A 112,512-nucleotide genomic window follows, 5' to 3' on the forward strand; every position below is an offset into this window, starting at 1 on the left:
GGTGATGTATGTCCGCTGATTCAACAAGACAGAAAGCAACCGGGACGAACCCCGCTACGCTGGCGCAGCGCATTGAAGAGCTGCGCAATCGCGAGCCTGTATATGTTTCGCACGGGGATACACTGATGTTGCAGGGTATGGCCGCGACGTCGCTGCGCGAACAACGGCTGACCGGGAACCGTATCCGATTGGAAGATTAAGTTTAGCCGCGAAACCCGGTTGCAACAACGAATTTTTCCGAACTGTCGGAACGGGATGCGGGCGGTTTCACGTGCGCCACTTTCTGAAATTTCTGCTTCAGAAGTTTTTGCAATTCGCCCTCGGCACCGCCGGCAAGAACCTTGGCTACGAATGTGCCACCTTCTTCCAGCACGTCAAACGCGAAATGGGCCGCAGTTTCACACAGTGCGATGATCCGAAGATGGTCGGTCTGCTTGTGACCCGAGGACGCCGCTGCCATGTCCGACATCACCACGTCCGCTTTGCCACCCAGCCAGTCCTTGACCTTCTGGTCGGCGTCATCCTCCATGAAGTCCAGCACATGAGTATCGGCACCCGCAACCGGTTCGACTTCCTGCAGGTCGATGCCCAGCACGGTTCCGATCCGTTTCCCTGACTTTTCGCCAAGCGCGTTTACGCGTTTGACTGCAACCTGGCACCAGCCACCGGGCGCGCACCCCAGATCAACAACCCGTGCTCCGGGTACGAGAAAGCGGAACTTGTCGTCTAGCTCCATGATCTTATACGCGGCCCGCCCCCGATATCCTTCGGTCTGGGCGCGCTTGACATAGGGATCGTTCAGCTGTCGTTCGAGCCAGCGGGTCGAACTCAGCTTGCGACCACGTGCGGTTTTTACCTTTACCTTCAGGTCACGCTGACCGCGCCCCGAGTTGTTTTTGCCAGTTGGTGTCTTCGCCATCAGAACGGTCCGTCTTCCAGTACCCCGTCCGCGCTCATCTGTGCATAAAGCAGGCCCTCGCGTAGCCCCCGATCTGCCACGGAAAGGCGATCAGTGGGCCAGCAGCGCAACAATGCCTGCAAAATGGCCGAGCCGGACATGATCAGGGCCTGCCGGTCTTCACCAATCCGAGGATCCCGGCGGCGCCCATGAGGGCCGAGTTCTAAATACCCGCGTATCACTTTGTCAATCTGATCACTGGTCATACGCAGCCCGTCAACCTTGGTCCGGTCATAGCGCTTCAGGCCAAGATGCGATGCCGCAACCGTTGTGACAGTTCCGCTGGTGCCGACGATCTGAAAACCTTCGCGGGTCTGTTCATCTTTGTAAGGTGCGAAATCGGCCAGGTTTTCTTCGAAAAACCAGCTCATCAATGCAAAGCGAGCGGCGTCGTTTTCGACGTCATTGAACTGATCCCGCAACGTGGCAACACCCAGCGGTACGCTGATCCAGTCTACAACTTTTGCAGCCGGAAAAGGGCTGTCGACCGTGTGAAACCCGTTGTGCAAACGCATGATCGCAGCCGGGCGGTCACGGCGAGGGACGGACGAAATGTCGATCCAGACCAGCTCGGTCGAACCGCCGCCAATATCGACAACCAACAGCTGTTCGGTCTTGGTGGACACCAGCGGGGCGCAGGAGATCACCGCCAAACGGGCTTCTTCTTCGGGTTGGATGATTTCAAGCGTCAGTCCGGTTTCGCGTTTGACCTGTCGGATGAATTCGCGGGAATTCTTGGCGCGGCGGCAGGCCTCGGTTGCGATCAGACGCATCCGTTTTACTTTGTTCCGCTTCAGCTTTTGTTGACAGATTCGCAGCGCCTGAACGGTGCGTGCCATCGACGCCCGCGACAGACGTCCGGTGCGTTCCAGACCCGCGCCCAGCTGCACGGACTTGGAGAAGCTGTCAACCACATGAAACCCGCTGCCCTTGGGCTGGGCTATCAACATGCGGCAACTATTTGTTCCCAAATCCAGAGCCGCATACAGGGCATCCGGATCGGGTCTTGCCGGCGCGGGGCTTTCGACCGCTTTCGGGAACGCGCCCGCACCTTTGGGACGCTTGGGCGCCATCGTAACGCCCTCCGATTTTCGAGTTGATTTGACCCTAGGCGGGGCGTCGTCGACGTGCAAGCGATTTCCATTTCAAATTTGGCTTGGATGTCACACGCCGTTCATACTGAGGTGCGATTTGATCTTTGATCCCGGTTGAGGGATTCTTGATCGCAATCAGCCGCAGACGGAGCCTGCCATGAAAGATAAACGTGTCCTGACCTTTGACGAATTCGATGAAATGGTGAACCCGCGCCCAGAGGAATGTGAGTTTGACCGCGTCGTTGAACGTGCCCTGTCACGTCGTGGATTTCTGGGCGGCGTATTGGCGGTGGGAAGTTTCACGGCTTTGGGCGGGTCGCTGCTTCCGACTGGTGCGCGCGCAGCCGCAGATCGATTTGCGTTTGAGGCGATTCCAGCGTCAACTGCCGATGACGTCATCGTGCCGCCGGGCTACAAGGCCGAGGTGATGGTGCGCTGGGGCGACCCGCTTTGGTCTGATGTGCCCGAATTTGATCCGGCCACCCGTGGAACCGCTGCCAGCCAAGAGCGCGCATTTGGTGATAACACCGACGGTCAGGATGTGTTTTTGCACGAGGGTCACGTTCTACTGGTCGTGAACAACGAATACACCAATCGCGATATCCTTTGGGGCAACAACCCGGACGCCAAAGCCGCCTCGGATGACGATGTCGCCAAAGGCATGATGGCGCATGGTGTGACGGTGGTCGAGATTGCGGTTACCGACGGCAAATGGGGCATCGTCAAGGATAGCTCGTATAACCGCCGCATCACGCCGCAGACAGACATGTCATTGACGGGGCCTGCCGCTGGCCATGATCTGCTGAAAACTGCCGCCGATCCGACAGGCACCATCTGTAAAGGCACCTGGAACAACTGTGGTAATGGCATGACCCCATGGGGGACGTATTTGGCCTGTGAAGAGAATTTCAATGGTTACTTCTCGACTGAGGACGAAAACCATGAGGTCAGCGCCGAACTTCAGCGCTACGGCGTTTCGTCCAAGGACTGGGGATACGGATGGGCCGGAATTGACGAGCGTTTCGACGTCTCGAAAAACCCTAACGAGCCGAACCGCGCAGGCTATGTTGTCGAAATCAATCCGACCGAGCCAACCTCGACCCCTCGTAAGCTGACCGCGCTCGGTCGGTTCAAGCACGAAAACGCCGAGGCCATTGTGAACAATGACGGTCGTGTCGTTGTCTACATGGGTGATGATGAACGGGGCGAGTTCCTGTACCGCTTTGTCTCGGAAGGTTTTTATGCCGCTGGGGTGGACACGCATGCGCTGCTTGAGAACGGTACGTTGTCGGTTGCAAAGTTCAACGACGACGGGACTGGTGAGTGGCTGGACCTGACCCCCGAAACAACTGGTATGACGTCGCAGGCCGAAATCTGCATCCATACGCGGCAAGCAGCATCGGCTGTTGGCGCGACCACCATGGACCGCCCGGAATGGGTTGCGGCCAACCCGAACGCGCCCGAGGTCTATTGCTGCCTGACCAACAACAAGAACCGCGGTGTGAAACCGAATGCCGGTGGCGACGACACTTCGGTCAACGGGCCGAATCCGCGCGAGGCGAACAAATACGGTCAGATCGTGCGCTGGCGCCCTGAAGGCGGAGACCATGGCGCATCGGGTTTCGAATGGGACCTGTATGTACTGGCCGGAAACCCGACCGTGCATCAGGATGCGTATGGCGGTTCGGACAATGTCAACGCCGACAACATGTTCAACTCGCCCGACGGTCTGAAGTTTGACAGCAACGGCCTGCTGTGGATCCAGACCGACGGCAAATACAGCAACGAGGGCGACTTCGAAGGGCAGGGGAACAACCAGATGCTGGCAGGCGACCCGGTTACCGGTGAAATCCGTCGTTTTCTGGTTGGCCCGAACGAGTGTGAGATCACTGGGCTCAGCTGGTCGCCGGATCGCCGCACCATGTTTGTTGGTATTCAACACCCCGGTGAAGACGGTAATAGCCACTGGCCCGACGGTGGTAACTCGGTTCCACGTTCAGCCATCATTGCGGTTACTCGTGAAGACGGTGGGTTGGTCGGTTAACCTTGGCAAGACGCGTTGAAACAAGCCTCGGGCGGGTCATGCCGTCCGGGGCTTTTTGTTCATTATGCAATGCTCTCATAGTGACAATGAGAATTTTGGTATGCGTTTTTGCCGCGAGACGGGTTAAAACCCCGCCACGCCACCGTGGGCGAAAACGTCGCTTGAAAAGCGCCGGGTGTCGAAAACCGACCGACCAATCCCCACATTGAAGTTTAGAACCGGCCCATCGGGTTAGGAGGAATCACAGTAATGCCTGACGTCACCATCGTGTACTGGCGCGACATTCCCGCTCAGGTCATCGTCGGCAAAGGCCGTCGCGGCGCGAAGCGGCAACTGGAAGAACGGTTCGAGCAAGCCATCGACCGCGCCGCCATGAAGGTAAACGCAAAGGACAGTGATGCCTATCTGGCTGAATGGCGCAAGGCCGAGCCTTTTGTGGTTGATGGCGACCCGGCAGAAGTAGCCGAGGCCGAGGCCCTGCGTCTGGAAAAGGAATACGATCAGGACCGCATTAAAGCGCTGATCGCAAATGACGGTTGGGCATAAGCCCGGATCTTAATGGGAGGCCTCAATGGCTTTGCTGAACTTCAAGAAACGTGATGTGGTCGAAAACAGCCCTGTGAACCCGACTGTCGAAGCCTTCCTGCAAGGCTATTCGATCGAGGTCATGCCGCGGACCGCCGAAAAGGTCGAGGATTTCCGCGCGCTGCTGCCCGAAGGCACACGCGTCTACATTGCCCATATCGAAGGCACCCCGATTGAAGACATGGTCAAGACAGCCAAGCGGATTGCGGCCGAAGGCTATCCTGTCATGCCCCACTTCCCGGCGCGGATCATCAAAGATGCGGCGACGTTGGAAAACTGGATCTCGATGTACCAGGGCGAGGCGGGCGTCGAGCAGGCGCTGTTGCTGGCCGGTGGTGTGACAAAACCGCATGGCGATTTCGACAGTTCCATGCAGCTGATGGAAACCGGTCTGTTCGACAAGGCAGGGTTCAAGCGTCTTCATGTTGCCGGTCACCCCGAGGGTAACAAGGACATCGATCCCGATGGGTCCACCAAGAACGTCGATGACGCCCTGCGCTGGAAACAGAAATTCAACGAAACCACGGATGCCGAGATGGCCCTGGCAACTCAGTTTGCCTTCGATGCCAAGCCGATCATCGCCTGGGCGGATGGTCTGAAAGAGGCAGGTATCGACCTGCCCATCCACATTGGTATCGCCGGTCCGGCCAAACTGCAGACCCTGATCAAGTTCGCAATTGCTTGCGGCGTCGGCCCGTCGCTGAAAGTTCTGCAAAAGCGTGCCATGGATGTGTCGAAGCTTCTGTTGCCCTATGAACCGAACGATGTTGTGACTGAATTGGCCAACTACAAAGCGGCCAACCCGGATTTCAACATCACCAACGTGCACTTCTTCCCGCTGGGCGGGATCAAAACCAACGCCAACTGGGCGATCAATAATGGCGGTGCCTCGGCGCAGCCTGCAAACTCCTAAGGAACGGACATGACCCGTACAGTCTTAGAATCAAAAACAAAAACTGCCGTTCTGGGCTTTGATGAACCGTTCTGCGTGATCGGAGAGCGGATCAACCCGACCGGTCGGAAAAAGCTGGCGGCCGAACTGGAAGCAGGCGATTTCTCGACCGTCGAGAAGGATGCGCTGGCGCAGGTGATGGCGGGCGCGACCGTTCTGGATATCAACGCGGGCGTCGTCTACAACTCGAACCCCAACCCGAATGAAACCGAACCGCCATTGATGCGCAAGATCGTTGAGCTGGTGCAGGGTCTGGTTGAAGTTCCGTTGTGTATCGACTCGTCGGTTCCCGGTGCTCTGGAAGCGGGTCTTGAGGCGGCGGAAGGTCGCCCTCTGCTGAACTCGGTCACAGGTGAGGAAGAGCGTCTGGAACTGGTTCTGCCGCTGGTCAAAAAATACAATGTTCCTGTTGTGGCAATCTCGAACGACGACACGGGCATCTCGGAAGACCCCGATGTCCGTTTCGAAGTGGCCAAAAAGATCGTTCAGCGTGCTGCCGATTTCGGAATCCCCGCGCATGACATCGTTGTTGACCCGCTGGTCATGCCGATTGGCGCGATGGCAACAGCTGGTCAGCAGGTGTTTGCTCTGGTTCGCCGCCTGCGCGAGGAACTGGGCGTGAACACCACCTGTGGTGCATCCAACATCTCGTTCGGCCTGCCGAACCGCCACGGCATCAACAATGCCTTCCTGCCGATGGCAATGGGTGCCGGCATGACCTCGGCGATTATGAACCCGGTGGCTCTGCCAGTAACGCAGGCAAAAATTGCTGAGAAAAAAGAAGCCCTTGCCGCAGCTGGCATCATTCTGCCAGAAGGTATGGATGACGAGGCGTTTGTTCAGATGTTCGGCCTGGGCTCCACCAAGCCGCGCGCCGGTAAAGAGATGGAGGCCATCCGCGCCGCCAACCTGCTGACAAACAACGACCCGCATGGTGGGGAATGGATCCGGTTCAACAAATCACCTGACGAGGCTGGTGGCGCAGCCAGTGGTCGTCGCGGCGGTGGCCGTCGTCGCCGCGCCTGATTGCATCAACAAAGACAGCTAAGGCCGGGCACTGCGCCCGGCCTTTTCGTTTGACCCTGATCAATGTCGATTTTGCGTAATGGTTCAGGATATCCTGATCCGGGACGCAACGATCAGGTGGCACGATGAGCAAACATCACCCCCCGAAACTCTCAGAAGCGGATCTGACCAAGCGGTTGGGCAAAAAGGAGTATTTCGAGCAACTGATTGATCTTCAGGCCAAACTGGCCAGGATTCAGCAAGCTTATCTGTTTCACGGGCTAAAGGGTGTGCTGGTGTTCGAGGGTTGGGATGCGGCAGGCAAGGGGGGAACCATTCGCAGGATCAGCCAAGCTCTGGACCCGCGCAGCTTTAAGGTCTGGCCAATTGGGGCACCCCGGAACTACTACCTCAACCGGCATTACCTGCTGCGGTTTTGGGAACGTTTGCCACCGTCCGGTGCGATATCAGCATTTGACCGCAGCTGGTACGGGCGCGTGTTGGTTGAGCGGATCGAGAACCTGACCCCGGAAACGCGCTGGCGCGCTGCCTATCAGGAAATCAATGATTTCGAACGCATGCTGGTCGACGATGGTGCCCGGATCGTCAAGCTGTTCTTCCACATCTCTGAAGATGAACAGATGCAGCGGTTTACAGAACGGCTCAGAAACCCGTTGAAGCGCTGGAAGCTGACATACGAGGATTTCCGGAATCGCGAGAAATGGGATGTTACCGAGGTCGCCGTGGATGAAATGCTGGCCCGGACGTCAACCGATCTGGCGCCGTGGCACGTAATACCGGCCAATAACAAAAGATATGCGCGCATCAGCGCCATGAAGGCCATTGTCAAAGCGTTTTCAGCAGGGGTCGATCTGAACCCGCAACATCTGGACAGCCGTACGCTTGAGGCGGCCATCCAGGCTTTGGATGTTGAAGACTCGCTGATCGACAGTCTTCGTGCGCGGACTGAGTGATGTTTTCCGGGCGAGCTGAAACGATCCGGCTTGCGCGTCAGGGAACTCTGGTTATATCTCAGAGGTGCGGCGGGTATGATGTAATGGTAGCCTGTCAGCTTCCCAAGCTGAACGCGCGGGTTCGATTCCCGCTACCCGCTCCAGAACTCTCAGGTCAGACGGCGATTTCCGGTGAAGGCCTGCTCTGGCAGGCATGGGGGTCTTTTCGGGACGTTCCACCAAATTGATTTATGCCTGTAGATAGTCCCGGTTTGGGGCATCCCCCTTGCGATTAGTAGGATTCCGGGCGTCTTATGATAGAGTGACCCCATCACTGTTGAGCAGAGCCCAACTATGCGGGAAATTGATCAGACCGGCACGAGAACACCCCAAGAGCCTTGCGCAGGTGATGTTCATGCCTTTCTGGAGAGCCTGACCGGCCCGTCCCGTGGAACGGTTTCCTGGCTTGTCGACAGCGCATTGACTGTTTCTGTTGGCGAAGGCCGTGCGCTAGGCCTACGCCTGAAAGACAACACACCGCCCCATGACGAAGATATCGCAACGCTTCAGTGGACCGAGGGGGGCTATGTGCTCAACGCGCTGGCAGGGCAAGACATCTGGGTCAATGGCCACAAGATTGTGTCGGCAACGCTGAAACACGGCGACATGATCGAGTTTGGCGAATTGGGCCCGATCTCCCGATACCGCATATGTACTCAGAGGTTTCCCATTCGTCATACGGTCGAGGATATCCTGAGCGACGCCTATGCCTATGCGCGGTCAAGTCGCCGACCCTTTGCCCAAAGAATGTCGGGTGCGCTGCGTGAGAGTGGGCGAAGGCTTGTTTCTCAAACCACTATGTTCTTCAGGATTACGGTAGTAGCCGCGATTGCGCTGATCGCAGGTCTGCTGTTCCTGCTTTATCAAAACGACCGGAGACTGGCCGACAGCCTGCAACAGGAAGCTCGCAAGATTGAAGCTGTGGCGACCATGCTTAGCCAGACGCGGGAAGATGTTCTAACCCCCGAAGACCTTGTGGCGTTGAGGGAAGCCTTTCAGAACCAGCTGATATCAACCGAGCAGCGGTTGGGTACCCTTGAACAACGCGCGGGGGCGTCTACGCGGGTCATCACCGCCTCTACTCAATCCGTGGCTTTCATTCAGGGCGCCTACGGATTGCGTCATATCGAAAGCGGTAAACTGCTGCGCCACGTGTTGGGGCCGAACGGAGAGAAGTTGCAAACACCCTTCGGACAACCCTGGATCGAACCGGACGCAACAGGCGAGCCCGCGGAGTTCCAGTTCACTGGCACCGGATTTCTGCTGGAGGGTACGCCGCTGATGGCCACCAACCGCCACGTTGCCTTGCCCTGGACATCCGGCGACCAAGCTCAGGCACTGAAAAACGCAGGTCTTGAGGCCGAGATGCTTCGGTTGCTGGCCTATCTGCCAGGTCAGACCGATCCGATCGAGGCTACTTTGGACCGGTTCAGTGAAACCGCTGATCTGGCACTTTTGTCGGTTGATCCAAACCGTATCGAGGGGCTGGGATTGCCACTGGCGGAAGATCTTCCACGAAGCGGTGACGAAGTCTTTCTGCTGGGGTATCCTACTGGCCTGAAATCATTAATTGCGCAGGCGGGGCCGGAATTTCTGAATACGCTCGAAAAAGACGGGTCCGTCAATTTCTGGACGATCGCCGCACGGTTATCTGCGCAAAACCAGGTTCAACCTCTCGCCAGCCGAGGAATTGTGGCGCAGACAAGCCCGGGTGCAGTCGTTTATGACGCGGAAACAACGTCAGGAGGAAGCGGAGGGCCGGCCCTGAACCGCAAGGGAGAGGTGGTCGCGATTAACGCCGCGATCCTGCCAGAGTTCGGGGGCTCGAACATCGGGGTTCCGGTTTTGCACCTGAAAACCTTGCTGAGAGAAACTGTCAGCCAGTAATCAGTCGTTGGTCTGGAACGGCGATTTTTGAACAAGGAATACGACCACCAACGGAACGATCACAGAAATCAGGCCCACGGCGATCAACAGGTGCCCAAGTTGGCCGTAATCGGCAATCGATGTGACGACACCGGTTTCCGGGTCGGTTACCGCGCGCGACACCACGAAAATCTGGTTCAGGTATTTCGTTGCCAAACTGCTGGCCGACAATGCCATGTTGGTGAATGATGCCATGACGGCAAAGAAAGTTGCCTTCAGATGCACAGGAGCATTACGTGCGATCCAGGCCAGCATCGGAACCATCGCGATTTGACCCAGCGGAGATTCAACTGCGGTGTCGAGGACTGCGATGAACCTTGCGTCTACGATCCCGCCGGTATGCGCAGATGTCCATTCATGCACGCCGTAATACAGCGCTAGGTTGGGCAGGGCAAGGACCCCCGACGCGATGGTCAAAATGATGACGACCTGCGCAATCGAGCGGTTGGCCATAAACGGTCTCAGGACGATGAGCCCCACCAATGCAAGCAGGGACGTCAGAAGCGCCAGGATTGCCAGGAACTGCTCGTCAAACCCCAACTCGTCGATTTCGAACCAGGTCAACCCCGACCCGGGCAGAGGAACCGCACGAAACACGAAAATGATTATCGCCGTACCAATCAGGGCCTTTGCCTGATTTGGGTTCAGTTCCTTCACCAAGCGTGACATCAGGTACAAGATCACACTCAGAGAGACTGCAAAAATAGTTTCCTGGGCGAGTTGGAAATTCGATGTTCCTAACACGATACTCAATACAACAAAGGCGAGACCGCCCAGCAGGATCGGCCATTTGACCTCGGTGGTTTCGTCATGGGTATGAGGGGGATGACCTTGGCGAAGACGTTGACGCTGTATCAAACCGTGCAAAACCACACCGCTGACGGACAGCAGTGGAATGACAAGCGCGATCAGGTAGACGTTGCCATACAATGCAAGGCGGTCTGATTTCTGCATGCCCTCGGTTCCCGAGAACACCCAGATATTGACCGCGGCAACGGCTGCAAAACCGGAGAAAATGGCGATCCTGCCCAGTGTTTGCATAGTTGTATGCTGTGCACGGGTTTCCTCGGGCGAAAACGGCTGCCCGTCGGGATTGATCTTTGGAACGGCTTCGACTGTCATCGCGTCGGCGACAACATCCTGAATGGCATAGCCGGAAGGCGCCAAGAGCAGGGCAATGATGTACCAATGTTCCAGCGGCATGACATCAGCCATATGTCCGGGAAAGGCTACAAGCCCGTACATGGTGAGCAGGGACAAGGTGATCAGGGTTGCCCCCAATAGGATCAGCAATGACTTCCACCGCCAAAACAGATCAACAATATGACCCAGCGGCATTTTCAGGATCCAGGGAAGCCCGGCCCAAAACGCCAGCCCGGCAACAAAGGATGCGGATAGGTTAAGGTAGTCCTTAAGAAAGAAGGCACCGACGACCGATGTCAGACCAGAAACACCGGCGGCAAAATAGACCATGAGCGGTGGCAGGTAGGACCATTGCATCTGTCGGGCCAGATCAACAAAGGTTCTATGCCACCATGCAGAAAGCCGCACTCTTGTAGAAGGCTGGTCAGTGGTCATGTTCACGTAAATCGCATCGCAGGATTTCCTTGACCTAATGACACAGGGTTACAGAAATGCGGACGCAAAAAGCAACAAACTGGTCACCACCCCAAAGAGGGGAACAACAAGCGGCACGCGGAACTGCGGTTCATCGGTTTCAGCCCGGGTCTTCAAAAGGATCAGTGACAGATTGACCAGCACAAAGACTCCCAGAACAATTTGCGACGTCCGCTCGGCCAGAATGGCGATTGGAAGCGTTTGGGTCAGCAACAGGATTATCGCCGTGACCATGATTGTCGCTACCGTTGGCGTCTGAGTGACCTGAGATACCTTAGCCAGAAACTTTGGCAAATGATCCCGATCCGCGAGCCCGTAAATCACGCGGGATGCCATGATCATCTGGATCAGAACACCATTGATCGTCGCAACGATGGCAATGGCTGAAAACCCCTGCTGGATAACATCGGGCGCGTCCGTAAAAATCAGGGCCAGCGGCGCGGCGGACGTCGAAAGGACATCGATCGGCACCACATACAGAACAGTCATGGACGTACCAAGATACAAGACCGTAGCCAGAATAAGCGTCAACAGGATCGCTTTCGGGATTGTTCCGGCGGGGTCTTTAACTTCTTCAGCGACATTCGCCATGTCCTCGAAACCCACAAAGGCGAAAAACGCCAGAAGCGAAGCGGCCAATATCCCTCTCCAGGCGTTTGGGTCCAGCCCGGGAACCATCTGGGTGAGCGCATAGCCCTGAGGCTCAGGAAGGGACAGGCCCCAACCAATAACGACGAGTAGCCCGCTGATTTCTATGATGGTAATGACTGCCGCCACCATTACCGACTGCGTGATCCCCCATAGGGCGATCAGCCCCATGACCAGAACTACACCGATTGTCAGACTTGAAATGCCTAAACCTGTAAGCGTTTGAAGGTACGACGCGGCCCCGATAGCCACGGCCGAGGCCGAGATGATGCCCGAGGCGGCCACGGCGAGACCGACCAGCACGGCCATCCAGCTTTTCTGAAACCCTGCTTCGACATAAGCGGCTTCACCCGCACTCACAGGATATCGGGTTGCCAGTTCTGCGTAGGACAGGGCAGTCAGCGCAACAACAAGCGCGGCAATCAGGAACGAAACAGCGGCAAATGGGCCCGCAATCCCGGCCGTCGCACCAACAAGCACGTATATTCCAGCGCCGACGGTTACCCCAAGCCCATAGAGCGTGAGCAGCGGGGTAGTCAGCGCCCGTCGCAGCTTTGGTGTATTTTGTTCAACGATGGACATCATCTATCCGCCAATTGGAATGCGTTGCGTGTCTTGGGTTGGCATTAAAGTTTCTCTGCTTGGTCCCGTTGCCTCGATCATATGAGTGACTGACGTGCGTTTGGTCCCGAGAAGCCAGAGCGTAGTCGGCAGAAGAGTGCACCTCGCATTTGCCGCGCCCGTGGAGTGAAACCTTCGCACCGTTGAAATACTGATCACCGGTAAATTTGCTTGGGGTCAGGCAGGTGAGCGTCGGGCCCGTTGATATATTCGTACTTCACTATGTGGTCGTATTGCGTGCCTTGATTCAGGTCAATGAAAGCGGATCGTCATACTGAATCGTAGAACGGTGCACCTTTCACACGCAATGAACTCGGGGATAAATCGCCGACCTTTCTGAGCGTTAGGGTATGCGGCCAAGCAAGGAGTCTCGGGTGACCAAATAGGTCGAAAGTTCCAAAGACTGGCCTGCAGAGTTCGTTTCGATCATCCGTATCAACTCCTGCGCAGCTTTTTGACCCATTTCACGGTGGGGCACGTGAACCGTTGTCAGGGCAGGGCTGACAATGCGCGCGATTTCGATGTCGTCAAAGCCGGTAATCGACACGTCTTCGGGTACTCGGAGCCCCATTTTTTGCGCCTGTCTCAATGCGCCGACAGCCAGAACATCGTTTCCGCACAAAACTGCGGTCGGCGGTGTGTCTCTCGCCATGAGATCCCTGAACGCCGTCGCGCCATTCTCGAACTCATAGGTGGTTTCGATCACCATTAGGTCATCCGGCTGCAAGCCGTGGTCAGCCATGGCGCTTTTTATCCCTGCGATCCTAAGCCGCGCCCGGTCATTGCCTGAACTGATACCCGATATCGTCGCAAGACGCGTATGCCCCTGTCTGATGATCTGGTCTGCCAGCGCTTTCATGGCTTTGCGGTTGTCAAACCCAACGGACGGCACAGGTTTGTCCGGCAGAAAGGACCAGGCTACCAGCGCGGGTACTTTCCGTCTGTCCAGGTAATCATAGATATCTGCGTCCCTGTCATGACCGATCAGCAACAGCCCGTCTGCACCCCGTGCAACCAATGTTCGGATCTGATCCTTTTCCGCTTCGGGCTCATAGGCTGAACTGGAGACCAGCAATGTGTAGCCACGCTGATGTATCGCTTCCTGAAACGCTTGCAACCCCCTTGCGAATATAGCGTTTTCCATGGTTGGGATGATGGCGCCAATGGTAAATGACCGCTTGGCCGCCATCACGCGGGCCGCGAAATTTGGCGTGTACCCCAATTCTTCGACCGTCGACAGGACACGCTTGCGCGTTGCTTCAACAACTTGCTGCGGGTTGTTCAGACACCGGGACACTGTCGCGGTCGAAACTCCCGCGGCCTTGGCAACGTCATCCAGTGTCGGAGCAGACCGATGTTTTGACATTCTCGAACTCTCAATTCTGGTTGGCTTAAGTTAATCGCATTTTTCAGATGATGAAAGGGTCAATGTAAGCGCTTGCAATATTGATGTAAGCGCTTACAAAGGTGTTGAGCCGATTCTGAAAAGGGAGTCCCGGAAATGGTCCTTGCTGCATCTATCGTCGTTTTCGCGATCTATTTCGCCAACGTTGCTTTGGGTGCTTTCTCAGGCCGCGCGTTTCTTGGCGACGTAGGAGAGATGTTGGTTCTGTTCGCGGCGTCGATTTTGTTCGTTGTCGCAATTCTGAAAAAGGAAGCTGACCGAAACGCAACGAACGGCAGCTGAACTTTAGCTTGGGAGGGCAATTCATGAACAACGACAAGATTGAACTGGCGTCAGCAGAGCGCCGCAACTTTCTGAAGCTGAGCGCAAGTGGCGCGTTCACAGCCGCATTGGTTGCCGGGGTTGGGGGTGTTTTGTGGTCTTCAGAGGCCGCCGCGCAAACCGCAAAAGAAGAGAGTGAGCGTGAGAAGGCCGCTGACCATGTTATGACGGTGGCGACAGCCTATGTGCTGGGCGCGTCGCGCAGCTATCCCATCATGCAGTTGGACCTGAAGGAAAACATCCAGAATGCCACCAACGGCAAGGTCTATGTCAAATTGGCCCCCGGTGGCCAGCTAGGCGCGGGCGGCGCGCTGGTGCAGAAAGTACAGGGTGGAACGATTCAGGCCGCGCAGCATTCTCTGTCGAATTTTGCACCTTTTGCGTCCACGGTCGACCTGATCAACATGCCGTATCTGTGCGGGTCGAACCAGCGCTTCACCAACCTTGTCCATTCAGACACGTGGAAAAGCGAAGTCCATCCCAAGGTCGAGGCGGCAGGCTTCAAAGCCTTGTTCTACGTGAATATCGATCCGCGTGTTGTCGCAGTCCGGCAGGGCGGCAATGCGGTCATAACCCCGGGAGATATGGGCGGGATCAAGTTCCGCGTTCCCGGATCGAAGATGCTGCAACAATACTATCGCATGGTCGGTGCCAACCCGACGCCTGTCGCATGGGGTGAAACGCCTTCGGCGATCAAGCAGGGTGTTGCCGACGCGCTCGACCCGTCGGTAGGGGCGCTGTATGTTTTCGGTTTCAAGGACATCCTCAGCCATGTGACCTTCACGCAGGCCGTTCCGGACAGTCAGGTTTATTCCTGTAATCTGGAGTGGTTCAACTCGATGCCTGCTGACGTGCAGGAAGGCATCATGTGGGGTGCCGAGATGACTGGTCATCAGAACCTGTCCAAGGTTCCGTCGGCCCGCGCCTATGCCATGGCCGAGTTGAACAAGGCTGGTGTTGAATTCCATTCGCTCAGCGATGATCAGCTGGCGGAATGGCAGGATGCCGGTGGGTATCAGCGTTCGGAATGGGATCCGTTCAAGACGGAACTGGCTGGTTCGATGGACAACTTTGAGAAGCTGGTCGAAGCGGCTGGTACGCAGGGTAAATATTACGTCCACGACGCCTAAGGTGAAACCCGTGGGCGCCTGCTGGCGTCCACGATTCTTGTACCGCGCGGCCAACAGCGGCCCGACAAGGCAGGTGCGGACCTGGCTGTTCCATCGCCGGAGGATCAGATGACCGTTCTTCAGAAAATTGACCGAAACGCCGAACGCTGGTTGCTGCTGGTGTTCTACGTGATGCTGGTGATCACTATGGCCATCGAGGTGCTGCGGCGCGAGATATTCGCCTATTCCTCGATCTGGGGCGAGGAAATCGTACGGTATTCCTTTATCTACCTGGCTTGGATAGGTGCGGCTGCCGCGGTGAAAGAGCGGGCCCATATCCGGATCGATGTGATCATGCACTATGTCGGGCCGCGCCCCAAAGCGCTGCTTTATATCTTCGGCGATCTGGTGATGTTCATGGTGGCGATCATCGCACTCTACTGGTCGTATGAAGCGGTTCACGTTTCGGCCAAGTTTGGTTCCGTTACGGACGGTTTGCGGATTTCCAAGGTTTGGTTCCTGATGGCTGTGCCGACCGGGTTTGCCCTGATGATCTGGCGACTGATCCAATCCCTGTTGCGCGATCTGAAATGCCTTCGCGACGGCACGCCCGTCTTCGAAGGCGACAAACTGTTTGACTGAGGAGAAACCGGATGCTTTGGAACTCCCTCAATCAAACCGTTGAACTGGGCTGGGATTTTTATCTGCCGGTGATCCTGTTTGTTGCCCTGATCGCCTTGGCCGTACCGGTTTGGGCGGCCATTGGAACGGCTGCGATCGTAATGCTGATCATGTCCGGTGACCTTCCTCTCAGCCTTGTCGGAGAGAGCCTGTTTACCGGCATCGACGCTTTTGCCCTGACTGCCGTGCCCTTGTTTATCCTGACCGGGGATGTTCTGGTACGGACGGGGTTGTCACGCAAGTTTCTGGATGTTGCCGAGGCTTTGACATGCTTCGCCAAGGGTGGTTTCGGATCGGCCACGGTGCTGGTCTGCGGAATGTTTGCGGCGATTTCGGGGTCGGATGCCGCCGGGGCTGCTGCGGTCGGCCGGATGACAATCAACCGGTTGGTGGAAAGCGGGTATCCGCGCCCCTACGCCTGTGCTCTGGTCGCCGCCGGTGCCTGCACCGGTATCCTGATACCGCCCTCAATCGCCTATATCATCATTGGCCTTGTGCTGGGTATCTCTGCATCGACGCTTTTTCTGGCCGCTCTGATCCCGGGTCTGGCTATCCTCGTGTCGATCCTGATCACCAACATCATCATGAACCGCCTTTATGCTTACGAAGGCGGCGGCATGATGACCATGGGGGAGTGGTTCGCCAATCTGGGCAAGGCGCTCAGGTCCGGCTGGTATGCCTTTATCGTACCGGGGATTATCTTTTATGGCATCTTCTCGGGGCGCCTGACACCGACTGAGGCTGGTGCCACGGCTGTTGTCGTCACCATCATCATGGGCTTCATCCTGCGTACGCTGACATTGGCAGATTTTCCGTCGATGCTGGTCAGCTCTGCAAAGGTGAACGGGGTGATCCTGCCGATCATCGCCTTTTCGGCACCGCTGGCCGAGGCGCTGGCGATCATGGGCGTTCCGCAAGGGTTTGTCACTTCGGTGACCTCGCTGACAGACGATCCGTATCTGCTGATCCTGCTGATGATCGGCATCCTGATCGCAGCGGGCTGCGTCATGGAGACGACACCGAATATCGTGATCCTGGCACCGATCCTGAAACCATTGGCTGACAATATCGGCATGAACGAGATCCAGTTCTGCATCATGATGATCACCGCACTGGGAGTGGGCTTTATCACCCCGCCGCTTGGGCTGAACCTGTTCGTCGTGTCTGGCATTACCGGTGAATCCATTCTGAAGATTGCCGCCCGAGCCGTGCCTTTCGTATTGACCATGCTGATCGTGGTGATCCTGATCGCCTACGTGCCAGCCGTGTCGACAACATTGTTACCTGAAATCTACCAATAGGACCTGCTGAACATGCCTCGCGAATATCTGAAAAAGGCAACTTTAACGGCTCAATCACACGCCTCAGAGGTGCATGATACGGTGAAGACCATTCTGACCGATATCGAGGCGGGCGGTGATGCAAAGGCAAGAGAATATGCCGCCAAGTTCGACAAGTACGAAGGGAATGTCTTGCTGACCCCAGCTGAGATTGAGGCCGCCTGTGCAAAAGTTTCCGAAAAGCTGAAGGCCGACATCCGTTTCGCACACGACAACGTTCGGCGCTTTGCCGAGACGCAAAAAGCCACCGTTTCTGACGTCCAGACTGAGATCGTGCCGGGCTTCGTTGCTGGGCAGAAGGCAATTCCAGTGGATGCTGCGGGGTGTTACGTGCCGGGTGGGCGATACAGCCACATCGCCAGCGCAATTATGACAGTGACCACCGCCAAGGTTGCGGGATGTCGCCACATCACGGCCTGCTCGCCTCCGCGCCCTGGCGAAGGGGTTGCGCCTGCCATCGTTTATGCGGCCCATATCAGTGGGGCCGACAGCATTCTGGCTATGGGGGGCGTGCAGGGCGTTGCCGCCATGACCTACGGTCTGTTTGGTTTGCCACGCGCCAACATCCTTGTAGGCCCCGGCAATCAATTCGTGGCCGAAGCCAAGCGCATCCTATACGGCAAGGTTGGTATCGACATGATCGCAGGTCCGACCGACAGTTTGATCCTTGCCGATCAGTCTGCCGATGCGCATGTCGTCGCCACCGATTTGGTCAGTCAGGCGGAGCACGGATACAACTCACCGGTCTGGCTGGTCACTGATGATCGTGGCCTTGCGCAAAAAGTGATGGAACTGGTGCCTGCGCTAATCGCCGATCTGCCAGAATTGAACCGCGAAAACGCCTCGGCCGCATGGCGCGACTATGCCGAGGTTATCGTCTGTTCCAACCGCGAAGAGATGGCCGCCTGTTCCGACGAATATGCACCTGAGCATCTGACGGTTCAGGCTGAGGATCTGGACTGGTGGCTGGAACGGCTGACCTGTTATGGATCGCTGTTTCTGGGCGAGGAAACCACCGTGTCATACGGTGATAAGGCGACCGGTACGAACCATGTTCTGCCAACATCGGGCGCGGCCAGCTATACTGGCGGGTTGAGTGTCCATAAGTACATGAAGATCGTTACTTGGCAGCGGGCCACGCGCGAAGGGTCGAAGCCCATTGCCGAAGCGACCGCGCGGATATCGCGGTTGGAAGGAATGGAAGGTCACGCCCGCGCCGCAGATGTGCGTCTTGCGAAGTATTTCCCGGACGAGCAGTTCGACTTGACCGCCGATGGATGACCCGCGCACTTTATTCGACCTGACAGGCCGGGTGGCGTGTATCACCGGTGCCAGCTCGGGGCTTGGGCGGCAAGTGGCTCGGACTCTTGCCGCTGCCGGTGCGCGTGTTGTCGGCGTAGCCCGGCGCAGCGAGGCATTGGCACAGATGCAGGCCGAGATTGGCACGCGCGCTGCAGCGGTTGTTGCAGACGTTGCAGATCGCGATGGGGTGAATGCGCTGACGCAGGCCGTCGCTTCCAAGTTTGACCCCCCCGATATTCTAGTCCATGCGGCTGGGGTGAACACGCGTGAGGCTGCGGATGATGTTACTCCTGAGGGGTGGGATGCCACGCTTGCCCTAAACCTCAGCGCACCGTTCTTCCTCAGCCAGGCGATGGTTCCGGCAATGAAGGAAAAGGGGTGGGGGCGTATTGTCAACTTCGCCTCGCTGCAAACAACGCGCGCTTTTCCTGGTGGTATCGCCTATGGCGCATCCAAGGCGGGGATCGGGCAGTTGACACGCGCCATGGCCGAGGCCTGGTCGCCCTTTGGCATAACCGCCAACGCCATCGGGCCGGGGTTCTTCCCCACCGAACTGACGCAGGCCGTGTTCGACGACTCCAAGCGCGCAGAACGGAACGCCGAGCAAACCTGTATCGGACGCAATGGGCGGATGCAGGATATTGACGGGCCGATCTTGTTCTTATGCTCTCGGGCGTCTGACTATGTCACGGGGCAGGTTTTGATGGTTGACGGAGGGTTTACAGCCAAATGAAGGCTCTGGTTTACAAAGGTGTTGAACAAATGGTGTTCGACGATGTGCCGAATGCCGAACCGGGCGCATCGGAACACCTGATCCGGGTCGAGGCGGTTGGCATCTGCGGATCGGACATGCACGCTTATCTGGGCCATGATACACGTCGCCCAGCGCCTCTGATCCTCGGGCACGAGGCAGCCGGTGTCATCGCTGATGGTATCCGCGCTGGTGATCGGGTGACGATCAACCCGCTGGTAAGCTGTGGTCAATGCGATGCATGTCGGACGGGTCGCGAGAATCTGTGCCCGAACCGACAGATCATCTCGATGCCGCCGCGCGAAGGGGCGTTCGCGCAATATGTCTCGATGCCCGGCAGAAATCTTGTCGACGTGCCCGAGGATGTCTCTTTCGCCAAAGCTGCGCTGGCCGAACCTCTGGCGGTAAGCTGGCACGCAGTCAGATTGGGGATCGAGGCTCTGCATTCTGCGATGGACCGCCGCGCCTTGGTGATTGGCGGTGGGGCCATTGGCCTTGCGGCGGCCTTGGCCCTGCGGGCACAGGGCATTGAGGACGTTACAATCGCGGAACCAAACGCGTTGCGCCGGGCTTTTCTGGCGGAAATCGAAAGTTTTGCACTCGTGGATGCGCCCAATGGGTCTTTCCCGTTGGTCATTGATGCTGTCGGATATGCCGCGACACGGTCGGTCGCTTCGGCCATGGCCGCGCCGGGCGGCGTGATCGTGCATGTCGGATTGGGTGAAGATGCCGGAGGTCTGGACGTGCGTCGCATGACCTTGCAGGAAATTACCTTTATCGGATCCTACACCTACTCCGCGCAGGATTTCCGCGACACCGCTCAAGCGATCTTTGACGCCCGTCTTGGCGCCCTGAATTGGGTTGAAGAGCGTGCATTGGCCGATGGCGCCCAGGCGTTTCGCGATATCCGCTCTGGCTCCGTAGCCGCACCGAAGATTATCCTGAGACCCTGGGGATAAACCCGACAGAACTGGAGGCCACCATGTACAAGAAAATTCTGGTCCCGATGGCTTTGGATCACGGCATTTCACAACATACGCTGGAAGTCGCGCGTGCCTTATCGGAAAACGGGGCCGAGATCATAGGCTTACATGTCTACGAAATGCCACAGGGATCGGTCAGCGCCTATCTGGACAAGTCCGCAGTGGCCGAAGGGTTCGAACGTGCGAGGCGGGCATTGTTGCAAAAGGTTGACGGGCTGGATGGTGTGAAAGCCGAAATCATCAAAGGGCACACCGCCCGCACCATTATTGACTACGCGACCAGCAACAATGTGGACTGCATTGTTATAGGTTCCCACAAACCGGACCTGAGCGACTATTTTTTGGGATCGACAGCGTCACGCGTCGTTCGTCATGCCCCCTGCGCTGTACATGTACACCGCAGAACCTGATTTCCTTCATCGCGCCATGCGCCCCAACAGGACCAACAGCCCGACCATGAACATAGACAAGAAGATAACTGACGATCTGGTGGCCAACGATATCTCGTTTGTCACCACCGTCCCCTGCAAGCAACTGGCAGGCGTCATCGCTGAAATCGACCAGCGAGAGGACATCCATCACATCCCGTCCAACAAGGAAGACGAGGGGATGGGCCTGTGCGCCGGAGCATGGATGGGCGGCAAGCGTCCCGCGATCATCATGCAAAACACCGCAATCGGTGTGACGATCAACACGCTGGCGACACTGATCCAGTATTATCGCATGCCTTTGCCCATGCTGATTTCCTATCGCGGAGAGCTGCGCGAACCGGTTGCCTGCCAGGTTGAAATGGCTGTGCATACAAAAGCGCTGTTGGCTCAGTTGAATATCCCGACTTATCACTTCCACCATCAGTCAGATGTTGAGGAACTCGACGCGATCCTCAAATACACCTTTATGTGCAACAAACCGGTCGCCATTCTGACCGATGCCAGTTTCTGGGGAGGCTATGGCGACCAATGATCCGTTCTGAAATTCTGAAAGAAATCGCTCCGATCCTGCGCGATCAGCTTGTTGTTTGTAACATCGGCATTCCAAGTCAGGAACTGCATGCCATCGACGACCAGCCCACCAATTTCTACATGCTGGGCACGATGGGGCTGGCCTCATCCATCGGTCTGGGTCTGGCCTTGTCGCAGCCCAAGCCTGTTATCGTGATCGATGGGGATGGGTCGGTCCTGACCAATCTGGGTACTTTGCCGACCATCGCCAATAACGTGGCGGACAACTATATCCTGTTGATCGTCGACAATGGGTCGTACGGGTCCACTGGGGATCAGCCGACATATGCGGGGCAGAAGACCTCTCTGGCGAAAATGGCGGAAGCCGCAGGATGCGAGCGCGTAATCGAATGTCAGGCAGAAGATACCGGCCGCGTGCTGCAAGAAGCGCTGGATTCGAAACAGATGACCATCATCGTGGCCAAGTGTGAAAGCGGAAATGCCAAGATGCCGGTTATCACGATGGATCCGGTGGTGATCCGCGACCGGTTCATGAAGGCCGTACAGGCCTGATGCTATCCAGCGCTATCCACAGTTCCGAAGACGCGCGCCGCCTGGCCCGGCGGCGCCTGCCGTGGATGGTGTTTGACTATATCGATGGGTCTGCCGGGGCCGAAGTTGGCGCGGCCCGAAACAGGGCTGCACTGGATGCGCAGATCCTTCGTCCACGGATTCTGAAAGACGTCAGTGAAAGGTCGCTTGCTTGTTCCGTCTTTGGCAGGTCGACCCAGCGCCCGTTTGGCATCGCACCGATGGGTATGTGCAACCTGTCGGCCCCCGGTGCAGACCTGATGCTGGCACGTCTTGCGGCGCGGTACGAGGTGCCGCTTGGCGTATCAACCGTCGCATCGACCCCGTTGGAAGACCTGATTCTCGAGGCAGAAGGACATGCCTGGTTTCAACTGTACTTCAGCGGTGATGGCAGTGGTACGTTCAAGTTGGTCGAGCGCGCAAAGTCAGCGGGGTACGAAACGCTGGTGCTGACGGTGGACGTGCCCGAAGTGGGGCGTCGCCCGCGTGAATTGCGCCATGGGTTCAGGATGCCGTTCAAAATGGGCCCGAAACAGGTGCTTGATTTTGCGCTTCATCCGCGGTGGTCGCTGTCCACTCTGCTGCGGGGCAAGCCCGGTATGGCGAATTTCCTGATGGACGGATATGATTTTGATCGTCGGGAAAGCCGGGCCAAGGCGACTTGGGAGACTTTGGCCCGTCTGCGCGAACAGTGGGCCGGGAAGCTGGTGGTCAAAGGCGTTCTGGATGCAGAGGACGCGTTGCGCCTCAAGTCAGCAGGTGTCGATGCCATTCAGGTCTCAAGCCACGGAGGGCGCCAGTTGGACAGTGCGCCAGCGCCGATTGCCGTATTGCCAGAAATTCGGAACGCCGTCGGTCCGGAATATCCGCTGTTTTACGACAGCGGTTTGCGCTCGGGCGAGGATGTTTTGAAAGCCTTGGTAAACGGGGCAGATTTTGCCTTCTTCGGCCGCATCCTGCAATTTGCAATCGCGGCAGAAGGGGAAGAAGGGCTTGAGCAGCTGTGGTCTGTGCTGAGTGATGAAATGAGTATTGCCATGGCGCAGATGGGCGTTTCGTCGCTGGACGAGGTGCGACGCGCAACCTGAACCAAATATGGAGAACGACCCGAGGCGTACCTTCGAGTCGTTCCTATGCTGGTTTAACCGCGGCGTCTGCGGCGACGTCCACCGCCTGTTTCGCTTTCTCCGCCTGTGTTGAAGCTTGGATTGGGCAACGTGACAACCTGCGCCAGTTCCGGGAACGGATCGGTCTTGTGCGGGATCGCGTTGGCGGCCACGAAATGATCTTGGAACTTCGGCTCAATTGCGGTTTCGATCTTGGTGATCTCGCGCACGACGCGTTCGATTTCAGCGCGTGATCCGATATTGCACAGCGCAATCCGCGCGCCTGTACCAGCGGCGTTACCCGCGCTGGTGACCTTGTCCAGCGGAGCATCAGGGATCATGCCCAGAACCATGGCGTGCTTGGTTGAAATATGGGCGCCAAAGGCACCGGCCAGAACCACTCGATCCACCTTGTCGACTTCCATCTCGTCCATCAGCAGACGCGCACCGGCATAAAGCGCGGATTTTGCCAGTTGGATGGCGCGGATGTCGCCCTGCGTGACAGTGATGCGGGGGCCACCTTCGGCGCTGGCATCGTGAATCAGGTAAGCGTGTGTGCGTCCTTCAGGGATGCAGCGGGCCGTTCCAGTCTGCTCGGCCGATCCGATCAGGCCGCTTTCATCCAGAAGGCCGGCCATACGCATCTCGGCCACAGCTTCGATAATGCCCGAGCCGCAGATACCGGTGATACCAATGGTGGCGACATCAAGGTCAAAGCCGTCTTCGTCCGACCACTTCTCGGACCCGATGATGCGAAAGCGGGGTTCCTTGGTAAGGGGGTCGATTTCGATCCGCTCGATCGCGCCGGGTGCTGCGCGCTGGCCAGAACTGATTTGAGCGCCTTCAAACGCAGGCCCGGTGGGTGAGGAACAGGCCAGAACTCGGCTGGTGTTGCCCAGCAGGATTTCGGCATTGGTGCCCACATCGACGATCAGAACCAAATCCTCGGAAATACCGGGTTCCTCGGACAGGGCAACCGCCGCACAATCCGCGCCTACATGGCCCGCGATGCAAGGTAGGATATAGACCTGCGCGCGAGGGTTCATGTTGGTCAGTTCCATCTCGCGTGCGGGCAGGGACATCGACTCGGACGTGGCCAGGGCAAAGGGCGCCTGACCCAGCTCCACCGGGTCCAGACCCAGAAGCAGATGGTGCATGACCGGGTTGCAGACAAACACCGTTTCCACGATCAGCGCGGTGTCAATGCCGGCTTCTTCAGCGATTGAGGTGGTCAGATCATTGATCGCCTCGCGCACGGCTTTTGTCATTTCCTGATCCCCGCCGGGGTTCATCATGGAATATGAAACACGGCTCATCAGGTCTTCGCCAAAGCGGATTTGCGGGTTCATCAGGCCCGATGAGGCCTTGACCTCGCCGGTTTCCAAGTCGGTCAGGTGAGCCGCAATCGTAGTTGAGCCAAGGTCGATGGCCAGCCCATACAGCCCGCCTTCGTGCAAGCCGGGCCAGATTTCGATAATGCGTGCGACGCTGTTCTTGTGACCTTTGTGAACGGCCACAGTGACTTCCCATTTGCCTTTGCGCAGAACCGGTTGCAACTTGGACAAAAGTGACAGGTCCGCCGTGACCGCGTCAATATTCCACTGTTCGCGCAGCGCGCGTTCAAGGCGCTCCAGATCACCGGTTGGCGAATGCATGTCGGGTTCTTCGACCACCACGAAATACAGACGAGTTGCCGGATCCATGGTGATGGCGCGTGCGGTGGCGGCTTTGCGAACGACCTGACGATGTACCTGGCTTTCCGGCGGCACGTCGATCACGACATCGCCCTGAACCGAGGCCTGACAGCCCAGACGACGACCGGGTTTCAGGCCACGCTTGTCGTCATATCGCTGCTCGACCGCGTTCCATTCGCTCAGCGCATCCTGGGCCACCGTGACGCCGTGCTTGGGAAACTCGCCATAGCTTGGGGTGATCTGACACTTTGAACAGATACCACGGCCCCCGCAGACCGAATCCAGATCCACTCCCAATTGGCGGGCTGCGGTCAGAATTGGCGTGCCGACAGGAAAATGCCCGCGTTTGCCGGACGGGGTAAAGACGACAAGTGGGTCGGTGGTCATGAGTGACATGCCTTTTTGTGTTCGCGCGTTTTCCCGGCAAGATATGGGTTTGAGCGCAAAGGGAAAGGGCCAACAGCGGCACGATTTGCGCGGCATGCGTCGTTTTCTTTGGCTGTATAGGCAACTGGAGCCACAGAGTTGCCCCCAAGGGCTTTTCCTTTGGTTCAATCCATGCAATAGGGTCACCGCCAAACGGGCTTTTGCATGGGGTATTCAGATGCAGATTCGTGAGGCACTCACCTTTGACGACGTTCTTCTGGTTCCGGCCGCATCTTCAGTGCTGCCGGCAACAGCGGACACAACCACGCGTGTCACGCGTGAGATTACCATGAACATCCCGCTGCTGAGCTCGGCCATGGACACGGTGACCGAGGCGCGCATGGCCATTGCCATGGCACAGGCAGGCGGTATTGGGGTCATCCACAAGAACCTTTCCGTAGAAGAGCAGTCTCGCGAGGTTCGCCGCGTCAAACGGTTCGAGTCGGGTATCGTCTATAGCCCTGTTACCTTGCGCGCGGATCAGACCCTGGCCGATGCGAAGGCTCTGGTCGAGCGCTATAATTTCACCGGTTTCCCGGTAGTTGACGCGGATGGTCGCGTGGTTGGTATCGTAACCAACCGGGATATGCGCTTTGCCAATTCCGAAGATACGCCGATCAAGGCGATGATGACCTCGGAAAACCTGGCAATGCTGAAAGAACCCGCCGATCTGGAAGAGGCCAAAAGCCTGATGCGGGCCCGTCGTATCGAAAAGCTGCTGGTGGTCGACGGCACGGGAAAACTGACAGGTCTGCTAACGCTGAAAGACACCGAACAGGCGGTTCTGAACCCAACTGCGTGCAAAGACCGGCTTGGCCGCCTGCGAGTGGCTGCCGCGACTTCGGTTGGGGACGCGGGTTTTGAGCGGTCCGAGCAGCTGGTGGCTTCGGGCGTGGACATCATCGTCGTCGATACGGCGCATGGTCACTCTCAGGGGGTGCTGGATGCGGTCAGACGGGTCAAGACTCTGTCGAACGAGGTTCAGATCATTGCCGGAAACGTGGCTACAGGCGAGGCGACCAAGGCGCTGATCGACGCGGGTGCTGACGCCATCAAGGTGGGCATTGGCCCCGGCTCGATCTGTACAACTCGCATGGTGGCGGGCGTTGGTGTCCCTCAGCTGACCGCGATCAGTGATTGTGCGGCTGCGGCGGGGGATGTTCCGGTCATTGCGGATGGTGGCATTAAGTTCTCGGGCGATTTTGCCAAGGCAATTGCGGCCGGCGCGTCTTGCGCCATGGTCGGTTCGATGATCGCGGGCACAGATGAAAGCCCGGGTGAGGTCATTTTGTATCAGGGCCGGTCGTTCAAATCCTATCGCGGTATGGGCAGTCTTGGTGCGATGGCGCGCGGATCGGCGGATCGGTATTTCCAGAAGGACGCGGCAAATGACAAGCTGGTACCCGAAGGGATCGAAGGGCAGGTTCCTTACAAAGGATCAGCCAGCGCAGTGATCCACCAGCTTGTTGGTGGTTTGCGCGCTGCGATGGGATACACCGGCTGCGCGACTGTCGAAGAGATGCGCAGAAACTGCCAATTCGTGAAGATCACGGGCGCAGGTCTGAAAGAGAGCCACGTACACGATGTTCAGATCACACGTGAAAGCCCGAACTACCGGCTGATGTAAGCCGTTGCGCATGACATACGGCACCCATGCACGGGGTGCCGTAGTGATTTTGGATTGGCCTGTCACGGCCTGTTTCAGCCAAGGTAATCCGTGATGACACCTGCTGCCCGCGTTCAGGCCTCGATTGAAATTCTGGACGACATTCTGGCCGGGGCCCCGGTTGAAAAGGCGCTGACCGGCTGGGCACGGCGCAGCAGGTTTGCGGGCTCCAAGGATCGGGCAGCTATTCGCGATCATGTGTTTGATGCTTTGCGTTGCAAACGCTCGTTTGCTGCGTTGGGTGGTTCCGGAACTGGCCGTGGCCTGATGATCGGCGCAATTCGCGCATCGGGTGAAGATCCGGTTGAGTTGTTTACCGGTGACCGCCACGCGCCAGAAGCCCTTCAAAATGACGAAGTATCAAGGGATTTTGCATCCGACGCCGAGAGATATGATCTTCCCGACTGGCTGTGGCCACGGTTCGTTGCATCCTTGAACGATGGCGCCGTGCCTTGCGCATTGGCATTGCAAGAGCGCGCCCCGGTTTTTCTGCGGGTCAATATATTGAAAACGGATGTAACCCGGGCGATTGATGCTTTGGCGACCGACGGTATTTCAGCCCGTCCAACACCGTTATGCGAGACTGCTCTGGAGGTGACAGAAGGGGCGCGTCAGATCGCGCTAAGTCAGGCTTACGCTCAGGGTTTGGTCGAGCTTCAGGATGCGGCAAGTCAGGCTGTCGTTGCTGCCTTGGATCTGCGCCCTGGAATGCGCGTTTTGGACTACTGCGCCGGAGGCGGTGGCAAGTCGCTTGCGATTGCGGCCTACAAGGGTGTCGAGGTTTACGCTCATGATGTGAATGCGCGCCGAATGAAGGATGTTCCGGCTCGGGCAGAACGGGCAGAGGCCAGAATAACCATCCTGAACAGCGCGGAACTAGCTGGTCACGGGCCTTTTGACGTCGTTTTGGCCGACGCCCCGTGTTCTGGCAGCGGTTCGTGGCGGCGCGCACCAGCAGGCAAATGGGTGCTGACCGAACAACGTTTGCAAGATCTTACAGCCAGTCAGGGCGACATTCTTGCCGAGATCACGCCGCTGGTCCAAGCAGGTGGAGTGCTGGCTTATGCAACGTGTTCGGTTCTTGCGGACGAGAACGATGCGGTTGTCGACAGGTTTCTGGCGCAACATGCGGGCTGGCGCGAAACCTTCCGGCACGCATGGCAGGTAACGCGCGGGTCCGACGGATTCTTTACGTCACACTTGACGCGCTGATCTTTCAGTAAATACAACCTTGGGTAGCTGAATTGTTTTTTAGCGCCGTTAGGCGAGTGTTAACCAATTCTACCTGTTATTACCGCAAAACCTGTGCCCGAGCCGTTTATGCCTGACACCACTGAGTTCTTTCCAGCCCCTTCAGCCGCCAATACTCCATCGGTGTTTCGGATCGGGTCGTTGGTGTTTCTGGCGCTGTTGATCAGCCTGGCACCTGCGGTTGGATTTATGCCGTCGGACTGGACAAAAGGATTGCTGGCAACAGGCATCTCCCTGTTGGGTGTGGCGCTTTTGTTTGGGATCAAGGGGGCGATTACAAACAGGCATTTGCATCAGATATCGGCCCTTTTGGCCGCTTTCGCAGAGCGCGAGGATGCTCCGGTTGTGATCTCGAACAGGTATGGTGACATATTGGCCGCGAACGTCCTGGCGGAGAAAAAGTTGGGGGCCGTACGGGGCGAAACCCTGGCCCGCTGTTTACGCTCCAAGTTTGCCAATCCATCGGCGATTTTACTAAGCCTGCAATCACGTGCGCAATCCGCGGGACGCGCCCAGAGCGAGTTTCCCGGTGGCGGCCGGTCCATTTCAATTTCCGTGCATCGATTGAGGCCGGGGCTGTTCTGCTGGAGCTTTAACTACGTTCAACAGGATAGTTGGCAAACCCTTGGCTTGCCGGTTGTAACCATTGGACGCGCAGGTGATGTATTGCGCGTCAATGCCACGGCCGAGCGTTTGTTTGGTGCGCACCCTGCCGGAGTGCAGGATATTTTCAGCGAAGCAGAACCGCGGATTGGAGCTGTCAACGCGGTCAGGACCCGCGATGGTCATATTCTGGCAGCCGTGTCCGAACTTTCTCAATCCGGGTCGGAACGAAGCCTTTGTTTGTTACCGGTTACGCAGATGCCCGCACAGGATGCGGTCATGTCTTTCTCCGACCTTCCGGTTCCAATTCTCAGGCTTTCCGTGGACGGCATCATCCTGGACAGTAATCGGCTGGCGGCGAAACTGTTGGGAAAGAAGCAGCTTGAAGGCTGTAATATCAGCGACATCATGCGGGGCATGAGTGGCCCTGTGCTGGAATGGTTGAAACGGACCGAAGCGCAAGAAGAAACGCAGCGATCAGAGTTCTTGCAGTTCATCAGAGACGACAAGGAAATCTTTGTTCAAGTCACCCTGAGCCGCGTGTTTGTCGACGGAAAGATATACCTGATCGCGGTTCTGAACGATGCGACTGAACTGAAGACGCTGGAAGCTCAATTCGTTCAGGGCCAGAAGATGCAGGCCGTAGGGCAATTGGCCGGTGGTGTAGCACATGATTTCAACAACCTGCTGACAGCCATTTCGGGTCACTGCGATCTGCTGCTGTTGCGCCATGACCAGAATGACCCGGATTACGGGGATTTGGTGCAGATCAATCAGAATGCCAACCGGGCCGCCGCGTTGGTCAGTCAGCTTTTGGCGTTTTCGCGGAAACAGACCCTCAGGCCCGAAGTGTTGGATCTGCGTGACACGATCTCGGACCTTATTCACCTGCTGAACCGTTTGGTTGGCGAAAAGGTGCAATTAACGCTGAGCCACGATCCGGTGCTCAAACCCGTGCGGGCGGACAAGCGCCAACTCGAGCAGGTGCTGATGAATCTTGTCGTTAATGCGCGGGATGCCATGCCGGACGGGGGCGAAATTCGCATCGAAACCAGCGTGTTGACCCTTTCGCAACCTCTGATGCGGGACAGGGCAACCGTGCAACCGGGCGATTATGTGACAGTCAAGGTTGTAGATGGCGGCGTTGGTATACCGACAGACAAGCTGCAGAAGATTTTCGAACCCTTCTACACGACGAAACGAACTGGTGAAGGCACCGGGTTGGGGTTGTCAACGGCATACGGGATCGTCAAGCAGACCGGCGGCTTCATCTTTGTCGACAGTGCTATTGGACGGGGTACCGAGTTCACGGTTTTCCTTCCGGTTTGTGAGACAGCGACCGAAGTCGAAGCCGAGTTGCCAGCCCAGCCCGAATCTCAGAGTGCCAGGCAGGGTGAGGGCGTGGTGCTGCTGGTCGAGGATGAGGCGCCTGTTCGTGCTTTTGCAACGCGCGCCCTGCGGCTGAAGGGTTACACCGTGCTCGAGGCGGACTCGGCGGAAGAGGCACTTCGACTGCTTGAAGATCCCGCGTTAAGTGTTGATGTATTCGTCACTGATGTAGTCATGCCGGGAATGGACGGGCCGACCTGGGTGCGCAAGGCCAGGGAGACGCGCCCGGACGCGCGTGTGATCTTCGTGTCCGGGTATACCGAAGGCGTTTTCGGCGATACGGGTCCGGATATTGCCAACTCAACCTTTCTGCCCAAGCCGTTTTCCCTCAACCAACTGACTGAGGCCGTGTTTCAACAACTCAACTGAAGAATCACAATGCGGCTTTGTGCAGCGCAAATTCTTCCGGGAAGGCACTACGAAACTTCTGCTCGGTGGCTGGTGACAGATGTAAATCTCCCTGAGGCGAAACGTTTTCGCGCTTCAGATCGATCTGCATGTCCAGCCGTGATTGCAGAAAACCCAACACCTTGTCCTGATGTTCGTATTTGAAGATATGATGAGCGCCAGCGCTGTCGTTGCGGGTACGGAAGAATTGCGCCTGGCTGCCGACATTGGCAAACTCTGGACGTGTGTCCTGCAAATAGGCTTGCACGAACGCGTCAAAACTCATGTCACGTGTCGAGCGTAGTTGACCTATCAAGTCTTCGCGACTGCGGAACCGGTACCAGCTGCCCAGCCAATCCAACGGCTCGCGCACAACGGCCATAATTTCCATCTCGGTATCAAACAGTTTTCGAAACATGGTCTGGAAAAACCGGTCATACCGACGCACCGGGGCGTGTTTCAGCTCTGGTGGATGTGAAACGATGAGATCTGCCCGGTCACGCAACGCCGTATGATAAGCCGTGCTTCCGGTCTTGGGGACAGAAAGAAAAGCCAGTCGTTCTTTATAAAAAACAAGCATTTACCGATCCGAAAAATTGCCATGTTACTTGTGCAGATTGTCGTAAACGACTCTTTAACACAATTGCAGAAGACTGATTTCTGTAAGTTTTGGTTGAAATGTTCTCTTTTTGATCTCATAAGGAACAAGAGGCGAACAAAGCAGCGATTGCCGCCCGATTAAGGGTGTGACAAAAGGGAAGGCGACAGGACAATGGCGGATCTTCTGACTATGAGCGACAAGAAAAACGCAGACAAGCAAAAGGCGCTCGACAGTGCGCTGGCCCAGATCGAACGGCAGTTCGGCAAGGGATCGATCATGAAGCTGGGCGAAGATGCCCGGCAGGACATCGAGGCGAGCTCGACCGGGTCGCTGGGTCTGGATATCGCGCTGGGTATCGGCGGACTGCCGATGGGGCGTATTGTTGAGATTTACGGGCCTGAGAGCTCGGGCAAAACCACTTTGACCCTTCATTGTATAGCTGAGCAGCAAAAGCGGGGTGGAGTTTGCGCGTTCGTGGATGCGGAACACGCTCTGGACCCGCAATATGCCCGCAAGCTGGGTGTTGATCTGGATGAGCTTCTGATCTCGCAGCCCGATACCGGTGAGCAGGCGCTTGAAATCACGGATACTCTGGTGCGCTCGGGCGCGGTCAATATGGTTGTTGTCGACTCGGTCGCTGCCCTGACGCCGAAATCGGAACTCGAAGGGGACATGGGCGACAGCAGTGTCGGTGTGCAGGCCCGACTGATGAGCCAGGCGATGCGCAAACTGACAGGCTCGATCAGCCGCTCGAACTGCATGGTCATCTTCATCAACCAGATCCGGATGAAGATCGGCGTAATGTTCGGCAGTCCGGAAACCACAACCGGTGGCAACGCGCTGAAATTCTATAGCTCGGTTCGGCTGGATATCCGCCGGATTGGCGCGATCAAGGACCGGGATGAGGTGGTCGGGAACCAGACCCGCGTAAAAGTTGTGAAGAACAAGGTGGCCCCGCCGTTCAAGCAGGTCGAGTTCGACATCATGTATGGCGAAGGCATCTCGAAGATGGGCGAATTGCTGGATTTGGGTGTCAAAGCCGGTGTTGTCGAAAAGTCCGGGTCTTGGTTCAGCTATGGTGATGAGCGGATCGGGCAGGGGCGTGAGAACGCCAAACAATACCTGCGGGAAAACAGCCGGGTGGCGTTGGATATCGAAGACAAGATCCGCGCGGCGCATGGGCTGGAATTCGACTTGTCGCCAGGGTTTGCCGAGGATGACGATATTCTGGAGGCCTGATGCCCTGAGGCGGGTGATCCGTAGCCTCTGCGTAAAGACTGCAACAGTTGTAACAAGGCGGCCTGATCGGGTCGCCTTGTTTCGTTCCAGAGTGCCTCTGCTGTGGACACTCACTTGACGGGGGGCTAAACCAACGGAGACCAAGATATATGTGCGCCGAGAGAGCCCTATGCCAACCCTGAACGACATCCGATCGACTTTTCTGAACTACTTTGAAAAACAAGGGCATGAGGTCGTCGCGTCCAGCCCGCTGGTGCCGCGCAATGACCCGACGTTGATGTTCGTGAACTCAGGCATGGTGCAGTTCAAGAACTTGTTTACCGGTCTGGAAACCCGCGATTACAAACGCGCCACCACGGCCCAGAAATGTGTGCGGGCGGGCGGCAAGCACAACGACCTCGACAATGTTGGCTATACGGCGCGTCACCACACGTTTTTTGAGATGCTGGGGAACTTCTCATTCGGGGATTACTTCAAACATGAAGCGATCCCTTTTGCATGGGAGCTGATCACCAGGGAATTCGGTATCGACAAGACCCGCCTGTTGACCACGGTCTACCATACCGACGATGAAGCCTTTGAAATCTGGAAGAAGGTCGGTGTGCCCGAGGACCGGATCATCCGCATCGCCACCAATGACAATTTCTGGCAGATGGGTCCGACCGGACCTTGCGGTCCGTGCACTGAGATTTTCTATGATCACGGCGATCACATCTGGGGTGGCCCTCCGGGATCACCCGAGGAAGATGGCGACCGGTTCATCGAAATCTGGAACGTCGTTTTCATGCAGAACGAGCAGTTCGAAGATGGCTCGATGGTCGAGCTTGACATGCAGTCCATCGACACCGGTATGGGGCTCGAACGGATTGGGGCGCTGTTGCAGGGCAGCCATGACAATTATGACACCGACCTGTTCAAGACCCTGATCGAGGTTTCGGCGGATGCGACCGGTGTCGATCCCTACGGCGACCAGAACGTGCATCACAGGGTGATCGCGGATCACCTGCGTTCGACCTCGTTCCTGATTGCAGACGGTGTGATGCCCAGCAATGACGGTCGCGGATACGTTCTGCGCCGGATCATGCGCCGCGCCATGCGCCATGCGCACCTGCTGGGCGCCAAGGATCCTGTCATGCATCGCCTAGTGCCTACACTGGTGCAGCAGATGGGCGGGCATTATTCTGAACTGAAACAGGCGCAACCGCTTATCGAAGAGACGCTGCTGCTGGAAGAAACCCGGTTCAAGCAGACACTGGATCGTGGTCTGAAGTTGCTGGATGATGAGGTTTCAGGGCTTTCCGAGGGGGCACCCCTGTCAGGTGAAGCGGCCTTTAAGCTTTACGACACTTATGGTTTCCCACTGGATCTTACGCAGGATGCGCTGCGTGAAAACGGCCTGAGCGTCGACACGGACGGTTTTGACACCGCGATGGCCGAACAAAAGGCCAAGGCACGTGCCGCATGGGCCGGGTCAGGTGAAGCAGCGGATCAGGTCGTGTGGTTTGATGTGCTGGATACCGCCGGTGCGACGGATTTCTTGGGCTATGATACCGAGAAAGCCGAAGCGCAGGTTGTCGCCCTGGTTGTTGATGGTGCACTGGTTGACAAGATCGACGCGGGCAACAGCGGTTGGGTCGTCGTGAACCAGACCCCGTTCTACGGAGAGGCCGGCGGTCAGGTCGGCGATACTGGCGCGTTGCGTAGGCTGGAGGATCGCGATCACCTGAGCCGCGTAGAGGACACGAGGAAGTTTGCCGACGGCAAGGTCTATGCTCATAAGGTAGCAGTTCAAAGCGGAGTTGTTCGCAAAGGCGATGCGGTAGAGCTTGAGGTTGATCATGCCCGCCGTTCCGCCATTCGCGCCAATCACTCGGCCACGCACCTGCTGCATGAAGCATTGCGCGAAACGCTGGGTGATCACGTGGCGCAGCGCGGTTCGCTGAACGCGGCGGATCGTCTGCGGTTCGACTTCAGTCATTCCAAAGCGCTGAGCCTGGAGGAAATCCAAAAAGTCGAACGTGAGGTGAACGATTTCATCCGCCAGAATTCGACTGTTGAAACCCGGGTCATGACACCCGACGACGCGCGCGCATTGGGTGCCCAGGCCCTGTTCGGCGAGAAATATGGTGACGAGGTTCGTGTTGTCTCTATGGGTAAGGCGCCAACAGGAAAAGGCCATAACGGAGATACGTGGTCGATAGAACTCTGTGGCGGCACACATGTGCGCCAGACAGGTGATATCGGCACCTTTGTTGTGTTGGGTGACAGCGCCAGCAGTGCTGGTGTGCGCCGGATCGAAGCGCTGACCGGCGATGAAGCCTTCCGCTATCTTTCGGCGCAAGATCAACGTCTGGCTCAGGTCGCATCGGAACTGAAAGCGCAACCGGACGACGTGGTGGCGCGCGTGAAAAGCCTTCTGGACGAACGCAAGGCCTTGCAGAACGAAGTGGCTCAGTTGCGCCGGGATCTGGCTATGGCTGGCGGGGCCGGTCAGGGCGGTGGTGCCGAGGCGCGGGATGTGAATGGCGTGAAATTCCTGGCGCAAGCCCTCAGCGGTGTTTCAGGCAAGGACCTTCCTGCGTTGATTGACGAACACAAAAGCCGACTTGGATCGGGTGCGGTGCTGCTGATTGCGGATACGTGCGGCAAGGCGGCCGTTGCGGCAGGTGTGACAGAAGACCTGACCGGACGGATTTCGGCGGTGGATCTTGTAAAAGCGGCCGTGATCGAGTTGGGCGGAAAAGGCGGCGGCGGCCGTCCTGACATGGCCCAGGGCGGTGGCAAGGATGCATCAAATGCAGATGCGGCAATCAAGGCCGCACAACAGGTTTTGGGTGGATAATATGCCTGCTCTTTGGATTGCGCATGTCACGGTGACAGACGCCGAGGCTTACGGCAAATACGCCGAACTGGCCGGACCGGCCATCGCCAAGCACGGGGGCGAGTTTATCGCCCGTGCTGCGCGATACGTTCAGCTGGAAGGCAAGGAACGTCCACGAAACGTAGTGGCGCGCTTCCCGTCGCTGGAGGTTGCGGTTGAATGCTATCACTCGGATGAGTACCAGCAAGCCCTGAATCACGCGCGCGGCGCAAGCGAGCGTGAACTGATTGTGGTAGAAATCACCGAGTGACATTTGGGCCTTGCTTCCAAGGCACTGATAATTTCAAGAAAACCGGCAGTGGATAAGCAAGATTCGGCTTATGTCATGTTTGGTTGATGCCGATCAGCCCGCGATAGCGGGCTGTTTTATATAATTGTTAGGTTTCAATATCTTATCTTCCGGTTCTCACGTTCTACAGAATGGTTCCTGACCAAATTGTGGCCGCGCCAACAAAATTCTTACGTAAAATTGTCAGATTCTCGGACGAATTTTTGCCCTGTTTCGCTTGCAGGTTCTCAAAAGATTGCGCGTAACACCTGATCACAGATAGTTTCAAGAAACAGAATGTGGTGCAGTTGGACATGCAATCGCTCGAAGAACATCGGATCGGGGACCTCGCATGATTTCATTAACGAATTTACCCAAGAGGTGTGTTGCCGTGCTTGCATCGGTTGCGTCGCGCGCATTGGGCATCTGCACCGTGTGTATCGGCGTCATAGCGTCCGCACCTGTCGCGCAGGCATCCGACGGCGTTTTTATCCCTACCGTTGCGTCTTCGCCTCCGCCTTCAGGTGCAATCAACCTATGCAACCAATATAACTGGGCTTGCACTGCGAAACGTTCGGTGACGTTGTCCAGCCACCAAGAGCTGACGGTGGTAAATCAAGTGAATCGTCGCGTGAATGCGTCGACCCGGGAAGTTACGGATCAGTCTCAGTACAAAACGCGTGAGCGATGGGCATTGCCAACACCCAGAGGCGGTGATTGTGAAGACTTTGCATTGTTGAAGAAAAGAGATCTGATCCATGCGGGGGTTGATCCAAGTAAGCTTTTGATTGCAACCGTACTGGACACACGCCGGACACCTCATGCGGTTCTGGTTTACCGCTCGGCGCAGGGCGACCTGATCTTGGACAATCTCACAAACCGGATCAAGCCCTGGACAGCTACGCGCTATCTGTTCCTGCGCATGCAAGACCCGAAGCGGCCCAGTCAATGGGTTGGCGTTTACGGGCGCAGCTGATCTCAGCGGAATCTTCGACATACACAAATTCCTGCCCTTAGACGCAGATTTGATCTGCGCCCAAGAGTGTAGTCTTTGACCTGACGTTTGGACGGATTAATCCGAACGTTTTGCGTATCGACGTATTCTAGCCCCGAAGCCTTGACCAGCAAAGCTTTTGCTGTCGAATACGCTCCGCTTTCCTAGGCCCGGTTCGCTGATACTCGATTTCGTCTCTATCGGTCTTCTTCGTGCTCTTCGCCACCGGGCTCTTCGCCACCGGGCTCTTCGCCACCGGGCTCTTCGCCACCGGGCTCTTCGCCACCGGGCTCTTCGCCACCGGGCTCTTCGCCACCGGGCTCTTCACCACCGGGCTCTTCACCACCGGGCTCTTCGCCACCGGGTTCTTCACCACCGGTTGGATTACCGCCGCCGCCATTGGGGGGCGTGCCGTTTTCCTGGGAAGGTCCGTCCCCGGATCTCTGGTCTGAGACACCGATTGATGCGGTCGGGAAGTCACTTAGCAGGCCTGCCAGCGGGGCGCATTCTGCACCGACGCGCGCCAGGATCTGATCGAAGTCATGCCGACGTTGAATGTAGCGGATCATGCCGGATGTCACAGCATCGCATTCGCACAAAACCTGAGCGGACGCAGCGGATTGCCGTGCTGTTGCAACCGTACATGTCCCAGCGGCAAAGGTTTCACCGGCAGGTGAAAGCAGAAAAGTTGTCGCAATAAAAAACAGTGGAAACTTGCGAGCTCTATTACCCATTTTGAACTCCTTGGAACTCGATAACTAAACTATGTCCTTCTATGCACCATTCTCGTATCGGTGTTTGTGAAGGACGTCACACTTCTGACGTGTTTTGACCATAATTTGAGGGCACCTACAATATCTTGTTGATGAGGCTTGTGTCAGAAGCCTTCAACCATATGGTGAAAACTGTTATTTTTCAAATAAAAACCGGGCAGTGGGCCCGGTTTTTCTGATTTCGTCTTTTGTCGAATTGGAAGCAAATTTGCCACACTAATGCCATTGTTTCCGTTTGGTCAGTTTGCAACCTGAGGGTGTTCTAGGCAGATTTGGCCATTCGCTTACGCTCGTGCGGGTCAAGAAAACGCTTCCGCAGCCGCACCGCGTTTGGTGTGACTTCCACCAGTTCATCATCGTCGATATAGGCAATTGCCTCCTCCAGTGAGAACTGGATATGCGGCGTCAAGCGGACCGCGTCGTCGGTTCCACTGGCGCGCACGTTTGTCAGCTTCTTGCCTTTAAGAGGGTTCACTTCCAGATCGTTGTCGCGTGAGTGTTCGCCGATCACCATACCCTGATACACGTCTGTTTGCGGACCAACAAACATGCGGCCACGCTCTTCCAGGTTCCACAGCGCATAAGCCACAGCCTGACCCTTCTCCATCGAGATCAGAACGCCTGCGCGACGACCCGGAATTTGCCCTTTATGTGGCGCCCAGTCATGGAACACACGGTTCAGTACACCGGTACCGCGCGTGTCGGTCAGGAATTCTCCGTGGTAACCAATCAGACCACGGGACGGGACATGGGCGATGATCCGCGTCTTGCCCGTACCGGCCGGGCGCATCTCGACCAGTTCACCCTTACGCGCGCCGGTAACCTTCTCAATAACGGAACCAGAATATTCGTCATCCACGTCAATGGTGACTTCTTCGATGGGCTCAAGCCGCTGCCCGTCTTCCTCACGGAACAGAACCTGAGGGCGCGAGATGCTGAGTTCAAAGCCTTCTCGGCGCATGTTCTCGATCAGAACGCCCATTTGCAGCTCGCCGCGGCCCGCAACCTCGAACGCCTCACCGCCCGGGGTGTCGGTGACACGGATGGCGACGTTCGATTCGGCTTCCTTCATCAGGCGGTCTCGAATGACGCGTGATTGAACTTTTTTGCCATCACGGCCCGCCAACGGAGAATCATTGATACCGAAGGTCACGGTGATGGTCGGCGGATCGATGGGCTGCGCGGGCAGGGCCTCTGTGACCTGAGGGGCTACCAGCGAATCCGCTACGGTGGCTTTGCTCATGCCAGCGATGGTCACGATGTCGCCTGCTTCGGCCACGTCAATGGGCTGTTGACCCAGGCCCCGGAACGCCAGGATTTTCGTGGCACGGAAGTTTTCGATGACCGAACCATCGCGGCTAAGCGCCTTGAGGCTGTCGCCAGCCTTCAGCGTTCCGCTTTCGACGCGGCCAGTCAGGATACGGCCGATGAAGGGATCGCTTCCCAGCGTCGTGGCCAGCATCCGGAAGGGTTCATTTTTGTGTTCGATCTGTTTCGGGGCAGGGACATGATCGACGATCAAGTCGAATAGTGCGCTCAAGTCCTTGCGGGGGCCGTCCAGCTCCATATCCGCCCAGCCAGAACGGCCCGAGGCGTACATTGAAGGGAAATCCAACTGGTCGTCATCCGCACCGAGATTGGCGAACAAGTCAAAGCACTCGTCCAGCGCGCGGTCAGGTTCGGCGTCCGGCTTGTCGACCTTGTTCAGGACCACGATCGGGCGCAAGCCCAGCGCCAGTGCCTTGGACGTTACAAACTTGGTCTGGGGCATCGGGCCTTCTGCGGCGTCCACCAACAGAACAACACCATCGACCATGCTGAGGATGCGCTCGACCTCGCCTCCGAAATCGGCGTGACCGGGGGTGTCGACGATATTGATGCGTGTGTCTTTCCACTCGACCGACGTGGCCTTTGCCAGGATGGTGATGCCGCGTTCACGCTCCAGGTCGTTACTGTCCATGGCACGTTCCGCGACGGCCTGATTTTCCCGGAATGCACCGGATTGTTTGAGCAGCTCGTCGACCAAGGTCGTTTTGCCGTGGTCCACGTGAGCGATGATTGCGATGTTGCGCAGGTCCATGAGAGGTCAGCCTTTGAACGGGAAGTTGCCGCGCGCATAACGTGGCGCGGCAAAATATACCAGCCCTAACCGTGGTTCAGTGTCCGGCAGTCTTTGAAAAGAGGTGAATGATCAGGATTCCGGACAAGATCAACGTCAACCCCAGGATCGCAGGCCAATCCAGCCTTTGGCCGAACACGATGAATCCGATTACGGCGATCAGGAATATACCGAGACCGGACCAGATTGCATAAACGATACCGACAGGCATGACCTTCAGCGTCAGCGCCATGAGGTAAAATGCAAACGCATACCCAACGACAACAATCACGGATGGCCAGAACCGCGAAAACTGCTGGCTGGCTTGCAAGGCTGTCGTGCCAATGGTTTCCGCCAGAACAGCCAGCAACAAATACAGATAGGCTTGGGGCATTTGAGTACCTCGAAAAGGGTGGGTCGGGTGGCTAGATGGCGATTTGCGTGAGTGAAATACGTCGACCGCCATGCAGTCTACAAGATTACCTTGGGTCAGGTATACCTGACTGTTTTTTCAACCGAATGAATGTAATATTTGCCCTATATTTTTTAATTTTGTTAACGAGTTTTGAGCGATGACGTTATTTGCGAAATCAATCATATTTGCTTCGGCTCTGATAGTGGCGATTGGGTGGCTTGCTGACGGGGGGTCCGTCGAAGTGAATGCAGCCAACTTGGTTCAACAGTTTGATGGTAGTAGTGTTTTTTGAACGCCGCTAGAAACCAAGCAAGAAAAAAGGAGCCTTCAGGCTCCTTTTTTTATGCCTGAGGGTCGCGTGTTTCACAGTATTCAAAATGCACAACCAGTTGCGGTTGCAGCCAGTCCCACAGCTGAGGTGCTCCCGCTGCAATAGCTGGTCGGACACGTGTTACAATCTGATCGAATTTTACTTTGTATTCGACCCATGATCCGCCACCTGTTTCCAGATTTGCTATGGGTGTTTGAAACCGGTCAACAGCCTTTGCAAATCTGGCTTCCGGGGTTTCAGCCGCCTCAAACTCGCGCCATAGTTCAGTAAATGACCTGTGTTGACAGTCAGGCAGAAGGCCAAACAGTCGTTTGGCGGCGGCCTGTTCCTTGGCTTCTTGTTCCGCGTGGTCGACATGTCCGTGGATCGGGTGGTCGCCCGCGTCGATTTCGACAACATCGTGCAAAAGCAACATCTGGAGGATTCGGTCCACTTGAACATCCGAATGCGCGTATTCCGACAATACCCAGGCGTAGAGCATGACATGCCACGAATGTTCCGCCGAGTTTTCGAACCGGTCACTGGCCATCAGGCGTGACGCGCGCAGAACGGATTTCAACTGGTCCGCTTCTGTGAGAAACGCCAATCTTTTCGTGAATGCGTCATCCTGAGGGTCGGACTTGGTCAAGAGGTTTGTGGCATGCTGGTGGGCCAGTGGAAAGGCATGGGCCAGGTAAGCTGCGCGCCCACCCGCCAGGTTCGACCGCGCAATTTCCACATGATCCTGTCGCGGGTCAGTGGCGCACAGAACCTGAAACAGCGGCTGGCAGCGATCCAGAATCTTGGCGAACCGGGCATCCGGGGTCTGGTCCGCCTCGAACTCGTGCCAGAGAGAAAGAAAATCCTGTGCCTGTTCGTTGGGCAACAGGCCAAACAATTCCTGTGCTGCGGCCTGTTCAGCCTTGGCCACGGTATCCCAATCCGTGTTGAGGTGAATCGGGTGATCACCTGTCACGATCTCGACCAGATCATGCAGCAGCAACATGCGGATGACCCGGTCGACCGAGATGTCCGGCCCGGCCAGTGGCGCCATGACCATTGCCCACAAAGCCAAGTGCCAGCTGTGTTCGGCGGAGTTTTCGGGCCTTGACTGGTCAAGCAGGACATTTGCCCGCTCGACCAGTTTCAGATTGTCGGCCCGTTTCAGAAATGCGACCTGCGCAACCAGGCGATCGGTCATTGCTTTTCAATCGCCTTGAGTTTCGCGCGATGCGAAGCGAGGCGCTTGATCACGAATTGTCTGGCCTTGCGTTCAGCCAGACGCACGCGGATTTCTGTCAGGAAAGCCTCTTCCAGAGATTGAGACGCCGCACCAAGAACTTCACCCACTTCCACAAAGAACCGGTCTTCGCCGGTTTCGTCCATGACCTTCATCGTATCTTCGGCCAGTTTGGCCGCGAGCGATGTGATGGTGTCGGACATTAGCGGGTGTTCTCAGTCAGCCGACGTTTCACATAGTCGCTGACATCTGTGATCAGCGTGTCCATGTGGCGATCCTGGAAGAAATGATCCGCGCCCTCAACCTCGTTATGGGTGATCGTGATCCCTTTTTGCTCGTGCAACTTGTTGACCAGCGCGGTGGTATCCGCTGGTGGTGCCACACGGTCAGCCGATCCGTTGATGATCAAGCCCGAAGACGGGCAGGGCGCAAGGAAGGAAAAGTCATACATGTTGGCAGGCGGCGACACGCTGATGAAACCCGTGATTTCGGGGCGGCGCATCAGCAACTGCATTCCAATCCACGCCCCAAACGAAAAGCCCGCAACCCAACAGTGTTTCGAGTTGTTGTTCATGGATTGAAGGTAATCCAGCGCAGATGCCGCATCGCTCAGCTCGCCTACGCCCTGATCATATTCGCCCTGGCTGCGACCGACGCCGCGGAAGTTAAAGCGCAGCACTGTGAAGCCCATGTTGTAAAAGGCATAGTGCAGGTTATAGACCACCTTGTTGTTCATGGTCCCGCCGAACTGAGGATGCGGGTGAAGCACGATAGCGATCGGTGCGTCTTTTTCCTTTTGCGGGTGGTAACGGCCTTCCAGGCGGCCTTCGGGTCCGGGAAAAATCACCTCGGGCATGTGTGCTTTGGTCCTGTCATTTTCGTGCGGGTATCCGGATATACTTGACTATAATCGTCGGACACCTTAGAACGGTTCTAATTACATTGCTTGGCGCAATCGCGCTGTCAGTCGGAGATACGCACTGGCAGCGTCGGCGTCAATGATTTCGCGCAGATCCGGCTAAAAGGGGGCAGGGCATGAAGCTTTCGACCAAAGGGCGTTACGCGATGGTCGCTTTGGCGGATATTGCGCTTCAGCCAACAGACCGGCTGGTAACCCTGGGCGAAATCTCGGAACGGCAGGACATTTCTCTGCCGTATCTTGAGCAGCTTTTCGTCAAGCTGCGTCGCGCGGAACTGGTTGCTTCTGTCCGTGGGCCCGGAGGGGGGTATCGTCTTGCACGCCCCGCGTCCGAGATTCGCGTGGTCGAGGTTCTGGCCGCTGTGGATGAGACAGTTGATGCGCTGCAAAAAGGGGCCGGAGCATCCGGTGCGTCATCGGGTAGCAGGGCGCAATCCCTGACGAACCGCTTGTGGGAAAGCCTGAGCGCGCATGTTTATGTCTTCCTGCACCAGACGCGCCTGTCGGATGTGATCAGAAACGACCTTGCGCCTTGCCCGGCAGTTCCAAGCCTGTTTTCCGTCGTCGATGAATGAGCTGGGTAAGTCGAACATGCATATGACTTCTGTGCAGGAAAAGATGTATCCATGAAACGTGTTTATCTGGATCATAACGCGACTACGCCGCTGCGACGCGAAGCGCGCGAGGCAATGATCACGGCGATGGATGTGGTCGGGAACCCGTCATCTGTTCATGCGGAAGGACGTGCCGCAAAAGCGCTGGTCGAACGCGCGCGGGCGCAGGTCGCCGAGGCCGTCGGTTGCCGTCCGCAAGAGGTCATATTTACCTCTGGCGCGACCGAAGCAGCGCGGGTTCTGCAAAATCGCCCCGAAGGCTGCGACGTCTTTGTCGACAGCACCGCCCACGATGCGCTGTGGTCGCATTTCGATCTGACCCATTGTAGCGAGCATCCCTATGGCCCCGGGCACATATTGGCGATGGGGCTTGCGAACTCTGAGACCGGAGTCATCACGCATCCGCCTCAGAAAGTAGAGAACCAGTGGCCCTATGGCGCGCGGCGCGCTGATTGGCTGTTGCTTGATATTACGCAGGTTGTCGGACGCATTCCGTTTTCCTTTGCCTGGAGTGGCGCAGATATGGCGATCCTGTCGGCGCATAAGATTGGCGGGCCAAAAGGTGTTGGCGCTTTGATCCTGCGGCAAGGTATCGATATCGAACCTTTGGCCAGCGGTGGCGGTCAGGAGATGGGGCGAAGATCCGGCACTGAAAATGTGGTGGGTATTGCCGGTTTTGGCGCGGCTGCTGAGGCAGCTCAACGCGATCTGGCTGATGGAGTATGGGAAAAAGTCAGAGAACTTAGAAATATTCTAGAAAACGCCCTTGAGGCTGGTGCAATATCTACTATTTTTGTCGGGAAAAATCAGGAGCGACTCCCGAATACCCTGTGTTTCGCGACGCCCGGCTGGAAAGGCGAAACGCAGGTGATGCAGATGGACTTGTCTGGCTTTGCCATCAGTGCGGGATCCGCCTGTTCCAGCGGCAAAGTCAAAACCAGTCGGGTTCTGACGGCAATGGGATTTGATGAGACGGTGGCCTCATGCGCAATCCGCGTTTCGTTGGGGCCAGAGACGACGGAAGAAGATGTGCTGCGTTTCGCCGAAACGTGGCTTGAAAAAGAGAAAAAGCATCGCGCGCGGGCTGCGTGATCTGACGGAGGGTAAGTCATGGCCACTTTGGACCAGACCCAGGTGAAAGAAGGTGTCGATCAGGAAACCGTGGATGCGGTTCGTGAGGTCGGCACATATAAATATGGCTGGAATACCGATATCGAGATGGAATACGCCCCCAAAGGCGTGAACCCTGATATCGTCCGTCTGATCTCGGGGAAAAACGATGAGCCTGAGTGGATGACCGAATGGCGTTTGGCCGCGTTCGAGCGTTGGACCAAAATGGAAGAGCCCAAATGGGCAATGGTTCACTATCCGCCAATCGATTTTCAGAACCAGTATTACTATGCCCGCCCCAAATCGATGGAAGAGAAACCCAAATCTCTGGATGAGGTTGATCCAAAGCTGCTCGCCACTTACGAAAAGCTTGGTATCCCTCTGAAAGAACAGATGATTCTGGCTGGTGTTGAAGGTGCAGAGGATGCACCCGCCGAGGGCCGCAAGGTAGCGGTCGATGCAGTGTTTGACTCGGTTTCCGTGGGTACCACCTTTCAGGCCGAACTGAAAAAGGCAGGCGTGATCTTCTGCTCGATCTCTGAGGCAATCAAAGAGCATCCTGAGCTGGTCAAGAAGTATCTGGGCACTGTAGTTCCCGTATCGGACAACTTCTATGCAACGTTGAATTCAGCTGTATTCTCGGATGGCTCATTCGTCTACATCCCGCCGGGCGTTCGCTGCCCGATGGAACTAAGCACGTATTTCCGCATCAACGCCGAGAACACCGGTCAGTTCGAACGCACCCTGATCATTGCTGACAAGGGCTCGTACGTCTCATATCTGGAAGGCTGTACCGCACCCCAACGTGACACGGCACAACTGCATGCTGCCGTGGTCGAGATCATCGTCGAAGAAGATGCCGAGGTGAAATACTCGACTGTTCAGAACTGGTTTCCGGGGGATGAAAACGGCAAGGGCGGTATCTATAACTTCGTGACCAAACGCGCCGACTGCCGGGGTGACCGGTCGAAGGTGATGTGGACGCAGGTGGAAACCGGATCGGCCGTGACATGGAAATACCCGTCCTGCATCCTGCGCGGCAATGAAAGCCAGGGTGAGTTCTATTCGATCGCGATTGCCAACAATTATCAACAGGCCGACACCGGCACCAAGATGATTCATCTGGGCAGGAGCACCAAGTCGCGCATCGTGTCCAAGGGCATCAGCGCGGGCAAGGCCCAGAACACCTATCGTGGGCTTGTGTCGATGCACCCGAAAGCCAAGGACAGCCGGAACTACACGCAGTGTGACAGTCTGCTGATCGGCGACAAATGCGGTGCACATACGGTTCCCTATATCGAGGTCAAGAACAACTCGAGCCGCGTTGAGCACGAGGCGACGACGTCAAAAGTGGATGACGATCAGCTGTTCTACTGCCGTCAGCGCGGCATGGACGAGGAAGAAGCCGTGGCCCTGGTGGTCAACGGGTTCTGCAAGGACGTGCTTCAGGCGCTTCCGATGGAGTTTGCGATGGAAGCACAGCAGTTGGTGGCCATCTCACTTGAAGGGTCGGTTGGGTGATGACGCAGTCACCCAGAACCCGCATCCGTAAGGATGATGTGTTGACCTGGCTTGGGTACGCATTGCCGGTTCTGGGGGGGCTGCTTGGCGTGGCCTACGTCAACACCCATTACATGGAATTCATCAACCCGGTTTGGGCGGTAGGTGGCGGGGCGATCCTAGGTTGGATCCTCGCCAGACTGATCCGCAGATTACTGGGCTAGAACAATGCGGGGCCAAGACGCCCCTTGCGATACGCAAAAGGACAAAAAATGCTGGAAATCAAAAACCTGCACGTACAGCTTGAAGAAGAAGACAAGCAGATCCTCAAAGGTGTGGACCTGACGGTCGAGGCTGGCAAGGTACACGCGATCATGGGTCCGAACGGGTCGGGCAAATCGACCCTTAGCTATGTTCTGTCGGGGCGCGACGGGTACGAAGTGACCGAAGGTTCGGCCACTCTGGACGGTCAGAACCTGCTGGAGATGGAACCGGAAGAGCGCGCGGCAGCAGGTGTTTTCCTGGCCTTCCAATACCCGGTTGAAATCCCCGGCGTTGGCAACATGACGTTCCTGCGCACCGCGGTAAACGCGCAGCGCAAGGCCCGTGGCGAAGAGGAACTGTCTGCCGCAGACTTTCTGAAAGAGGTGCGTGCCAAAGCAAAGACGCTAAAGATCGACGCGGATATGCTCAAGCGCCCGGTCAATGTTGGTTTTTCGGGCGGTGAGAAAAAGCGTAACGAAATCCTGCAGATGGCCATGCTTGAACCCAAGATGTGCATCATGGACGAAACCGACTCGGGCCTTGATGTGGACGCGATGAAACTGGTGGCCGAAGGTGTGAATGCCCTGCGGGACGAAGGCCGTGGGTTCCTGGTGATCACGCATTATCAGCGCCTGCTGGATCACATCAAACCGGATGTTGTGCATATCATGGCCAATGGTCGCATCGTTAAGACGGGCGGACCTGAACTGGCGCTTGAGGTTGAAAACAACGGTTATGCCGACATTCTGGCCGAGGTGAACTGATGGCTTTGCCGCAAGCGAAACAATCCGCAACCGAGGCGCGTCTGGCTACGTTGATCATGCCCGATGCGGGCTGCACCCGTGGTGCACGCGAAGACGCTTTGGCGCGTGTTCTGGAATCCGGCCTGCCGGGGCGCCGGGATGAGTATTGGAAATACACTCAACCCGATAGTCTGATTTCTGCCGAGGCTTTGCCTGCGGCGGTGTTTATCAATGATGAACCGGTGCTTTTCAACGACCTTGACCGTTTGAAAATTGTTTTTGTCGACGGGGTCTTCAGCGCCGAGGAATCCGATGACCTGTCGCTGGACGGTGTCAAGATCGACCGGATTGAAGACATCTGCTGCAAAGACATTCATTGGGCAAAAGACCTGTATGGCGTTCTGGAAGCGCGCGGCCAGTCCCCGGTTCAACGCCCGTTGGCTGCATTGAACACGGCTTTTGCGTCGGACGGCGTTGCCATTCACGTTACGGGCAAACCCTCCAAACCGATCAACCTGATCTATCGTCATGCCTCGCCGACATCCGACGCGATCCTGCATCACGTTATTCGCGTGGAAAGCGGGGCCGAGGTGACTATTCTTGAATCCGGCCCGGCGGCGTCGCGTTTCAACAAATGTACAGAGATTGAAATTGCCGACAAGGGGACGCTGCATCATGTGCGGGCGCAGGGCAGGGACCACGAACGTCGCGCCGCGACCCATATGTTCACGCGTTTGGGGGCAGAGTCGGTCTACAAGTCCTTCACCTTGACTGCGAATGGGGTGCTGACCCGTAACGAACAGGTCGTTGAACTGACCGGCGACAATGCGGTGGCGCATGTGGCCGGGGCCTGTGTTGGGGATGGTGATTTCCACCATGATGACACGGTGTTCATCACCCATGACGCGGTGAATTGCGAAAGCCGTCAGGTCTTTAAGAAAGTGCTTCGCAACGGTGCGACCGGAGTGTTTCAGGGCAAGATCCTTGTAAAGCAAGGGGCCCAGAAAACCGATGGTTACCAAATCAGTCAATCGCTGCTTTTAGATGATGACAGCCAGTTCCTCGCTAAACCGGAACTTGAGATCTACGCCGATGACGTGGCATGTTCCCATGGCTCAACCTCGGGTGCGATTGACGATACGGCGTTGTTCTATCTTCGGTCACGGGGTGTTCCGGTCAAGGACGCGACCAACATGTTGACGCTGGCATTCCTGGCCGAAGCAGTGGATGAGATCGAAGACAGCACTTTGGCAGATGAAATCGTAAGCCGTCTGGAAGGGTGGCTGGCGCGCCGAAGCTGATGGCCCTGTCGTCGGATATCCTGGCAACGTACAAGGGGCCGGGGCGGGTGGTGCGCAGGCTTCTGGATATGGGTCAACGAGAAGACCGGGCGCTGATCTTTGTTATGGCGTTTTGTGTGGTGGCATTCATCGCCCAGATGCCTGGCCTTGCGCGCAAAGCGCATCTGGAAGGCGTTGAGCTGAACATGCTTTTGGGTGGTGCTCTGCTCGGATCCGTGTTCATTCTGCCCTTGGTCTTTTACACGCTGGCACTGGTGTCTCATTGGGCGGCGCGCTTGTTTGGCGGTCAGGGAAGCGCTTATGGTGCGCGCCTGGCGTTGTTCTGGGCGCTGTTGTCGTCTGCACCGCTGGTTCTGCTGAACGGCCTTGTCGCCGGGTTTATCGGACCAGGGCCTACATTGACGATTGTGGGTCTTGTCTGGGTTGCTGTTTTTGTCTGGTTCTGGGTATCCGGTCTCAGACAAGTGCAAAGGTCCGTCGCATGAATTCGAGTTTTCTGGGAAATATGGCTGTCCTGACGATCAGGAACCCGGCCGAAGCGGCGCGACGGCTGATGGCGCTCAAGCTGGGGCGAGAAGTGCTTTGGCTGGCATTTGCACTGGCGGTCGTTTTGAACTGCGTTGTCCAATTGGGAATAGGTTTGTCAATAACAATGGCGGCAGGCCAACCCTCTCCGGCGCTCGAAAGCATTCCCATGGTTTTGGTGCGCTCGGCCGGGGCCATGATGCTGAGCATCGTCGCATTCCTGCTGGTCGGGCGAATGCTTGGAGGTCTGGCGAAGTTCGATGATCTGATGGTTTTGACGATCTGGCTGCAATTCCTGCAAATAGCCGCCTTGGTCGTGACGCTGATCTTGAGCCTGACCCTACCGTTCCTGATGATGATGTCATTGTTGGCGACAGCAATCCTGAGCCTTTACGTCACGCTTCATTTTCTGAACGAAGCGCATCAACTCGGGTCGCTCTGGAAATCCTTTGCGGTAATTGTGTTGTCAGCCCTTGTCGCCATCCCCTTCGTTCTGTTTCTAAGCCCAACCGGGCCCGTCTAGGAATACCTCTCTTATGTATGATGTGCAGAAAATCCGCTCTGACTTTCCGATCTTGTCGCGTCAGGTGAATGGCAAGCCTTTGACGTATCTCGACAATGGTGCTTCGGCTCAGAAACCTCAGGTGGTCATTGACGCGGTGACGCGGGCCTATGCCGAGGAGTATTCGAATGTCCATCGTGGCCTGCATTTCCTGTCCAATCTTGCGACAGAGAAATACGAGGCCGTTCGTGGCACGATCGCGCGTTTTCTGGGGGCATCGAACGAGAATGAGATCGTCCTGAACTCTGGTACGACCGAAGGGATCAATCTGGTCGCCTATGGCTGGGCTATGCCGCGACTTGAAACGGGCGATGAGATTGTTCTGAGTGTGATGGAGCACCATGCAAACATCGTACCCTGGCATTTCCTGCGCGAACGACAGGGCGTCGTACTGAAATGGGTCGATGTCGACGCAGAGGGCGGGCTTGACCCGCAGGCGGTAATCGATGCAATCGGACCGAAAACCAAGCTGGTTGCGGTGACGCACTGCTCGAACGTGCTGGGTACGGTTGTGGATGTGAAAGCCATAACTGATGGTGCCCACGCCAAGGGCGTCCCGGTTCTGGTTGATGGCAGTCAGGGTGCCGTTCACATGCCGGTAAATGTCGAAGAAATCGGGTGCGATTTCTACGCGATCACAGGCCACAAGCTTTATGGGCCGTCAGGGTCGGGTGCGATTTACATTAAATCCAAACGCATGGCCGAAATGCGCCCCTTTATCGGTGGCGGCGACATGATCAAAGAGGTCAGCAAGGATCAGATCATCTATAATGACCCGCCAATGAAGTTCGAGGCCGGCACGCCGGGGATCGTACAGACCATCGGTCTTGGCGTGGCGCTGGAGTATATGATGGACCTGGGGATGGAAAACATCGCAGCTCATGAATCCAGCTTGCGCGATTACGCGATGCAACGTCTGACTGGGCTGAACTGGTTGCAGGTTCAAGGCACTCGCCCGGACAAGGCTGCGATTTTCAGCTTTACGCTGGACGGTGCTGGCCATGCTCACGACGTCTCAACCATTCTCGACAAGAAAGGTGTAGCGGTTCGCGCCGGTCACCACTGTGCCGGGCCGCTGATGGACCATCTGGGGGTGACTGCAACATGCCGCGCCAGCTTTGGTCTCTATAACACTACCGATGAAGTTGATACACTGATCGAAGCGCTTGAATTGGCGCATGATCTGTTTGCCTGATTTTGGTTTTGATAAGAGTGCGGCAATCGCGATTTGCAGTTGCACCCGGATTGGAACAAGGTTAGCTAACGGCCAAGGCACCTGTAGCTCAGCTGGATAGAGCGCTGCCCTCCGAAGGCAGAGGCCAGAGGTTCGAATCCTCTCAGGTGCGCCACCCTGTATTCAACGTCGGATTGAATTCGGAAGCCCTGAACAGTGGGCTTGTCATTTGGCTTGCTTAGCGCATTGATTGTGCAGTCATTGCAACGGCTCGCAAGCTAATAATCATAGCTGAGTTGCAGTGCTTGAGGGAGAGATATTCTGTCAGGTGCCGAGAATAGCAAATTAGCAGACTTGGCGGCTCTGCCGCCAATCGCTACGACTACGAGAAAACCGACCGGAAGATACAGTCAGTATAAGTTCTGAACAGACCAAAAGCGTCCGGGTGTTACCCGCGCCAGGTGCGAACCACGCCACAATCCATGTGTACGAAGTTCGATCCATAATACTGACCAACTCCGCCTGCGCGGCACGACATCGCTGCCTTGGCCATCTGTGAAACCGAGCGGGAGGCAAGGCGCAGATCAGCTGCTTGCCCTTCCATATGAAGCGAATTGCGCGCCACACGGCGCGACCGGGAGCGCAGCATTGCGTTGGTCTGAGGAGAGCGATAGCCTGACAACAGCATATAGGGTTCGTTGACATCCAGCAGGTTGTGTGATGCCGCCATGATATCAATCGTGCGCAAATCGATGGATTTTACCTGATCTGTGCGCCAATCACGCATGAAGTTGTTCACTTCTTTGACAGCGTCCTTGATATACTTACCATCGACCCAATAGATCATATCCAACCGTTCGCCAGTGCGACCGGAATACATACGAATGCGACGAATATCGCCGCCACCGCGTAAAAAGCCTGCTGCGTTGGAGTAGGTGGGTGCTGCTACGACTGCCGTTGCTGCAAACGCTCCCAATAGGGCACGCCGGGTCAAGCCCGAGGAACTGCTCTCTGTCATTTTAGTTTCGTCCCGTACTGTTCCTGCCTGCACACGATGTTACGTGCACTGTCTTAATTATTCCCATCCCAGATGCGGAATGTATGGCACAATCGGAATCGACGGCCAAGAAGTGTTTCAATTGCACCTTTTCAAGGGGGAAATTTCGGCAGTTTTTTGCGCATATGTCACAGCGAATCACGAAAATTTCGCAGTTGTGGGCTTTGGGTCACCCTGCCGATGCAAACGCGCATCAGGCCCACGAAGAAGCGAATTGGTAAGGATTTCGTGAGTGGACAAGCGTTCTGACGCGACTGCATAATCGTGCGACGTATCAATCACCAGTTCAAGCTATTGAATTTCAAGGCCATCCTATGCTTTCCGTTCTCCGCACCAGTACCAGCATCCTGTTTGCCGCGTGTTTCGTGGCTACTGCATCTGTCGCCAATACGTCGCCTGAAGCGGTGCCAGGGACTGCGTTTCAGATGGCGATTGCTGAACATACGCCGCAGGCGCCGCAATTGGTCGAATTCTACCGGGCGAACGGGTTTTCGCCAGTTTGGGTTGGTGATACGCCCGAACACACACGGCGCCGGGCGGCGCTGATCAATGCGCTTACGAATGCGCATCTGCATGGCCTGCCACAGGCCGAGCCGACTGTTGCCGCCGTGATGGAGAAGATGGAAAAGGCCCGTTCGGTGCGCGATCTCGGTGCTGTTGAAGCAGAGCTGAGCCGTATCTTTGTCGAATACGCCGACGCGCTTTACGCAGGCATAATCCGGCCCAGCAGTGTCGATGAGGGGCTGGTTCGATCCGTAGATCGTCGCAGCGCGGCCGAGCATTTGCAGGGAATAAACACTCAGGGCGCGGCCTACTTTGCAGCCCTGTCACCGCAAACACATCAATACCGCGCGCTGATGAAGCAGAAGCTGGTTCTGGAAAAACTGGTGTTCCAGGGCGGATGGGGGCCAACAGTGCCCGAAAACAAGCTGGAATACGGTGATACCGGACCGAATGTTGTCAAGCTGCGCGACCGTCTGGTGGTGATGGGTTACATGAAACCATCCGCCAGCCCGTCTTTCGACAACGCGTTGTTGGAAGGTGTACGCACCTTTCAAACAGCGCATGGGCTTGAACCCGATGGCGTGGCGGGCAAGGGGACAATTGCCGAGATTAACCGTCCAGCCACAGACCGGTTGAAAGCCGTTTACGTTGCGTTGGAACGCGAACGCTGGCTGCCTCGGGAACGAGGTACGCGTCATATCCTTGTGAACCAAGCCGATTTCTCAGCCAAGATCGTGGACGACGGGCAAGTCACTTTTGAAACCCGCGCAGTCATCGGTAAAAATGCTCATGATCGCAGAAGTCCGGAGTTTTCGGATGAGATGGAGCATATGGTGATTAACCCAAGTTGGCATGTTCCCCGCTCGATCGTGACCAAGGAATACCTGCCGAAGCTGCAATCAAACCCGAATGCCGTGGGCCATATTCTGATAACTGACAGAAGCGGCAGGCAAGTCGATCGGAGTGCGGTGGATTTTACCCAGTTTACGACCAGAAATTTTCCTTTCGCAATGCGCCAACCGCCCAGCCAAAGCAATGCGCTGGGTCTGGTGAAGTTCATGTTCCCCAATAAGCACAACATCTATCTGCATGATACTCCACAGAAAAACCTGTTCTCGCGTGAGGTTCGGGCCTTTTCACATGGGTGTATCCGCTTGGCCCAGCCCTTTGAATTTGCTTACGCCTTGCTGGCCAAACAGGAGGAAGATCCAAAGGCATTCTTCCATCGCGTTCTGAACACCGGAAAAGAAACCAAAGTCAATCTGGAGCAGAAAGTTCCGGTGCATCTGATTTATCGCACGGCCTATATCGGGCCCAAAGGCGAAGTGCAGTATCGCCGCGATGTTTATGGGCGGGACGGCAAGATTTGGGAAGCCTTGCAAAAGGCAGGGGTGGCCCTGCCGGACGTTCAGGGGTAAGCACAGGGCAAATCCTGCCAAAAGGAAGCCCGCCATGCAGTTTACCGTACAACAGATCGCCGAGTCTCTGGGGGCAGAATGTCAGGGCGATGGCGGCCTGACGATCGTGCGCGCCGCCGAACCGGGCGACGCAGGTCCGACAGATTTGGCGATGGCTATGTCTCCGAAATATGCCGAGGCGCTTGCCAACGGAGCCGCACGTGCGGCTGTCCTTTGGGAAGGGGCCGACTGGCAGGCGATGGGATTGCGTGCCGCGATCTTTGTCAAACGTCCCCGCATGGCCATGGCTGGCATCACGGCCATGCTGGATCGGGGGCAGGGAGTTGAACCCGGGATTCACCCCTCGGCCGTGATCGACCCGACCGCTGAAATCGGTCCGGATGTGGCGATTGGTCCGTTGGTTGTTGTGGGCGCGCGCGCCCGGATCGGCGCAGGCTCTGTCATAGGGGCACAGTGCGTGGTGGGAATGGACGCCATATTGGGCGACCAGGCGGTGTTGCGCGAAATGGTCAGCATTGGCGCACGGGCGCGGATCGGAGATCGCTTTATCGCGCAACCCGGTGCCCGGATCGGAGGGGACGGGTTCAGCTTCGTAACACCCGAAGTCTCGGGCGTCGAAAATGTACGCAAGACAATGGGCGATCAGGGTGAGGCCAAAGCACAGAGCTGGCTGCGCATTCATTCGTTGGGTGCGGTGGAAATCGGTGATGACGTCGAAGTCGGCGCGAATTGTACAATCGATAATGGCACGATCCGAAACACTTGTATCGGCAACGGATCCAAGTTGGATAATCTGGTCCATGTCGGGCACAACACTCGCGTCGGTCAGGACTGCCTGCTGTGCGGTCAGACTGGTGTGTCGGGATCGGTTGAGATCGGAAACAACGTGGTTCTGGGCGGTCAGACCGGCGTTGTCGACAACATATTCATCGGGGACGGGGTTATTGCCGGAGGCGGCACCAAGATACTGTCCAATGTTCCCGCCGGCCGCGTGATCATGGGGTATCCCGGCGTCAAAATGGAAACGCATACGGATATCTACAAGGCGCAACGACGCTTGCCCCGCATGGCCCGCGACGTCGAGGCACTCAAAAAGGCTGTTTTCAAACAGACCCCGAGCGATTAAATCAACTTCAAACTGATAATCAGGGGATCGACATGAGCATCAGCGACCGCGTCATCGCGATCATTGCAGAGCAGGCCGTTCTGGAGCCATCGGATGTAACGCCCGAAAGCACGCTGGAAGATCTGGGTATCGACAGCCTTGGACTGGTCGAAAGCATATTTGCCATCGAGGAAGAGTTCGACATTTCGATTCCTTTCAATGCCAACGAACCCGAGGCCAGTGATTTTGATATCTCGAATGTGGCTGCGATCATCTCTGGGATCGAAAAGCTTGTGTCGGAAAAGGTCTGACAAACGCTCATGAAACGCGTTGTCATAACCGGAGCGGGTACGATCAATTCGCTGGGCCATTCGGTCCCTGACACGCTGGAAGCCATGCGCGAAGGTCGTTGTGGTATTTCCGATCTGGAATTTCGGGATGTCGACCGGTTGGCCATCAAGATCGGCGGACAGGTCCGGGGGTTCGAGGCAGAAGGGCGGTTCAACCGACAGCAGATGTCGCTGTACGACCGCTTCACCCAATTCACCCTGACGGCAGCCAAAGAGGCGATTGAGCAGTCGGGTATCGAGTTTCATGGCGAACTTGCAGCCAGATCAGGTGTTGTTCTGGGGACTGCGGGCGGTGGTGTTTCGACTTGGGATGACAATTACCGTTCGGTTTATGAGGATGGAAAAAACAGGGTACATCCCTTTGTCGTTCCAAAACTCATGAACAATGCTGCCGCAAGCCACGTTTCCATGGAACACAACCTGAAGGGCCCAAGTTTCACGGTCTCGACAGCATGTGCGTCGTCAAATCATGCGATGGCTCAGGCTTTTCAGATGGTGCGTAGTGGCGCGGCTCCGGTCATGGTAACGGGGGGCTCGGAATCCATGCTGTGTTTCGGCGGTGTCAAAGCCTGGGAAGGGTTGCGCGTGATGTCGAAAGACGCATGTCGCCCTTTCAGTGCCAACCGCAACGGAATGGTGCAGGGTGAAGGGGCAGGTGTCTTTGTTTTTGAAGAATACGAACACGCCCGGGCCCGAGGTGCCGAAATTCTGTGCGAAGTTGTCGGCTTTGCCATGTCATCGGATGCCTCGGACATTGTGATGCCCAGCAAACAAGGGGCCGCGCGTGCCATGGCTGGTGCTTTGGCCGATGCGAAGCTGAACGCAAAAGATGTGGGCTATATCAACGCTCATGGCACCGGAACGGCTGCAAATGACAAAACCGAATGCGCAGCTGTGGCCGACGTATTTGGCCCACACGCCGACGATCTGATGATCTCGTCCACGAAATCCATGCACGGTCATCTGATTGGCGGGACCGGCGCGGTTGAGCTGCTGGCCTGTATCATGGCGCTGCGGGACGGTGTCATTGCACCGACGATCGGATATGAGGAACCGGACCCGGAATGCGCGTTGGACGTCGTACCGAACGAAGCGCGCGAGGCAAAGGTCGACGTCGCTCTCAGCAACGCATTCGCCTTTGGTGGGTTAAATGCCGTACTGGCCCTGAAGCGGGTTTAGTGAAAAAGCCGCCGTTACTAATACGGCGGCTTCCACGGATGTTTTTTTCTTAGTTTGTGTTGACGTTCAGAGCGTCAAAGCCCGATGTGAAGCCGGAGAGCGACATGTCCATTTCAAGAACCTGATCCGGGAAACGGGCTGGAACCAGCGAAAACGTCGCTTTAGTGCCAGCTTTCATCGCATCGATATCCCCTTGGCTAAGACCTAATTGCGCGATGCAGCCCACGGGAACGCATTGGTGATAGTTGTACAATTTACGCGGAGCGCCATCGATTGACAGGGCCAGTTGCGCTTGCAGCAGTGTTTCCAGGGGTACGATGACGTTTGCCCAAGCAACGGCGGCACCACCTTCCGGCAGTTTCCCGATCGATACTTCTGCGATCGGATCACCATTGTTGCCTTCCAGAACCTGAACGATGGCACAAGGATCCTCGCCTTCCTGTGCCTTGATACAGGATACGTCCCAATCGCCGAATTCTTCCTTTACGAACTGTTCTCCGACCCGGGGTCCTTCCTGACCTAGGTCCAGACCAGCGTCTGGCGCGGTTGTGGTTGTGTCTTGTGCATACGCTGCTCCGGACAGCAGAACGGCGGCGACCGTGTTGAACGAAAGGATTTTCTTGAACATGAATGCCTCGGGTTGATGATTGATCTTTTTGCTTCGTTTAACACTCTTCTGAACCAGTGTCAGGCACTAACAGAACAGCCTTTGCGAAGGTGAACGGATTCTTGCCTGAGGGCTGGAACCGCACCTTCGGAGATTAGAAAAAGGGAGCTGTTCGACCAGCTCCCTTCCCCATAAGTTTCTCCCCGTCGGACTGGCCGACTTATTTATGCGCAAACCCTACGTAAGGGGCGCACACGGGTCAACAGCTATCCTCAATTTTTAATCTATGCGCCAGAATAATAATCCAGTGGCCGAACCAAAAGGGCCGTGCCAGCAGGCACGGCCAGTCGACAGGGAGGAAGTCTGCCCCGCAATGCAAGGCAAATAGACTATCGCAGTCAAAGGTTAACTTTGTATGCTGGCGGCGGATCGGTGAACAATAAGGCAATGTTAATGGGCACGAATATCTTTTTGGGCGGTGGCGGTGAAAACTATGGCCAGCCGCAGGAACTGGCGTTGAAATATGCGAACCGCCATGGGTTGATTGCCGGGGCAACTGGTACCGGCAAGACTGTGACATTGCAGATTCTTGCAGAAGGGTTTTCTCAGGCGGGTGTCCCAGTTTTCCTCTCGGATGTGAAAGGGGACCTGTCTGGGCTGGCCCTTCCGGGCAGCGAGACGCACAAACTGCATCAGGCGTTCCAAGACCGGGCTGGTCGGATCGGGTTCGATGATTTTGCCTATTCTGCCTGCCCAGTGACATTCTGGGATCTGTTTGGCCAACAGGGCCATCCCGTGCGCACGACAGTGACGGAAATGGGCCCGCTGTTACTATCGCGGTTACTGGAGTTGAGTGAGGCGCAGGAAGGTATCCTGAATATCGCATTCCGCGTGGCCGACGAAGAAGGGATGCCGTTGCTGGACCTTAAGGACCTACAGGCGCTGCTGGTCTGGATCGGAGAGAATCGGGCGCAACTGTCATTGCGATACGGCAATGTATCTACATCCTCGATCGGTGCGATTCAGCGACGTCTGCTGGTCCTCGAGAATCAGGGCGGTACAAAGCTGTTTGGAGAACCGGCGCTGGATCTGGCCGATCTGATGCGAACAGACGAAAACGGGCAGGGGATGGTGAACATTCTGGCGTCAGACCAACTGATGGCCGCCCCAAGACTTTATGCAACGTTTCTGTTATGGCTGTTGAGTGAACTGTTCGAAGAGCTGCCAGAGGTCGGAGACCCTGAAAAACCAAAGCTGGTGTTCTTTTTTGATGAGGCCCATCTGCTGTTTGACGATGCGCCAAAGGTACTGGTGGACAAGGTCGAACAGGTCGCCCGCCTGATCCGTTCAAAGGGGGTGGGGGTATACTTCATTACTCAGAGTCCCGCCGATATCCCGGAAGATATTCTTGGACAGCTGGGCAACCGTATTCAGCACGCATTAAGGGCATTCACGGCGCGGGACCGAAAGAACCTGAGGCTGGCCGCTGAAACCTATCGCGAGAATCCGACTTTTGACACGGAAACGGCAATTCGCGAAGTCGGCGTGGGGGAAGCCGTTACTTCCATGCTGCAAAAGAAAGGTGTTCCGGGCGTGGTCGAGCGCACGCTTATTCGCCCGCCGGGATCTCAGCTGGGGCCAATTTCAGATGCCGAACGCCGGGACATTCTAGCAGTTTCCCCAATGGCGGGGAAATACGACAAGAACATAGATCGAAAATCTGCCTTCGAGATTCTTCAGGCGCGGGCCCAAGCTGCGGCCAATGCCGCCGAACTGGCCGAATCCGACGAAGTTTTTGAAGCGCAATCGCCGATCGAACGCGAATACTCTTCGGCCCGCAGATATTCGGGCAGCCGGGTTGGCCGGTCCTCATCCCGGGTTGAGCGCAAGCAGGACACCTTTGCCACAGCGATGACCGAAGCGGTGATCAAAGAGCTTAAAGGCACTACCGGGCGCCGGATCGTGCGCGGTATCCTCGGCGGTTTGTTCCGCAACAGGTAAGAACGCAGCGCCCGTTGGGGGCGCTGTCGCGTTTACTTCAGTCGGCGTTGGCCTTCCTGACGGCAATAGGCGTCAGCCTCGGGGACAGACATCTTTGTGGCTGGGAAGTCGATTGCGCGGTCCCAGGTCACACGATCCTGACGATAGAGCTGGCAGGTCACAACACCTTTAGGAGTCTGTACCTTGACCGGCGTCGTCTCAAGATCTTCGGGGCTGGGAACGCATGCGGATACTACAACCGCAATAGCCGGAAACAGAATGAGTGATTTCAGATGTGGTGCTTTCATTTTCTACTCTTGTCTACTCGTCTTGTTGATCGATTGAAACGGCATAGGCGAGGGTGAGTGCCAGCAACCTGCCGCAAATCAAAAACACTGTGGTGGGTTCGTTTATTCAGAAAAACCTTAAGAATCAAGAAACCGCGCCAGATTAGTGGCGCGGTTTTGTGTATTGGAACGTGGCGTCGGTCTATTTCTCGGGGATCAGACCCCTTGGGCTGAATCTGAGAACAATCAACAGGATCAGGCCCATCGTGAAAAGGCGCATATGTGCGGCACTATCAATAAGATGTGACTTCAGCGCGCTGCCATCCGGCAAGCCTGCGGTGATCACACTCATCAACCACAAGCCAATCGGCTCGACCTGAACCCACAAGAACCAAATCAGGAACGCGCCCAGAACGGCTCCGAAGTTGTTGCCGGAACCACCAACGATCACCATGACCCAAACCAGGAAGGTAAAGCGCAACGGATTGTAGGTGCCCGGTGTCAGCTGTCCGTCCAGGGTGGTCATCATCGCGCCAGCGATGCCGCAAATGGCCGACCCTAATACGAAAATCTGCAAGTGGCGACGGGTGACGTCCTTGCCCATTGCTTCGGCTGCAACTTCATTGTCGCGGATTGCGCGCATCATGCGGCCCCACGGGCTTTTCAGCGCCATCTGCGCCATCCACAGCAGCGCCAGAAGGACCAGCATGAACAGCAGCGAATACCCTAGTTTCACCGAAAGGGTGGACGCAGTGACCGGATCCAGCCCCAGCCATTCGGCGCGGGCAAGAAAAGCCGGATCTTGCTGCAAGTCAACTTCATACCCGACAACCGGCGAGGGGCGCGGGATGCCATAGACGTTCTTCACGCCGCGGGCCAGCCAGTCCTCGTTCTTCATGACGGCGATGATAATCTCGGCGATACCCAGCGTGGCAATCGCCAGATAATCTGACCGCAGCCCAAGCGCGGTTTTGCCAATCAGCCATGCCGCCCCGGCAGCCAGCAGACCTCCGGCAGGCCAGGCCAGCAGAACGGGCAGGTTCAGTCCACCGATGTTACCGGCAATCGCCGGGTCAATGGCTTCAACTGCGGCAACATTGGGGTCGAACACGGCCCGGTAGAGGAAAAAGCCGACGATAAGGACAGTGATTATTGTCAGCGTCTGCACCCGGCCTTTGGGCATTCTCGTTGCCACCAGTACGGCTGCAACAACAGTGGCAGCCCCCAGTAGCAAAGACAGAACGATACCATAACCGCCTGCGCCCCAGGCACCCGGGGTAGGCGCTGTTGATACTAGCACCACGGCCAGACCGCCCAGCGCGACGAAGCCCATGACCCCTACGTTGAACAGGCCCGCAAAGCCCCATTGCAGGTTCACACCGATCGCCATGATGGCCGAGATCAGCCCCATGTTCAGAATCAGAACGGCGGTGTTCCAGCTTTGCGTGAAACCGGTCAGCAGAATGAGGCTGCCAACAGCTATGAAAAGCAGAGTGTTTTTGACAGATTCGGTCATACTGCTTTTCCCTTGAACAGGCCCGTGGGCTTAAACAGAAGCACGATCAGCAGGATGACAAAGCTGACAGCGAACTTGTAATCGGTGGACAGGAGCTGAACCAATCCGGACGGCTCCAGGTTTTCGGGGGCCACATAGGTCAGTACTTTTTTCCAGGCATAGGTGATCGTCACCTCGGAAAACGCGATGATGAACCCGCCGGCAATCGCGCCCAGCGGGTTGCCCAGCCCCCCCACGATTGCTGAAGCGAAAATCGGCAGCAGAAGCTGGAAATAGACGAAGGGTTTAAAGCTTTTGTCCAACCCGTAAAGAACACCCGCTGTGGTCGCCAAGGCGGCTACGATGATCCAGGTGATCATCACAACACGTTCAGGGTTGATGCCGGACAAAAGCGCCAGATCCTCGTTGTCGGAATAGGCGCGCATCGACTTTCCGGTTCGTGTTTTGTTGAGGAACCAGAACAGTAAGGCCACGGCAATAACGGCCACTAACAGGGTGATCCCTTGCGAGGTCTTGATGGCCAGACCCTCCTGAAGGCCCGTCATGGACTTGAAGTCCCGCGCGGATATCAAGAATCTTGCACCGTCCGAGAACTTTTGATCATCCGGCCCGATGATAAAGCGCACCAGACCGTTCATGATGAACATTACACCCATTGAAACGATCACAAGGATAACCGGCTTGGCCTTTTGTTCGCGGTAAAAGCGGTAGACCAGTCTGTCTGTAACCAACACCAGCATGATGCAGCCAAGGATGGCAAAGGGCAGGGCGAGCAGGGCAGTCGGCAACGGCCCAAAGCTGACACCAGCGGCCTGTAAGCCCCAGGTGACAAGCACAGCGATCATCGCGCCAAAGGCCATGGTGTCACCATGGGCAAAGTTCGAAAACCGCAGGATGCCGTAGATCAGGGTCACGCCAAGCGCCCCCAATGCCAACTGACTGCCATAGGCAATCGCAGGCACGATGACAAAGTTGGCAAGCGCAACAAGCGCGTTGAGTAAGTCCATTATTTCTTCTCACTGTCCGGGTGCGACCTTATGGCATAACGGTCTGCGCGGGCACAATGTTTTGCACGCGGTTTATCGTCATATTTTCCTGCTGGTAGCGAAAAAACCCTAGAAAAGCTTTCAAGAAGGACGGACTTTCCACATCAAGCCCGGCTCAGTCACGCACCGGTCAATTTCGGTGCGTGGTCGAAATGGTCGGAAGGGGCTCAGGCGTTTGTTTCAGTACAAGCGCCGCGATCAGTCCCCGCGTTGGGGCCTTTGACCGAAAGATCAAAGGTCATGTCGTCATAGTTCACAACAAAGGTCATGACCTCATCGCCCTGGATATAGACAAACGTCATGTTGCCAACGCCTTTGAAGACCATCGCGTCGCCAGAAACACTTGCGGTTTCGATGATGCCCTTGTCTCCTTCCGACGCCCGTTTGAGGCGCACTTCACTGCCGTCGCGGTCTGAGACGCAGACAAAGTGGCGTTCTTCCGCAATTGCAGCGTTCGTGCACAAAGTGGCGACGGCCACCCATATCCATTTTTTCATTTTTGGGTCCTGAATAGAGTTTTTCATTCAGAAGGTTCGCTTGATTTCTCGGAATCAGATTTGTTTGTCCGGGAAACCGTTTCCTTCACAGCGCCCGGCGCTAAACGCACAATGTGACCGGATTGCAGCCGACGCGTGGAAATCTTGGGATGGCGGAATAATTTGAGCGTGGGCGAAACACATGTTCAGTCTTAGCCCGTTGGCTCAAAAAACAACGGGAAGAGTGAGGAAGCCCATTAATTGGGCACCTGACAAGCGCCACGATAAGAAGCCACAGACGGTATGCCGCTCGTAAATTTCACGTGAACACTAATTCGTCCGTTATCTGACAACATGACGTTCCAGTTCTCAAATTCATCCAAAGGCGGTTGACCCTTCAGCAAAACCAAAACTACGTTCTGTTGGTTTTCCAGAGCAATCTTTGCGCCCGTTAAAACGAACTTTTCATGACCAGCAAACGCGAACATGCCATACGGTTTTTGATCGTTAGTATCTTCCGCCTTAAGAGGCTGAAATGCGAAGCTCAGGAGTCTTTGCAATACCCCTTGCGTTGTTTGCAGTCATTGAAATCATCGCCACCGCAATCAAGAGGTGGGTTGCAATCGTGTTTTGCGATACAGTGCATCTCGACACCGTTCGCCTTCAAACGCAGAATTTCTGCGAACCCGTTTCCGGGCACAAAAAAGAAGGTGGAAACCGCAAGGAATTTGGCAAGGTACTTCATTCTCACCCGCCCAAGAAACTCTTCCGCACTTCCGGATCAGCCAGCAATTCCTTACCTGTCCCGGTATAGGCATTTCGACCTTGAACCAGAACATATCCTTTGTCAGCGATTTCAAGTGCTTGGCGGGCGTTTTGTTCAACCATCAGGATCGGCAGGCCAGTGCGTGCGACCTCGATGATGCGGTCAAAAAGCTCATCCATCACGATGGGTGAGACACCTGCGGTAGGCTCGTCCAGCATCAGGACCTTGGGTTGCGTCATCAGCGCGCGACCCACGGCAACCTGCTGGCGTTGACCGCCGGAAAGCTCACCGGCGGGCTGATTGCGCTTGTCGCGCAGAACCGGGAACAGGTCATAGACCTGCTCCATCGTGTCCGAGAAATCGTCGCGCCGAATGAAGGCACCCATTTCCAGATTTTCCTCGACAGTCATCGAGGTGAAAATGTTCGACGTCTGAGGAACAAAGCCCATACCGCGGATCACGCGGTCTTGTGGGGTGAGGCTGGTGATATCCTCGCCATCCAGACGCACTGAGCCCGCGCGCACATCCAGCATCCCAAACACGGCTTTCATCGCCGTTGACTTGCCCGCACCGTTGGGGCCGACGATAACGGCGATCTCACCCTTATCCACGGCAATGGTACAGTCGTGCAGGATATCCGGGCCTTTGCCATAGCCGCCAGTCATGGTGTCACCGATCAGAAACGGGCCGCCTTCAACGCGGTGTGTTGCACCGCTTTTACGATGGGCAGGCGTCATTGTACCGATACCTTGCGTGTTGGTAATTGATGCGTCCTTGTTGCCCTTGTCGTCCTGATAGGGGTTGTCTCTCATGCCAGCGGTCATGTCTGGGCCTCCAGCTTGTCTTTGTTTTTGAGGCCGGTGCCAAGATAGGCTTCGATCACGTGCTCGTTTGCCTTGATCTCATCCAGAGTGCCCTCGGCCAGAACCTTTCCTTCGGCCATGCAGATGACCGGGTCGCAGATCTTGCCGATGAAATCCATGTCGTGCTCGATAACGACGAACGTATAACCACGCTCTTTGTTCAGGCGCAGGATCGTATCAGCGATGGTCATCAGCAGGGTGCGGTTCACGCCAGCTCCGACCTCGTCCAGAAATACGATCTTGGCGTCCACCATCATGGTGCGTCCAAGTTCCAGAAGTTTCTTTTGACCGCCCGATACCTGACCGGCCTTGTGATCGGCCAGATGTTCGATGGTCAGGAATTCCAGCACCTCGTCTGCCTTGGCTTTCAGCGCGCGCTCTTCATCAGCGATGCGCTTGCGCCCGAACCAGGTATTCCACAGCGCCTCACCGGATTGCGCACCGGGCACCATCATCAGGTTTTCGCGGCAGGTCATCGACGAGAATTCATGCGCGATCTGGAACGTGCGCAGCAAACCCTTGTGAAACAGCTCATGCGGGGGCAGGCCGGTGATATCTTCACCATCCATGACCACCTTGCCGCTGGTCGGAGGCAGAACACCGGCGATCACGTTGAACAGAGTGGTTTTTCCGGCCCCGTTGGGCCCGATCAGGCCGGTGATCGACCCTTTTTGGATTTCCAGCGACGCCCCATCCACCGCGTGAAATCCGCCGAAATGCTTATGCACGTCCTCGACGACGATCATGGTATCCCCTTGCCTTGTCCCCGTGAAACGAGGTGCAGCCTTTTGTCATTGAAACAGCCCGGACACAAGGCCCGGGCTGTCTGATTTTATGGCTTGATATGCGGGATCAACGGAAGTTGACGGTCTTGTTTTCGCCGTCGGTCACTTCGATCTCGCGGTACGATCCCGCGCTTTCGCCGGGGCCGATCAACTCGACACCGGACGCGCCGACATAGTCGATGTCCTGACCGGCGGCCAGCAGTTCCAGACCTTTGGCCAGTTCACCCGGATAGATCTTTTCACCCGGTGCGTTGGCGACGTCCATAACTTTGCCCGCGTAATCTGCGGGGTTGGTCGAACCGGCGGCTTGCATGGCGAACATGAACAGCGCTGCCGCGTCATAGGATTCTGGCGAATAGGGCGACGAGCCGTCAAACCCGGCTGCTTCGGCCAGTGCAAAGTACTTTTCTGCACCTTCACCACCGGACCCGGCGATCTGACCGAACGAGCCGTTCAGGTCGGGGCCGACATTTGCGGGCAGCGAGTCACCGATCATGCCGCCGGGCAGACCAAAGGTGTCAAACGCACCGCTGTCCAGCGACGACTGGATGATGCCCAGACCACCCTGGTCCAGATATCCCGCGACAACCAGAATGTCGCCACCGGCCGAGGCCAGCGCGCCAACTTCAGCCGAATAGTCGGCCTTGCCGTCTTCGTGCGCCGTAACGATGGTCACTTCGCCGCCAACCGCTTCGAAGGACGTCTGGATCGCATCGGCCAGACCTTTGCCATAGTCGTTGTTGGTATAGGTCAGCGCGATCGAGTTGATGCCACGATCCTTGAGGATATCAGCCATAACCTGACCTTCGCGCGCATCCGACGGCGCGGTGCGGAAGAACAGGCCATTGTCCTCCATGGTCGACAGGCCGGGCGAGGTCGCCGACGGCGAGATCATGACCATGCCGTTTGGAATGGCAACGTTCTGCAGGATCGCGCCGGTTACACCCGAACAGTCGCCGCCGATGATGCCTGCAACGCCGTCAGCGATCATACGCTCGCCGTTCGAGGTGGACAGACCATTGTCTATACAGCCGGTATCAGCACGTACACCAGCCACGCTGGCACCGTTCATGAACTTGCCGGATTCGTTGACTTCGGCGATTGCCAGTTCCGCGCCTGATCCCATGGCAGGGGCCAGCGATTCAATCGGGCCGGTAAAGCCGATCAAAATCCCCAGTTTGACATCTTCGGCCATGGCTGCGCCGGCCAGCAATGCAGTTGCTGCAGTTGCAGTAAGCAGCTTTTTCATATGGTTACTCCCAGTTGTGAACGTATTCGTTCTGGCGACGACCCTAGGCAAGCTGTTCGGAAAAGAAAAGTCCTAACGCAAACGTGTTTTTTTCGTTTGAAATTCTATCTGTTTTGTTGGGACTCACCCCTGATTGTCACCGAAAGGGACCAGAATGCTCAGAACGGCGATGATTCTCTCTTTCTCACTGTGCGCCTTGAGTGCCGCGGCCCAGACGCTGTCGGTTTCAGCCGGGATGGTCCAACTGGAAGAAATGGTTGGCGGGTTGGAGACCCCATGGGCGATTGGCATTTTACCCGATGAAAGCTTCCTCGTCACGGAACGGGATGGAAGGTTGCTGTATGTTCGAAATAGACAAGTGGAGGATGTTTCAGGCGTTCCAAAGGTCGCGACTTTGGGGCAAGGCGGATTGTTGGACGTCACGATCTCACGCGATTTCAATCAAAGTCGAGAGGTCTTTCTGACCTTCGCAAAACCGCAAGGCCACGGTGCAGGAACTGCTGTTGCGGTTGCGCGCCTGTCCGAGACTGGCAAAAACCTTCAGAACCTTCGAGTAATTTTCGAGGCATCGCCAGGTGGTAAAGGTGGTCGCCATTTTGGCAGCCGTGTGGTCGAAACGCCGGACGGGACATTATTCGTGACCTTGGGCGAACGGGGACAGGCGGAGAATGCACAGGATCGGTCCAATCCCATGGGCTCGGTCATTCGCATCAATCGCGATGGGACAGTTCCGGCGGATAACCCCTTTGTCGGGCAATCGAATATCGAACCCGAGATATGGTCATACGGTCATCGAAATCCACAGGGCGCGGATTTGGACGCGCTTGGCCGACTTTGGATCTCGGAACACGGGGCGCGGGGTGGCGATGAAATCAACCAACCCCATGCAGGGCGGAATTATGGTTGGCCGGTTATTTCATATGGCACGCATTATTCGGGTGAAAAAATCGGCGACGGTACAGCTAAAGAAGGGCTGGAACAGCCAGTTTACTACTGGGATCCTTCCATAGCGCCGTCCGGTCTGCTGGTTTATTCCGGCAAGCTATGGCCGCAATGGAAGGGTGATATCTTCGTAGGGTCGTTGAAATTTGACTATATCGCACGGCTTCACGTTCAGCCGATGCACGAGGCCGAACAGATCAGAAGCCCTGAAACCGAGCGCGTCCGCGATATCGTCGAAGCGCCAGACGGGTCGATCTGGTTTATCTCGGTTGGGCAGGGAGCGGTTTACAGAATGGCTAAGGCGGAGTGACCTTACACCGATAGCCGCCCGCTCTGCGCTCCGCGTTCGCGATAGGGCGTGGTGTTGTAATGTGCGCGGTAGCATTTCGAGAAATGGCTGGGCGAGGCAAAGCCGCATGCCAGGGCTACGTTGATGACGCTCATATCCGTTTGCATCAGCAGGTTCCGCGCCTTGTGCAAGCGAAGTTCCATATAGTACCGCTTGGGCGAGCGGCTGAGATAGCGCCGGAACAGACGCTCAAGCTGGCGAGTCGACATACCGACTTCCTTGGCCAGAATCGAAGGAGAGATCGGCTCTTCGATGTTCTTTTCCATCATGAGAATGACCTGACTCAGCTTGGGGTGCCGGACCCCAATCCGCGTCGGTGTCGACAGACGTTGCGTATCCTGATCTGTCCGGATTGACGAATAAATCATCTGATCCGCCACCGCATTTGCCAGGTCTTCGCCGAAGTCGTCTGCAATCAACTTGAGCATCAGATCGATAGACGAGGTCCCCCCTGCCGTTGTCATACGACCGCCGTCAATTTGAAAGACAGCTTTCGTCAACTCGACCTCATCGAATTCTTCGATGAAACTGTCTGAGTTTTCCCAATGTATCGTCGCCCGCTTGTTGTCCAGTAACCCGGCCTTGGCCAGGGTATAAGCAGCCGTGCACAAACCGCCGATGCGCAATCCGCGCCGTGCTTCGCGTCGTAACCAGTTCAGAATGCGTTTGGTGGTGGCTGCCTGTACGTCAACGCCCCCGCAAATCAGAACGACATCGTCGCGCTGCAACTCCTCAAGATCACGGTCCAGCTTGAATTCGGTCCCGGCCGAACATGAAATCGAGTTTCCGCCTTCACCGGAAAGTGTCCATGTATAAAGCTGTTTGTCCGCCATGCGATTTGCGATGCGCAGACTGTCGAGCGCTGACGCAAAAGACAGTAGCGAAAAATTGTCCAACAGGACAAAAACGAAATGGCGGGGCGTGGCCCCAGCATTTTCGACCGTGACTGCTTGGCGTTGCACTTGCATGACAAAATGTCCTTAATTCTGCGCAGGAAAACCTGGTATCCCGCAGCGTATTTGGCAGTCACCATGATCAAAGCTTGTTTGCGGCGTCAAGAGGCGCAAATGGGATATGGTCACTCTTCATTGCTTTTTGTATAGAGGCGACCTGAACACTTCAGCGGAGATCAAAGCTATGACCGAATGGCAAAAATCGAACTGGCGCAACAAGCCCCGGGTTCAGATGCCAGACTATACCGACGCGGCCGCATTGGCCAAGGTCGAGGCCCAGCTTTCGCAGTATCCCCCGCTAGTCTTTGCCGGTGAGGCGCGGCGCCTCAAGCAACATCTTGGTGCCGCCGGTCGCGGCGAGGCCTTCCTTCTGCAAGGCGGGGATTGCGCTGAAAGCTTTGAACAATTCAGCGCCGATGCGATCCGTGACACCTTCAAGGTGATGCTGCAAATGGCGATGGTTCTTACCTATGGTGCCAAGGTGCCGGTGGTTAAAGTCGGTCGTATGGCCGGCCAATTTGCAAAGCCACGCAGCGCCCCGACCGAGGTTGTGGATGGTGTCGAGCTACCCAGCTACCGCGGTGACATCATCAACGAACTGGCGTTCACGCCCGAAGCGCGGATCCCGAATCCCGAAAAGATGTTGCAGGCCTACACGCAGGCGGCGGCCACGTTGAACCTGCTGCGTGCCTTCTCAACTGGTGGCTTCGCCGACATGAGCCGCGTCCATTCGTGGACTCTGGGCTTTACCGACGAACAGGATGTTCAGAAGTACTCTGAGGTGGCAGATCGCATTCAGGACACCATCGACTTCATGGAAGCGGCCGGTATCACGGCAGACACGACACACGAATTCTCGACTGTTGAATTCTACACCAGTCACGAAGGTCTGTTGCTGGAGTACGAAGAGGCGCTGACCCGTCTGGATTCGACCTCGGGCAACTGGCTGGCCGGGTCTGGTCACATGATCTGGATCGGCGACCGTACGCGACAGCCTGATGGTGCACATGTCGAGTTCTGTCGTGGCGTTCTGAACCCGATTGGGTTGAAATGTGGTCCGACGACGACGGCAGAAGACCTCAAGGTTCTCATGTCGAAGCTGAACCCCGAAAATGAAGAGGGCCGCCTGACTCTGATCGCGCGCTTTGGCGCAGGCAAGGCGGGTGAACACCTTCCGCGTCTGGTCAAGGCCGTGAAGGAAGAAGGCGCCAAGGTCACTTGGGTCTGCGACCCGATGCACGGCAACACCATCAAATCGGCCACGGGCTACAAAACCCGTCCGTTCGATTCTGTCCTGCGTGAGGTACGCGATTTCTTTGGCGTGCATCAGTCTGAGGGCACGATCCCTGGCGGTGTCCATTTCGAGATGACCGGTCTCGACGTTACCGAATGCACTGGTGGTGTGCGGGCCGTGACCGAAGAGGATCTGTCGGATCGTTACCACACCGCTTGCGACCCGCGCCTGAACGCGTCTCAGTCGCTGGAACTGGCGTTCCTTGTGGCGGAAGAACTGACCAACCTGCGCCGCAACGGATCAAAACGCGCCGCAAGTTAAGCGTTCGAAAAGAAAGAAAAACAGCGGGCCATCGGTCCGCTGTTTTTTGTTCTGGGTGTTCAGACTGGTTCAGTCATCGCGCGACACGACCAGACGAAGGTGTTTGGCCGCGCGTTTGAAATCCGTTTGGTCTTCGGCAAAACCGTCAACGGTTTTAGGCGCAGCAGGAACCGGTGCCTGAATTTCCGAAAACGATTTGATCCGCGTATCCGTAATCGAAAATCTGCGTGGGGTTTTACCAATCGCTCCATCCGCGACCATGACCCCCAGAACCCGGCTGACGTCGCCCAGATCACTTTTGAGCGGCAAAAGGATCATGCAGGCCTGCATCCGGGTACGCCCCAGTATCCCGCTCGAATCCAGACCCAGTTCGGCAACGGCGGGTGCTGCAAATACCTGCTCCAGAACATCCTTAATCCTGGCGCGGTCATCGGGCTGAAAAAAGGACGTCACAGGCATGCCACGAACCTCCATCCCCGCAAGCCCGTTCAGGTGACTTCCGGCAAGGCGAAACCGAGCCAGTCCAGGGGCGATCCGTTCAAGAATGAAAGTATATTCGAGTATGTTTTCCAGCCCGCGCGGGTCAACCTGGGACCGCATCGGAACACCGTCACCGCTCAGCAATGCAGTCCAATACGCTTCGGCCTGGCGGATCGGCGTAAGGCTGCGCCCACTGTCAAAGCGATCCATTGCGACGATCTTTCCAAATTCTGACCCGGAACCAGTCCCGAAAAAGGTTTTCATTTTTTAACCCTTACGTCAATTGGCCGCCATTTTCATAAAATGTAACACAACCGGAGCATTTGTGGCCTGCAAGCCATTACCAGGGGTAGTTTGACTCGGGTTTATTCAATTTTGGAGCAATTCTTTAACGAATGGTTAACTTACCCCAAACAAATGCGACCTCAGCCAACTCTTGCTCTGTACCGGTCAATCGCATTAGGTGCGGCAAACATCCAAAAGGGTGAGGCTATAGGAAAGGACAGTCATGATCAGATCCATGACCGGGTTTGCCTCGGGGAAGGGTGAATACGGACCGCATAGCTGGACGTGGGAGTTGCGCAGTGTCAACGGTAAAGGCCTTGATATGCGCCTGCGCGTCCCTGAATGGCTGACCGGGCTTGAGGTGGCCCTTCGGGCCACGCTGTCAAAATCCCTGAGCCGTGGGAATGTGACCCTTTCAATGCGTCTGAATCGTGAGGACTCTGCCTCGGAACTGGCATTGAACGAGGTCGCTATGGCCGCTGCTCTGAGTGCGTTGGAACAAACACACAAGATGGCAGCTGCGCGCGGCATCGCTCTGGAACCCGCGCGCGCCTCGGACCTTTTGGCACTGAAAGGCATGTTGGATGCAACCGCAGATGCGGATGATCCCGCTCCGCTGGTGGCGCGCCTGACCGAAGATTTCAACGACCTGTTGGCCGCTTTTGTCGGAATGCGCCAGGCCGAAGGCGAAGCGTTGGCGGCCGTGCTGAACACTCAGCTGGACCAAGTTGCGGCGCTGACAGCGCAGGCAGCCGATCTGGCCGTGCAACGCAAGGACAAGATGGCCGCGGCACTTCGGGACAATCTGGCGCACGTACTGGACAATGCGCAGGGCGCGGACCCGGATCGCGTCGCGCAGGAACTGGCTTTGATCGCGGTCAAAGCCGACATTACCGAAGAGATCGACCGCCTGTCTGCACATGTGGCCGCAGCGCGAGAGTTGCTTGGGCAGGAAGGGGCTGTCGGACGCAAGCTTGATTTCCTGATGCAGGAATTCAACCGCGAAACTAACACGCTGTGTTCCAAGGCTCAGAGTACGGAACTGACGGCTGTCGGGCTGGAACTGAAGGCGGTGATCGATCAGATGCGCGAACAAGTGCAAAACGTAGAATAATGATGGGAACGACTGATATGGTGGATCGCCGAGGCCTTTTAATCATCCTGTCTTCCCCGTCCGGGGCAGGCAAATCCACCCTGGCAAAGCGGCTGATGGACTGGGACAAGGACCTTGAGTTTTCGGTCTCGGCCACAACCCGTGCCCCGCGTCCGGGGGAAGAACATGGGCGGGATTACTATTTTCTTTCTGAAGACGAGTTTAAGCAGAAGGTCGCCGATGGCCAGATGTTGGAACATGCGCATGTCTTCGGTAATTTCTATGGCTCACCCGCTGATCCGGTGCGTAGTTCGATCCACGCGGGTAAGGACGTGCTGTTCGACGTGGACTGGCAAGGCGAGGTTCAGATCCGCAACTCGGATCTGGGTAAGCATGCGTTGTCGATCTTCATCTTGCCGCCATCGATCCCTGAACTGCGCCGCCGTCTGGAATCGCGTGGACAAGATAGCGATGAAGTTATCGCACGGCGGATGCTCAAAAGCTGGGACGAGATCAGCCACTGGGGCTATTACGATTATGTCCTGATCAATGACGATCTTGAGGCGACCGAAAAGAAGCTCAAGACCATCGTCAGCGCCGAACGGATGCGCCGTATTCAACAGCCAAATCTGCAACAACACGTGCGCAAACTTCAAAACGAATTCGAGGGGCTGTCATGACGATCTTCGCGTTAGGCGAGCACATGCCGGATATTCACGAGGACACATGGGTTGCGCCCGATGCCAACCTGATCGGCAAGGTTGTGCTGGAAAAGGGTGCCTCGGTTTGGTTCGGCTGCACGATACGCGCAGATCACGAGGAAATCCGCGTTGGTGCAGGCAGCAACGTTCAGGAAAACTGCGTCATGCATATCGATGCCGGGTACCCTTTGTCGATCGGTCCGAATTGCACTATCGGACACAAAGTGATGCTGCACGGGTGTACGATCGGACAAAATACTCTGATCGGAATGGGCGCGATTGTTCTGAATGGTGCCCGGATCGGACGGAATTGCCTGATCGGGGCAGGGGCCTTGATCACGGAAGGCAAGGAGATTCCGGATAACTCCCTTGTGATGGGGGCTCCGGGCAAAGTGGTGCGCCAGCTGGACGAGGCCGCAGCAAAACGGATTACCCTAAGCGCGCTGCACTATCAGGAAAACATGCGCAGGTTTCGGGACACCTTAAGACCTGTCCAGTAAGACGCGCGGATTGATCGGGGTTTGAAGCATGTCAGATAACCTTCTTGATGGATTTGTTCAGGCCATTCCTATGCCCGCGCTGATGGTGGATCAGACCGAACGGATCATTGCCGCCAATACGGATGCAAAAACCCTTCTGGGGCAGAATATTGTAGGGCGGCATTTTGCGACCATCCTGCGGCAGCCACAGGTTCTCGAAGCGATTGAGCAAAGCCTTCAGTTGAAGGGAACCAAGACGGCGCGTCATCTTTCCAATGATGGCGCTCAGGACACAACATTTGATGTGCAATGCCGATATATGAACGGGGTCGGAGCCGTGTCGGGTGGCGCCATTCTGGCCACTTTTCAAGATGTCACGCACCTGGAACAGGCAAGTCAGATGCGCCGCGACTTTGTTGCCAATGTCAGTCACGAATTGCGGACACCGTTGACGGCACTGATGGGCTTCATTGAAACCTTGCGCGGCCCTGCACGCAACGATCCGGCTGCGCGTGACCGGTTCCTGCAAATCATGGCCGATGAAGCCAACAGGATGAACCGGCTGGTTGGCGATCTTTTGTCCCTGAACCGCGTGGAAAGCGAAGAAAGAGTTCGCCCAAAGCAACAGCTGGAGCTGACAGGGCTGCTGCAATCCACCCTTAACTCGTTGCGCCCCCTAGCGGAAGAGGCGGGTGTGACGCTGTCACTTGACGCACAGGATGGCCCGCTTTCAGTAACCGGAGACAGCGATCAGTTACGGCAGGTATTCACCAACCTGATCGAAAACGGAATAAAATACGGTGCCAGCGGTGGCAGCGTCACAGTCAGCGTTTTGTCATCAGAGCGTGACGCGGCGATGCGTGGGCCTGGGGTGCGGGTGAAGATCATCGACAAGGGGCCAGGAATTGATTCTGTGCATCTGCCACGCCTGACCGAGCGCTTCTATCGCGCCGACAATCACAGGTCGCGGCAGTTGGGTGGAACGGGGCTGGGGCTGGCCATCGTCAAGCACATCGTCAATCGCCACCGCGGACGGTTGCGCGTGGAAAGTGAGTTGGGAAAAGGTTCCGTCTTTACAGTCATCTTACCACGGTAGCCCTTCCCGCATTATCACCCTTCAAAATCTGCCTCGTTACGTTTTTTTGACCTGAAATCTCCGGATAAACGAGGGTTGTCATAAAAGCGTTACACACTTGTCACAAAAGGCTTACGCACGGCACCTAGGGGTGCACGCAGGATCATCATGGGGGTGATCAATCATACCTTTTCAAGGAGACTGAAATGTCCTTTGTAAAACTGTCGGCTTCTGCGCTGGCAATCACCGCCGTCTCGGCAACCACCGCTGCTGCCCGTGACAACGTTCAGGTTGCCGGTTCGTCGACCGTTCTGCCATATGCGTCGATCGTCGCGGAACTGTTTGGTGAGAACACCGACTTCCCGACCCCGGTTGTTGAATCGGGCGGTTCGTCAGCTGGTCTGAAGCGTTTCTGTGAGGGTGTTGGTGAAAACACCATCGACATTGCAAACGCATCGCGCGCGATCCGTGAAAAAGAAATCAAGGCCTGCGCCGAAAACGGTGTGACTGACATCATGGAAGTCCGCATCGGTTATGATGGCATCGTCTTTGCAAGCCAGCAGAACGGTCCTGCCTTCACCGCTTTTGAACCTGCCGACATCTTTAACGCACTGGGCGCAAAAGTCCTGAAAGACGGTGAAGTGGTTGATAACCCTTACACCACCTGGGCCGAATTCAACCCGGAACTGCCTGATGTAGAAATCGCTGGCTTCATTCCAGGTACCAAACACGGCACCCGTGAAGTATTCGAAGAAAAAGTTCTGCTGATCGGTTGTGAAGCGACCGGTGCGATGGAAGCCATGATTGCTGGCGGCATGAGCGAAGACGACGCAGAAGATGCTTGTCTGGCTGTTCGTACCGACGGCAAGGCGGTCGACATCGATGGTGACTACACCGAAACGCTGGCGCGTATCGACACCAACCCCAATGGCATCGGCATTTTCGGCCTGGCGTTCTACGAGAACAACACCGACAAGCTGAAAGTGGCAACCATGTCGGGTATCGCTCCTTCGACCGAAAGCATCTCGACCGGTGAATATCCGGTTTCGCGCCCGCTGTTCTTCTACGTGAAGAAAGCCCATATCGGCGTGATTCCCGGCCTTAAAGAATACGCCCAGTTCTTTACCCACGACGAAATCGCAGGCGCTTCGGGTCCTCTGGCAAATTATGGTCTGGTTGCGGACCCTGAGCTGGCACAGACTCAGGATGCAATCGCCAACGAAGTTACCATGGGTTCGGGCAGCTAATCCCGCCTTTGGTTCGAAATACCGGGGGGCGGCATTCCTGTCGCCCCCACATTTTTTAGCTTTCCCGGCCAAGACCAAATGGGGGTTTCATGCCGATAGTATGGCTTGTTCTGATCGTGCTAGCGATTGCTGCAGTCGGTTACCTGTTGGGGCGCACACGCGCCCTGCAAAGCGCCACAGGAGATATCCGGGCTTTGCACTCGCTTCCGTCGTATTATGGCGCAAATGTCGCCCTCAAGACGATCGTTCCCGCATTTGGCCTTATGATCCTCTGGTTGCTAGTACAACCGCTTTACGTGAACTCTCAGGTATCCGAAATGATCTCGGGTTCCGCCATCGAAGACGGCGCGTCCCTCAATCTGGTCATGGCCGAGGTCCGTCGCACCGCGTACGGCTTGGATAACGCAGTTGCCGCCGGGCAGATACCCGAGGAACTGGCGCGCAACGAGCGCGCGGATGTGATCGACATGACCCAGCGTCTGAAGGATGCCGGGCAGGTGGTGACGTCGGATATCACGCAACCTGTGCTGCGCGCGGCGCAAAGCTATCGGATCATGAATGCGACCGGCTATTCGATCATGACAGTCGCCGTCATACTGACGGCACTCGCCGGTGCTGCGGTCAGCTGGCTTCAAACCCACGCGGAATACCGCGCGCGCAATGTGGTCGAGCAGGGCGTGCGAATCCTGTTGCTGGCAGCCGCGTCCATCGCAATTCTGACTACTGTCGGGATCGTCCTGTCCCTGGTTTTCAACACTTGGGAATTCTTCAAACTCTACCCTGCTACCGATTTCTTTTTCGGCACGACTTGGGCCCCCAGTTTTTCGGGGCGCGGCGGGTCGTCTGAACTTGGCATTCTTCCCCTGCTGTGGGGGACATTCTATATCTCGCTCGTTGCCCTTCTGGTGGCTGTCCCGATCGGGCTGTTCGCCGCGATTTACCTCAGCGAATACGCGTCACCCCGTGTCCGCGCCGTAGCAAAACCGCTGCTCGAGATACTGGCAGGTATCCCGACCATCGTTTACGGCCTTTTTGCGCTGCTTACCGTTGGTCCGCTTTTGCTTGGACTGTTCGGGGATGACGGGCTTGGCTGGATGAAGGCTGGCACGGCAGTCATGACCGCTGGGTTGGTCATGGGCATCATGCTGATCCCGTTTGTGTCCTCGTTGTCGGATGACATCATCAACGCGGTGCCGCAGGCTCTGCGCGACGGTTCTTACGGATTGGGTGCAACGCAGTCCGAAACCATCCGTCAGGTTGTTCTGCCAGCGGCGCTTCCGGGTATCGTGGGGGCGATCCTGCTGGCCGCATCGCGCGCCATAGGTGAGACAATGATCGTGGTCCTTGGGGCAGGGGCCGCAGCGCGGCTGAGCCTGAACCCGTTTGAAGCCATGACGACCGTCACCGCAAAAATCGTGAGCCAGCTGACCGGAGACGCGGATTTCGCATCGCCCGAAGCGCTTGTAGCCTTTGCACTGGGCATGACCCTTTTCACCCTCACGCTTGGGCTGAACATCTTTGCCCTCTACATCGTGCGCAAGTATCGGGAGCAATACGAATGACCGACGCCAGCATGCAAAGCCCAGAAACAGGTCATCGCTCAGTCTCGCTGACTGTAGGGGATGCACATACCAAAAAACGTGCAAATGCAGAGAAACGATTTCGGGCATACGGGATTGTCGCTATTGCAACGGGCCTGTTCTTCCTGATCGTTCTGTTCGCCTCGATCCTGTCGCAAGGTATTCCGGCCTTTCAGCGCACTGTTGTCAGCGTGGATTTCACCTTGTCCGCTGCGCAGCGAGACGAGGCGGAAAGTACGTTGTTCAAGACCAAGGCCTATTCCAACCTGTTCATCGCTCAGCTGAGCAAGGAACTGGAGGACCAAGGGATCAGCGTTGATTTCGACGAAGCGGCCATCGAACGTCTTCTTGGTAAAATCGGCGCTACAATCCGAACTTACTATGCCGACAACCCCGGCAAGCTGGGTGATCCGGTCAAGTTTGATCTGGCCGCCTCCAGCCGGGTCGACGGGTATTTCAAAGGCCGCGTGTCCCGTGACACCTTGCAGGACAGCCGGTTTCTACAGCTAAGCGATCTGGATCTGGTTGATGCGCTGGAACAGGCGGGCATCATCAAGCAGGCTTTCAACTGGCCGTTCATCACCGGCGCGGATTCTGGCGTTGACAACCCGGGCGGTGCTGGCATCGGCGCCTCGGTCATTGGGTCGTTTTTCATGATGCTGGTGGTTTTGGGCCTGTCACTGCCCATTGGTGTGGCAGCGTCGATCTATCTTGAAGAATTCGCCCCGCAGAACAGGTTCACCGACCTGATTGAAGTGAACATCTCGAACCTTGCAGCCGTGCCGTCGATTGTGTTCGGTATTCTGGGTCTGGCCGTGTTCATCCAGTTCATGCACCTGCCACAATCGGCACCGCTGGTAGGTGGTCTGGTTCTGACCCTCATGACATTGCCGACGATCATCATCTCGACCCGCGCCTCGCTGAAAGCGGTTCCACCGTCGATCCGTGATGCAGCGTTGGGGGTAGGGGCCTCGAAAATGCAGGCTGTGTTCCACCACGTGCTGCCTTTGGCCGCGCCGGGCATTCTGACCGGCACCATCATCGGTCTGGCACAAGCCTTGGGTGAAACTGCACCGTTGTTGCTGATCGGCATGGTAGGCTTTGTGGCGCGGGGATATCCCGACGGGTTCCTTGCCGGCTTTACCGAGCCGAACTCGGCAATGCCCGCCCAGATTTACACTTGGGCCGCACGCGCTGATGTCGGGTTCTACGAAAAGGCCTGGGGCGGAATCATCATCCTTTTGATGTTCCTGCTGACCATGAATATCATCGCTATCATCCTGCGCCGCCGCTTTGAACGCCGCTGGTAATTGGGGGCAATAATGAACGACATGACACGAGTGGAGAGAACCGTGGACTCCAAAGACATCAAGATCAACGCGAAGAAGGTTCAGGTTTATTACGGTGATACCCACGCCATCAAGGACGTGAGTGTTGAGATCGAAGACAAGACCGTCACGGCCTTTATCGGCCCTTCGGGTTGTGGAAAATCGACCTTCCTGCGGTGTCTGAACCGGATGAACGACACCATCGATATCTGCCGTGTCGAAGGTGATATCCTTTTGGACGGCGAAGACATCTATGACAAGCGGGTCGACCCCGTACAGTTGCGCGCCAAAGTGGGTATGGTGTTTCAAAAACCGAACCCGTTCCCCAAGTCGATCTACGACAACGTGGCCTACGGTCCGCGCATCCACGGCTTGGCGAAGAATAAGGCGGAACTTGATGAAATCGTTGAGAAATCCCTGCGCCGAGGCGCGATCTGGGATGAAGTCAAGGACCGTCTGGATGCGCCTGGCACGGGCCTTTCAGGGGGGCAGCAGCAGCGTTTGTGTATCGCGCGAGCCGTGGCAACCGAACCGGAAGTCCTGTTGATGGACGAGCCGTGCTCGGCGCTGGACCCGATTGCAACCGCACAGGTCGAAGAGTTGATCGACGAATTGCGTTCCCGATATTCGGTTGTGATCGTCACCCATTCGATGCAGCAGGCCGCGCGCGTCAGCCAGAAAACGGCCTTCTTCCACCTGGGAAATCTGGTCGAATTCGGTGAAACCGGGCAGATTTTTACTAACCCGGTCGATCCGCGCACGGAAAGCTACATTACAGGCCGTATCGGCTAAACACAGGTATCAAACAATGAGCGAACAACATATTGCATCTGCTTTTGACCGCGACCTCGAAACAATCCAGGCGCATATCATGAAGATGGGCGGTCTGGTTGAGGCCGCTATCATGAGCGCGGCGCGCTCTCTAGAAAGCCGTGACGTTGAGCTGGCCCAGGATGTGCGGCAAGGTGACAAGGCCATCGACGCCTTGGAAGATCTGATTGATGAGGAAACCGCGCGTCTGATTGCCTTGCGCGCGCCCACGGCCAGTGACCTGCGTTTGGTTCTTTCGGTCCTGAAGGTATCCGGCAACCTCGAGCGGATTGGTGATTATGCGAAGAACATCGCCAAGCGTACGACCGTTCTTGCCAATGCGGGCGAGATCAGCGGCAGCGCCGCTGCCTTGCGCCGCATGGCGCGCGAGGTCGAACGTATGCTGCGCGACGCGCTGGACGCATATATTCAGCGCGACGCGGAATTGGCCACCGACGTCATCAACCGCGATGAAGAGGTCGACCAGATGTATAACGGCCTGTTCCGCGAGCTCCTGACCTTCATGGCCGAGGATCCGCGCAATATTTCCGCCTGTATGCACCTGCATTTCATCGCCAAGAACATCGAACGTATGGGCGACCATGTAACCTCGATTGCCGAGCAGGTGGTGTATCTGGTCACAGGCGACCGCCCGACCGAGGCTCGGCCCAAGGCCGACATAACGTCGCAAACAGCGTAGGAGACGCTTCAGATGTCCGCAGATCAACCGACAGTATTGGTGGTCGAGGATGAGTTGGCCCAACGCGAGGTGCTGGCCTACAACCTTGAAGCCGAGGGTTTTCGCGTCTCAAAAGCAGCCAACGGTGACGAAGCTATGTTGCTGGTCGACGAAGACTGCCCGGATATCATCGTTCTGGACTGGATGATGCCCAACCTTAGCGGGATTGAGGTTTGCCGCCGACTCAAAAGCCGTCCGGACACACGTTCTATCCCGATAATCATGCTGTCGGCCAGATCAGAAGAGGTAGACAAGGTTCGCGGGCTTGAAACCGGTGCCGACGATTACGTGGTCAAGCCATATTCGATCGTCGAACTGATGGCGCGTGTTCGAACACAACTGCGCCGCGTTCGACCGGCAACTGTTGGCTTGCGACTGCAATATGAAGACATCATTCTGGATTCGGAAACCCACAAGGTCAGCCGCGACAGCAAGCCCTTGAAACTGGGCCCAACCGAGTTCCGGCTTCTCAGCACGTTCATGGAAAAGCCGGGCAGGGTCTGGAGCCGTGAACAATTGCTGGATCGGGTCTGGGGACGCGACATCTATGTCGATACGCGTACGGTTGATGTTCATATTGGACGCTTGCGCAAAGCCTTGACGCAACATGGCGGGGTTGATCCTGTTCGCACAGTCCGCGGTGCTGGTTACGCATTGGGATAACACGCATCAGACTTGTTTTGGTCGAATTTGTTTGATCACTGATTGGGGTTGTATCTGAGTAATTCTCCGCCGTGTCATATTACGTATAATTGGTATTATGGTAAAATAGTAGGACTTGTAATACGGAACGCAAGCCAACACTTTGAAAACACTGTAACGAACCTGCCCGGAATACGCATGGAGCTTGAGAACAAAACTGTCGTTATCACCGGCGCTGCCCAAGGCATTGGTCGTGGTCTTGCAGAACGGTTTTCCCATGAAGGAGCACGTGTTGTTTGCTCGGATGTCGATATCGCTGGTGCTAAATTGGTTGCGGAACAAACCGGTGGTCAGGCGTATCCCTGCGACGTTTCCAGCGAAGCGCAGATCAAGAATCTCATTGATTTTGTAGAAGAAACTGTCGGTCCAATTGACCTGTTTTGCGCAAATGCCGGAATTCTGACGCTTGGTGGTATCGATGTTGCGGACGAAGATTGGGATCGGATCTGGAAGATCAATGTAATGTCCCATGTTTGGACTGCCCGCCATCTGGTTCCACGCATGGTTCGTCGCGGCGGCGGATATATTATGATAACTGCGTCTGCGGCAGGTTTGCTGAACCAACCTGGTGCAGCCCCGTATGGGGTTACTAAACACGCCGCTGTAGGATTTGCCGAATGGCTTTCGCTGACATATGGCGCTGAAGGATTGAAAGTCTCGGTCTTGTGTCCGCAGGCTGTGCGTTCAAGAATGACCGAAGGACATGAAATTTCAGTAGCTTCGATTGATGGAATGCTCGAGCCCAGCGATGTGGCTGACTCCTGCGTACAAGCTATTCGAAATGAACAGTTTTTAGTTCTACCTCATCCACAAGTCGCTGACTATTTGCAGTTCAAGGCGGCTGACTATGACCGGTGGCTAAGTGGAATGCAGAAGTTAAATCAGAGATTTAGCGACAACACTTAAGGTTGCGCGCGAACTCTGCGCATCAATCCTTCCTGTGCAACAGATGCAACAAGGGAACCGTCCTCGGAATAGATCGATCCACGGTTAAAGCTGCGTCCCTGCCCCGTCCACGGCGAATCCATCACGTACAGATGCCAGTTCTGAAAATTCACCGGCGCGTGAAACCATAGCGCGTGGTCCAGACTTGCGCCGTTGAACTCTCCGCTAAACCAGCTCAGACCGTGAGGCCGCAATCCAGAGGACATCAGGTTCATGTCAGACGCATAAGCCAGCAGTAAGTGCTGCGTTCTGGCATCGACCGAAGCGGCAGCGGGCATACGAAACCAGGTCTGGTTTCGATCATCAGAGACTTTCGGTGTGAATGGGTCCAGATGATCGACTTCCCGGACCTCGATCGGGCGTTCGCGCAGCAATTCGCCCCTCAACCTTTCGGGAACACGTTCAACGTATGTTTTACGCAATTCAGATCGGGACGGGTACGTTTTTGGTGCGTTCACGACGGGCATCGGATGCTGATGGTCCCAGCCTTCGTCCCGGACATGAAAGGACGCCGACATGTTCAGGATTTGTTTTCCATGCTGAATTGCAACCACGCGGCGGGTTGTGAAAGAACCTCCGTCTCGCGCTCGATCAACTTGATAAATAACGGGTTTCTCAGGATCGCCCGGGCGAATGAAATAGGCGTGCAGCGAATGACACAACCGTTCTTCTACAGTTCGATATGCCGCAGCCAGCGCTTGCGCAATGACCTGCCCGCCAAATATGCGTGTTGGCGTTTCACCGCCCGACCCCGTCCCGCGAAACAGATCGACCTCAAGCCGTTCAATATCCAGAAGATCCAGTAAGATACGTTCCGCTTCGGTCATCGTCTGCTCGCAAGTTGTGTCGTCCGGCACCGGGTATCAGTACAGAAGAAATCATTCAATCATGGCGGCATGGACCAGCGCCTTGAGTTCGGCACGGGATGGGTACGAACTTGACGGGGACAATTGGGTAAAGAAAATCGCCGTCAGGTCATTCTGCCAGTCAATCCAGAAATAGGTCGACGCCATTCCACCCCAACTGAAATCCCCGATAGAGCCGGGAACCCTTACCAGACCGGGATTCAGAACAACCGCACCGGCCAGCCCAAAGCCCATTCCTTCCATCGGTTGCTCTGCAAAACTCTGCGGGCCCATTGACGCAATGTCGCCGGGAAGGTGATTGCGCATCATGAAATCAACTGTTTTCGGACCAAGTATGCGGCACCCGTTCCCGGCCCCCCGGTTTCGAAGCATGTCCGCGAATTTGGCATAATCATCGATTGTCGAGATCAGACCACCACCGCCGGAAAAGGTCGTCGTGTTTTCGAACGGGGATACTATGTGGGAATCAAACAGCCTCAGGCTTTCGCTGCCGTGATCCGCGGAATTCAGCGCCATCGCGTCGCCAGCCAATGGGGTGTAGAGCGATGCGAAACGATCCCCTACCCCAACGGGTACGGAAAAACCTGTTTCTCGCATGTTGAGTGGTTCAAGGATTTCGGTTCGAAAGAACTGCTCCAATGACTGGCCCGAGACCACCTCGATCACACGACCCAGCACGTCAATACCGACCGAGTATTCCCAGCGTGCACCGGGTTGGAACGCCAGTGGCAGCCCTGCCAGATCGCGCACAAGGTGTTCCAGAAGTCCCTGATTGGGTTTGAAAATAAGGTCCCGTTCATCCATCGTATGGGGTAAAAGCCCGGGGTTGAACGGATAGCTTAACCCACTGGTATGCGTCAGTAACTGATGCAGAGTGGGAGACGGTGCAGCCTCGGTCTGATCCAGTCTCTCCGCCCCCGGTACCAGCGCGTGCATATCTTTGAATTCAGGTAGAAGTTCAGAAACAGGCGCGTTCAGGTGAACAAGTCCACGTTCGACCAATGTCATCAACGCGACTGATGTGACCGGTTTGGTCATGGAATAAATGCGCACCAGCGTGTCGCGTTGGAATGGCCGGCCAGTCTCCAGACTGCTGACACCACTGGCATGAAAAAAGGCTTCGTCCCCTTTGTGGCGCAGCAAAAAGGATGATCCGGCATATTTGCGCTGCTCAACATAGCTCTCCATCCAATGGCTAAGCCGATCCAGCCGGGTTTGATCAAACATGGATTGCCTGTGGGACATTTAGATATTTCCGTTCGGTGTTAAGCAGTGACTGTTTAGGCTTGTGACCTGAAATAACAGCAAAAAGCTGCGTGTTGCAGAGAAATTCGTGATCAGGCTTCCTCAGCGTGCCTCACAATGAAATGTTAGACTGATTTCGACGCAGATTCGCCTGAAGTTCAATGAACAAGATTTCAAGGGACCGAAACGGAGGAACCCTATGACGCGGACCATAGATTTTATTTACGATTTTTGCAGCCCGAACGCGTTTCTCGCCTATAAAATGCTCCCCGATCTTGCCGAGCGCTATGACGTAAGCATTACTTATGTTCCTGTCCTGTTGCCTGCGGTGTTCAAAGCGACGCATAACCAAAGCCCGTTTCAGGCATATTCCGAAAACCGCCAGAAAACGGCCTATTTGACGCATGATCTGCATAGGTTTGCCCGCCGTCGTGGGCTGAGCTTTCATATGAGCCCGCATTTTCCGATCAATACCAAACTTGCCATGCGAGGCGCGTGTTTTGCTAATGGAAAACCTTGGGAAGTCAAATATATAAACGCGATTTTTGATGCTATTTGGGTACATGGTCAGAAGGCGGACGAGATCGGTGTCCTAACGGATATTCTGAACGAAAACGACTTGCCCGTTCGCAAAATTCGCGAAGCCATGACAAGTCCCGACGTTAAACTGAAACTGAAAGAGAAAACTAAATCGTCGGTTCGGCGTGGCGTGTTTGGGGTTCCCAGCATGTTCACCGGGGCCGAATTGTTTTTTGGAAAGAACAGTCTGCCAAACCTTGAAGTTGAGCTTTCAAGGCAAGATAGTGACATAAAAACAGCTTGATAGGTCGTCACTCTAATGTGGACTCAAGAGCTTTCAGGCCGTGCTGGGCGAATATAGGAACATATGCGCCAAAAGCCTTTGCGCGGTCGGGGTCTGACGCATTCCCATCCAGCGCGCGTTTGTAGACACCCTGTAGAATGCCCGCCATACGAAAGAAATTGAAGCCCAGATAAAAGCCGAAATTGTCTATGCCATCCAGGCCTCGACGTTTGCAGTATTGGGCAATGAATGCCTCATCGCTGGGCAGGCCCAGGCTCTTTCGATCCACACCCGCCAGCCCCCGGCCCTGTTTTCCCGGCGGCAACTGCCATTGCATGATTACTGCGGCCAGATCCGCATAAGGGTGACCGATCGTCGACAGTTCCCAATCCAGCACTCCGATACATTCCGCCCGGTTCGGCGCAAACATCAGGTTGTCGATGCGGTAATCCCCATGCACCAGCGTGCACTGCCCGTCATCGGCCGGTACCGAGGTCTCTAGCGCTGAAGCCAGCGCATCCATATCCGCAATGGCCGAGGTCTCGGACGCGCGGTATTGCTTGGTCCAGCGTGCGATCTGACGCTCGTAATAGTTGCCAATCGGCCCATAGTCAGACAGGCCAACGGCATCGATATCCACCATGTGCAATTGGGCAAGAACTCTGTTCATTTCGTCAATGATGGCGGCGCGAGTTTCGTTGCTTTCTTTGGGCAGGGTTGGGTCGGGAAACACCCTGCCCTGCAAGCGTTCCATCACATAGAAGGCCGAGCCGATGACGCTGTCGTCTTCACACAACAGATACATCTTGGGCACCGGAACCTCGCTTCCGGCAAGGGCGCTTTGAACCCGAAATTCGCGATCAACGGCATGTGCCGATTTCAGCAATACGCCGGCGGGCTTTCGGCGCAGCACATAGGCTTTCTCTGGTGTGCGTAACTCAAACGTCGGGTTGGATTGCCCGACATCAAATTTCCTCGCCTCCAATGGCCCGTTGTAGCCGGAAAGATGCGCGCTCAGATACGTATCTACTGCCGCCAGATCCAGATTGGTTTCGGTTTTCATTGGCTGTCTTCCCGTCACAGGGCCTCGGCAAAGATGTTTCCGGCGGTCACAACGTTGATCCCACCCGAAACCGGGATCACTGCGCCTGTCACATAGCTGCCGCCGCGACCGCACAGGAACAACATACAGCCTGCGATATCCTCGTCCCGTCCGACGCGACCCAGAGGTACAGACTTGCCAACCCGTTCTCTGGTATCCTCATCGGCTGTCGCAAAGGCCGTCATGCGCGACACAAACGGCCCCGGAGCGAGTGCGTTCACCGTGATGTGGTGCGGTGAAAGTTCCTTGGCCAAGACCCTGGTCAGATGCAAAACCGCAGCCTTTGAGGCCGAATAGCTGTAGGCCCCATCGCCCATAGGGACTTCACCCATGACTGACCCCACATTGACAATGCGCGCCGGGTCTTCGGCGGTGCCTGATTTCATTAGCATTGGCAAAAGCCGCTGGGTTAGTTCAAATATCCCTGTCACGTTGACAGACATGACCTTTTCCCATGCATCGTAGGGAAACTGCCCCAAAGGGGCACCCCAGGACACCCCCGAGTTGTTCATCAGGATGTCCAGTTTGTCCGTACGCGCGTGAATGTCAGAGACCAGCTTGCCTATACCGGCTGCGCTGCCAATGTCACAGGCAAAGCCTTCGGCGCTGCCCGGCGCGTCCAGCGCGTTCAGTTCTGCGGCGACCGTGGCACAGGCGTCTCCTTTTCTTGAGGCAATGAGCACGCGCGCGCCGGCCCGTACCAGCGCCTCGGCTGCCATGCGGCCAATACCTGTCGCTCCACCTGTTACCAAAGCGGTTTTGCCGTGAAGCGAAAAGAGGGTGTCGGGGGTCATTTTGTGCTCCTCAGTTTCTTTGGCACCAGTTCATCGTGATACATATTGCGTTCCTCTTGCCGTTGCGGCAGGCGTTGGACCGTAGCGTTGACAAAAAACCATGCTGCACCAAAACTTCCTCGACACAAAGTACAGGCAGATCAGAGGCGGTATGCAAGCATTACTCAGCGTCGCACCGGGTGGTCCCGAAACCCTGGAGCTTACGACCCTACCCGACCCGAAACCGGGCAAAGGTCAGCTTTTGATCGGTGTGAAAGCAGCGGGCGTGAATTTTCCGGACACGTTGATTATCCGCGATCTGTACCAGATGAAGCCGCCACGGCCCTTTGCTCCGGGCGGTGAAATTGCGGGTGAAGTTCTGGCTGTGGGCGAAGGCGTCAATGGATTTAAGCCAGGCGACCGTGTTTTGGCCCTAACCGGGCATGGTGGGTTTTCGACCCATGTCACACTCAAGGCGGACACTGCAATCCGAATTCCTGATGCGATGCCCTATGAAGATGCCGCCTGTTTCATTTTCACCTACGGCACGTCCTACCACGCGTTGAAGGATCGGGCGGAGATTCAACCCGGTGAAACCCTGTTGGTACTGGGTGCCGCCGGAGGTGTGGGGTCAGCCGCCATTGAACTGGGCAAAGCCATGGGTGCCAGGGTGATCGCAGCCGTTTCATCACCTAAAAAGGCCGAATTCTGTAGCCAGATTGGTGCCGATGACGTGGTGATTTACCCGCGCGACATGGACAGGGATGCACAAAGAGCCTTCTCAACCGAAGTTAAGAAACTCGCAGGTTCTGACGGCGTTGACGTCGTCTACGACGCCGTTGGGGGTGCGCTGGCCGAACCGTCCCTGCGCAGCATGGCTTGGAACGGTCGTTACCTTGTCGTCGGTTTCCCAGCGGGCATTCCGCGGATTCCCTTGAATCTGGCCCTTTTGAAAGGATGTCAGATCGTTGGTGTGTTTTGGGGCGCGTCAGTATTCCGCGACCCGATCGGCCATGCTGACAACGTCAAGAACCTGTTCGATCTGAACACAGCCGGGAAAATCAAACCGCGGATTAGCGCCCGGTTCCCGCTTGCCCGCGCGCACGAGGCGCTTGAACAATTGTCGCAACGATCCGTTCTGGGAAAAATCGTTGTCACCATGGAGGAAAATTGAGGCCGGGAACAAAATGGCGGCCCGATTCCCACACCGGTTTTTCGACTGTACTCGATCCGGCAAAGGCAGGTAGACAACCCAACCTCAAGGCGTCTATGTACCATTAATGGGGATCGTGAAGACATGCACAACGTTTTGGTATTGAATGGCCCAAACCTCAACCTGCTTGGCACACGGCAGCCCGAGGTTTACGGCAGCACCACTCTGAAGATGATCGAGGAGGAGTGCCAGCGCCATGGCGCGTCCATTGGCCTAGAAGTCTCGCATCTGCAATCCAACCATGAGGGTGTGTTAATTGATGCGATCCACGGCGCACGCGGTGTGCAGGATGGCCTTGTGATCAATGCGGGGGCGTTCACACACACGTCGGTTGCGCTGATGGATGCCATCGCGTCAGTTGAACTGCCGGTTGTCGAAGTTCACCTATCCAACATCCATGCAAGGGAAGCATTCCGTCACAAGTCCTATATCGCGCCTGTCGCTCTGGGGCAGATCTGTGGTTTTGGCGCCCAAGGTTATGTTCTTGCACTGGACGCACTGGCCGCCCATCTGAAAGCAGGTGATACGGCATGACCCTCAGGGAGTATCTGCGATTTGTCAGCTATGCCAAAACCCTGGAAGACCTGTGGGATGCGCATTGCCGACAAATGGCGGAATACGGGCTTGATCGTTTAATCTACGGCCATACGCAATACAGGACGGCAACCTCATTGGGCGATCCAGAGGATTTTGTCATCCTGACCAATCATAACCGCGCCTATGTGGACGGTTTCATCAAGGACGGTTTATATTTTCACGCCCCCATGTTGAAATGGGCGCTGGACAATGAAGGCGCCGCCAGCTGGAGAATGTTGCTGGACATGCACTCTCGCGGGTCGATGACCGATAAAGAGCGCGAGGTTTTCGAGTTCAACAAGTCCATGGGTGTTGTTTCTGGTTACACCATCAGCTTCAACTCAGTCTCGGTGCGCTCCAAAGGGGCGATTTCCTTGTCCGCCAAGGAAGGGATGAGCCAGGAAGACATTGACGCAATCTGGCAGGAGCACGGCGAAGACATTCTTTTGATGAACAACGTTGCGCATCTGAAGATCCTGACCTTGCCTTTCAACCCTCCGAACCGGGCCCTGACAAAGCGTCAGCGCGAGGCTTTGCAATGGGTCGGTGACGGCAAAACCACGCAGGACATAGCACTGCTGATGGGCCTGACAGCGGCAACTGTCGAAAAGCATCTTCGACTCGCCCGTGAGGCGTTGTCGGTCGAAACGACGGCTCAGGCTGTTTTAAAGGCATCTTTGCATAATCAGATGTTCATTATGGAAGTTTAGGAGTGTTTTTGTGACGCCATCCAGCGTCAGTTTACCCTAGGTAAGGAAATCACTACTTTTCAAATCTAACCTAAAAGTTGCAAAGTGAGAGTGTTCCGTGAGTGGTGGCTTTAGCCAGGGAACATTCGATTGGATCTTTGCGATTTCAAAGCTCTCCAATCACTCTGACAAGGGGGCGCCTATTCGTCCGCGTACCTGTGTCGGAATTTTGGGGGGCCTCGACCATCCCCATCATGCGGGGCCCTCCAATCCTTCACTTCTTTGCGAATTCTATGATGTGCCACTAACAAAAAGGGCTACGCAATGCGTAACCCTTTAATTTTGTTCAGCAAGGCCCCAGTCGGAGCCGTTCTTTAGCCCTGAGCGGCTTTTGCGACTTCGGCAGCGAAGTCTTCTTTTTCCACAACGATGCCTTCGCCAACCTCCAAGCGAACGAAGCCGGTGATGGTTGCGCCTGCTTCTTTTGCAGCGGCTTCAACGGTCAGATCAGGGTTCACAACGAATTGCTGGCTCAGCAATGTCGATTCGGCGACGAATTTCTTCATGCGGCCTTCGATCATCTTCTCGATCACCTGCTCCGGCTTGCCGGATTCGCGGGCGATGTCCATCTGAACCTGCTTCTCCTTCTCGACAATTGCCGGGTCCATGTCGGCCTCAGATAGGGCAGCCGGGTTCACAGCGGCGATGTGCATCGCAACCTGCTTGCCGATAGCCTCATCACCACCCGACAGTGCAACCAGCACACCGATTTTGCCCATGCCGTTGGTCGCAGCGTTGTGCACATAAGACACAACAGTGTCGCCAGACAGTTTGGCCATTCGGCGCACCGACATGTTTTCGCCAATGGTGGCGATCTTGTCGGTCAGGGTATCGGCAACGCTTTTGCCGCCCAGATCAGCCGCCATCAGCGTGTCAATACCGTCCACGCCTTCAGCCGCGTTTGCGATCTTGCCGACCATTTCCTGAAACTCAGCGTTTTTCGCAACGAAATCGGTTTCCGAGTTCACTTCGACAGCAACACCGTTGCCACCGCTGACGTGAACAGCAACCAGACCCTCTGCTGCGGTACGGCCCGATTTCTTGGCCGCTTTGGCCAGGCCTTTGGTGCGCAGCCAGTCAACGGCGTCGTCCATGTTGCCGCCGGTTTCGGTCAGCGCTTTTTTTGCGTCCATCATGCCTGCGCCGGTCGAGTCGCGCAGTTCTTTAACCATTGCTGCTGTGATTGCCATCTTTTGGCTCTCCTCAATTCAAACGGAATTGGGGCAGGTCATACCCTGCCCCATATGTCATTTACGTGACGGGCAGCTTACGCTTCGGCAGGAGCTTCTGCGGCTTCTTCCGCAAGAGCTTCTTCAACCGGAGCTTCTTCGAATGCGCCTAGGTCTACGCCTGCTGCGCCCATCTGTGCGGTCATGCCGTCCAGAGCGGCGCGTGCGACCAGATCGCAGTACAGAGCGATTGCGCGTGCTGCGTCGTCGTTGCCGGGGATGATGTAGTCAACGCCGTCGGGCGAGCAGTTGGTGTCGACAACAGCCACAACCGGAATACCCAGTTTGTTGGCTTCTGCGATGGCCAATGCTTCTTTCTTGACGTCGATGACGAACAGCAGGTCCGGAACGCCGCCCATTTCGCGGATACCACCTAGCGACGCCTGAAGTTTGCCCTGGTCACGTTCCATGCCCAGACGCTCTTTCTTGGTCAGGCCTTCTGCGCCCGATTCCATGGCTTCGTCGATCTGGTTCAGACGGTTGATCGACTGGGAAACGGTTTTCCAGTTGGTCAGCGTGCCGCCCAGCCAACGGTGGTTCATGTAGTACTGAGCCGACTTTTCAGCCGCTTCAGCGATCGGGCCAGCGGCCTGACGCTTGGTACCAACAAACAGAATGCGGCCACCCTTTGCGACGGTGTCACGAACAGCCTGCAACGCCTGATCCAGCATCGGAACGGTCTGGGTCAGGTCCATGATGTGAATACCATTGCGCGAGCCGTAGATGAACGGGCCCATGCGGGGGTTCCAACGCTGTGTCTGGTGACCAAAGTGAACGCCAGCTTCCAGCAGCTGACGCATGGTGAACTCGGGAAGAGCCATGCTATTTTCCTTTTCCGGTTTACGCCTGGGCGGGGGTGAAAGAAGCGGACGCTCCAACCGGCGGTCTTGATGAGGATGTCTCCCTCAAAAAGGCCAAACCCCGCCTGCGGGTTTGAATGGCGCGCGTATAAGGCAGGTTTGCGCACTACGCAAGGCCCAATCGGCCTTATTTTTCAAGCTGCGCCAATGCGTGCGCATGCCTGACAGCGTCTTCACAATGGGCGGCCAGAGCCTTGCGGTTTTCAAAGTCGCTGACCCGCGCTGGCGCATGATAGATTAGTTCAACAGTTCCTTGCCGACGTGCGCCAAGGGTCTTCAGCAAATGCGGCCCGAACTCCATATCCCCCCACCAGCCATAAAAGCGTTTTGGCTGGCCTTTGGGCGCGTGAAACACCACGGAAACGGGTTGGATATACATGAAATCACGCAATTCATCCGCGAAGAACGCAGCGAAAAGCGTTGTTTTAAAAGGTAAAATTCGAAGTCCATCTGTTGAGGTGCCTTCGGGGAAGAACAACAGTTTGTGACCCACCTTCAGGCGGGTTTCAAAAAGTTTGGTTTGTTCCTTGGCTTTCTTGCGATCCCGTTCGATGAACAGGGTTCCGGTCGCACGGGCCAGCCAGCCGATACCGGGCCATTTGGCGACTTCTGCCTTGGAAACAAAATAGACCCTCTTGCGCGCGTTCAGAGCAAAAATATCCAGCCAGGATGTGTGGTTTGCCACCACTGCCCCCCTCTCTTTCATCAGCGCGCCTGATGTGCGAAACCCGATGCCAAGAATTCGAAACGCGTTGCGGCAGACAAACTGCGTGATGAACGGCGTGACAGGTCGCCGGACGCCGAAAAACGGATACTCTATCAAGCGAACAGTCAGAAGGATGATCAGGCCACCAAAGACAAGGGCCGCTAGCGGTACTCCACGCAGAATGGCCAGAACCCATCCAATAAAGCCCAGCTCGATCGGGTCGGGCGCGTCTTCACTATTCCAGAGCGGGTCGTTCACAGCGTCACGCCCCGCCATAAATTCGACGCTGCCGTTCATTCATGCGCGTCGTGTCGAGGATCAGGCAAACATCCGTTGTGTTGAAGGTGTGGTCGATAAAGGCACCCTCGCCCACGAAACCACCCAAGCGCAGGTAGGCTTTGATCAATGCTGGCACCTGAACCATGGCGGCGCGGCGGTCCAAAGCCTCTGGTTTCACAAGGTCCATCGACTGAAAAACATCGGGCTGCGCCCGTACGCGCAACTCTGGCGGAGCCAGATGGTTGTGGTGAAGCATCGACAAGGGTTGCGCCAATGTGGCCACGTTTGTTCCGTGAAAACTCGCAACGCCGAACAAGACTTCAATTTCACGTTCCGCTACATAAGCGGCCAAACCGTTCCACAGGTGGTACATTGCCGTACCCCCACGGTAGTCGGGATGCAGGCACGACCGTCCCAACTCCAACAGTTTGCGCCCACTGTTCTTGAGAACGGTCAGATCATATTCATCTTCGGAATAGAATTGCCCCAGTTCCGCAGCACGTTCGCCCGGTAACATCCTGTAGACGCCAATAATTTCGCCGGTGTGATCATCATACGCCAACATATGATCGAAATACGGGTCGAAACGGTCTTTCTCGAGGCCAGCATCGTGATCAACCATCTCTCCGCCGCCCCCCAACTCACGCACGAAGACGTCATAGCGCAGGCGTTGAGCTGCTTGCAGGTCGGCTTCGGTCTCGGCCAGTTTTACGGTGAAAGAAGGGCCAGTATCCGGCATATGGGGTGATCCGTGTTCTATTGGCTGCTGATACCGCAGTTATTCGGCCAAAGGCAACAAGCCCCGCTTCGGTCAGCGCTGTTAACATTTCCTAAACCACTTTCACGGATCAAAGACCGGCATCAGGGCGATGCGCGTACCGTCGATCACCACTTTCCCCTGCTCGCGAAAGTTCACGGTGATCTTGCCTGCAATGTTGGACTGAACCTGTCCGACGCCCCATTCGGGAAAATCCGGGTGGCGGACGAACATGCCCGGTGCAAGTATAGCATTCATGTCTGTCATAGGGGCCTCCGGGACGTGCGGCAGATACAGTCGGAGGTACGCATGGGCGAGAGCAACGTCAACCTGGCCGAATTGATCGGTTCGCGGATTTGCCATGATCTGATCAGCCCGATCGGGGCGATCACCAACGGGCTTGAGCTGTTGGATATGGTGGGCTCCGTTCAGGGGCCCGAGATGGAGCTGATCTCGGGCAGCGTCGGAAGTGCCGGGGCACGTATTCGCTTTTTCCGTGTTGCCTTTGGCTCGAGCAGTGATCACCCGCTTGGTCGGGCCGAAGTAACCGAACTGCTGAAAGATATCGAGCGTGCGGGGCGGATACGGGTCAATTGGAACCTGACCGGGCCAGTGCCCCGTAATCAGGTCAAACTGGCCTTTCTGGCGCTTATGTGCTGTGAAAGCGCCATGCCGCTTGGCGGCGCGGTCGAGATCGTTAATCAGGGCAACAATTGGATCGTGACCGGGGTTGCAGACAGGTTGAATGTCGATGCTGATCTTTGGAAGAACGTCGTGACAGGTCGTTTTCCCACCAAAATCACGCCCGCGCACGTTCAATTCGCGTTGCTGCCTAAAACGGCGGCTGCGATGGGTCGGCGGATTGCCGTTGAAACCTCGGCAACCCGCGTGTCACTTCGGTTTTAAGCCCGGATCGTTCCGTTCCCGCGTACGAGATATTTGAAACTGGTCAATTGCGCCGCCCCGACCGGCCCGCGCGCGTGCATCTTGCCCGTCGCGATTCCGATTTCTGCCCCCATGCCAAATTCACCGCCATCCGCAAACTGGGTCGAGGCATTATGCATCAGGATTGCGCTGTCGAGACGCTCAAAGAAACGGGCTGCTGCTGCGTCATCCTCGGTCATGATGCAATCAGTGTGGTTTGAGCCGTATTGCTGAATATGAGCAATCGCAGCGTCGATATCGGCAACGGGCTTCGCAGCGATCACGTTGTCGAGGAACTCTTTTCCCCAGTCATCCGCCGTAGCAGCAACTGTACTCTCTCCAGCGAGAACACCATCGGCGTGAACCTCGACACCTGACTGGACCAGTGCCGCAACGACGTCACGCCCCAGTGTGTCGGCGATATCCTGATGAACCAGCAAGCATTCAGCGGCTCCGCAAATACCAGTGCGGCGGGTCTTGGCATTCAGTACCACTTCCAGCGTTTTCTGCGGATCAGCAGCCTTGTCGACATAAATGTGCACGATGCCTTCGAGATGAGCAAAGACCGGCACACGGGCCTCTCGTTGTACAAGGCCCACCAGTCCCTTGCCACCGCGTGGAACGATGACGTCGACATAGTCGGTCAGCGTCAGCAACTCCTGCACTGCAGCGCGGTCGCGTGTGGGCACCAGTTGGATGGCGTCTTCGGGCAGGTTCGCGGCCTTCAGCCCTTCGACCAGACAGGCATGGATCGCGGCTGAGGAATGAAAGCTCTCGGATCCGCCGCGCAGGATTACCGCATTGCCCGATTTCAGACACAGCGCCCCGGCATCCGCAGTCACGTTGGGTCGGCTTTCGTAGATCACGCCAATAACCCCTAACGGTGTCCGGACGCGTTGGATGTTAAGGCCCGTGGGCATATTCCATTCTGACAGAACCTCACCCACCGGGTCGGCCTGATCTGCGACGGTTCTCAGCCCGTCGACCATGCCCTGAATACGCGCCTCATCAAGCATCAGGCGATCCATCATTGCGGGGCTCAGACCCTTGTCGCGGCCGAATTCCAGATCTTTTTGATTGGCTTCGATGATCCGTGCCCGATTGGCCCAAACCGCATCTGCGGCTGCAATCAGCGCTGCGTGCTTTCGTTCAGCTGTTGCGAAAGCCAGTTCACGCGAAGCGGCTTTGGCACGTTTCCCAAGATCTTCCATCAGAGCAGGAATGCTGTCGAAGTCTTTCATATCGCGTGCCTTTCAGATCATCTTATTGAAAGTTAAAGGGCCAGGTCGTCCCGGTGGATGAGGGCTGCGCGGCCTGGATAGCCCAGCGTCGCTTCAATCTCAGAAGACTTACGCCCCTTGATCGCATCGGCTTCCTGCGCCGTATACCGGCTGATCCCCTGAGCCAGACGACGGGACTCCAGATCAAGGATGGCGACAGGATCGCCACGACCGAAATCTCCGGTCACTTCCACAATCCCGGCAGGTAGCAGGCTTTTGCCATTGGCCAGTGCCTTGGCCGCCCCCTCGTCCACTGTGATCTCACCCCGAGGTTTCATTGCCGAAATCCAGCGTTTGCGGGCTGCATGTGGATCCAATGTCGCAGTAAACCATGTGGAATTGGCACCGTTTTCGAGCATTTTCAAAGGGTTCAGAACCGACCCTTCAGTAATTGCCATGGCGCAACCACCAGCGGTTGCCATCTTGGCCGCCAACAGCTTTGTCTTCATCCCACCTTTGGATAGGCCCGATCCCGCATCACCAGCCATGGCTTCAATCTCGGGTGTGATCCTGTCGATTGTCTCGAAGCGCGTCGCGGAGGAATCTTCTTTTGGATTACCGGAATAGAAACCATCCACATCCGACAGCAGAATCAGTTGGTCGGCCCCTACTGTCACGGCGATTTGCGCGGCCAGGCGGTCATTGTCGCCATAACGGATTTCGTCCGTTGCAACCGTGTCGTTTTCATTGACGATCGGTACGACGCCTAACCCCAGCAGAGTTTCCAAGGTCGCGCGCGAGTTCAGATACCTGCGGCGATCTTCGCTGTCTTCAAGCGTCACCAGAACCTGCGCTGTAGTGATCCCATGGGGTGCCAACGCCTCTTCGTAGGCGCGTGCAAGCCGGATTTGCCCAACCGCAGCAGCAGCCTGCGACTGTTCCAAAGGCAGTGCCGCCATCGGCAGGCCCAATACTCCGCGGCCAAGTGCAATCGAACCGGATGAAACAAGGATCACATCTTTCCCCTGCCCCTTGAGCCAGGAAACATCTTGCGCCAACGACAGCAGCCAGTCAGACCGCAGCAGGCCAGTGTCGCGATCAACCAGCAAAGCCGACCCGATTTTTACCACCAGACGGCGTGCCGAGGTCAGGGTTGCCAAGGCTGTGCCTCCTCAGCGGGTTTCTGACGCACACGGTTGTCGTCAATCTGGCTGCGCAGCGCCCGCAGAACTTCGGTTACACCCAGATGCGCCACACCGGACATCGTCATGACGGGGCCGCCCACGGCCTCCTCAAGCTCTGCGACGGCAAGGGCACGTTCTTCGTCATCCAGCGCGTCGATCTTGTTCAGAACAGTGATCCTGGGCTTTTCAGCCAGCTCGCCGCCATAGGCTTCCAACTCGTGAATGATCGTGCGGTAATCATCGGCGACCGTCGCAGAGGTGCCGTCGACCAGATGCAACAACACGGCACAGCGTTCCACGTGACCCAGAAAACGGTCACCAATGCCACGGCCTTCATGAGCACCTTCGATCAGGCCCGGGATATCGGCCACAACAAATTCGACGTTGTCCACGCCGACAACGCCAAGATTGGGGTGCAGCGTGGTAAACGGATAGTCGGCAATCTTGGGCCGCGCATTCGACGTGGCCGCCAGAAAGGTCGACTTGCCTGCATTCGGCATACCCAAAAGACCCACATCGGCGATCAGCTTGAGCCGCAGCCAGATTGTGCGGTCAATCCCCGCCTGCCCCGAATTGGCGCGGCGCGGGGCCTGATTTGTGGCAGATTTGAAATGCAGGTTGCCAAACCCGCCATTGCCGCCCTTGGCCAGCAGAACACGTTGCCCGACTTCGGTCAGGTCGCAGATGACGGTTTCTTCGTCTTCGTCCAGGATTTCAGTGCCAACCGGCACACGCAGAACGATATCGTCCCCATCCTTGCCGGTGCGTTGCTGCCCCCGGCCCGGTTGCCCGTTTTTGGCGAAGAAGTGCTGCTGATAGCGGAAGTCGATCAGGGTGTTTAGCCCATCCACAACTTCGGCCCAGACAGACCCGCCTTTGCCGCCGTCCCCGCCATCGGGGCCGCCGTATTCTATAAACTTTTCGCGTCTGAAGCTGACGCAGCCGCTACCGCCGGCCCCGGACCGGATGTAGACCTTTGCGAGATCGAGAAATTTCATGTGTGTCCCCTACTGCAAAGGCCCCATCGGCCACAAGTCAGAGTTTTTTACTGTATGTCCAGGTGGGCACATTCGCATCGCGCGCCACCGAATAGCTTTCCGCATCGCCCAGATACTGGAACCCGCAATGGGTCAGGACCCGGGCCGAGGCCGGATTATCCTGAAACACACTGGCGAACATCGTCGCGTTCTCCAGCGGGTTGGCGTTAACAAGTGCTTCGACAGCCATCGAGGCAATGCCCGTGTTCCAATAGATCGGCGCGACCCAATAGCCGACTTCAGACTGATTCCGATCAAGCCGTTTCAGCGAAATCACACCGATCAGTTCCGGACCTCCGTCCTTGGTGGCATCCATGACCCAGACGTCTTCATCCCGGTTGTCAGCCATCGAACGGGTTACAAAGGCTTCGATCGATCCGGGGGCCAGTGGATGTGCGATACTGGTGGTCATCCGGGCCACGCGCTCATCACCTGCATAATGCTCGATAAGGCCCATGTCCGACCGGCGCAGGGGGCGTAGATCGAACCGCTCGGTTTCAATGACCGGCTGATTAATTATTGTCTCAAGCTTCATTGGTGTGTTCCTCCTCCGAACAACACGAATAGTACGGACGCGACCGTAAGACCCGCCAACGTCCACATCAGATATTTTTCCGCCGGGCGACCTTCAACCGCATGCGCGATTCTATCCCCGGCAAAAGTCCAGATCGGGTGCAAAACGATCTGGCAGATCAACAAACTAAGAGCGATCGTGAGCGTTGCATCAAAGCTGGACGTCCCCGCCGCGACAAAGCCGGTAAAACCCGCAACAATCATGGCCCAGGCTTTTGGGTTCAGCGGATGCACGATCAACCCCGCCCAGAATCCCGGAACATCACCGACCGCATTTTCGCGCGACAATCGCAAATTCGCGATCTTCCACGCCAGCCAGCAAATATATGCAGCCGAAGCATATTTCAGCGCCGCGAAGACTGTCGGAACCTGTTCCGCCAGTTGCAGCAGGCCAAAGCCCACGGGCCAGATAATCAGCTGCTTGCCAAGCACGACACCGGCCACAAAAGGCAATGCGGCGCGAAACCCATAGCGCGCACCTGTTCCCAGCAGGACCATGTTGGCCGGCCCTGGCGTGCCGACCTGAGAGGCGGCAAATATCAGGAAACTGGTGGTTGCGACTGTCATTGGTTCTTTCGATCACGACTGCGTTAAAACGAGAAAGGGGACCGGCACTTTGTGCCGGTCCCCCATGAATTTTCTTAAACCTTCTGGGTCTCGGCTTACTCTGCGGCCTCCGCCACTGGCAGGACCGAAATAAAGGTGCGGTTTTTAAGTCCCTTGTGGAACTTCACGGCGCCATCGACAGTTGCAAAGATGGTGTGATCTTTGCCAATGCCTACGCCTTCGCCCGGCCAGAACTTGGTGCCGCGCTGACGCACGATGATGTTGCCTGCGATAGCGGCCTGGCCACCATACAGTTTTACGCCAAGGCGACGACCAGCTGAGTCGCGACCGTTACGGGAGGAACCGCCAGCTTTTTTATGTGCCATTCTCTCTCTCCTTAGCCTTTAGCCAATTCTTTGGCTTGCTCAACCCATTCGGGTTTCACTTTGACCGTTTCGATAGCAGCAATCTGCTCATCCGACAAGGCGGCCAGAGCGGCAAAGCTCGCGATACCGGCCTCAACCAGCTTCTTGGCGGCGGCAGGGCCGACACCGTTCAGTTGGGTCAGATCGTCAGCAGCGGCAGCAGCGGGTGCTTCAGCCTTGGCTACTGCTTTCTTGGCAGGCTTTGCAGCAGGTACCGCTTCGCCAGCCGGAGCTGAACCGGTTGCAGCTTTGATGCCCGATTTGTCAGCGCCCGACGCCAGAATGTCGGTGATTTTGACCAGTGTCAGTTTCTGACGGTGGCCAACGGTACGTTTCGAGCTGTGCTTACGACGGCGCTTGACGAACTTGATGACCTTGTCACCTTTGATCTGTTCGATCACTTCGGCCTGAACGCCTGCGCCTGCAACGAATGGTGCGCCAACAACCGGAGCGTCACCGCCCAGCATCAGAACATCGTTGAATTGAACTTTTTCACCTGCGTCGGCAGCCAGCTTTTCAACGCGGAGGATATCGCCCGCCTGAACCTTGTACTGCTTGCCGCCAGTCTTGAGGACCGCAAACATGCGTTTTTCCTTTTCTAACCCGCGTTCTGTGGTCCCCTTTGCGGGTGTTTTGGCCCCAAGAAACTTGAATGCCACCTCGAACAGCGCGCCCTTTTCGGGCTGTGTGAATGACCCCTGACAATGTCATGCAGGCCAAATAATAACGATACCCGGCGCGGAAAACCGGCCGGGATGCGCGCTTATCCATAGAATGCAGGTAAAAGTCAACACCAAAGCGGCGTTAAAGATCGGACGCCCTCAGCGCCTGTGCAACCGCCTGCCCCAGGCGATAGGAAATATCATTGAACATGCGGTCAAAGCCGTCAAACACGGCGTCATTCAGGGCCCGTCCCGTTTCGGTTCTGGAAAACGCGATATTTTCGCGCATCTGAGCCTCGTCCAACGGGCGGTAGGCCATAAGGAGAAACGAGAAAAGCCACTCTTCGGTGTCCTCGCTCCGACTGTCCTTCTGCAACAAAAGCTCGGCCAGCAGTTCCTGATCGTCGGTCTGCGCATCAACATCAAGACCCCGAAAGAAGCTGTAGTCTGACGTCAATGCCCCCTGAACATTCTTTTCAATCAGGTTATTTGCCTCGATATATTCCTTGACCAAAGCGAACTGAGCGGTGCTGCGTTCTGCGGATTTATAGGCTTCTCGGGCCATGTCTTCGATTGCCTGATCCGACATGGCGCGCCGGGCCGAATTTTCCAGTGTTACGATGGTCTGGCCAAGATCGCTTTCAAAAAACAAGATGGCCTGATCAAGCTGAACATCGGACATGCCCGCCACGAAGGCGTCCGTCAGATGTTTCCGCATCCAAAGGGGATCGTAGATGCGATTGACCTGCGCCTCGAAATAAGCGCCTCCCTTGTTGTCCAAAAAGGTATCATCAAGAGTCTCGCGATGGCCCTGCCCCTCGTGAACAAGGATTTCCATCACCTGCGTCAGACGCATGGCTTTTGCCAGTCGGTCGACTTTTCCATCGGCATACAGCGGCAGTGCCCAACTCAGAGCGACCACAAATGCCAGAACTACGCGCTGCATCAAATGTCCTGTGCCGGGTGCAATTCGGACATCCGTGCGGCAAGAACCTCGAACCTCATGGCCATGATCTCATATTGGATGGCGTTCAACAGCTCGTAGACTTCCTGCATCAGCGGCTGTTCCAGCGCGTCAACATATGTATCCACATCAGCGTCGGAAAAACCTTGATAGGTGTAAGCCGCACCGGCCAGATTAGACAGTTGCAGCGACTGGCGCATTGCCGGTTCATTTTGCTTCATCAATTCGCGCAGTTCATCCCCGCCCAACTGCAGCTCGATGACCCCCGATGCGCTGGCCGCCAGAAGGAAACGCACCTGAATTTCCTGCAAGGCACGCAGTGCCGTGCCTGTGGAATCAATCGCGTTGTTCATGCGTTTAAAACTTTCGACCCGTTTCGAACCGCTCTTGATCAGGTCAGAGATAATCCTTTGACCTGCCAATTGCTTGACGTCATCGTCTTCTTGCATGTGAGAGGCATTCTCGGCCTCGACCAGACGTTGCCCCAGATCAGACGCGTAAAACTCGACAGCGTGTGCCAGGGCCTCGTCGCTTAGGGTCTGCTCCAGAATGGAAACAGCGGTGTCGTGCATTGCATCGACTTCAAAAACCTCGTCCGTCAAACGGGTCCAGTCCGAGCCGAACCCCTCTGGGTCAACACCCAACATCTGCGGCGCGGATCGTGAGCTCAGGGCGATGCTTTCAAGAGCCACGTCAAACCCGGTTGTGGTCAGAAAGGCCTCGATCCGATCTCGGTTCGCTGCGGAAAGCTCCAGAGGAACTAGAACAAGTGCCAGAAACGGGGCGAGAAACCAAATGGCGATGCGGTGTGCAAACTGTGTCATAGCAATCAGAGTAGGTGTTTTACGCTGGCAGGCAACGGAAAATCCCGGCATTCACGATTTCCGGAATTTTCTGCTTGCACCCCCGTTCGTTCCTGACTAAATCCCCCCCTCACAGACCCCCGCGGAGAGGTGCCGGAGTGGTCGAACGGGGCGGTCTCGAAAACCGTTGTGGGTGCAAGCCCACCCAGGGTTCGAATCCCTGTCTCTCCGCCACAATTCCAATATCGAAAGCCGTTAGAAAACGTCTTCCGGTGTGATTTGGGTTCTCAACAAATTGCAAGTGGTCCGTTGTCAGAAACTGTAGTGGCTTAGGTCACCCGGCGTGTTCTTGCCGTGAATTCGAGTGCAATCAGCGTAGCCCGGCTCAAACCTCTATTCTGCTGAGAATTCACAGGAATTCCCCTTTGTATATCCGCTACATTTAACGCATCCCGGCGACACATTTTCCAAAGGAGACACACATGTCGCGTATTCTCATCCTCCTCATCATCGCCGCTGTCGGTGTTGGTGGTTACTACTATCTCAACCAGTCCGAACAAACCCCGGCTGAACAAGTGCAATCCGCAACGCAGGAGGCGGGCGATGCAGTGGCTGATGCCGCGGCAACCGCTCAGGAAGCTGCGACTGACGCGCTTGAAGACGCAACAGAACAGGCCAGCGAGGCAGCTTCATCCTTGACCGAACAGGCTCAGGAAGCCGCGTCGTCGGTTGCCGATCAAGCCAGCGAGGCGGCTTCTTCTGTCGCGGAACAAGCATCCGAGGCAGCACAGCAAGCCGGTGATCAGGTGGCGGCGCTGGCGGGTCAGGGACAGGAATTGCTGAACTCCTGGATTCAGGAAGGCAAGCTGGATCCCACCAATTTCGACTATGAAGGCATCATGACCTCGATTCAGGACAGCACATTGGCCACGGATCTGAAAGAACAGGCGAGCAAGATCGTAGATGACATTAAAGAGTCGCCTGAAACCATCGCCTTGAAGATTCAGGAACTGACCGCGCTGTTGACGCAGCAATAACAAAGAAGGGGCCGGTAGCCCGTTCCCGGCCCCTACCCCTCACGCCTATTTTTCGGGCGTGCCCTTACGTTATCGTTTCTCTGAATTGACCCAGTGTGCGGCATTTGATTGGCTGCTCCGACACGATATCCGCGCTCAATGTCACCAGTCGGCAGTTTCCTGTTTAGACAGGTGTGCGCTTTGAACACGCCATCTAGAGGATGATCCCATGACTGACCTGCCCAAAACAATGAAAGCTGCTATCCTGAAACACGGCGGGTACTCGGACACTTCGACCGGACCAGTCATCGAGGATGCGGCTGATTGGCTTGAAGCAGCGGAACTGCCCGTTCCCAATCCCGGCCCCGGTCAGGTATTGATCCGCCTGCGCGCGTCGTCGGTCAATCCGTCCGACCTCCACTTTATCAAGGGTGAATATGGCCAGCCGCGTGTCAAAGGTGCCGCGGCCGGATTCGAAGGCTGTGGCGACGTCGTTGCAACCGGAAAAGGTGCCGAGGCGCTGAAGGGGCTGCGTGTCGCTTTCGTGGCCGCTGGATCCGGTGCCTGGGCGGAATACATAGTGACGCAGATGCAAATGTGCATCCCCTTGCGTCCGGATATTTCAGATGATGACGGGGCCGCGCAAATCGTCAACCCGCTTACCGCGATGGCGATGGTGGACATGGCAAGGGAAGACGGCGATGCATTTGTGATATCCGCTGCGTCCAGCCAGTTGGGAAAACTGATGTGCAGCCTCGGGCGTGATCTGGGGTTGAAACCCATCGCGCTGGTGCGCCGGGCCGAGACAGTCGAAATGCTGAAAAGTCTTGGAGCAGCCGAAGTGCTTGTGACGTCCGATCCTGAAGTCGTCGAGAAGTTTGCCGCGATAAGCGCCACGCTGAAACCTCGGGTCTTCCTTGATGCGGTGACGGATCAACTGTCCGAGAAACTGTTCTGCACCATGCCAAACCGGGCGCGCTGGGTCAGCTACGGCAAACTTTCGACCCAAGCGCCAACGCTTTCTCAGACAGGTCAGCTGATCTTCATGGGCAAACGGATCGAAGGTTTCTGGCTGACGCAATGGATGATGTCGACGCCGCCCGCTGACCAGGTGCGGGTTGTGGCCGAAGTTCAGGCCCGCTTTGCCGATGGTCGCTGGAAAACGGATGTTTCCGAACACCTTACGCTTGAAAATCTTGTGCCGAATCTGGCTGACGCGCTGAAAAAGAGTGACGGAAAGGTGATTATCACCCCATAGTAGAACTCACCTGCGTTACCGGAGGATATACGCGGGCGGAACAAGACGCTGGAACACCGGTGGAGGGAGGACAGTGTGGATAACGCGCAGCTGCTGATTAGCGGGCTGGCGAACGGGTGTGTCTACGGCCTGATCGCGCTTGGCTTTGTTCTGATCTACAAGGCTTCCGAAGCGGTTAACTTTGCGCAGGGCGATTTCATGATGCTGGGCGCATTTGTGACCATCGGCCTGACAAATACCGAATATATGGGGTTGCCGTTCTGGCTCGCTCTGCCGGTATCATTGGGAATAATGGCCGCGCTCGGTTATCTTCTGGATCGCCTGATCATTCGCCGCCTGTTTGGTGAAAGCCAGACCGCCGTTGTCATACTGACCATTGCTTTGGGCTTTGTGATCCGTTTCATTGCCGGTTTGATCTGGGGGCACGAGCCGCAAACGCTGCAAAACCCGCTTGCGGGCAAAGAAGTGCGTATGGGCGGTCTTGTTCTGGGGATGGAAGATGTCGCGATAATCGTCGTCACGGTGCTGCTGACATGGGCACTCTATGTTTTCTTTAGCCGCACCAAAATGGGGCTGGCGATGCAGGGCGCCTCGCAAAACCAGCTGGCAGCATATTACATGGGCATTCCCGTCAGGCGTGTTCAGGGATGGGTCTGGGCTCTGGCCGGAAGTGTTGCGGGAATTGCCGGAATTCTCTTTGCTGCAAAAGGTGCTGTGGATCCGACAACCGGATTGCTGGGTATCAAGGCGTTTGCCGCCGCCGTTATCGGCGGGTTCGGCAGTTTGCCGGGTGCATTGGCCGGAGGGCTGATTGTAGGCGTTATCGAGCCATTCGCCAGCCGGTACATCGCGGCAGGCTACAGCCAGGTCGCGCCATACGCTTTGCTGCTTGCCGTCCTGATCTTCCGACCAAACGGGCTGTTCAGTCAGGTCCGGGTCAAGAAAGTCTGAGCCATGCGGATCGTTTTCAAAACCGATTACATGCAGGATATCCGCCCCTGGAAAGACGGGTTCCAGTTGCGCCTATATCTGCTTCTTCTTTTTGTCGTCGCGGCTGCGCCTCTCGTGCTGGACGATTTCTATCTGGGTGAACTGACAAACGTTCTGATCTGGGCCATTGCCGGTCTGGGTCTGATGGTCCTGACCGGACATACAGGGCAAGTCAGTCTGGGCCATGCGGCCTTTCTGGCCTTCGGCTGTTACGCCAACGTGGCCCTGATTGAGGCAGGCGTGCCTTTTCTGGTCGCGTTTCCGCTGGCCGGAATTCTGACCGGGATCGCGGGCGTGACCGTCGCAGTCCCTGCCCTGAGGCTTCATGGTATCTACCTGGCGATCTTTACAATGGCGCTGTCCATCCTGATGGATGACATCATTGTTCTGTCCGAGCCGATCACTGGTGGTGTCGCGGGTAAATATATCGGCGGGGTCGAGGTCTTTGGACTTACGGTTGATCGCTGGGGGACGCCTGATCTTTTTTTCTGGCTGGTTCTGTCTGTCACCATTCTGGTCACGTTGGGTTACGTAAACCTGCTGCGTGCCCCTTTGGGACGCAGTTTCATCGCCGTGCGCGACTCCGAGGTTTCGGCACAGGCAATGGGTATCGATATCGCGCGAACAAAGATGATTTCATTTGCCCTGTCCTGTGCGGTTACAGGTTGGGCCGGCGCGTTGATGGGGCTGTTTGCCGGTGCGTTTAATAACGAAACCTTCAGCGTCCTGATCTCGATCCAATTGCTGATGATGATCGTTATAGGCGGGCTGGGCTCGATCCATGGTGCGTTTCTGGGCGCGATTGTCATCGGGTTTTTGCCGCAGTTTCTATCGATTTCAAAGGAATATGTCGGCGCGATCATCGGCGGAAACACCGTTGCCATTCCGGGGCTGGAGTTCGGCATCTTTGGCATGATTCTGATTGCATTCATCCTTTTCGAACCCATGGGCATCTATGGCCGTTGGCTGAAAATCCGCACCTGGTTCGAACTGTTTCCTTTCTATCGCAAGGACATGTTCAAACGGCAGAAATCCTATCTCAAGACGGAGCGTCTGAGATGAGCTTGCTGGAATTTGAAAACGTTACCCTGAAATTTGGTGGTCTGACAGCCGTGGACAATTTGTCCTTCGAGGTTCAGCAGGGCGAAGTCTTTGCCATAGTCGGGCCGAATGGCGCGGGCAAATCGACGGTCTTCAATCTGATCTCGCGCTTTTACGAACCGTTTTCAGGGTCGATCCGTTTTGATGGTCACGATCTGCTTCAGGTTAAACCGTCTGGCGTGGCTGCCTTTGGGGTGGCGCGGACGTTCCAGAATATCGAGCTGTTTGAACACGCAACTGTCCTGCAAAATCTACTGGTCGGAAGACACAGGCATCGGACAACGAACCTGATTTCAGAACTTTTGTTCACCCCTGCGGTCCGACGGCAAGAGTTGGAGAACCGGGAAAAAGTCGAACAGATCATCGATTTCCTCGACCTGCAGGCCTATCGCGACAAGATGATTTCAGGGCTGCCTTATGGCGTACGCAAAGTGGTCGAAGTTGCACGTGCCCTGGCGACCGATCCCAAGCTGCTGTTGATGGATGAACCAGCCTCGGGACTGTCGGTGGAAGAGACGACCGATATGCGCTGGTGGATCGACGATATCCGGCGCCAAATGGGAATTACCGTGCTGATGGTCGAACACGACATGGGATTGGTATCGGGCGTGTCCGACCGGGTCCTGGCCATGGCAGATGGGGCAAAGCTGGCCCTCGGGTCTCCGGCAGACGTGCAATCGCATCCAGCCGTGATCGAGGCATATCTGGGGAAAGCCTCATGAACGCCCCGATCTTGCAAGTCCGTAATATCGAAAGTTTTTATGGCCCCATTATGGCCATTCGGGGCGTTTCGCTGGATGTTCACGAAGGAAAAATCGTGTCGATCCTTGGCGCAAACGGCGCGGGCAAGACCACATTGATGAAAACCATCTCTGGCGTGATGGACCCGGAAAAGGGAACAATCACCTTTGATGGCGGCGACATTCAGGGCTGGGAACCGCACAAGGTTGTCCAGCGCGGGGTGGTTCACATCCCGGAAGGGCGCGAAGTTTTTCCACTGCTGACGGTTGATGAAAACCTAAGTCTCGGCGCCTACACCCGCAAAGACAAAGACCAGATCGAACAGGATCGTGAGCTGGTCTTCCGTTATTTTCCGATTCTGAAAAACCGTCGGTCGCAAGAGGCCGGAACCCTTTCGGGCGGACAGCAACAGATGCTGGCCATAGGGCGCGGATTGATGGCCCGGCCTCGTATCATGTTGCTGGATGAACCGTCTCTGGGACTGTCTCCTCTGCTGGTGCAAGAGATCTTCGGCATTCTCAAACGTCTGAACGAAGAACAGAACATGACAATGTTGCTGGTTGAACAGAATGCCAATGCGGCGTTGGAACTGGCACATCATGGCTATGTCATGGAGGTGGGTCGCATCGTCATGGACGGTGCCGCGGACGCGCTTTTGCAATCCGAGGATATTCAGAGCTTTTATCTTGGAAAACAGGAAGAAGGCGCGCGCGAAAGCCGCCGCTGGAAGCGGAAAAAGACGTGGAGGTAAGACGGATGGACGCCACGCCCCTACCCCCTCAGGTCATGATAAACGGCGTTCAGTTCAACGCAACGGCAGGGCAGCGCCCGGTACGCGTTGATGGCTGCATCACCATTGCAGAGTTGTTCCAAAGCCGATGTGCTGAACTGGGCAGCCGAACGGCGCATCGCGAAAAAGACCTGGGTATCTGGAAATCCTATTCCTGGGCCGATTACTGGCAGCATGCCAAATGGATAGGGCTGGCCTTGCGCAAGCTGGGACTGGAACGCGGCGATGTGGTCTCAATCCTGTCCGAGGACCGCAAGGAATGGGCATGGCTCGACATGGGCATTCAGGGCGTTGGCGGTATCGCTTCCGGCGTCTACACCACAGATTCCGCCAGTCAGTTGCAATACCTGATCAACGACAGCGGCAGCAGGTTTCTGATTGTCGAGGACGAAGAGCATCTGGACAAGTTTCTGGGAATTGAGACCGAGGTTCCCGATCTGATCAAGGTGATCATCCTCGAGGACGAAGGGCTGCATGACCTGAACCATCCGCGCTGCATGATGATCGACGAGTTGTTCTCCTTGGGCCAAGAGGCGGAACTGGCCGAGCCCAGGCGCTTTGAAGCGGAAATCGCATTGGCCAAACCGCAGGACATTGCCTTGCTGGTCTATACGTCGGGTACAACCGGTCAGCCGAAAGGCGCAATGCTTAGCCATGAAAACATCCTGGCCGCCATCGAATCCGCTGCACGGGTGCTGCCAGCGCTGCCCAGCGATGAACAGCTGTGTTTCCTGCCTCTGTGTCACATTCTGGAACGCGATGTTTCGGTCTATTTCCCCTTGGCGGCCCGCTGCACTGTCAATTTTGCCGAAAGCCCTGAAACTGTTTTCGCGAACCTTCAGGAGGTTTCGCCCTCAACCTTCACAGCGGTGCCAAGGGTTTGGGAAAAGATCTACTCACACGTCCAGATCCTGACACAGGAAGCCACGCCTTTGGGGCGGCTGGCATTCGGCCTGGCATTAAAAACTGGTGCGCGCCGTGCCGGATATCTGAGCGCAGGCCAACCAGTTCCATCCGGCGTCACCACCAGATTCTGGTTCTGGGATCAGCTGGTTTTGAAAAACCTGCGCCGAATGTTGGGTCTGGACAAACTGCGACGAGGCGGAACAGGCGCCGCGCCAATCTCGACCGATCTGCTAAAATGGTACTGGTCCATCGGCGTGCCGTTGGTGGAAGGGTTCGGGATGACCGAAACTTCGGGCCTCGCCACGCTCAACACCACAGACAGCAATAAGATCGGAACCATAGGCAAAGTTGTCGAAGGGTGCGACATTCGCATCTCGGACGATGGCGAAATCCAACTAAAGGGCCTGAACATTTTTCAGGGATACTGGCGCAACAACGCGAAGACAGCAGAAACCTTCACCGCCGATGGCTGGCTGCGTACCGGGGATATGGGGTCAATAGATAAGGATGGCTATGTCACCATCACGGGCCGCCTGAAGGATATCATCATCACCGCAGGTGGTAAGAACATCACCCCAGCCGAGATCGAAAGCCGCCTTAAGTTCAGTCATTATGTCGCGGACGCAATCATCATCGGGGACAGGCGCAAATTTCTGACGGCACTGATCATGATTGATCAGGAAAATGTCGAAAAATACGCGCAGGGCCATAAAATCCCCTTCTCGAATTTTGCCTCGCTATGCGCGGCACCGGAAATCAGGCAGTTGATCAGTTCGGAAATTGCCGCTGTTAATGCAGAATTTGCGCGGGTCGAACAGATCAAGGATTTCCGTCTGATCGACGTCCTGCTGACCGCTGAAGACGACGAACTGACTGCGACGATGAAGCTGAAACGCGGACTGGTTGAAAAGAAACACGGGCATCTGATCGAAGACATGTACACTTGACCAAAAGATTAACGGGAGGAAAGAGATGAAGAAATTACGCAACAGTCTGGCGGCTGCATCACTGCTGACAGCATCGGCAACACTTGGTTGGGCGCAAACACAGGGCGTGACCGATGATGAGATTGTCATTGGTTCTGTCAACGACCTGAGCGGGATATTCGCCGCAGTGGGTGTTCCGGCAACCAAAGGTGCAAATGTCGTCTTTGATCGGGTGAATGCAGCCGGTGGCGTGCACGGGCGAAAAATTCGTTACGTGGTCGAAGACAACGGCTATCAGATGCCACGTGCGATGCAGGGCTATAACAAACTGCTCAATCGCGACAAGGTATTTGCCATGCTGCAATCGCTTGGCACGCCGATGAACATGGCAGGGTTCAAGCTGTTGGATCCCAAAGGCATTCCCAACGTAGCGCCTCTTACAGCTGCGCGTCAGATGTTGCAGGAACCCATGCGGAACAAGTTCACCTCCTTCTCGACCTATTTCGATCAGGCGCGTGTCGGTGTGAACTATCTGGCTGGCGAGTTTGGCTCAAAGACGGTCTGCACCATGTACCTGCCGACAGATTTTGGTGAGGAAATTCTAGAAGGCAGCAAGGCCGGAGCCGAAGAAGCCGGGCTCACTTTTGGATCAGAAACCACCCATAAACCGGATGAGACAGATTTCGTTGGATCGCTGAGCAAGCTCAAGGAAGAGGGTTGTGATATCGTCACCATGGCGCTTGGGGTGCGGCAGGCGATCACTGTCGTGGGCACCGCTAAGAAAATGGGCCTGACCGATATGAAATTTCTCGGCACATCAGCCAGTTTCCTGACGGTCGTGGCGCAGGTTCCTGGTGGCGTGACCGATGGATTCTACGCGGCAGCCTCATGGCAGGACCTTTGGGCACGCGCGGATCAACCTGCCCCGGCCGCATTTATCGAGGAATACAAGGCAGCCACAGGCGAAGATCCGGTCGGATTTGCCATGCTGGGTTATTCGGCGGCTGAAATGATGGTTAAGGCGTTGGAGGCCGCAGGCCCTGATCTGACGCAGGACAGTTTCATCGCAGCGATGGAAACGCTGGATTATCAGGACGATCTGGTTGGCAACCACATAACCTATGGTCCTGAAGACCATCAGGGCGCGGATACTGTGTTCGTCAACGTTGTTGAAAACGGTGCGTGGAAACTCGTTTACGAAGAATGAATCCCTGACCCGCGCAAAGCAAAAGGGCTCGCAAGTGCGAGCCCTTTCTTTTGGGTATTCCCGGCGAATTAACGCTTCGAGAACTGGAACGAACGGCGGGCTTTGCGCTTACCGAATTTCTTACGTTCCACAACGCGGCTGTCGCGGGTCAGGAAGCCAGCGGCTTTCAGTGCGCCACGCAGGTTCGGATCATAGAGTTGCAGCGCTTTCGAGATGCCGTGCTTAACCGCACCGGCCTGACCGGTCAGGCCACCGCCTTTGACGGTTGCAACAACGTCGAATTCACCTTCTACGCCGGCAACCTGGAACGGCTGGCGCAGGATCAGCTGCAGAACGGGGCGTGCAAAATAGACGTCCTGATCTTTGCCGTTTACGGTGACTTTGCCGGAACCCGGCTTGATCCAAACGCGGGCAACAGCATCTTTACGCTTGCCAGTGGCATAGGAGCGGCCCAGCTCGTCACGTACGGGTTCACGTACGATGACTTCTTCGGCCACGGTTTCAACGCCTGCGACGGCGCTCAGCTCTTCGAGAGTATTGATCTGATCAACCATCGGTCATTAGCTCCGGGTGTTTTTCTTGTTCATGGACTTGACGTCCAGAACTTCGGGGGCCTGGGCCTCGTGCGGGTGCTCGGCACCGGCATAGATACGCAGGTTGGTCATCTGCTGGCGCGACAGGCGGTTGCCTGGCAGCATACGCTTGACGGCCTGGAAGACAACACGCTCGGGGTGTGCGCCATCCAGGATCTGCTGTTTGGTGCGCGACTTGATGCCGCCCGGGTGGCCAGTGTGCCAGTAGAAGTTTTCTTCGCGCTTCTTGCCGGTCATCTGGATTTTGTCAGCGTTGATCACGATGACATTGTCGCCCATGTCCATGTTCGGAGTAAACGACGCTTTGTGTTTGCCACGCAGGCGCATGGCGACGATCGAAGCAAGACGGCCCAGAACAACGCCTTCAGCGTCGATCAGGATCCACTTCTTGTCGATGTCTGCAGGTGTTGCAGAAAAGGTTTTCATGGCAGGATAGTCCTGTTTGATGTGAAAGACCGCCCCAGCGGAGCGGCCCGAATTCGATGGATGGGTTTTATGAGGTGCCTGCACGCAGGTCAAGCGGCATTAGTCTTATTTATGCACGTAAAACCAAATACTTAGAAAATAGGTATTATATTACCCCATATTCAAACGCTGATTTGTTCAGGCGGATTGTCCAATAGAACACGCAGGCGCTGCATCGCGTCCTCGAACCGTTCCAGTGACACATGACCATTCATGGCAATACGTACCGCGTTCGGCGCGCGCCCATCGCGCAGCGCGAACTCGTCGGCGGATCGGAGTTGTATCCCTTCCCGCTCGGCCGCGCGACTGAATGCAGCCGACCGCCAGCCAGACGGAAGGCTCAGCCAGACAAAGGGAACGTCCGGGGCCCAGTTCAGATCAAACCCACCCAGGGTATTGACGGCAACGCGTAAATAATCCCCCATCCGCGTGCGCACATCCTTGGTGATCTGACGCGTACGCGGATCGGACAGCAGAAGGCGGGTCAATTCCGCCAAGGGCTGGGCCAATCCGAAATATCCGTATTCAGCGGACCGGCGCAGATCCACACTTTTTTCTCTGGGGGCGATAGCAAAACCCACACGCAATGCCGGTGTCAGAATCTTCGAGATTGATGACACATGCCATCCCCGTTCAGGCGCCAGTGCCCGAAAGCTGGGCTCTCGGGCATCGCCCATGCGATAGCAATCATCTTCAATGATCTGCAAATCAAAGCGACGGGCAATCTCAACGATCTCTTTCCTCCGCTCCAACGGTGTGTGTGCGCCCGTTGGGTTTTGAACTTCTGGCGACACGCAGACGGCCTGCGCTGTCGTGTGGCGCAGAACATGTTCTAACGCTGCCGGATCGACACCCCATCTGTCCATCTTCACACCGACCACTTCCGCGCGCATCAGTTCGCCTGCGCGACGGAACCCGGCATAAGACAGGTCCTCGACCAGTACGACAGGTTTGGGCCCGCGCAGGATCGTCTGAAACACAACGCAAAGCCCGTTCTGGCCGCCATGTGTCAACACAATATCATCATGGGTCAGTGCGCCCAGCGGAAGGTCTGACAACCAGTCCACAACCGCCTGTCGCACGGGCTGGTACGCGTCACGCGTCGGGTAATTCAGAAACAAACCCGGATCGGCTTGCGACACTTTTTTCAGACATTCACGGATCAGGGACACCTGCCCCATATCTGCCAACCTAGGGCTGAACAGACTTACATTGGCATTGTATTTGTCGTCCCGAAGATGCAGTTGCCGCGCCCAAACGTCGTCAAGAATGGGCGATTTTGGCGGCGCAACAAATGTACCACGCCCGACTTCGGCTTGTAACAACCCCTCATCTGTCAGGATTGTATAGGCGCGCGCGACTGTACCAGGCGTTATTTGCAGGCGATACGCCAGTTCGCGCACCGGAGGAAGTTTGACGCCCACTTCCAAAGATTTGTTATCTATGGCTTCTCGAATTGTGTCAGCAACCAGAGTGTATTTCGGTCCTTTGGATTTCGGTAGCGCCTCTGGCCAAATTGTATCCATTACAATTCTTCCTTTGCTTTTGACACAATTTCGAATGTATCAGTCACGTGTACCAAGTACAACTGATTTGTGTCAATACAATTGAAAGGAATTCCGAGATGACACGCACAATGCACACCCCCGCCCTTCTGCTGCTGACCGACAGCCCCCGGCTGCCTCTGGCCGCTGCACTGGCCGTGCGGTTTGCGGCAGCGGTCACTCAATGGGAGCGTCGTCGCCGTAGCCGCGTCAATCTTAGTTATCTGGATGACCGCTTGCTGAAAGACGTCGGTCTGACACGCCATGATGCGCGCCGCGAGGTAAAGCGCCATTTTTGGCAGATTTAACTGATCCCCAGTCCCATTATTGGGACCTCTTCCTGGGCCGGGGCTTGTCCCCGGTCTTTTTTATCCGAATTTCGCGGCCGCGGACCCTGCAGGTGGAAGGGAATAGGTCATCGTCGCTCTGGCAACAGGGTCTTCCGCGCCATCGGAATACATAAGTACGTCACCGACGGCCAAAGTCCGGCCCAGTTTCAGCAGGCGACATATAGCAATCATGTCCGTGTTGCCTGCTGGTTTGCGTAGAAAATCCAGGGAACTGTTCGTTGTGACCGCCAGGGATTGACGCCCTTTTCGCGCCAGAACCATCGCGTATACACAAACATCAGCCAGCCCAAACATGGATGGTCCCGAAACCGTACCCCCCGGCCGCAGATGCTGATCCTTCACAACAAGGCGCATGGTGATTGTATCTTCGGTCAGGTCCTCGACGACAAAGTCTTTATGCACCTGCGGGAAAACCTCCTTTAGGTATTGTGACAGTTCGTCCCGGTTCATTGCCAAAGCCATGCTTTCCCTCCTGCTCATACCGACCTAGAGTTGGCCCAACATGGGATCGGAGGGCAAGATGGCAATTCTGGAACGTAACGACACCGGCGCTGTTGCACGGCTTACAATGAACGCCCCAGAGCGGCTGAACGCGCTGAGTGACGAGATGCTGTCGGCGTTTCAGGCTGAACTGGACACGTTGCGTGAAGACACGTCGATCCGGGCTGTGATCCTGGCGGGTCAGGGTAAGGTTTTTTGCGCCGGGCACGACCTGAAACAGATGACGGCCGGACGCCAG

At 56.2% G+C, this 112,512-nt stretch carries 114 protein-coding genes and 3 tRNA genes (1 of these 117 only partly in view); 70 read left to right on the forward strand and 47 right to left on the reverse strand.

The features are described 5' to 3' along the window. Nucleotides 1-8 precede the first annotated feature (8 nt). Nucleotides 9-200: a hypothetical protein gene (locus ACR0ID_RS02500; protein WP_480472891.1), complete on the forward strand. Its 192-nt coding sequence runs from the start codon at nt 9-11 to the stop codon at nt 198-200. A gap of 2 nt (nt 201-202) precedes the next feature. Here ACR0ID_RS02500 and ACR0ID_RS02505 read toward each other — a convergent pair whose 3' ends face one another. Both ACR0ID_RS02505 and ACR0ID_RS02510 read right to left on the reverse strand, forming a co-directional pair. After that, the gene (locus tag ACR0ID_RS02505) at nt 203-919 is read right to left on the reverse strand and encodes an RlmE family RNA methyltransferase (protein ID WP_480493112.1); all 717 of its coding nucleotides are present in this window, start codon (nt 917-919) and stop codon (nt 203-205) included. Continuing rightward, the gene (locus ACR0ID_RS02510) at nt 919-2,031 is read right to left on the reverse strand and encodes a Ppx/GppA phosphatase family protein (RefSeq protein ID WP_209503859.1); all 1,113 of its coding nucleotides are present in this window, start codon (nt 2,029-2,031) and stop codon (nt 919-921) included. The genes ACR0ID_RS02505 and ACR0ID_RS02510 overlap by 1 nt, the downstream gene beginning before the upstream one ends. A 178-nt stretch (nt 2,032-2,209) precedes the next feature. On the opposite strand from ACR0ID_RS02510, the gene ACR0ID_RS02515 reads away from it, so the two are divergent. The 7 genes from ACR0ID_RS02515 (at nt 2,210) to ACR0ID_RS02545 (ending at nt 9,538) form a co-directional block, all read left to right on the forward strand. Then, nucleotides 2,210-4,096 carry a PhoX family protein gene (locus ACR0ID_RS02515; protein WP_480493113.1) on the forward strand — a complete coding sequence of 629 codons (1,887 nt, stop codon included), beginning with the start codon at nt 2,210-2,212 and terminating at the stop codon, nt 4,094-4,096. 249 nt (nt 4,097-4,345) lie between these two features. Further along, the gene (locus ACR0ID_RS02520; protein ID WP_480493114.1) at nt 4,346-4,642 is read left to right on the forward strand and encodes a virulence factor; all 297 of its coding nucleotides are present in this window, start codon (nt 4,346-4,348) and stop codon (nt 4,640-4,642) included. A gap of 25 nt (nt 4,643-4,667) precedes the next feature. Further along, on the forward strand, nt 4,668-5,594 hold the full coding sequence (locus tag ACR0ID_RS02525) for a methylenetetrahydrofolate reductase (protein ID WP_480493115.1): 927 nt from the start codon (nt 4,668-4,670) through the stop codon (nt 5,592-5,594). A 9-nt stretch (nt 5,595-5,603) separates the two neighbouring features. After that, nucleotides 5,604-6,659, forward strand: coding sequence for a methyltetrahydrofolate cobalamin methyltransferase (locus ACR0ID_RS02530; RefSeq protein WP_480472881.1), 1,056 nt, complete (start codon nt 5,604-5,606; stop codon nt 6,657-6,659). 125 nt (nt 6,660-6,784) lie between these two features. Further along, complete coding sequence (locus ACR0ID_RS02535; RefSeq protein WP_480472879.1) at nt 6,785-7,612, forward strand: polyphosphate kinase 2 family protein; 828 nt, start codon at nt 6,785-6,787, stop codon at nt 7,610-7,612. Nucleotides 7,613-7,681: 69 nt separating this feature from the next. Continuing rightward, nucleotides 7,682-7,755 (forward strand) — tRNA-Gly (locus tag ACR0ID_RS02540). A gap of 190 nt (nt 7,756-7,945) precedes the next feature. Beyond that, a complete protein-coding gene (locus ACR0ID_RS02545; RefSeq protein WP_480493117.1) occupies nt 7,946-9,538 on the forward strand; it encodes a trypsin-like peptidase domain-containing protein in 1,593 nt (530 codons plus the stop codon). Here the strand turns inward: ACR0ID_RS02545 and ACR0ID_RS02550 are convergent, their stop codons facing one another. The 3 genes from ACR0ID_RS02550 to ACR0ID_RS02560 form a co-directional block, all read right to left on the reverse strand. Beyond that, nucleotides 9,539-11,077 carry an MFS transporter gene (locus ACR0ID_RS02550; RefSeq protein WP_480603567.1) on the reverse strand — a complete coding sequence of 513 codons (1,539 nt, stop codon included), beginning with the start codon at nt 11,075-11,077 and terminating at the stop codon, nt 9,539-9,541. A 126-nt stretch (nt 11,078-11,203) separates the two neighbouring features. After that, the gene (locus tag ACR0ID_RS02555; RefSeq protein ID WP_480603569.1) at nt 11,204-12,424 is read right to left on the reverse strand and encodes an APC family permease; all 1,221 of its coding nucleotides are present in this window, start codon (nt 12,422-12,424) and stop codon (nt 11,204-11,206) included. Between the two features lie 382 nt (nt 12,425-12,806). Then, nucleotides 12,807-13,829, reverse strand: a complete 1,023-nt coding sequence (locus ACR0ID_RS02560) for a LacI family DNA-binding transcriptional regulator (protein WP_480603571.1) — start codon at nt 13,827-13,829, stop codon at nt 12,807-12,809. A gap of 135 nt (nt 13,830-13,964) precedes the next feature. Here ACR0ID_RS02560 and ACR0ID_RS02565 point away from each other — a divergent pair, with 135 nt between their 5' ends. The 11 genes from ACR0ID_RS02565 to ACR0ID_RS02615 all read left to right on the forward strand — a co-directional run bounded on the left by ACR0ID_RS02565 (nt 13,965) and on the right by ACR0ID_RS02615 (nt 22,975). Next, nucleotides 13,965-14,150, forward strand: coding sequence for a hypothetical protein (locus tag ACR0ID_RS02565; protein WP_480557875.1), 186 nt, complete (start codon nt 13,965-13,967; stop codon nt 14,148-14,150). Between the two features lie 23 nt (nt 14,151-14,173). Continuing rightward, nucleotides 14,174-15,319, forward strand: coding sequence for a TRAP transporter substrate-binding protein (locus tag ACR0ID_RS02570; protein WP_480557873.1), 1,146 nt, complete (start codon nt 14,174-14,176; stop codon nt 15,317-15,319). Nucleotides 15,320-15,427: 108 nt separating this feature from the next. Continuing rightward, complete coding sequence (locus tag ACR0ID_RS02575) at nt 15,428-15,940, forward strand: TRAP transporter small permease (protein WP_480517100.1); 513 nt, start codon at nt 15,428-15,430, stop codon at nt 15,938-15,940. Nucleotides 15,941-15,951: 11 nt separating this feature from the next. Further along, nucleotides 15,952-17,280 (forward strand): TRAP transporter large permease, encoded by a 1,329-nt coding sequence (locus tag ACR0ID_RS02580; protein WP_480517098.1) that lies wholly within the window; start codon nt 15,952-15,954, stop codon nt 17,278-17,280. A gap of 12 nt (nt 17,281-17,292) precedes the next feature. After that, complete coding sequence (gene hisD, locus ACR0ID_RS02585; protein ID WP_480517096.1) at nt 17,293-18,600, forward strand: histidinol dehydrogenase; 1,308 nt, start codon at nt 17,293-17,295, stop codon at nt 18,598-18,600. Continuing rightward, entirely contained in the window at nt 18,593-19,354 is a 762-nt protein-coding gene (locus ACR0ID_RS02590; RefSeq protein ID WP_480517094.1) for an SDR family NAD(P)-dependent oxidoreductase, read from the forward strand. The genes hisD and ACR0ID_RS02590 overlap by 8 nt, the downstream gene beginning before the upstream one ends. Then, nucleotides 19,351-20,331: an alcohol dehydrogenase catalytic domain-containing protein gene (locus ACR0ID_RS02595; protein WP_480603575.1), complete on the forward strand. Its 981-nt coding sequence runs from the start codon at nt 19,351-19,353 to the stop codon at nt 20,329-20,331. Before ACR0ID_RS02590 ends, ACR0ID_RS02595 begins: the two co-directional genes overlap by 4 nt. 23 nt (nt 20,332-20,354) lie before the next feature. Then, nucleotides 20,355-20,765, forward strand: coding sequence for a universal stress protein (locus tag ACR0ID_RS02600; protein ID WP_480505127.1), 411 nt, complete (start codon nt 20,355-20,357; stop codon nt 20,763-20,765). A 46-nt stretch (nt 20,766-20,811) separates the two neighbouring features. Beyond that, complete coding sequence (gene comD, locus ACR0ID_RS02605) at nt 20,812-21,318, forward strand: sulfopyruvate decarboxylase subunit alpha (protein WP_480517090.1); 507 nt, start codon at nt 20,812-20,814, stop codon at nt 21,316-21,318. Beyond that, complete coding sequence (comE, locus tag ACR0ID_RS02610; protein WP_209503877.1) at nt 21,315-21,869, forward strand: sulfopyruvate decarboxylase subunit beta; 555 nt, start codon at nt 21,315-21,317, stop codon at nt 21,867-21,869. Before comD ends, comE begins: the two co-directional genes overlap by 4 nt. Next, a complete protein-coding gene (locus tag ACR0ID_RS02615; RefSeq protein ID WP_480603577.1) occupies nt 21,869-22,975 on the forward strand; it encodes an alpha-hydroxy acid oxidase in 1,107 nt (368 codons plus the stop codon). The genes comE and ACR0ID_RS02615 overlap by 1 nt, the downstream gene beginning before the upstream one ends. A gap of 53 nt (nt 22,976-23,028) precedes the next feature. Here the strand turns inward: ACR0ID_RS02615 and ACR0ID_RS02620 are convergent, their stop codons facing one another. Continuing rightward, on the reverse strand, nt 23,029-25,074 hold the full coding sequence (locus ACR0ID_RS02620) for an ASKHA domain-containing protein (protein ID WP_480603579.1): 2,046 nt from the start codon (nt 25,072-25,074) through the stop codon (nt 23,029-23,031). A gap of 217 nt (nt 25,075-25,291) precedes the next feature. Between ACR0ID_RS02620 and guaB the strand changes: the two genes are divergently transcribed. From guaB to ACR0ID_RS02635, 3 genes are all read left to right on the forward strand, one after another. Beyond that, nucleotides 25,292-26,740 carry an IMP dehydrogenase gene (gene guaB, locus ACR0ID_RS02625; protein ID WP_480517082.1) on the forward strand — a complete coding sequence of 483 codons (1,449 nt, stop codon included), beginning with the start codon at nt 25,292-25,294 and terminating at the stop codon, nt 26,738-26,740. A 93-nt stretch (nt 26,741-26,833) separates the two neighbouring features. Further along, complete coding sequence (locus ACR0ID_RS02630; RefSeq protein ID WP_480603581.1) at nt 26,834-27,991, forward strand: RsmB/NOP family class I SAM-dependent RNA methyltransferase; 1,158 nt, start codon at nt 26,834-26,836, stop codon at nt 27,989-27,991. Between the two features lie 108 nt (nt 27,992-28,099). Continuing rightward, nucleotides 28,100-30,391 (forward strand): ATP-binding protein, encoded by a 2,292-nt coding sequence (locus ACR0ID_RS02635; RefSeq protein ID WP_480603583.1) that lies wholly within the window; start codon nt 28,100-28,102, stop codon nt 30,389-30,391. Between the two features lie 4 nt (nt 30,392-30,395). Here the strand turns inward: ACR0ID_RS02635 and ACR0ID_RS02640 are convergent, their stop codons facing one another. Further along, nucleotides 30,396-30,989: a sulfotransferase family 2 domain-containing protein gene (locus ACR0ID_RS02640; protein WP_480553541.1), complete on the reverse strand. Its 594-nt coding sequence runs from the start codon at nt 30,987-30,989 to the stop codon at nt 30,396-30,398. A gap of 192 nt (nt 30,990-31,181) precedes the next feature. Between ACR0ID_RS02640 and recA the strand changes: the two genes are divergently transcribed. The 4 genes from recA (at nt 31,182) to ACR0ID_RS02660 (ending at nt 36,374) form a co-directional block, all read left to right on the forward strand. Next, nucleotides 31,182-32,249: a recombinase RecA gene (gene recA / locus ACR0ID_RS02645; RefSeq protein WP_480472844.1), complete on the forward strand. Its 1,068-nt coding sequence runs from the start codon at nt 31,182-31,184 to the stop codon at nt 32,247-32,249. Nucleotides 32,250-32,418: 169 nt separating this feature from the next. Further along, nucleotides 32,419-35,091 carry an alanine--tRNA ligase gene (gene alaS / locus ACR0ID_RS02650; protein ID WP_480603586.1) on the forward strand — a complete coding sequence of 891 codons (2,673 nt, stop codon included), beginning with the start codon at nt 32,419-32,421 and terminating at the stop codon, nt 35,089-35,091. 1 nt (nt 35,092) lies between these two features. Continuing rightward, nucleotides 35,093-35,380 (forward strand): DUF1330 domain-containing protein, encoded by a 288-nt coding sequence (locus tag ACR0ID_RS02655; RefSeq protein ID WP_480517072.1) that lies wholly within the window; start codon nt 35,093-35,095, stop codon nt 35,378-35,380. A gap of 370 nt (nt 35,381-35,750) precedes the next feature. Then, nucleotides 35,751-36,374: a transglutaminase-like cysteine peptidase gene (locus tag ACR0ID_RS02660; RefSeq protein WP_480517070.1), complete on the forward strand. Its 624-nt coding sequence runs from the start codon at nt 35,751-35,753 to the stop codon at nt 36,372-36,374. 215 nt (nt 36,375-36,589) lie between these two features. Here the strand turns inward: ACR0ID_RS02660 and ACR0ID_RS02665 are convergent, their stop codons facing one another. The 6 genes from ACR0ID_RS02665 to ACR0ID_RS02690 form a co-directional block, all read right to left on the reverse strand. Then, nucleotides 36,590-37,126 carry a hypothetical protein gene (locus ACR0ID_RS02665; protein ID WP_480603588.1) on the reverse strand — a complete coding sequence of 179 codons (537 nt, stop codon included), beginning with the start codon at nt 37,124-37,126 and terminating at the stop codon, nt 36,590-36,592. Between the two features lie 301 nt (nt 37,127-37,427). Further along, nucleotides 37,428-39,245, reverse strand: a complete 1,818-nt coding sequence (gene typA / locus ACR0ID_RS02670) for a translational GTPase TypA (RefSeq protein ID WP_480472835.1) — start codon at nt 39,243-39,245, stop codon at nt 37,428-37,430. 76 nt (nt 39,246-39,321) lie between these two features. Further along, on the reverse strand, nt 39,322-39,657 hold the full coding sequence (locus tag ACR0ID_RS02675; RefSeq protein WP_480517066.1) for a DMT family transporter: 336 nt from the start codon (nt 39,655-39,657) through the stop codon (nt 39,322-39,324). A gap of 362 nt (nt 39,658-40,019) precedes the next feature. Next, on the reverse strand, nt 40,020-41,189 hold the full coding sequence (locus ACR0ID_RS02680) for an HD domain-containing protein (RefSeq protein WP_480603590.1): 1,170 nt from the start codon (nt 41,187-41,189) through the stop codon (nt 40,020-40,022). After that, nucleotides 41,186-41,431 carry a hypothetical protein gene (locus ACR0ID_RS02685; protein ID WP_267366187.1) on the reverse strand — a complete coding sequence of 82 codons (246 nt, stop codon included), beginning with the start codon at nt 41,429-41,431 and terminating at the stop codon, nt 41,186-41,188. Before ACR0ID_RS02685 ends, ACR0ID_RS02680 begins: the two co-directional genes overlap by 4 nt. Beyond that, complete coding sequence (locus ACR0ID_RS02690) at nt 41,431-42,084, reverse strand: alpha/beta hydrolase (RefSeq protein ID WP_170424714.1); 654 nt, start codon at nt 42,082-42,084, stop codon at nt 41,431-41,433. Before ACR0ID_RS02690 ends, ACR0ID_RS02685 begins: the two co-directional genes overlap by 1 nt. A gap of 179 nt (nt 42,085-42,263) precedes the next feature. On the opposite strand from ACR0ID_RS02690, the gene iscR reads away from it, so the two are divergent. The 10 genes from iscR to ACR0ID_RS02740 all read left to right on the forward strand — a co-directional run bounded on the left by iscR (nt 42,264) and on the right by ACR0ID_RS02740 (nt 50,115). Beyond that, entirely contained in the window at nt 42,264-42,722 is a 459-nt protein-coding gene (iscR, locus tag ACR0ID_RS02695) for a Fe-S cluster assembly transcriptional regulator IscR (protein ID WP_209596301.1), read from the forward strand. A gap of 51 nt (nt 42,723-42,773) precedes the next feature. Next, nucleotides 42,774-43,853: a cysteine desulfurase family protein gene (locus ACR0ID_RS02700; RefSeq protein ID WP_480603592.1), complete on the forward strand. Its 1,080-nt coding sequence runs from the start codon at nt 42,774-42,776 to the stop codon at nt 43,851-43,853. Nucleotides 43,854-43,871: 18 nt separating this feature from the next. After that, on the forward strand, nt 43,872-45,392 hold the full coding sequence (sufB, locus tag ACR0ID_RS02705; protein ID WP_480603594.1) for a Fe-S cluster assembly protein SufB: 1,521 nt from the start codon (nt 43,872-43,874) through the stop codon (nt 45,390-45,392). Beyond that, the gene (locus ACR0ID_RS02710; protein ID WP_480517060.1) at nt 45,392-45,595 is read left to right on the forward strand and encodes a hypothetical protein; all 204 of its coding nucleotides are present in this window, start codon (nt 45,392-45,394) and stop codon (nt 45,593-45,595) included. The genes sufB and ACR0ID_RS02710 overlap by 1 nt, the downstream gene beginning before the upstream one ends. Nucleotides 45,596-45,643: 48 nt before the next feature. Further along, on the forward strand, nt 45,644-46,399 hold the full coding sequence (gene sufC, locus ACR0ID_RS02715; RefSeq protein ID WP_480472823.1) for a Fe-S cluster assembly ATPase SufC: 756 nt from the start codon (nt 45,644-45,646) through the stop codon (nt 46,397-46,399). Beyond that, entirely contained in the window at nt 46,399-47,679 is a 1,281-nt protein-coding gene (gene sufD / locus ACR0ID_RS02720; RefSeq protein WP_480472821.1) for a Fe-S cluster assembly protein SufD, read from the forward strand. The genes sufC and sufD overlap by 1 nt, the downstream gene beginning before the upstream one ends. Then, a complete protein-coding gene (locus ACR0ID_RS02725; protein WP_480472819.1) occupies nt 47,679-48,164 on the forward strand; it encodes a YIP1 family protein in 486 nt (161 codons plus the stop codon). Before sufD ends, ACR0ID_RS02725 begins: the two co-directional genes overlap by 1 nt. After that, nucleotides 48,161-48,727 (forward strand): YIP1 family protein, encoded by a 567-nt coding sequence (locus ACR0ID_RS02730; RefSeq protein WP_480603597.1) that lies wholly within the window; start codon nt 48,161-48,163, stop codon nt 48,725-48,727. Before ACR0ID_RS02725 ends, ACR0ID_RS02730 begins: the two co-directional genes overlap by 4 nt. Before the next feature lie 13 nt (nt 48,728-48,740). Beyond that, entirely contained in the window at nt 48,741-49,961 is a 1,221-nt protein-coding gene (locus ACR0ID_RS02735) for a cysteine desulfurase (protein WP_480603599.1), read from the forward strand. 77 nt (nt 49,962-50,038) lie between these two features. Further along, nucleotides 50,039-50,115, forward strand: a tRNA-Arg gene (locus tag ACR0ID_RS02740). 273 nt (nt 50,116-50,388) lie between these two features. Here ACR0ID_RS02740 and mepK read toward each other — a convergent pair. Continuing rightward, on the reverse strand, nt 50,389-50,958 hold the full coding sequence (gene mepK, locus ACR0ID_RS02745) for a peptidoglycan L,D-endopeptidase MepK (protein ID WP_480472813.1): 570 nt from the start codon (nt 50,956-50,958) through the stop codon (nt 50,389-50,391). 353 nt (nt 50,959-51,311) lie between these two features. On the opposite strand from mepK, the gene ACR0ID_RS02750 reads away from it, so the two are divergent. The 4 genes from ACR0ID_RS02750 to ACR0ID_RS02765 are packed head-to-tail and all read left to right on the forward strand — an operon-like array spanning nt 51,312 to nt 55,553. Then, complete coding sequence (locus tag ACR0ID_RS02750; RefSeq protein WP_480493139.1) at nt 51,312-52,919, forward strand: L,D-transpeptidase family protein; 1,608 nt, start codon at nt 51,312-51,314, stop codon at nt 52,917-52,919. Nucleotides 52,920-52,953: 34 nt separating this feature from the next. Further along, on the forward strand, nt 52,954-54,045 hold the full coding sequence (locus ACR0ID_RS02755) for a UDP-3-O-(3-hydroxymyristoyl)glucosamine N-acyltransferase (RefSeq protein ID WP_480493140.1): 1,092 nt from the start codon (nt 52,954-52,956) through the stop codon (nt 54,043-54,045). A gap of 32 nt (nt 54,046-54,077) precedes the next feature. Beyond that, nucleotides 54,078-54,335, forward strand: coding sequence for an acyl carrier protein (locus tag ACR0ID_RS02760; RefSeq protein WP_480472807.1), 258 nt, complete (start codon nt 54,078-54,080; stop codon nt 54,333-54,335). Nucleotides 54,336-54,344: 9 nt separating this feature from the next. Beyond that, nucleotides 54,345-55,553, forward strand: coding sequence for a beta-ketoacyl-[acyl-carrier-protein] synthase family protein (locus tag ACR0ID_RS02765; protein WP_480472805.1), 1,209 nt, complete (start codon nt 54,345-54,347; stop codon nt 55,551-55,553). Nucleotides 55,554-55,602: 49 nt separating this feature from the next. On the opposite strand, the gene ACR0ID_RS02770 is transcribed toward ACR0ID_RS02765, so the two are convergent. Then, nucleotides 55,603-56,181: an invasion associated locus B family protein gene (locus ACR0ID_RS02770; protein WP_480472803.1), complete on the reverse strand. Its 579-nt coding sequence runs from the start codon at nt 56,179-56,181 to the stop codon at nt 55,603-55,605. A gap of 432 nt (nt 56,182-56,613) precedes the next feature. On the opposite strand from ACR0ID_RS02770, the gene ACR0ID_RS02775 reads away from it, so the two are divergent. Continuing rightward, nucleotides 56,614-58,161 (forward strand): helicase HerA-like domain-containing protein, encoded by a 1,548-nt coding sequence (locus ACR0ID_RS02775; protein WP_480517048.1) that lies wholly within the window; start codon nt 56,614-56,616, stop codon nt 58,159-58,161. A 32-nt stretch (nt 58,162-58,193) separates the two neighbouring features. Here the strand turns inward: ACR0ID_RS02775 and ACR0ID_RS02780 are convergent, their stop codons facing one another. From ACR0ID_RS02780 to ACR0ID_RS02815, 8 genes are all read right to left on the reverse strand, one after another. Then, a complete protein-coding gene (locus tag ACR0ID_RS02780) occupies nt 58,194-58,448 on the reverse strand; it encodes a hypothetical protein (protein ID WP_480472799.1) in 255 nt (84 codons plus the stop codon). A gap of 181 nt (nt 58,449-58,629) precedes the next feature. After that, nucleotides 58,630-59,943, reverse strand: coding sequence for a branched-chain amino acid ABC transporter permease (locus tag ACR0ID_RS02785; protein ID WP_480553521.1), 1,314 nt, complete (start codon nt 59,941-59,943; stop codon nt 58,630-58,632). Beyond that, the gene (locus ACR0ID_RS02790; RefSeq protein WP_480603603.1) at nt 59,940-60,950 is read right to left on the reverse strand and encodes a branched-chain amino acid ABC transporter permease; all 1,011 of its coding nucleotides are present in this window, start codon (nt 60,948-60,950) and stop codon (nt 59,940-59,942) included. Before ACR0ID_RS02790 ends, ACR0ID_RS02785 begins: the two co-directional genes overlap by 4 nt. 206 nt (nt 60,951-61,156) lie before the next feature. Continuing rightward, the gene (locus ACR0ID_RS02795) at nt 61,157-61,486 is read right to left on the reverse strand and encodes a hypothetical protein (RefSeq protein ID WP_480517042.1); all 330 of its coding nucleotides are present in this window, start codon (nt 61,484-61,486) and stop codon (nt 61,157-61,159) included. 236 nt (nt 61,487-61,722) lie between these two features. Beyond that, nucleotides 61,723-62,025, reverse strand: coding sequence for a hypothetical protein (locus ACR0ID_RS02800; protein WP_480603605.1), 303 nt, complete (start codon nt 62,023-62,025; stop codon nt 61,723-61,725). A gap of 187 nt (nt 62,026-62,212) precedes the next feature. Next, a complete protein-coding gene (locus ACR0ID_RS02805) occupies nt 62,213-63,043 on the reverse strand; it encodes an ABC transporter ATP-binding protein (RefSeq protein ID WP_480517742.1) in 831 nt (276 codons plus the stop codon). Nucleotides 63,044-63,051: 8 nt separating this feature from the next. Further along, complete coding sequence (locus ACR0ID_RS02810; protein WP_209596275.1) at nt 63,052-63,840, reverse strand: ABC transporter ATP-binding protein; 789 nt, start codon at nt 63,838-63,840, stop codon at nt 63,052-63,054. 106 nt (nt 63,841-63,946) lie between these two features. After that, entirely contained in the window at nt 63,947-65,128 is a 1,182-nt protein-coding gene (locus ACR0ID_RS02815; protein WP_209503916.1) for an ABC transporter substrate-binding protein, read from the reverse strand. A gap of 154 nt (nt 65,129-65,282) precedes the next feature. On the opposite strand from ACR0ID_RS02815, the gene ACR0ID_RS02820 reads away from it, so the two are divergent. Next, complete coding sequence (locus ACR0ID_RS02820; protein WP_480603607.1) at nt 65,283-66,380, forward strand: PQQ-dependent sugar dehydrogenase; 1,098 nt, start codon at nt 65,283-65,285, stop codon at nt 66,378-66,380. A 2-nt stretch (nt 66,381-66,382) separates the two neighbouring features. On the opposite strand, the gene ACR0ID_RS02825 is transcribed toward ACR0ID_RS02820, so the two are convergent. After that, nucleotides 66,383-67,387 (reverse strand): GlxA family transcriptional regulator, encoded by a 1,005-nt coding sequence (locus tag ACR0ID_RS02825; protein ID WP_480472786.1) that lies wholly within the window; start codon nt 67,385-67,387, stop codon nt 66,383-66,385. 169 nt (nt 67,388-67,556) lie between these two features. Between ACR0ID_RS02825 and ACR0ID_RS02830 the strand changes: the two genes are divergently transcribed. After that, nucleotides 67,557-68,927 carry a class II 3-deoxy-7-phosphoheptulonate synthase gene (locus ACR0ID_RS02830; protein ID WP_480493145.1) on the forward strand — a complete coding sequence of 457 codons (1,371 nt, stop codon included), beginning with the start codon at nt 67,557-67,559 and terminating at the stop codon, nt 68,925-68,927. 69 nt (nt 68,928-68,996) lie between these two features. Here the strand turns inward: ACR0ID_RS02830 and ACR0ID_RS02835 are convergent, their stop codons facing one another. Then, complete coding sequence (locus tag ACR0ID_RS02835) at nt 68,997-69,671, reverse strand: PAS domain-containing protein (protein WP_480472782.1); 675 nt, start codon at nt 69,669-69,671, stop codon at nt 68,997-68,999. A 244-nt stretch (nt 69,672-69,915) separates the two neighbouring features. On the opposite strand from ACR0ID_RS02835, the gene ACR0ID_RS02840 reads away from it, so the two are divergent. The 11 genes from ACR0ID_RS02840 (at nt 69,916) to ACR0ID_RS02890 (ending at nt 80,352) form a co-directional block, all read left to right on the forward strand. Next, entirely contained in the window at nt 69,916-70,806 is an 891-nt protein-coding gene (locus tag ACR0ID_RS02840; protein ID WP_480517038.1) for a YicC/YloC family endoribonuclease, read from the forward strand. A gap of 17 nt (nt 70,807-70,823) precedes the next feature. After that, nucleotides 70,824-71,465, forward strand: a complete 642-nt coding sequence (gene gmk, locus ACR0ID_RS02845) for a guanylate kinase (protein WP_480476737.1) — start codon at nt 70,824-70,826, stop codon at nt 71,463-71,465. Next, nucleotides 71,462-71,986 (forward strand): gamma carbonic anhydrase family protein, encoded by a 525-nt coding sequence (locus ACR0ID_RS02850; RefSeq protein ID WP_480472778.1) that lies wholly within the window; start codon nt 71,462-71,464, stop codon nt 71,984-71,986. Before gmk ends, ACR0ID_RS02850 begins: the two co-directional genes overlap by 4 nt. Before the next feature lie 28 nt (nt 71,987-72,014). Beyond that, nucleotides 72,015-73,061 (forward strand): sensor histidine kinase, encoded by a 1,047-nt coding sequence (locus ACR0ID_RS02855; protein ID WP_480603610.1) that lies wholly within the window; start codon nt 72,015-72,017, stop codon nt 73,059-73,061. Nucleotides 73,062-73,246: 185 nt separating this feature from the next. Then, nucleotides 73,247-74,287: a substrate-binding domain-containing protein gene (locus ACR0ID_RS02860; RefSeq protein WP_480553507.1), complete on the forward strand. Its 1,041-nt coding sequence runs from the start codon at nt 73,247-73,249 to the stop codon at nt 74,285-74,287. A gap of 89 nt (nt 74,288-74,376) precedes the next feature. Then, a complete protein-coding gene (pstC, locus tag ACR0ID_RS02865) occupies nt 74,377-75,849 on the forward strand; it encodes a phosphate ABC transporter permease subunit PstC (protein ID WP_480553505.1) in 1,473 nt (490 codons plus the stop codon). Further along, nucleotides 75,846-77,177 (forward strand): phosphate ABC transporter permease PstA, encoded by a 1,332-nt coding sequence (gene pstA / locus ACR0ID_RS02870; protein ID WP_480603612.1) that lies wholly within the window; start codon nt 75,846-75,848, stop codon nt 77,175-77,177. The genes pstC and pstA overlap by 4 nt, the downstream gene beginning before the upstream one ends. 12 nt (nt 77,178-77,189) lie before the next feature. Then, on the forward strand, nt 77,190-77,987 hold the full coding sequence (gene pstB / locus ACR0ID_RS02875; protein WP_480480931.1) for a phosphate ABC transporter ATP-binding protein PstB: 798 nt from the start codon (nt 77,190-77,192) through the stop codon (nt 77,985-77,987). Between the two features lie 16 nt (nt 77,988-78,003). Next, on the forward strand, nt 78,004-78,705 hold the full coding sequence (gene phoU / locus ACR0ID_RS02880; RefSeq protein ID WP_480472766.1) for a phosphate signaling complex protein PhoU: 702 nt from the start codon (nt 78,004-78,006) through the stop codon (nt 78,703-78,705). Nucleotides 78,706-78,717: 12 nt separating this feature from the next. Beyond that, nucleotides 78,718-79,407: a phosphate regulon transcriptional regulator PhoB gene (phoB, locus tag ACR0ID_RS02885; protein WP_480603614.1), complete on the forward strand. Its 690-nt coding sequence runs from the start codon at nt 78,718-78,720 to the stop codon at nt 79,405-79,407. A 177-nt stretch (nt 79,408-79,584) separates the two neighbouring features. Next, nucleotides 79,585-80,352, forward strand: a complete 768-nt coding sequence (locus tag ACR0ID_RS02890) for an SDR family oxidoreductase (protein WP_480603615.1) — start codon at nt 79,585-79,587, stop codon at nt 80,350-80,352. Here the strand turns inward: ACR0ID_RS02890 and ACR0ID_RS02895 are convergent. Together ACR0ID_RS02895 and ACR0ID_RS02900 are read right to left on the reverse strand one after the other, a co-directional pair. Continuing rightward, a complete protein-coding gene (locus tag ACR0ID_RS02895) occupies nt 80,349-81,218 on the reverse strand; it encodes an acyl-CoA thioesterase (RefSeq protein WP_480476735.1) in 870 nt (289 codons plus the stop codon). The genes ACR0ID_RS02890 and ACR0ID_RS02895 overlap by 4 nt on opposite strands. Nucleotides 81,219-81,269: 51 nt before the next feature. Continuing rightward, nucleotides 81,270-82,484 carry a serine hydrolase domain-containing protein gene (locus tag ACR0ID_RS02900; protein ID WP_480603617.1) on the reverse strand — a complete coding sequence of 405 codons (1,215 nt, stop codon included), beginning with the start codon at nt 82,482-82,484 and terminating at the stop codon, nt 81,270-81,272. Nucleotides 82,485-82,701: 217 nt separating this feature from the next. Here ACR0ID_RS02900 and ACR0ID_RS02905 point away from each other — a divergent pair, with 217 nt between their 5' ends. Beyond that, nucleotides 82,702-83,325 carry a DsbA family protein gene (locus ACR0ID_RS02905; protein ID WP_480517022.1) on the forward strand — a complete coding sequence of 208 codons (624 nt, stop codon included), beginning with the start codon at nt 82,702-82,704 and terminating at the stop codon, nt 83,323-83,325. 7 nt (nt 83,326-83,332) lie between these two features. Here ACR0ID_RS02905 and ACR0ID_RS02910 read toward each other — a convergent pair whose 3' ends face one another. Together ACR0ID_RS02910 and ACR0ID_RS02915 are read right to left on the reverse strand one after the other, a co-directional pair. Then, nucleotides 83,333-84,367, reverse strand: coding sequence for a phosphotransferase family protein (locus tag ACR0ID_RS02910; RefSeq protein WP_480603618.1), 1,035 nt, complete (start codon nt 84,365-84,367; stop codon nt 83,333-83,335). Between the two features lie 14 nt (nt 84,368-84,381). Then, nucleotides 84,382-85,200, reverse strand: a complete 819-nt coding sequence (locus ACR0ID_RS02915; protein WP_480603620.1) for an SDR family oxidoreductase — start codon at nt 85,198-85,200, stop codon at nt 84,382-84,384. Between the two features lie 151 nt (nt 85,201-85,351). Between ACR0ID_RS02915 and ACR0ID_RS02920 the strand changes: the two genes are divergently transcribed. The 3 genes from ACR0ID_RS02920 (at nt 85,352) to ACR0ID_RS02930 (ending at nt 87,678) form a co-directional block, all read left to right on the forward strand. Continuing rightward, a complete protein-coding gene (locus ACR0ID_RS02920) occupies nt 85,352-86,353 on the forward strand; it encodes an NADPH:quinone oxidoreductase family protein (protein WP_480603622.1) in 1,002 nt (333 codons plus the stop codon). Nucleotides 86,354-86,476: 123 nt separating this feature from the next. Further along, on the forward strand, nt 86,477-86,926 hold the full coding sequence (gene aroQ, locus ACR0ID_RS02925) for a type II 3-dehydroquinate dehydratase (protein WP_480603624.1): 450 nt from the start codon (nt 86,477-86,479) through the stop codon (nt 86,924-86,926). Continuing rightward, nucleotides 86,923-87,678, forward strand: coding sequence for an autoinducer binding domain-containing protein (locus tag ACR0ID_RS02930; protein ID WP_480493168.1), 756 nt, complete (start codon nt 86,923-86,925; stop codon nt 87,676-87,678). The genes aroQ and ACR0ID_RS02930 overlap by 4 nt, the downstream gene beginning before the upstream one ends. Nucleotides 87,679-88,031: 353 nt before the next feature. Here ACR0ID_RS02930 and tsf read toward each other — a convergent pair whose 3' ends face one another. From tsf to ACR0ID_RS02955, 5 genes are all read right to left on the reverse strand, one after another. Beyond that, nucleotides 88,032-88,907 carry a translation elongation factor Ts gene (tsf, locus tag ACR0ID_RS02935; RefSeq protein WP_480517012.1) on the reverse strand — a complete coding sequence of 292 codons (876 nt, stop codon included), beginning with the start codon at nt 88,905-88,907 and terminating at the stop codon, nt 88,032-88,034. A 77-nt stretch (nt 88,908-88,984) separates the two neighbouring features. Beyond that, nucleotides 88,985-89,767, reverse strand: coding sequence for a 30S ribosomal protein S2 (gene rpsB, locus ACR0ID_RS02940; RefSeq protein WP_480472744.1), 783 nt, complete (start codon nt 89,765-89,767; stop codon nt 88,985-88,987). A 166-nt stretch (nt 89,768-89,933) separates the two neighbouring features. Further along, the gene (gene olsA / locus ACR0ID_RS02945; protein ID WP_480517010.1) at nt 89,934-90,809 is read right to left on the reverse strand and encodes a lyso-ornithine lipid O-acyltransferase; all 876 of its coding nucleotides are present in this window, start codon (nt 90,807-90,809) and stop codon (nt 89,934-89,936) included. Continuing rightward, complete coding sequence (olsB, locus tag ACR0ID_RS02950; RefSeq protein ID WP_480517008.1) at nt 90,775-91,530, reverse strand: L-ornithine N(alpha)-acyltransferase; 756 nt, start codon at nt 91,528-91,530, stop codon at nt 90,775-90,777. The genes olsA and olsB overlap by 35 nt, the downstream gene beginning before the upstream one ends. Nucleotides 91,531-91,632: 102 nt before the next feature. Next, nucleotides 91,633-91,815: a DUF3553 domain-containing protein gene (locus ACR0ID_RS02955; protein WP_050602459.1), complete on the reverse strand. Its 183-nt coding sequence runs from the start codon at nt 91,813-91,815 to the stop codon at nt 91,633-91,635. Nucleotides 91,816-91,857: 42 nt separating this feature from the next. Here ACR0ID_RS02955 and ACR0ID_RS02960 point away from each other — a divergent pair, with 42 nt between their 5' ends. Further along, nucleotides 91,858-92,454, forward strand: coding sequence for a histidine phosphotransferase family protein (locus tag ACR0ID_RS02960; protein WP_480603626.1), 597 nt, complete (start codon nt 91,858-91,860; stop codon nt 92,452-92,454). On the opposite strand, the gene ACR0ID_RS02965 is transcribed toward ACR0ID_RS02960, so the two are convergent. The 9 genes from ACR0ID_RS02965 to ACR0ID_RS03005 all read right to left on the reverse strand — a co-directional run bounded on the left by ACR0ID_RS02965 (nt 92,451) and on the right by ACR0ID_RS03005 (nt 99,907). Beyond that, the gene (locus tag ACR0ID_RS02965; RefSeq protein WP_480603628.1) at nt 92,451-93,713 is read right to left on the reverse strand and encodes a glutamate-5-semialdehyde dehydrogenase; all 1,263 of its coding nucleotides are present in this window, start codon (nt 93,711-93,713) and stop codon (nt 92,451-92,453) included. The two genes, ACR0ID_RS02960 and ACR0ID_RS02965, sit on opposite strands and share 4 nt — an antisense overlap. Nucleotides 93,714-93,745: 32 nt before the next feature. Beyond that, entirely contained in the window at nt 93,746-94,852 is a 1,107-nt protein-coding gene (proB, locus tag ACR0ID_RS02970; protein WP_480472734.1) for a glutamate 5-kinase, read from the reverse strand. Then, complete coding sequence (gene obgE / locus ACR0ID_RS02975) at nt 94,840-95,874, reverse strand: GTPase ObgE (RefSeq protein ID WP_209596239.1); 1,035 nt, start codon at nt 95,872-95,874, stop codon at nt 94,840-94,842. The genes proB and obgE overlap by 13 nt, the downstream gene beginning before the upstream one ends. 37 nt (nt 95,875-95,911) lie before the next feature. Further along, on the reverse strand, nt 95,912-96,448 hold the full coding sequence (locus ACR0ID_RS02980) for a GNAT family N-acetyltransferase (protein WP_480472732.1): 537 nt from the start codon (nt 96,446-96,448) through the stop codon (nt 95,912-95,914). Then, nucleotides 96,445-97,053: a LysE family translocator gene (locus ACR0ID_RS02985; protein ID WP_480472730.1), complete on the reverse strand. Its 609-nt coding sequence runs from the start codon at nt 97,051-97,053 to the stop codon at nt 96,445-96,447. Before ACR0ID_RS02985 ends, ACR0ID_RS02980 begins: the two co-directional genes overlap by 4 nt. A 95-nt stretch (nt 97,054-97,148) precedes the next feature. Next, nucleotides 97,149-97,418: a 50S ribosomal protein L27 gene (gene rpmA, locus ACR0ID_RS02990; protein WP_050602452.1), complete on the reverse strand. Its 270-nt coding sequence runs from the start codon at nt 97,416-97,418 to the stop codon at nt 97,149-97,151. Nucleotides 97,419-97,429: 11 nt separating this feature from the next. Continuing rightward, a complete protein-coding gene (locus ACR0ID_RS02995; RefSeq protein WP_480603630.1) occupies nt 97,430-98,041 on the reverse strand; it encodes a 50S ribosomal protein L21 in 612 nt (203 codons plus the stop codon). Between the two features lie 220 nt (nt 98,042-98,261). Beyond that, a complete protein-coding gene (locus ACR0ID_RS03000; RefSeq protein ID WP_480603632.1) occupies nt 98,262-99,065 on the reverse strand; it encodes a DUF2059 domain-containing protein in 804 nt (267 codons plus the stop codon). Further along, nucleotides 99,065-99,907 carry a DUF2059 domain-containing protein gene (locus ACR0ID_RS03005; RefSeq protein ID WP_480603880.1) on the reverse strand — a complete coding sequence of 281 codons (843 nt, stop codon included), beginning with the start codon at nt 99,905-99,907 and terminating at the stop codon, nt 99,065-99,067. The genes ACR0ID_RS03000 and ACR0ID_RS03005 overlap by 1 nt, the downstream gene beginning before the upstream one ends. Nucleotides 99,908-100,030: 123 nt before the next feature. On the opposite strand from ACR0ID_RS03005, the gene ACR0ID_RS03010 reads away from it, so the two are divergent. From ACR0ID_RS03010 to ACR0ID_RS03050, 9 genes are all read left to right on the forward strand, one after another. Continuing rightward, nucleotides 100,031-100,120: transfer RNA gene (locus ACR0ID_RS03010), tRNA-Ser, on the forward strand. 248 nt (nt 100,121-100,368) lie between these two features. Continuing rightward, nucleotides 100,369-100,923: a hypothetical protein gene (locus ACR0ID_RS03015; protein WP_480603634.1), complete on the forward strand. Its 555-nt coding sequence runs from the start codon at nt 100,369-100,371 to the stop codon at nt 100,921-100,923. 208 nt (nt 100,924-101,131) lie between these two features. Beyond that, nucleotides 101,132-102,160, forward strand: coding sequence for an alcohol dehydrogenase catalytic domain-containing protein (locus ACR0ID_RS03020; RefSeq protein ID WP_480603636.1), 1,029 nt, complete (start codon nt 101,132-101,134; stop codon nt 102,158-102,160). 75 nt (nt 102,161-102,235) lie between these two features. Beyond that, nucleotides 102,236-103,111: a branched-chain amino acid ABC transporter permease gene (locus ACR0ID_RS03025; RefSeq protein WP_480603638.1), complete on the forward strand. Its 876-nt coding sequence runs from the start codon at nt 102,236-102,238 to the stop codon at nt 103,109-103,111. 3 nt (nt 103,112-103,114) lie between these two features. Continuing rightward, complete coding sequence (locus tag ACR0ID_RS03030) at nt 103,115-104,212, forward strand: branched-chain amino acid ABC transporter permease (RefSeq protein ID WP_480603640.1); 1,098 nt, start codon at nt 103,115-103,117, stop codon at nt 104,210-104,212. Next, nucleotides 104,209-104,973 carry an ABC transporter ATP-binding protein gene (locus ACR0ID_RS03035; RefSeq protein ID WP_480603643.1) on the forward strand — a complete coding sequence of 255 codons (765 nt, stop codon included), beginning with the start codon at nt 104,209-104,211 and terminating at the stop codon, nt 104,971-104,973. Before ACR0ID_RS03030 ends, ACR0ID_RS03035 begins: the two co-directional genes overlap by 4 nt. Further along, a complete protein-coding gene (locus ACR0ID_RS03040) occupies nt 104,970-105,743 on the forward strand; it encodes an ABC transporter ATP-binding protein (protein WP_480472712.1) in 774 nt (257 codons plus the stop codon). Before ACR0ID_RS03035 ends, ACR0ID_RS03040 begins: the two co-directional genes overlap by 4 nt. A 5-nt stretch (nt 105,744-105,748) precedes the next feature. Beyond that, complete coding sequence (locus ACR0ID_RS03045) at nt 105,749-107,635, forward strand: AMP-dependent synthetase/ligase (protein ID WP_480603646.1); 1,887 nt, start codon at nt 105,749-105,751, stop codon at nt 107,633-107,635. A gap of 25 nt (nt 107,636-107,660) precedes the next feature. After that, on the forward strand, nt 107,661-108,821 hold the full coding sequence (locus ACR0ID_RS03050) for an ABC transporter substrate-binding protein (protein WP_480472708.1): 1,161 nt from the start codon (nt 107,661-107,663) through the stop codon (nt 108,819-108,821). Between the two features lie 68 nt (nt 108,822-108,889). On the opposite strand, the gene rpsI is transcribed toward ACR0ID_RS03050, so the two are convergent. The 3 genes from rpsI to ACR0ID_RS03065 form a co-directional block, all read right to left on the reverse strand. Then, entirely contained in the window at nt 108,890-109,375 is a 486-nt protein-coding gene (gene rpsI / locus ACR0ID_RS03055) for a 30S ribosomal protein S9 (RefSeq protein ID WP_209503959.1), read from the reverse strand. Between the two features lie 6 nt (nt 109,376-109,381). Beyond that, nucleotides 109,382-109,840 (reverse strand): 50S ribosomal protein L13, encoded by a 459-nt coding sequence (rplM, locus tag ACR0ID_RS03060; RefSeq protein ID WP_480472706.1) that lies wholly within the window; start codon nt 109,838-109,840, stop codon nt 109,382-109,384. A 161-nt stretch (nt 109,841-110,001) separates the two neighbouring features. Next, entirely contained in the window at nt 110,002-111,405 is a 1,404-nt protein-coding gene (locus ACR0ID_RS03065) for an aminotransferase-like domain-containing protein (RefSeq protein ID WP_480603649.1), read from the reverse strand. A 98-nt stretch (nt 111,406-111,503) separates the two neighbouring features. On the opposite strand from ACR0ID_RS03065, the gene ACR0ID_RS03070 reads away from it, so the two are divergent. Then, a complete protein-coding gene (locus ACR0ID_RS03070; RefSeq protein ID WP_480472702.1) occupies nt 111,504-111,731 on the forward strand; it encodes a DUF1127 domain-containing protein in 228 nt (75 codons plus the stop codon). Nucleotides 111,732-111,791: 60 nt separating this feature from the next. Here ACR0ID_RS03070 and ACR0ID_RS03075 read toward each other — a convergent pair whose 3' ends face one another. Beyond that, a complete protein-coding gene (locus ACR0ID_RS03075; protein ID WP_480472700.1) occupies nt 111,792-112,235 on the reverse strand; it encodes a PaaI family thioesterase in 444 nt (147 codons plus the stop codon). Between the two features lie 58 nt (nt 112,236-112,293). Between ACR0ID_RS03075 and ACR0ID_RS03080 the strand changes: the two genes are divergently transcribed. Next, nucleotides 112,294-112,512: the 5' portion of an enoyl-CoA hydratase gene (locus ACR0ID_RS03080; RefSeq protein WP_480516986.1), read on the forward strand. The gene runs 567 nt beyond the window's last position; the window shows 219 of its 786 coding nt (coding positions 1-219); its start codon is at nt 112,294-112,296; the stop codon falls past the right edge of the window.

The sequence above is a fragment of the Ruegeria sp. AL2 genome (genome assembly GCF_056540845.1).

Bases quoted from the DNA above. Each gene is read 5' to 3' on its own strand.
- ACR0ID_RS02500 (WP_480472891.1), top strand. From the start codon at position 9: ATGTCCGCTGATTCAACAAGACAGAAAGCAACCGGGACGAACCCCGCT.
- ACR0ID_RS02505 (WP_480493112.1), bottom strand. From the start codon at position 919: ATGGCGAAGACACCAACTGGCAAAAACAACTCGGGGCGCGGTCAGCGT.
- ACR0ID_RS02510 (WP_209503859.1), bottom strand. From the start codon at position 2,031: ATGGCGCCCAAGCGTCCCAAAGGTGCGGGCGCGTTCCCGAAAGCGGTC.
- ACR0ID_RS02515 (WP_480493113.1), top strand. From the start codon at position 2,210: ATGAAAGATAAACGTGTCCTGACCTTTGACGAATTCGATGAAATGGTG.
- ACR0ID_RS02520 (WP_480493114.1), top strand. From the start codon at position 4,346: ATGCCTGACGTCACCATCGTGTACTGGCGCGACATTCCCGCTCAGGTC.
- ACR0ID_RS02525 (WP_480493115.1), top strand. From the start codon at position 4,668: ATGGCTTTGCTGAACTTCAAGAAACGTGATGTGGTCGAAAACAGCCCT.
- ACR0ID_RS02530 (WP_480472881.1), top strand. From the start codon at position 5,604: ATGACCCGTACAGTCTTAGAATCAAAAACAAAAACTGCCGTTCTGGGC.
- ACR0ID_RS02535 (WP_480472879.1), top strand. From the start codon at position 6,785: ATGAGCAAACATCACCCCCCGAAACTCTCAGAAGCGGATCTGACCAAG.
- ACR0ID_RS02545 (WP_480493117.1), top strand. From the start codon at position 7,946: ATGCGGGAAATTGATCAGACCGGCACGAGAACACCCCAAGAGCCTTGC.
- ACR0ID_RS02550 (WP_480603567.1), bottom strand. From the start codon at position 11,077: ATGCAATGGTCCTACCTGCCACCGCTCATGGTCTATTTTGCCGCCGGT.
- ACR0ID_RS02555 (WP_480603569.1), bottom strand. From the start codon at position 12,424: ATGTCCATCGTTGAACAAAATACACCAAAGCTGCGACGGGCGCTGACT.
- ACR0ID_RS02560 (WP_480603571.1), bottom strand. From the start codon at position 13,829: ATGTCAAAACATCGGTCTGCTCCGACACTGGATGACGTTGCCAAGGCC.
- ACR0ID_RS02565 (WP_480557875.1), top strand. From the start codon at position 13,965: ATGGTCCTTGCTGCATCTATCGTCGTTTTCGCGATCTATTTCGCCAAC.
- ACR0ID_RS02570 (WP_480557873.1), top strand. From the start codon at position 14,174: ATGAACAACGACAAGATTGAACTGGCGTCAGCAGAGCGCCGCAACTTT.
- ACR0ID_RS02575 (WP_480517100.1), top strand. From the start codon at position 15,428: ATGACCGTTCTTCAGAAAATTGACCGAAACGCCGAACGCTGGTTGCTG.
- ACR0ID_RS02580 (WP_480517098.1), top strand. From the start codon at position 15,952: ATGCTTTGGAACTCCCTCAATCAAACCGTTGAACTGGGCTGGGATTTT.
- hisD (WP_480517096.1), top strand. From the start codon at position 17,293: ATGCCTCGCGAATATCTGAAAAAGGCAACTTTAACGGCTCAATCACAC.
- ACR0ID_RS02590 (WP_480517094.1), top strand. From the start codon at position 18,593: ATGGATGACCCGCGCACTTTATTCGACCTGACAGGCCGGGTGGCGTGT.
- ACR0ID_RS02595 (WP_480603575.1), top strand. From the start codon at position 19,351: ATGAAGGCTCTGGTTTACAAAGGTGTTGAACAAATGGTGTTCGACGAT.
- ACR0ID_RS02600 (WP_480505127.1), top strand. From the start codon at position 20,355: ATGTACAAGAAAATTCTGGTCCCGATGGCTTTGGATCACGGCATTTCA.
- comD (WP_480517090.1), top strand. From the start codon at position 20,812: ATGAACATAGACAAGAAGATAACTGACGATCTGGTGGCCAACGATATC.
- comE (WP_209503877.1), top strand. From the start codon at position 21,315: ATGATCCGTTCTGAAATTCTGAAAGAAATCGCTCCGATCCTGCGCGAT.
- ACR0ID_RS02615 (WP_480603577.1), top strand. From the start codon at position 21,869: ATGCTATCCAGCGCTATCCACAGTTCCGAAGACGCGCGCCGCCTGGCC.
- ACR0ID_RS02620 (WP_480603579.1), bottom strand. From the start codon at position 25,074: ATGACCACCGACCCACTTGTCGTCTTTACCCCGTCCGGCAAACGCGGG.
- guaB (WP_480517082.1), top strand. From the start codon at position 25,292: ATGCAGATTCGTGAGGCACTCACCTTTGACGACGTTCTTCTGGTTCCG.
- ACR0ID_RS02630 (WP_480603581.1), top strand. From the start codon at position 26,834: ATGACACCTGCTGCCCGCGTTCAGGCCTCGATTGAAATTCTGGACGAC.
- ACR0ID_RS02635 (WP_480603583.1), top strand. From the start codon at position 28,100: ATGCCTGACACCACTGAGTTCTTTCCAGCCCCTTCAGCCGCCAATACT.
- ACR0ID_RS02640 (WP_480553541.1), bottom strand. From the start codon at position 30,989: ATGCTTGTTTTTTATAAAGAACGACTGGCTTTTCTTTCTGTCCCCAAG.
- recA (WP_480472844.1), top strand. From the start codon at position 31,182: ATGGCGGATCTTCTGACTATGAGCGACAAGAAAAACGCAGACAAGCAA.
- alaS (WP_480603586.1), top strand. From the start codon at position 32,419: ATGCCAACCCTGAACGACATCCGATCGACTTTTCTGAACTACTTTGAA.
- ACR0ID_RS02655 (WP_480517072.1), top strand. From the start codon at position 35,093: ATGCCTGCTCTTTGGATTGCGCATGTCACGGTGACAGACGCCGAGGCT.
- ACR0ID_RS02660 (WP_480517070.1), top strand. From the start codon at position 35,751: ATGATTTCATTAACGAATTTACCCAAGAGGTGTGTTGCCGTGCTTGCA.
- ACR0ID_RS02665 (WP_480603588.1), bottom strand. From the start codon at position 37,126: ATGGGTAATAGAGCTCGCAAGTTTCCACTGTTTTTTATTGCGACAACT.
- typA (WP_480472835.1), bottom strand. From the start codon at position 39,245: ATGGACCTGCGCAACATCGCAATCATCGCTCACGTGGACCACGGCAAA.
- ACR0ID_RS02675 (WP_480517066.1), bottom strand. From the start codon at position 39,657: ATGCCCCAAGCCTATCTGTATTTGTTGCTGGCTGTTCTGGCGGAAACC.
- ACR0ID_RS02680 (WP_480603590.1), bottom strand. From the start codon at position 41,189: ATGACCGATCGCCTGGTTGCGCAGGTCGCATTTCTGAAACGGGCCGAC.
- ACR0ID_RS02685 (WP_267366187.1), bottom strand. From the start codon at position 41,431: ATGTCCGACACCATCACATCGCTCGCGGCCAAACTGGCCGAAGATACG.
- ACR0ID_RS02690 (WP_170424714.1), bottom strand. From the start codon at position 42,084: ATGCCCGAGGTGATTTTTCCCGGACCCGAAGGCCGCCTGGAAGGCCGT.
- iscR (WP_209596301.1), top strand. From the start codon at position 42,264: ATGAAGCTTTCGACCAAAGGGCGTTACGCGATGGTCGCTTTGGCGGAT.
- ACR0ID_RS02700 (WP_480603592.1), top strand. From the start codon at position 42,774: ATGAAACGTGTTTATCTGGATCATAACGCGACTACGCCGCTGCGACGC.
- sufB (WP_480603594.1), top strand. From the start codon at position 43,872: ATGGCCACTTTGGACCAGACCCAGGTGAAAGAAGGTGTCGATCAGGAA.
- ACR0ID_RS02710 (WP_480517060.1), top strand. From the start codon at position 45,392: ATGACGCAGTCACCCAGAACCCGCATCCGTAAGGATGATGTGTTGACC.
- sufC (WP_480472823.1), top strand. From the start codon at position 45,644: ATGCTGGAAATCAAAAACCTGCACGTACAGCTTGAAGAAGAAGACAAG.
- sufD (WP_480472821.1), top strand. From the start codon at position 46,399: ATGGCTTTGCCGCAAGCGAAACAATCCGCAACCGAGGCGCGTCTGGCT.
- ACR0ID_RS02725 (WP_480472819.1), top strand. From the start codon at position 47,679: ATGGCCCTGTCGTCGGATATCCTGGCAACGTACAAGGGGCCGGGGCGG.
- ACR0ID_RS02730 (WP_480603597.1), top strand. From the start codon at position 48,161: ATGAATTCGAGTTTTCTGGGAAATATGGCTGTCCTGACGATCAGGAAC.
- ACR0ID_RS02735 (WP_480603599.1), top strand. From the start codon at position 48,741: ATGTATGATGTGCAGAAAATCCGCTCTGACTTTCCGATCTTGTCGCGT.
- mepK (WP_480472813.1), bottom strand. From the start codon at position 50,958: ATGACAGAGAGCAGTTCCTCGGGCTTGACCCGGCGTGCCCTATTGGGA.
- ACR0ID_RS02750 (WP_480493139.1), top strand. From the start codon at position 51,312: ATGCTTTCCGTTCTCCGCACCAGTACCAGCATCCTGTTTGCCGCGTGT.
- ACR0ID_RS02755 (WP_480493140.1), top strand. From the start codon at position 52,954: ATGCAGTTTACCGTACAACAGATCGCCGAGTCTCTGGGGGCAGAATGT.
- ACR0ID_RS02760 (WP_480472807.1), top strand. From the start codon at position 54,078: ATGAGCATCAGCGACCGCGTCATCGCGATCATTGCAGAGCAGGCCGTT.
- ACR0ID_RS02765 (WP_480472805.1), top strand. From the start codon at position 54,345: ATGAAACGCGTTGTCATAACCGGAGCGGGTACGATCAATTCGCTGGGC.
- ACR0ID_RS02770 (WP_480472803.1), bottom strand. From the start codon at position 56,181: ATGTTCAAGAAAATCCTTTCGTTCAACACGGTCGCCGCCGTTCTGCTG.
- ACR0ID_RS02775 (WP_480517048.1), top strand. From the start codon at position 56,614: ATGGGCACGAATATCTTTTTGGGCGGTGGCGGTGAAAACTATGGCCAG.
- ACR0ID_RS02780 (WP_480472799.1), bottom strand. From the start codon at position 58,448: ATGAAAGCACCACATCTGAAATCACTCATTCTGTTTCCGGCTATTGCG.
- ACR0ID_RS02785 (WP_480553521.1), bottom strand. From the start codon at position 59,943: ATGACCGAATCTGTCAAAAACACTCTGCTTTTCATAGCTGTTGGCAGC.
- ACR0ID_RS02790 (WP_480603603.1), bottom strand. From the start codon at position 60,950: ATGGACTTACTCAACGCGCTTGTTGCGCTTGCCAACTTTGTCATCGTG.
- ACR0ID_RS02795 (WP_480517042.1), bottom strand. From the start codon at position 61,486: ATGAAAAAATGGATATGGGTGGCCGTCGCCACTTTGTGCACGAACGCT.
- ACR0ID_RS02805 (WP_480517742.1), bottom strand. From the start codon at position 63,043: ATGAGAGACAACCCCTATCAGGACGACAAGGGCAACAAGGACGCATCA.
- ACR0ID_RS02810 (WP_209596275.1), bottom strand. From the start codon at position 63,840: ATGATCGTCGTCGAGGACGTGCATAAGCATTTCGGCGGATTTCACGCG.
- ACR0ID_RS02815 (WP_209503916.1), bottom strand. From the start codon at position 65,128: ATGAAAAAGCTGCTTACTGCAACTGCAGCAACTGCATTGCTGGCCGGC.
- ACR0ID_RS02820 (WP_480603607.1), top strand. From the start codon at position 65,283: ATGCTCAGAACGGCGATGATTCTCTCTTTCTCACTGTGCGCCTTGAGT.
- ACR0ID_RS02825 (WP_480472786.1), bottom strand. From the start codon at position 67,387: ATGCAAGTGCAACGCCAAGCAGTCACGGTCGAAAATGCTGGGGCCACG.
- ACR0ID_RS02830 (WP_480493145.1), top strand. From the start codon at position 67,557: ATGACCGAATGGCAAAAATCGAACTGGCGCAACAAGCCCCGGGTTCAG.
- ACR0ID_RS02835 (WP_480472782.1), bottom strand. From the start codon at position 69,671: ATGAAAACCTTTTTCGGGACTGGTTCCGGGTCAGAATTTGGAAAGATC.
- ACR0ID_RS02840 (WP_480517038.1), top strand. From the start codon at position 69,916: ATGATCAGATCCATGACCGGGTTTGCCTCGGGGAAGGGTGAATACGGA.
- gmk (WP_480476737.1), top strand. From the start codon at position 70,824: ATGGTGGATCGCCGAGGCCTTTTAATCATCCTGTCTTCCCCGTCCGGG.
- ACR0ID_RS02850 (WP_480472778.1), top strand. From the start codon at position 71,462: ATGACGATCTTCGCGTTAGGCGAGCACATGCCGGATATTCACGAGGAC.
- ACR0ID_RS02855 (WP_480603610.1), top strand. From the start codon at position 72,015: ATGTCAGATAACCTTCTTGATGGATTTGTTCAGGCCATTCCTATGCCC.
- ACR0ID_RS02860 (WP_480553507.1), top strand. From the start codon at position 73,247: ATGTCCTTTGTAAAACTGTCGGCTTCTGCGCTGGCAATCACCGCCGTC.
- pstC (WP_480553505.1), top strand. From the start codon at position 74,377: ATGCCGATAGTATGGCTTGTTCTGATCGTGCTAGCGATTGCTGCAGTC.
- pstA (WP_480603612.1), top strand. From the start codon at position 75,846: ATGACCGACGCCAGCATGCAAAGCCCAGAAACAGGTCATCGCTCAGTC.
- pstB (WP_480480931.1), top strand. From the start codon at position 77,190: ATGAACGACATGACACGAGTGGAGAGAACCGTGGACTCCAAAGACATC.
- phoU (WP_480472766.1), top strand. From the start codon at position 78,004: ATGAGCGAACAACATATTGCATCTGCTTTTGACCGCGACCTCGAAACA.
- phoB (WP_480603614.1), top strand. From the start codon at position 78,718: ATGTCCGCAGATCAACCGACAGTATTGGTGGTCGAGGATGAGTTGGCC.
- ACR0ID_RS02890 (WP_480603615.1), top strand. From the start codon at position 79,585: ATGGAGCTTGAGAACAAAACTGTCGTTATCACCGGCGCTGCCCAAGGC.
- ACR0ID_RS02895 (WP_480476735.1), bottom strand. From the start codon at position 81,218: ATGACCGAAGCGGAACGTATCTTACTGGATCTTCTGGATATTGAACGG.
- ACR0ID_RS02900 (WP_480603617.1), bottom strand. From the start codon at position 82,484: ATGTTTGATCAAACCCGGCTGGATCGGCTTAGCCATTGGATGGAGAGC.
- ACR0ID_RS02905 (WP_480517022.1), top strand. From the start codon at position 82,702: ATGACGCGGACCATAGATTTTATTTACGATTTTTGCAGCCCGAACGCG.
- ACR0ID_RS02910 (WP_480603618.1), bottom strand. From the start codon at position 84,367: ATGAAAACCGAAACCAATCTGGATCTGGCGGCAGTAGATACGTATCTG.
- ACR0ID_RS02915 (WP_480603620.1), bottom strand. From the start codon at position 85,200: ATGACCCCCGACACCCTCTTTTCGCTTCACGGCAAAACCGCTTTGGTA.
- ACR0ID_RS02920 (WP_480603622.1), top strand. From the start codon at position 85,352: ATGCAAGCATTACTCAGCGTCGCACCGGGTGGTCCCGAAACCCTGGAG.
- aroQ (WP_480603624.1), top strand. From the start codon at position 86,477: ATGCACAACGTTTTGGTATTGAATGGCCCAAACCTCAACCTGCTTGGC.
- ACR0ID_RS02930 (WP_480493168.1), top strand. From the start codon at position 86,923: ATGACCCTCAGGGAGTATCTGCGATTTGTCAGCTATGCCAAAACCCTG.
- tsf (WP_480517012.1), bottom strand. From the start codon at position 88,907: ATGGCAATCACAGCAGCAATGGTTAAAGAACTGCGCGACTCGACCGGC.
- rpsB (WP_480472744.1), bottom strand. From the start codon at position 89,767: ATGGCTCTTCCCGAGTTCACCATGCGTCAGCTGCTGGAAGCTGGCGTT.
- olsA (WP_480517010.1), bottom strand. From the start codon at position 90,809: ATGAACGGCAGCGTCGAATTTATGGCGGGGCGTGACGCTGTGAACGAC.
- olsB (WP_480517008.1), bottom strand. From the start codon at position 91,530: ATGCCGGATACTGGCCCTTCTTTCACCGTAAAACTGGCCGAGACCGAA.
- ACR0ID_RS02955 (WP_050602459.1), bottom strand. From the start codon at position 91,815: ATGACAGACATGAATGCTATACTTGCACCGGGCATGTTCGTCCGCCAC.
- ACR0ID_RS02960 (WP_480603626.1), top strand. From the start codon at position 91,858: ATGGGCGAGAGCAACGTCAACCTGGCCGAATTGATCGGTTCGCGGATT.
- ACR0ID_RS02965 (WP_480603628.1), bottom strand. From the start codon at position 93,713: ATGAAAGACTTCGACAGCATTCCTGCTCTGATGGAAGATCTTGGGAAA.
- obgE (WP_209596239.1), bottom strand. From the start codon at position 95,874: ATGAAATTTCTCGATCTCGCAAAGGTCTACATCCGGTCCGGGGCCGGC.
- ACR0ID_RS02980 (WP_480472732.1), bottom strand. From the start codon at position 96,448: ATGAAGCTTGAGACAATAATTAATCAGCCGGTCATTGAAACCGAGCGG.
- ACR0ID_RS02985 (WP_480472730.1), bottom strand. From the start codon at position 97,053: ATGACAGTCGCAACCACCAGTTTCCTGATATTTGCCGCCTCTCAGGTC.
- rpmA (WP_050602452.1), bottom strand. From the start codon at position 97,418: ATGGCACATAAAAAAGCTGGCGGTTCCTCCCGTAACGGTCGCGACTCA.
- ACR0ID_RS02995 (WP_480603630.1), bottom strand. From the start codon at position 98,041: ATGTTTGCGGTCCTCAAGACTGGCGGCAAGCAGTACAAGGTTCAGGCG.
- ACR0ID_RS03000 (WP_480603632.1), bottom strand. From the start codon at position 99,065: ATGCAGCGCGTAGTTCTGGCATTTGTGGTCGCTCTGAGTTGGGCACTG.
- ACR0ID_RS03005 (WP_480603880.1), bottom strand. From the start codon at position 99,907: ATGACACAGTTTGCACACCGCATCGCCATTTGGTTTCTCGCCCCGTTT.
- ACR0ID_RS03015 (WP_480603634.1), top strand. From the start codon at position 100,369: ATGTCGCGTATTCTCATCCTCCTCATCATCGCCGCTGTCGGTGTTGGT.
- ACR0ID_RS03020 (WP_480603636.1), top strand. From the start codon at position 101,132: ATGACTGACCTGCCCAAAACAATGAAAGCTGCTATCCTGAAACACGGC.
- ACR0ID_RS03030 (WP_480603640.1), top strand. From the start codon at position 103,115: ATGCGGATCGTTTTCAAAACCGATTACATGCAGGATATCCGCCCCTGG.
- ACR0ID_RS03035 (WP_480603643.1), top strand. From the start codon at position 104,209: ATGAGCTTGCTGGAATTTGAAAACGTTACCCTGAAATTTGGTGGTCTG.
- ACR0ID_RS03040 (WP_480472712.1), top strand. From the start codon at position 104,970: ATGAACGCCCCGATCTTGCAAGTCCGTAATATCGAAAGTTTTTATGGC.
- ACR0ID_RS03045 (WP_480603646.1), top strand. From the start codon at position 105,749: ATGGACGCCACGCCCCTACCCCCTCAGGTCATGATAAACGGCGTTCAG.
- ACR0ID_RS03050 (WP_480472708.1), top strand. From the start codon at position 107,661: ATGAAGAAATTACGCAACAGTCTGGCGGCTGCATCACTGCTGACAGCA.
- rpsI (WP_209503959.1), bottom strand. From the start codon at position 109,375: ATGGTTGATCAGATCAATACTCTCGAAGAGCTGAGCGCCGTCGCAGGC.
- rplM (WP_480472706.1), bottom strand. From the start codon at position 109,840: ATGAAAACCTTTTCTGCAACACCTGCAGACATCGACAAGAAGTGGATC.
- ACR0ID_RS03065 (WP_480603649.1), bottom strand. From the start codon at position 111,405: ATGGATACAATTTGGCCAGAGGCGCTACCGAAATCCAAAGGACCGAAA.
- ACR0ID_RS03070 (WP_480472702.1), top strand. From the start codon at position 111,504: ATGACACGCACAATGCACACCCCCGCCCTTCTGCTGCTGACCGACAGC.
- ACR0ID_RS03075 (WP_480472700.1), bottom strand. From the start codon at position 112,235: ATGGCTTTGGCAATGAACCGGGACGAACTGTCACAATACCTAAAGGAG.